We start from the raw sequence: 115,343 nt of genomic DNA, 5'->3' as shown, positions 1-115,343 counted from the left end.
TTTGCTATGGGCCTGGGGTTTGTTTGATAAAACCCCTCCTTTCACCACGCAACAACTTGCTGCCTTGTGCGCGAGAGATGCGTTTGAAGTGATCGATTGGCCAAGAATTTTCGGTGTGTCTTGCACGCCGTTTGCCAGGGCGATCGATGAAACTTTCAACCACCCTGCCTACGGCAAAGTCATTCTGGAGTTTTAATATGGAGCAACGCATTGCCGTCTTAGGTGCCGGGCCAATGGGGCTGGCAGTCGCCTATCAATTAGCGCGGGATGGACATCATCCCATCGTTTTTGAGGCCGACGACAGAGTGGGCGGAATGGCCGCACCTTTCGATTTTTCCGGTTTATCGATTGAGCGTTATTACCACTTTCACTGTATCTCGGATCACGCCTTTTTGGCCATGCTGGATGAGTTGGGGTTGCGCGATAAAATGCATTGGGTCGCGACCAAGATGGGATATTGGTACAGGGGGGAACTGCAGGCTTGGGGTAACCCGATTGCCTTGCTCAAGTTTCGCGGTTTGAGTTTTGTAGCGAAGTTTCGCTATGGTTTACATGCTTTTTTATCGACCAAGCGCAATGATTGGAAGTCTTTAGACCACGTAGAAGCTATCGGTTGGATCAAACGCTGGGTCGGCGCGGAAGCTTATGAGGTATTGTGGCGTCGTCTGTTCGATTATAAATTTTATGATTACACCAGTAATCTCTCTGCGGCATGGATTTGGAGTCGCATTCGTCGTATTGGACGCTCACGCTACAGTCTTTTCAAAGAAAGGCTTGGCTATCTCGAAGGCGGTTCGGATACATTGTTGCAGGCCATGCGGTCAGATATTATGGCGCGTGGTGGCGAAATACGATTGCAATCTCCAGTAAGTAAAGTCGTGATGCAAGATGGAGTAATTCGTGGCGTTGAAGTGGCTGGCAATATATTAGCTTTCGATAAAGTCATTAGTACGATTCCTTTACCTTACGTATCCCGTATTATGCCGGATTTGCCGCATGAGATATTGGCACAATTCAAAGCGAAGAATAATATTGCCGTAGTCTGCGTAATTGTTAAGCTACGTAAAGCCTTGACAGAAAATTTCTGGCTGAATATCAACGATCCTGATATGGATATCCCCGGATTGGTGGAGTACTCTAATCTGCGCCCACTGGAGCATCATATCGTGTACGTACCTTTCTATATGCCAGGTGAGCATCCGAAATTCAGTGAGCCTGACCAAATGTTTCTGGATAAAGTGCGGCGCTACCTGAAGAAGATTAATCTTGCTTTGAGTGATGATGATTTTATCGATATTCGTGCTAGCCGTTATCGTTATGCTCAACCGATTTGCGATCCAGGTTACCTTGATAAATTGCCGCCCGTCGCTTTGCCGGTCAAGGGCTTGTGGGTAGCAGATACATCCTACTACTACCCTGAAGATCGAGGTATTTCCGAGAGTATTGACTTTGGTCGGAAATTAGCTAGAAATGTCATCGCGTGAAGTTCCACCTGCGGCAATTCACGTCTCGTCAGTTTCTGATTTTTTTGCTAACTGGCGGTACTTCTGCCGCTATCAATTTCGGTTCTCGTATTTTTTTCAACCTATGGATGGGATTCTCTGCTGCGGTGATTCTCGCTTACATTACGGGTATGTTAACTGCTTTTGTGTTGGCTAAATTGTTTGTGTTTAGGGAAAGTCAGCGGTCAATCTATAGTTCCGCTTTATTTTTTTTATTGGTTAATCTCGTCGCTATAATGCAAACTTGGTTCATAAGTATATTTTTGGCATATCACTTTTTGCCTTGGGTCGGAGTAGCAAGCTATACCAAAGAGATTGCTCATGCCGTAGGAGTAATTATTCCTGTATTTACCAGTTATATCGGACATAAGCGTTGGTCGTTTAGGTAGAGACAAGTGAGAATGCTTGATAGGCAATTTGAAACGGGAGAATTTCCTAAGTTGCCTTGAGTAACATTGTTGTAGATGTAGAAATTAAATTCGAATGATCATGCAGCGATACTTGCTCGTAAGCAGACAACGCGCTACATTGCGGGGTTAGATGCTTTCCCTTCACACATTACAAATTCCGGACTAAGGAGTCACTTTTGTTTGCCATTATTCAAGCGGCTGGCTGGCCTATTTACCTTTTGTTAGTCGCGTCGATTATCGCGCTGGCATTAATTATCGAACGTACTTTGTCCCTGCGCCGTCAGCGTATTTTGCCGCGCACCTTGCTGGATGAGGTGATCCGCGTGTATCACGCTGGCAAAATCAAGCAGGAGGTGATTGATCAGTTGGCTAATAATTCTCCTTTGGGCAAGGTCCTGGCCGCCGGTTTGCGTAACGTCAATGCGCCCCGTGAAGTCATGAAAGAGTCCATTGAAGAAGCTGGTCGTGGCGTAGCGCATGAATTGGAGCGTTTTTTGACGACGCTGGGCACCATTGCATCGCTGGCGCCGTTGATGGGCTTGTTCGGTACAGTCGTCGGGATGATCGAGATTTTTGGCTCACAAAATGCCTCCGGCGCCAATCCAGCCCAATTAGCGCATGGTATTTCGGTAGCTTTGTACAACACCGGTTTTGGCCTGATGATTGCGATGCCCGCCTTGATTTTTTATCGGCATTTCCGCGCACTGGTGGATAGCTTGGTGGTCGATATGGAGCAGCAGGCGGTGAAATTTGTCGATACCGTACACAGCGCGAGAAAATAATGAATTTCCGCAAAGGTCAGGGGCGAGAAGACCCCGAAATCAATTTGATCCCTTTCATCGACGTGTTGCTGGTGATTTTGATTTTTTTGATGGTCACGACGACATATAGCCGTTTTACAGAATTGCAAATCACCTTGCCGACGGCAGATGCAGAAAAAGCGCAAGACAAGCCGAATCAGATCGATATCGGGATTGATGCCCAAGGTCGCTACAAAATCAATAATCAGCCAGTCTCGTTTTTGGATACGGCGACATTGGCAGAAGATTTAAAACAAGTAGTCACGGCGATGGATGTAGGTAAAACCGGTACCAAAGTTGATCCAGTAATCATCATCAATGCTGACCGGGCTACTACCCATCAATCAGTGGTGGACGTATTAGAGGCTGCCAGGATCGCTGGTTTAGCGAAAGTTACTTTTGCCGCGCAGGCGTCTGCTAAGTCCAAATAATCAAACAGTAGTTAATCCGCGTCATCAAGCTCCAGTACTATTTTAGCCGTATATTGATGTCAAAAAAGGGGAGTATCTTAATGAGATGCTCAGTTGTCCAAAGAATATCTGGACAATCTCCTTTATGAACTTGGTACTGGTTGGGAGTATGTTGTAGATGTATTTGCGCGCTCTTGCTGCAAGCTGATTGCTTATTTCTCTGGAGTACTTTCCTTGCGTTCAATGCTCGAAGCCGTTTTGATGCGCGCCTGGCTGCGGCGTGGTTTGCTCGCCTGTTTGCTATGGCCGATGGCTAAATTGTTCCAGATGCTGGTGAGTTTTCGTTTTGGTCTGATCATGATGGGCTACAAACCGCAAACATGTCTGGCAGTGCCTGTGGTCGTGGTCGGTAATATTTTTGTCGGTGGTACCGGTAAAACGCCGCTGGTCATTTTTTTAGTGCAACAATTAAAAGCGGCTGGTTGGACGCCGGGTGTGATTTCCAGAGGTTATGCCGCACAAGCGGACAGCATTACCGAGGTGAAAACAGATTCCTTAGCGCAAATTATTGGTGATGAGCCTTTGCTGATCCACCTGCGCACGCAATCCCCAGTGGTAGTCGGACGGCAGCGTGTGTTGGCTGCGCAGACGCTGCTGGAATTGCATCCGGCCACGGATGTAATCATTTCTGATGACGGCTTACAGCATTACGCCCTCGCCAGAGATGTTGAAATTGTGTTGTTTGATCAACGTGGTGCTGGTAATGGCTGGATGTTGCCTGCTGGGCCTTTGCGAGAGCCGGTGCAAAGACGTCGTGATGTTACGGTGTTAAATGCACCGCCAGAATTGACACCTCCCGGCATCGGCGAATCCTTTGTCCGTATGCGCTTAGTGCCAGGACAAATTTATCAGCTTGGAAATATCGAGCATCAACAAAGCTTGCTTGCCCTTAGCGCCAGCAAGCTGAAAATCACCGCTGCTGCCGGTATTGGCAATCCACAGCGTTTTTTTAACATGCTGCAAATCGTTGGCGTGGAATGCGCGACGCTGGCTTTGCCTGATCACCATTCGTTCACTGGGACAAGTTTTGCGCAGATAGATGCCGACATCATCCTGATGACAGAAAAGGATGCAGTAAAATGTCGGCAAATCCCTGCATTGCAACAAGATGCCCGACTCTGGGTAGTGCCAGTCGATGCGCAACTCGATGCTGCTTTTGTAACCAATATAATTGAACTGATTTCGGAGAAACAACATGGACGCACGCTTGCTTGATGTCTTGGTTTGCCCTTTGTGCAAAGGCCCGCTGGTGTACGACAAGCCAGCAAAAGAATTGATCTGCAATGCAGACAAACTGGCTTTCCCTATCCGTGACGATATTCCTATCATGTGGGTAGATCAGGCGCGTCAGTTGCCTGCTTTTCCACCTGCCTGAACGGGCTTGTAAAATGAGTTTTAGTGTCATTATTCCAGCACGTTTAGCTTCCAGCCGCTTACCTAATAAACCTCTGGCAGATCTGGGCGGTAAGCCCATGGTGGTACGTACCGCTGAGCGTGCCATGCTGTCCGGCGCGTCGCAAATTATGGTGGCGACCGATCATGCTGACATTCTGGCTGCTTGCCGTGAGCATGGCATACCAGCTTGTATGACCCGCAGCGATCATCCCTCTGGCACTGACAGGATCGCTGAAGTATCAGCATTGTTGGGCTTGGCGGCGGATGCAGTCGTAGTCAACGTGCAAGGCGATGAGCCTTTGATCGACCCGGCTTTGATTGCGGCGACTGCCGCGCTTGTTACTACGCAAGTCCCCATGGCAACCGCCGCGCATCCTTTGCATGACGTGGAGGACGTGTTTAATCCCAATGTCGTGAAAGTTGTGCTGGATAAGTTTGGTCGAGCGCTGATGTTTTCGCGTGCAACGATCCCTTGGCATCGTGATGCTTTTGCTCTGAATCGCGATGTATTGCCGACCGGTTACGCGCCTTTGCGACACATTGGCTTGTATGCATACCGCAATGATTTTCTTTTGGCTTATCCCAATCTGGAAGTTTCTCCGCTTGAACAAATTGAGGCCTTAGAACAACTGCGGGTCTTATGGAACGGTCATGCGATTGCGGTTCATGTTACAGACACCAGTCCTGCTCCCGGTGTGGACACGCCAGAGGATTTGATTTGGGTAAGACAATTCTATTGAGATGCCGAAAAATCGATCAGTTTCGCGTTCAATAACAGAATTGATCGCGTTTTCAGAATCGATAGAATTGGTCGGCGAAATGTGCGAATTGCATGAAAATACTTCGTTGCGCAGCTGATTTCATGGCAAAGCATCAATAATATAAAAAATTGTGGTAAGTTTCGTGAAAAGATACTGTGATATTAGTAGTGCTGCATTTGAATAAAAATAGGATTTAATCAAAACCGATCCAGCAACATTGCTGCAAGGGATTTGGTTCAGTCTTAAAAAATAACAGGCACGGCAAATATCTCTTCAGTACAAAAAAATACGGCATCACGACCTCGGGTTGGGATGTAACAGGATACAAAAAATTCAAACTCGTCTTTAGGAAATAACATGCGTCTTATTTTGTTAGGAGCGCCTGGTGCCGGTAAAGGTACGCAGGCCAATTACATCAAGGAAAAATTCAATATTCCCCAAATTTCGACTGGCGACATGCTACGTGCCGCGGTCAAGGCTGGCACACCTTTGGGCTTGGCTGCCAAAGCAGTGATGGATGCGGGTGGCTTGGTATCGGACGACATCATCATCGGTCTGGTAAAAGATCGCCTGAAAGAATCTGATTGCGCTAATGGCTATTTATTTGATGGTTTTCCACGCACCACGCCGCAAGCTGATGCAATGAAAGACGCTGGCGTTATCATTGATTATGTTTTAGAGATCGCAGTACCGGACGATGCCATTATTGATCGTATGAGTGGTCGCCGTGTGCACCCGGGTTCTGGCCGTGTTTATCATGTCAAATACAATGCGCCAAAAGTAGAAGGCCGTGACGATGTCACTGGTGAAGAACTGATCCAGCGTGATGACGACAAAGAAGAAACTGTCAAAAAACGTTTGAGTGTGTATCACGAACAAACTGAAGTACTTGTCAGCTATTACGGCGACTGGGCAAAATCAGGTCAGCCAGGTGCGCCAAAGTATCGCAAAATAGTTGGTATTGGACCAGTAGAAACCATCAGAGACAGTGCCTTTGCCGCACTCTCAGAATAAATAAAAGCGGACAAGATTGTCCGCTTTTTTCTTGTCAACCGCCCCCAGACAAATTTTCCTCCAAAAACGGGCCACGGATAAGTTGTAACGACTAAGTTGTATGGATTCAGTTCTAAGGATTCAGCTCTAAAGGTTCAGCTCTAATGATTGAGTTTTGCAGCACCTTGTAGCCATCACTTTTTGATGCCGACACCGATCACATTACGCAGCATCACGCGCCACGTATGACGTATCAAGCATCATTAAGAAGTGAGATTTGTCGTTGTTTTACTTTTTCACCGTTTTATCTCATCACGATTTTTTGTGATCTGTTTTGCTCCATGTTTTTGCTCTGTCTTAGTTTCAGTTCCACTCTCTATTTTTGATACTTACCGAACTTACGATAATTACATAGGGCAATTTTGCACTTGGTAGTTGACGCTGCCCATGCAAAAGAAGCCCATAACAATTGGAGGAGTCAATATGTCTACAAATTTATGGTACGTCATTGCATGCGGTATCGTCGCCGTGGCCTATGGTCTGGTCTCGCGTAGCTGGATTTTGAAACAAGATGCGGGCAACCCTCGCATGCAAGAAATTGCTGCTGCAATACAGCAGGGTGCAGCAGCGTATCTGGCCCGGCAATACCGAACCATTGCGATGGTTGGTGCGGTATTGTTTATCGCCATTGCGGTTGCGCCCGGCTTGGGTCTGATGACGGCATCAGGGTTTTTAGTGGGTGCTGTGTTATCTGGCGCATGTGGTTTTATCGGGATGAATGTTTCGGTACGTGCCAACGTCCGCACGGCGCAAGCTGCAACCAAGGGCATTAATGAGGCTTTGGATGTCGCGTTTAGAGGCGGTGCAATTACCGGCATGCTGGTGGTCGGTCTGGGCTTGCTGGGCGTCACTTTGTTTTACTGGTTGCTGGTGGTTTCCGCAGCAGGCCACCCTGAGCTTGTGTTGTCTCAGCATGATGTACTTAAACCGCTCATCGGTTTAGCGTTTGGCGCTTCACTGATCTCCATTTTTGCCCGTCTTGGCGGCGGTATTTTTACCAAAGGTGCCGACGTCGGTGCTGATCTGGTCGGTAAGGTAGAGGCGGGCATACCGGAAGATGATCCCCGTAATCCCGCCGTGATTGCCGACAACGTGGGTGACAACGTGGGCGACTGCGCAGGCATGGCAGCCGATTTGTTTGAAACCTATGTCGTGACCTTAATCGCCACCATGTTATTGGGTGCCTTGATTGTTCCCAATGCGACTAGCGAGGCCATCATTTATCCGCTGATGTTGGGTGCTGTCTCAATTCTGGCGTCGATCGTTGGCTGCTCTATGGTCAAAGCCAAGCCTGGCAAAAAAATCATGTCTGCTTTATACACGGGCTTGTGGTGGGCGGCGGGTTTATCGCTGATCGGATTTGCTGTTGTAACGTGGCAGATCATGCCGGCAGATATGCGTGTGCCTATGATGGGCTCTACCGTGATCGGGATTGTGCTGACGGGTTTAATGGTCTACATCACCGAGTACTACACCGGTACTGATTTTGCCCCGGTCAAACATATCGCCCAGGCATCGACTACCGGGCATGGCACCAATATCATTGCTGGTCTTGGCGTCTCGATGAAATCCACTGCCTACCCGGTACTGGCAGTCTGCGCCGCGATTTTGGCCTCCTATTGGCTGGCGGGTTTGTATGGGATTGCGATTGCCGCGACTTCTATGCTGTCGATGGCAGGCATTATCGTGGCGCTGGATGCTTATGGCCCAATCACCGATAACGCAGGCGGCATTGCCGAAATGTCAGAGATGCCAGCATCAGTGCGCGCAATTACCGATCCATTAGATGCAGTTGGCAATACCACTAAAGCAGTTACTAAAGGCTATGCAATCGGTTCTGCTGGTCTGGCAGCGCTGGTCTTGTTTGCTGATTACACTCATGCGTTGGATTCGGTCGGTAAAAGTACCTCGTTTGATTTATCGAACCCACAAGTGATCGTCGGCCTGTTTATCGGTGGCCTGATCCCTTACTTGTTTGGTGCCATGGCGATGGAGGCAGTAGGGCGTGCAGCGGGTGCTGTGGTGGTAGAGGTGCGCCGCCAGTTTAAAGAGATCAAAGGCATCATGGATGGCACTGGCAAGCCAGAATATGACAAGGCTGTCGATATGCTGACGACCTCGGCCATCAAAGAGATGATCGTGCCGTCGCTGTTGCCAGTCATCGTGCCCGTGCTGGTGGGCTTGCTACTCGGGCCAGCGGCCTTGGGTGGTTTGCTGATGGGCACGATCGTGACAGGACTGTTTGTCGCGATCTCTATGACCACTGGTGGTGGCGCCTGGGACAACGCTAAAAAATATATTGAAGACGGACATCATGGCGGCAAAGGTTCAGAGGCGCATAAAGCAGCGGTCACGGGCGATACGGTCGGTGATCCTTACAAAGATACAGCGGGTCCCGCGATCAATCCTCTGATCAAAATTATTAATATCGTGGCGCTGCTGCTGGTACCTTTGTTGCCAAGTTCGGCACCTTTTGTACCGCATGCTGCTACTACGCAAAATCTACCTCACGCAGCAAATGTAGCTGTCAGCCAGTCTGTGGTGATGCCAGCCAAGATAGTGACTGAGCTTGTCGCAGCAGACGCTGGCACCAAAAGCAAACTCTAAAACGTGAAGAAACGCAGATAAATTCGATATACATTGATCGCAATGATCACTTTATCGCGTTTATTTTAACGATCTGATTAAGTTGCAATAAATATACTCATGGTAAGTATATTTAGATGTCCGTATAATCACTGGTCTATAAGGCAATTTTCGTTAAAAAGTTGGGGAGTATATTGAATTTCCTCATTTTGAACCAATTGTAAAATGGCATACTTCTGGCTACCGGCCTGTATTTTAATCAGACTTTTGTCTGAGCTAGCTCTGTTTTGCTGGAATAAAATTGAGTACAATGTTGCCATAATGACGTTTACGTAAACGTCAATGTGCGCGTCAATGTACGCGTCAATGTAAGCGTCAATCTGAGCCTAAATTCCAACCTCAATCAACGTCAGTAAAACGACCCACATCAAAAAAGAGAGACAACAAATGCAAATTCAAAATAGCGTATTCATCATCACCGGCGGTGCTTCAGGTCTGGGCGCAGCGACTGCCCGTATGATCGTTGCCAATGGCGGCAAAGTGGTGCTGGCCGATGTGCAGGTCGAAGCGGGCGAAAAACTAGCCGCCGAGTTACAAGGTCAGTTCGTTAAATGCGACGTTACGTCCGAAGTCGATGGCCTGGCAGTCGTTGCCGCCGCAACCGCGATGGGCACTTTGCGCGGCCTGGTCAACTGTGCAGGTGTGGCGCCCGCGATCAAAACGGTCGGCAAAGATGGCCCGCATCCGCTGGAGATTTTTCAGCGCGTCGTCAACATCAATCTGATTGGTACCTTCAACATGTGCCGTTTGGCCGCCGATGCAATGGGCAAGACAGACGCAGCAGAGCACGGTGAGCGCGGTGTGATTATTAACACGGCATCGGTTGCCGCATACGACGGGCAAATCGGTCAGGCTGCTTATGCCTCTTCCAAAGCGGCTGTGGTCGGTCTGACCTTGCCAATGGCGCGTGACTTGTCCCGCAGTGGCATCCGCGTGATGACGATTGCTCCGGGTATTTTTGAAACACCGATGTTATTAGGCATGCCGCAAGAAGTGCAAGACGCTCTGGGCAAAATGGTACCGTTCCCACCACGCCTCGGTAAGCCTGACGAATATGCGCATCTGGCAAAAACCATCATTGAAAACGTGATGATGAATGGCGAAACCATACGTTTAGACGGTGCGATCCGCATGCAACCGAAATAATCCTAAAAACGGCAGTTGACCGCTTGTCAGTGCTAATAAGTATTAGATTCAATTGAATCATGTCAGTGCTCTCGCGGTCAGCGTTTTGTTGAGAGCGCTACGAATCTGATTGCACACTTTTTCGGCTCCCCAGCTGCGTTGCTCCTCGTTGCAACGTGAAGGTTGCGCCTCGTCTCGCCTTGCTGGGAAGCCGAAAAAGTCCACACTCAGACTGGTTCAACTACCGTTTCTAGGATCATCCGTTGTAAATTGCGGAATAAATTATGAAGCGCCGTCGCAAATATCGTCCTGCAGCATGACATTTTGAGACGCCGCCAATACACTAGGGCAAGCTTTTTAGCTTGCCCTTTTTATTTAGGCGTGATGTTGACGTACGCCTGCAATTTTCTCTGCAAGGCTCACTCGCGCATCCCATACAAATAGCGCGAGCATAACGATGCTGAAACAGTTTTCGTCACACCTATTACTTTAGAAATGCCTATGAATAGCAATGCAACTACAGGTTTGATTTTGACTGGTGGCGGCGCGCGGGCTGCGTATCAGGTAGGTGTGCTGAAGGCCATTGCCGATATTTTGCTAGAAGATGGCTGGGCCCCGGAGCGCAATCCTTTTGGCATCATTTGCGGCACCTCTGCGGGTGCCATTAATGCCACGGCGCTGGCTTGCCGGTCTGACGATTTCAATCATTCTGTCGCCAGTATTGTGCACGTCTGGGAAAACTTCGAGGCGGCGCAAGTATATCGCGCTGATTCTTTGGGAGTGATACGCTCCGGCGCGCGCTGGTTGTCATTAATGTCCTTCGGCTGGCTGCTCAATAAATGGCGTAAATCACCGCCAAACTCGCTGCTGGATAATTCCCCGTTGGCAGATTTATTAAACCGCATGCTGGATTTGCCACGGCTAGATCAGGCGCTAGCCAGCGGTGCGCTACATGCACTGGCGGTGACGGCATCCTCCTACACCGCGGGTCAGCATCTGACGTTTTATCAAACCCTGGCAGAGATCGAGCCATGGGTCAGAAGCCAGCGTCTGGCGCAAAGAGATTTCATCGGCGTGCCCCATTTATTGGCGTCCTCTGCGATTCCCTTCATGTTTCCCGCGGTGGCGCTGAACTGGGGCGGTTCTCTGGAGTTTTGCGGTGATGGTTCCATGCGCCAATTGGCACCAATTTCTCCTGCCATCCATCTGGGCGCACAAAAAGTGTTGATCGTCGGTGCTGGCAGATTGTCTGAGCCAAGAAGAGAGAACACCGAGATCGCCCGTTATCCTAGTCTGGCGCAAATTGCCGGTCATGCAATGTCCAGCATATTTTTGGACAGTCTGGCAGTGGATATCGAACGCTTAATGCGTATTAACAAAACTCTGTCCATGTTGCCGCCCGAGGTATTAAAAAACACGCCGCTAAAACCGATCGATCTGTTAGTCATTGCACCGTCGCAAAGACTGGACGACATCGCCAGTCGCCATACCGGTAGCTTGCCATTACCCGTCAGAACCATGTTGGGCGGCATCGGTGCAACCGAGGTACGCGGCTCGGCGCTAGCGTCTTACCTCTTGTTTGAATCTAGCTACACTAGAGAATTAATTGAGTTGGGCAAGCAAGACACCTGGGCGCGGCGCGCAGATGTATCTCAATTTTTTGCTGAGTAGATGCTACAAACTAGACACGGGACGATATTCACGCTCGAAAATCTACTATTCCTTTTTAAAAATAGAGTGAATTTTGATGAGTTATTAATATACTCCCCTTTAATTTAATAAAATATGGTTGATTGTCCAGACTTTATATGGGCAATTAATATATACACTAGGGGAGTAATTTAATTGATAAGAATGATCCGCTAGTAAAAAATCTTGGCACTCGATCTTAGAGACACCTGTTCCACTCGTTTTTAGCATCGCTCTGCAAATGCTCCAAAAACAAGGATGACTGTAGCAAAATCGAGAATTATTTCGTTGTCTTTAGTTCATTAAAGGTTGATTCGCCCGACACAAAACGTTAATCTATGTCACTTAATTAAATCTGTTGCCACATAAAATAATGAATAATTTCAAAGCAACATTCTTAAAAAAGTGGTTGGCGCTGCTCACAGTGGCGATGCTTACATCGGCCTTTTTTGCTTTCTCTGGCGCATCTGTTTTACATGCCAAAGAAACCAATGCCGCAAACGCGAGTATGCAGACTATTGCGCTGGCAGAACTACCGAAAGAAGCGCAAGCGACGTTAATCGCTATCAAGCAAGGTGGTCCATTTGCGTATGACAAAGATGGTGTGGTGTTCGGTAACTATGAGTCCAGATTACCCAGGCAAAAGCGTGGTTACTATCACGAATACACAGTAAAAACTCCCAGAGCCAGAAACCGTGGCGCGCGCCGGATTATTGCCGGTGGAGAGCCAGCAACATCAGGTGAGTACTATTACACCGATGACCATTACGAGAGTTTTAAGCAAATCAAAGAATAGCCCTAGTTTGAAACGTAGCAGAAAAAAGTAGCGGAAAAAAGTAGCACTAAGTCAAAATTCAATTCACCACAAAGCAAGCCACATCAATATGACAATAATCTCACCACCAGAGGGAGAAATGAGTTTGCTAACTAGCGTAGCGCCGAATGTCGTGCAATCGATTCGCGCTTTTCGTGTGCCTGATTTACAGGCAGAAGCAGCTCAACTCGGGCAGCATTTTTTGTACGCCTATTGTTTAGAGGCGACGACCAAACAACAAGTGTTGGGTAAAATCGCAGCCTCGTTCGGCTTCCCAAAACATTTTGGGAAAAATTTTGATGCCTTATCCGATTGTCTGACGGACTTAATTTATAAATCGGGTCCGCAACCGGGCTTTGTTGTCGTGCTGGAGCAGTTACCGAATACACCTAAGTTTGATAAAGAAGCGCGGGAAATTTTGCTCGATGTATTCCGTGATGCAGCCGATTTTTGGGCCGACAGAAAAGTTGCTTTCAGAGTGTTTTACTCCTTCGAATAAGACTCCCGGCAGAGCAAAAAAGCTGAAATCCAGACGCGATGCCGACTTTTAAAGTCGGCATTATTATTTGAGTCGAAGTGATGGAGTACTCGCAGCTTTTTTATAGGTTTTTTCCTTGACCTTTTGTCGTTAATGAGACCTAGCCCCTCCAGCACTGTACAATGCCGCCATGAAAAAGATTGTTATCCTCATTTCTGGACAAGGTAGCAATATGCAAGCCATTGTCCAGGCAGCCAAAGTAGAGCAATGGCAAGCCGAGATTGTTGCTGTCATCAGTAATCGCCCAGATGCACCCGGATTGGACTACGCAGCCAAGATGGACATACCCACAGTGGTAGTCGAGAGTAAAAGCTTTACCTCCCGCGAAGCTTTCGATGCAGTATTGCAGCAGCAGATTGACCAGTTTGCCCCGGATTTAGTCGTGCTGGCTGGTTTTATGCGTATCCTGACCAGCGCTTTTGTACAACATTATGTAGAACGCATGATCAATGTGCATCCGTCGTTGCTGCCTAGTTTTGTCGGCTTGGCGACGCATCAGCAGGCATTGAATGCAGGCGTTAAATTGCATGGGATTACTGTGCATTTTGTGACGCCGGAACTAGATCATGGACCCATCATCGCCCAGGCAGCGGTTCCAGTATTGAATGACGATACAGTCGATAGTCTTTCTAAGCGTGTTTTGGAACAAGAACACGTCATTTATCCTAGAGCGGTGCGATGGTTTATCGAGGGTAAGCTAAAAATGATTGAAAATCGGGTTCATGTCGTTGGCGAGTAAGTGACAAATACGCAGCGAATAGTTTGTTTGCCGCATGATCTTTAACACGGTTCAATCTTTAACGACATCACCGCAAATTGAAATTAATTAAGAAATAAAGAAGGAAACACCATGAGATTACCTCCCGCCCTAGTCGGCCATACCGAAGAAGTGTTACGTGAAATTTTGCGTTTTACCGGACCTGCAGACATGGTCTTATCACGCTACTTCCGTGACCATCAACGTTTGGGCTCTCGTGAGCGCGGCGTCATCGCAGAAAGTATCTACGGCTTGTTAAGAAATAAGAGCGTTTTTACTAGTTTTTCAGAGTCTGGTAGTGGTGCTTCTATGCGCCGCCTGGCATTACTGGGTTTGGCTGATGCTGCAGGGATTGATTCTTTATGTGGTTTGACTGAGGAAGAAACGGGCTGGTTGCAACGTGTAATGGAAATCGACCGTGCTCATTTGCCAGTCTCATTACAATCAAATTTGCCTACCTGGCTATGGGAAAAGTTTGTTGAAAAAATGGGCGAGACTGAGGCCTTGGTCTTGGCTCAGGCATTAAACGCTCCGGCACCGTTGGATTTGCGAGTCAACTCGATTAAAGGGTCTAGCCGCGAAGAAGTGATCGCCAGTCTGGCATTGGCACCGATCGTGGCAGAACCAACGCCTTATTCGGCACTTGGTCTGCGTATCAAGAAAAAACCGTCGATTCAGAATTTACCTTTATTCCAAGATGGCACGATCGAGGTGCAGGATGAGGGCAGTCAGCTTTTAGCCCAATTAGTCGGCGCTAAACGCGGCGAAATGGTAGCTGATTTTTGCGCGGGTGCCGGCGGTAAAACTTTAGCGCTGGGTGCAAGCATGCGCAATACCGGTCGTTTGTATGCGTTTGATATTTCAGAAAAGCGCTTGGCCAAGCTCAAGCCACGTCTGGCGCGTAGCGGTTTATCTAACGTCCATCCGGTCGTGATTGCACATGAGCGTGACGCTAAAATTAAACGTCTGGCCGGTAAGCTGGATCGCGTCTTGGTTGATGCACCGTGTAGCGGACTCGGTACCTTGCGCCGTAATCCTGATGTTAAATGGCGTCAGAACTTGGTCGGTATTGCAGAACTCAATGTCAAACAGACAGCGATCCTTGATAGCGCCGCCCGCTTAGTAAAATCTGGTGGACGACTGGTATATGCAACTTGCAGCGTGCTGGAAGAAGAAAACGAAGCCATCGTGTCTGCTTTTATCGCAGCACATCCCGACTTCACGCTGGTCCCGATGTCACAAGTTCTGGCAGAGCAAAAAATCGACCTGGAAATGGGTGATTATTTAAAATTAATGCCACATTTACACCAGACTGATGGTTTCTTTGCTGCGGTGTTAGAGCGCAATAAACCGCAAGTTGCATAATATTTACTCGCGTATTAATTTTTACATCAGGATAAAAACTTGGATAAAAATGTAACTACTAACGCAAGCTTGTTAGCAAGTTTAATTGCTGATTTATCAGATGATTTGCAGAATACAAACTTTCTCTGGCAAATCGGGACGGTATGTATTTGTTTCGCACTTGCATGGTATGCAGCGACTTTGTTGAAGAGGAATTTCTCTAAAGCTGGTACCTCAGCAGGCGTGTTGCAGATTAGCGCGAGTAGTTTTCATCGGGTGGTATTTCCATTACTGGCCTTAGTTTTCATTTTTATCGCCAAGATTATCCTGGGGCGTTGGCAGCATACGCATTTGCTGAGCTTGCTTATTCCCATCATCGGCTCTCTGGCGCTGATACGCTTTGGTTTTTATGTGGTGCGCCGTACTTTTGCCAAAGACGGCAAGATAGGCAGCTTTCTTGCGACGTTTGAGAAGTTATTCGCACTTATCGTCTGGCTTGGGGTGGTTTTGCACTTCACCGGTTTGTGGCAAGAACTTTTTACTGCGCTGGATGACACCGTTTTACCTATCGGTCATAACAAAGTCTCATTACTTTCTATAGCGCAGGCTCTAGTCTCTGTCGCCTTGACTTTGATCGTCGCACTCTGGGCTAGCGCCGCTTTAGAAGCGCGCTTGATGTTGCTGCCGAGCATGCACTCTTCCTTGAAGGTGGTGTTATCTCGCTTCGGGAGAGCCGTGCTCATTTTGCTGGCGATCTTAGTCAGCCTGACGATCGTTGGTATTGATCTTACTGTTTTATCCGTATTTGGCGGTGCATTGGGTGTTGGCCTGGGTTTTGGTTTGCAGAAAATTACCAGTAGCTATGTTTCTGGTTTCATTATTTTGTTAGATCGAAGCATGTCGATTGGTGACATGATCACAGTCGATAAATTTAGTGGACGGGTTACTCAAATCAATACTCGTTATACGGTATTAAAGGGCTTGGACGGTGGTGAGTCGGTTATCCCAAATGAAATGCTGGTGTCTACTCCTGTGCAAAATTTCTCGCTCAGTGATCGTGCTGTGGCCATGGGAACCGATGTAATTGTTGCTTATCAGACAGATATTGAGGTGCTATTTCCTATTTTGGCCGAGGTAGTGGCGCAAGTGCCACGGGTTTCAAAAGAATCTCCTCCGTCGGCCTATTTACTTAAGTTTGGTGCCGATGGACTAGAGTTACGAGTTGGATTCTGGATTGGCGACCCTGAAAACGGCCGCTCTAATGTATTATCAGAGGTAAATCGTGCTATCTGGAAAGCTTTGCAGGAGCACAAAATTGAATTACCTTGCGCGCAACGCGCTGTAACACTGATTAATATGCCAAGTACCAGCGCACCAGAAAATAATGCGCCAGACAAAGTTTTTGGGTCAACTTAAAAAAACGCGTACAATACGAAAATTCGCAAAAAATTTTGACGCTTTGCTTTTATCAATTAAGCTAGGATAGTGTCATTAACTAAGGAGTACTTCTCATTTTGAGCACTTTTATTGATATGGTAATTGACTTTTTGTCTAATGGTTTGACTCGTGCAACCGCCTGGCAGGTATTTATTTTTACCGCCGTGGTCACGCACATCACTATTGTCAGCGTCACGATATTTTTGCATCGTTGCCAAGCGCATCGCGCATTAGATTTGCATGCGGCTCCTAGCCACTTTTTCCGTATGTGGTTATGGCTGACTACCGGCCAGGTTACAAAGCAATGGGCTGCGATTCATCGCAAGCATCACGCTAAATGCGAAACTGAAGAAGATCCGCACAGCCCTGTAACACGCGGTATTAAAAAAGTTTTATTAGAAGGCGCTGAACTGTATCGCGCAGAATCAAAAAATCTTGAAACAATCCAAAAATATGGTCATGGCACACCTGACGACTGGATCGAAAAAAATCTTTATAGCCGCTTCAGTTGGCAGGGTGTTGCACTGATGCTGATTATTGATTTCATGTTGTTTGGTGTAATCGGTGTCACCGTTTGGGCCGTACAAATGTTGTGGATTCCAGTGACAGCTGCCGGCATTATCAATGGTATCGGACATTACTGGGGCTATCGCAACTATGATTGCCCAGACGCTGCTACTAACATCATTCCGTTCGGTATTTTGATTGGCGGCGAAGAGTTGCACAATAATCATCACACATTTGGTACATCGGCAAAATTGTCTTCCAAATGGTATGAGTTTGATATTGGCTGGATGTATATCCGCTGCCTGGAAATTGTTGGTCTTGCTAAAGTGAAAAAGGTTGCTCCTGAGCCTAAATTTGCTGAAATCAAATCAGCGATTGATATGGAAACCTTGCAAGCGGTCATTTCTAACCGTTACGACGTAATGGCGAAGTACACAAAATCCTTGCGTCGTACTTGGTCTCAGGAAGTTGCTTTGTTGCGTGAGAAAGCTCATTTTGAAGATGGCTTCTTGAAATCAGCTAAAAAGCTTTTGCAACGTGAGCCAACCAAATTAGAAGCGCCGCAAAAACAGCATTTGTCTGAAGTTTTAGCTCATAGCAACGCTTTAAAGACTATGCATGATATGCGCGTTGAGTTAGGCCTGATTTGGGAACGCTCCACTGTTAGCCGCGAGCAACTGGTACATCAGTTGCAAGATTGGTGCGTTCGTGCCGAGGCATCTGGTATTCAGGCTTTACATGACTTCTCTCGTAGATTGCGCAGTTACGCTTGATCTGATGGGGTAGTTAAACAAAAAACGACGCCAGATGGCGTCGTTTTTTTATTGTATTTACGAAGACTTGAATATAAAAATCAATACTAGCGCGTGGCTCTACAATGGGTTGAATTGTCGTAAGCGCATTAACGATCTCTTGTAGATATGCGCATTAAATGGATTTTGATACTGAGTGAGCTAGACCGAGTATTAATTCATGAATCAATCACCCATGATGCAATAGACGAAAAAAAACCTGCAATTTATGCAGGTTTTTTTAAGATGTCCAAAATTATTTAATTTTAGTTTCTTTGTAGATCACATGCTTACGTGCCTTAGGATCAAACTTCATGATCTCCATTTTTTCAGGCATAGTACGCTTGTTTTTTGATGTGGTATAGAAATGACCTGTACCAGCAGTCGATTCCAGTTTGATTTTGTCGCGACCAGATTTAGCCATGATATTTTCCTAACAATAGTTTTCGCTTAAACTTTTTCGCCGCGAGCACGCAGATCAACTAAAACAGCATCAATGCCGATTTTGTCGATGACACGTAAGCCTGCGTTAGACAAACGCAGGGAAACCCAGCGATTTTCTGACTCTACGAAAAAGCGACGATTTTGCAGATTAGGCAAAAAGCGACGTTTGGTTTTGTTGTTTGCATGGGAAACATTGTTGCCAACCATTGGCCCCTTCCCAGTAACTTGGCAGACACGCGCCATGTTTCACTCCTTAATGGTTTCCGAATTTGGAAAAAAATGAAGTATAACGAAAATTCTAATAATTATCAACGACTTGCGAAAAACAATTGTGTCTAAGTTGATTTTTAAATTTAACATTTAATCTATTATGACTAATTGCACCGCTTTTGATATGGATATTTAAATTTGTCCATGCTCGGCAAAGGAATAAACGTTGGGATTAGCCACAATAAAATGATCTAGCACCCGAACGTCGACCAAGGATAAGGTCTGCTTTAGTGTTTTGGTAAGCGTGATATCGGCGTCGCTAGGTTCTGCGTTGCCAGAAGGGTGATTGTGAGCAAGGATAACGCTGGCAGCATTGTGGTGAAGTGCCGCTTTCACAATTTCTCTTGGATAGACACTTGCATGACTGAGCGTGCCCCGGAAGAGTTCTTCTGAGGTGATCAAGCGATTTTTTATATCTAAAAATAGTACGGCAAAAGATTCATAAGTTTTGTTTCCTATCAAAAGTTGTAGATAACTTTTTACGGCTTGTGGTGATGACAGCATTGGCGCTGATTGCAGCTCTTCAGAAATAGAGCGTTTCGCTAGCTCTAATACGGCATGCAGTTGCGCATATTTCGCGTTACCCAATCCATGGACTGACGAAAATTCTTTGATATCAGCGGCAAACAAGCCAGTCAATGAACCAAATTGACTCAGCATATCGCGCCCTAAATCAACGGCGCTTTTTCCGGTTACCCCAACACGTAAAAAAACAGCCAGCAGTTCAGCATCAGACAGGGCTTTTGCTCCAAACTTGATCAGCCGTTCCCTTGGGCGTTGATCTTCAGGCCAATCAGTGATTGCCATAAATTTATCCTTAGTAACGACGAGCTTGATTTTATTAAAGGTAACGAAGCTTATTAATTTCAATATTAATTAAAATGCAATTATTATATTGCAATTTTTCTTAATCATGGCGTAATTTAATCTGAGGTAAGAACAAGGAATGTGTCGCAATCTATGCGGTGAGATTATTCAATCTTCTACGATATTTTTATCGAATTTGATTGAATTCTGTCATCGCGCCAATAACATTTCAAGTTACTTCATTTAATATACTCCTACTAGGTATATTTTTATTGTCCATATATTAATTGGACAATGTGGCATTTTTAAGAAAAATAAAGGGGAGTATATAAAAATGGAAAATTGAAGTAATCAAATATCTTAAGAAAAATCATTTATCTACACCCCGTTTATATGCGTTTTGTATTAAGTCTGCTCAGAACGCATACCTGCGCACTGAGTTCTTCTATTTCATTAGAATTGGAATGACATACAATAGTGCCTTGATCGAACATCCTTATTATCATGTCAAATCCCGTCATTCCAGTCGTTACATCAGATGCATATCTGACTTTGCACTATCGTTTAGCTACTTTGGACGGTGAAAATATTATTAGTACCTTCGAAGAAAGTCCTGCCACATTACAAATGGGTCTGGGCCAACTGGCACCAGAACTTGAGCGCGCTTTATTGGGTCTGGAAGAGGGCTCGCAAATTACGCAAGAACTGGCACCAGAAAATGCATTTGGGCCACGTAATCCTGAGCTGATTCAGCGTGTGTCGCGCGCTACATTGAAAGAAAATTCCGCTTTTGGTGAGCAATATGTGATCGGTGATTTGGTTGAGTTTGCAGCCCCTTCGGGTGGGCGCTTTGCCGGAATTTTGAGATCTATCGACGCCGAGGGTGCGTTGTTTGACTTCAATCATCCTCTTGCAGGACAAACTGTTTTGTTTGAAACAAAAATTATCGGCATTTTATAAAGCGACAAATGGACAAAGAAATTTTATTGGCGCAACCAAGAGGTTTTTGTGCCGGCGTTGACAGAGCGATAGAAATCGTTGAGCGCGCATTACAACAATTTGGCGCGCCCATTTATGTGCGTCATGAGATCGTGCATAACGCTTATGTTGTAAACGATCTTCGAGAAAAAGGCGCTATTTTCATTGAAGAATTAGATGACGTGCCTGCCGGAAATACGGTTATTTTTTCGGCGCATGGCGTATCACAGTCGGTTAGAAAAGAAGCTGAGGCAAGAGGCTTAACCGTGTTTGATGCAACTTGTCCTTTGGTCACTAAAGTACACATAGAAGTTGCAAAAATGCGGAAAGAAGGCCGTGAAATAATCATGATCGGTCATCAGGGTCATCCTGAAGTTGAGGGGACGATGGGTCAAACCGAGGGTGGCATGCACTTGGTTGAAACGGTCGAAGACGTTGCTTTATTGGAAGTTGCAAATCCGGATTTACTTGCCTATGTCACACAAACTACTTTGTCTGTCGATGACACGATAGAGATTATTGGTGCGCTTAAGAGCAAATTCCCCCAAATTAGCGAGCCCAAAAAAGGCGATATTTGTTACGCAACAACAAATCGTCAAGAGGCTGTTAAATTTATGGCGCCGCAAGTTGATTTAGTGATCGTTGTTGGCAGCGCCAATAGTTCTAACTCTAATCGTCTGCGTGAAGTTGCGCAAAAGAAGGGTGCGGCATCCTATATGGTCGATAACGCGACACAAATTCAACCTGATTGGTTAGAGAACTGTCGCCGTATTGGTGTCACAGCAGGCGCATCCGCCCCTGAAATACTGGTTCAACAAGTCATTGATCGCTTAAAACAGTTAGGCGCCTTAAGCGTACGCACGCTAGACGGTGCTGAGGAGAGTGTGACTTTTCCTATGCCAAAAGGATTGACGGGCATAAAGTAATCAGCAAAAGGAATTGTTCTTTCGATGCTTGCAAATTTTAAATTGCAAGTCTGTTTTTATTCAGTATTTTATTTCGTCTACTCATCATTAACATAGCTATGCTTTGATCGGCAGTGACGCTGATTTCTGCTTTACAGGCGGTAGTGGTGGTGTAGTATGGGGACGAACAAAACATATCTGCAATATTTTTGCCATTGTGTTGATGTTCAATCTCTTTATAATTCCTCCTGTTTTAATAAACTGCATCATTGCAGTGCATGAAATATAAGTAGCATATAAGTGGCACCTAAAAATATTACAAAAAGCTTTTTATTCAAAGTTGCAGAGGAGAGTTTCATATGCGTTATCAGCACATTTTTATTGCTCCGGATTACATGACACGTCGTTTAGGCTAACAGGCGTCGAAATTGAGCGGCACTCATGAAAGACGGAGTGCCGTTTTTTGTTATCAGGAATGGTTTTTGCTGAGTGTTTTGCAGATTGAGATATGTTGATATCTTAGTAAAAATCCCGATTAGTTCTTAAAGAGAGAAGCAATATGGATACATTTATCCAACAAATTATTAATGGACTGGTACTAGGGTGCATGTATGCCTTAGTCGCACTAGGTTATACGATGGTGTACGGTGTACTTAATCTGATTAATTTTGCTCATGGCGACGTGTTGATGGTCGGCGCGATGGCAGGATTAACGATTATTAGTTTTCTTCAGCATGTCGCTCCTGATCTCCCGGGGATTGTCAAATTAATCATCGCGATTTTGGGCGCAATACCAGTTTGTATTATTTTGAACGTGGTGATTGAGAGGGTAGCCTACCGAAGGCTACGAAATGCACCGCGACTGGCTCCATTAATTACAGCGATCGGCATCTCGCAATTAGTCCAGGTTTTTGCAATGATTATCTGGGGTCGCAGCCCAATTTCTTTCCCAAGTATTATGCCGTCCACGCCGATCGCGATTGGCGGCGCGGTGATTTCACAAACACAAGTACTACTGCTAGTTCTGGCGACGCTCGCCATGGTTGGTTTGGTCTTACTCGTGGAAAAAACAAAAATGGGACGTGCTATGCGTGCTACCGCAGAGAATCCAAGAGTTGCCGGATTGATGGGGGTCGATTCGAATAAAGTGATTGTCGCGACCTTCGCGATTGGTGCTTCACTGGCTGCAATCGCAGGGGTGATGTGGGCCGCAAACTATTCTTCTGCTCAATTTGCAATGGGATTTTTACCCGGCTTAAAAGCATTCTCTGCTGCGGTACTAGGAGGCATTGGGAATATTTATGGCGCTATGGTCGGTGGCATTATTCTTGGATTGATTGAAAGTCTCGGTGCTGGCTACATCGGCGAGTTAACCGGAGGCTTACTGGGAAGTCAGTATCAGGATATTTTTGCCTTCGTTGTTTTGATCATTGTGTTGACGCTGCGCCCATCCGGCATTATGGGTGAACGTGTTGCAGACCGAGCCTAAGGAGAAAACAATGTCGAATTTATTTGATATAAAAGCAAATCCTAGTAAGGCTTACTCTAGCTTTGCAGTCCTCGCCATTATTTTAGTTATATTCCCTTTTGTTGCCGCCAATTTTGGTAACTCCTGGGTACGTATTATTGACTTTGCTTTGCTCTATATTATGTTGGCGTTAGGGCTCAATATCGTTGTCGGTTTCGCTGGCTTATTGGATTTAGGTTACATCGCGTTCTACGCAGTTGGTGCCTATATTGCTGCTTTGCTTGCCTCGCCGCAGTTTGCTGTAGTGCTGGAATCTTTTGTCAATAATTACCCTGTAGTCGGTAATTTCTTGATGGCGGTCTTTGGTCCCGAAATCGCTCAGACTGGCTTACATTTGTCCGTCTGGATAATCGTACCTATTGCAGCGGCTGTGGCTGGGTTGTTTGGTGCTTTGTTAGGTGCTCCTACTCTCAAATTACGTGGTGATTATCTCGCTATTGTTACCTTGGGCTTCGGCGAGATTATCCGTATTTTCATGAATAACATGAATTCACCAGTGAATATTACGAATGGTCCGCAAGGTATCAACATGATTGACCCTATCCGGATTTTTGGTGTGTCTTTGTCCGGTGAGGCTGGCTCAAATGCGACACTAAATATCGCTGGTTTTAGCATGCCTTCAGTGAATGCCTACTACTTCTTGTTTTTAGCACTTTGTATTGTCATTATTTTTGTCTCACTGCGTTTGCAAAATTCGCGCTTAGGCCGGGCTTGGGTTGCCATACGTGAAGATGAAATTGCCGCTAAAGCGATGGGTATTAACACTCGCAACATTAAATTATTAGCATTCTCAATGGGCGCTTCCTTTGGTGGTGTTTCTGGTGCAATGTTCGCTTCATTCCAGGGCTTTGTGTCACCAGAATCTTTCTCATTGACTGAATCTATTGTCGTGTTAGCGATGGTGGTGCTAGGTGGTATCGGACATATTCCAGGTGTTATTTTGGGTGCAATTTTGTTAGCAGCCTTGCCTGAAATATTGCGTCACAGCGTTGAGCCTTTGCAAAATCTTTTATTCGGCAAAATTTTGGTTGAAGCCGAAGTATTGCGTCAATTGTTATACGGTCTGGCGATGGTCCTGATCATGCTGAATCGACCTGCCGGTTTGTGGCCAGCGCCAAAACACGAAGACCGACCGACTAGCAGCAATGACAAAACTGCCGAGGCTTAAGGGATATCGACATGACTGAAAAAACTATTTTAAAAATTGAAGGTGCAAACAAACGCTTCGGTGGTTTGCAGGCTTTATCGAATGTCGGCATCAATATCAAGCAAGGCCAAATTTATGGCCTGATTGGTCCTAATGGCGCGGGTAAAACCACCTTTTTTAATGTGATTACTGGTTTATACCAGCCTGATTCTGGTGTATTTGAATTGGATGGCAAGCCTTATTCACCATCTGCCCCGCATGAGGTTGCCAAGGCGGGTATTGCGCGGACTTTCCAAAATATCCGCTTGTTTGGTGAAATGACCGCTTTAGAAAATGTCATGGTTGGACGCCATATCAGAACTCATCAGGGTGTTTTTGGTGCGGTGTTTCGTTTCCCTGCGGCGGTAAAAGAAGAGGCAGAAATCCGCCTTCGTGCGCAGGAGCTGCTCGACTTCGTTGGTATTGGTCAGTTTGCTAGCCGGACTTCTAAATTTCTGTCTTACGGCGATCAGCGTCGTTTAGAAATTGCCCGCGCATTGGCGACTGATCCAAAATTATTGGCGCTTGATGAGCCTGCTGCCGGTATGAACGCCACCGAGAAGTTAGCGTTACGTGAATTACTGGTAAAAATCAAAGCAGAGGGTAAAACTATTTTGCTGATTGAACATGATGTCAAATTAATGATGGGTTTGTGTGACCGTATTACGGTTCTGGACTACGGCAAACCGATAGCCGAGGGTGTACCTGCAGACATACAAAAAAATCCTGCAGTGATTGAAGCGTATTTGGGAGGTTCTCACTAATGGTTGATAACGTATTGAAAATCAGCAACCTCAAGGTTGCTTACGGCGGTATCAAAGCGGTCAAAGGTATTGATCTTGAAGTGAACAAAGGTGAGTTAATTACTTTGATTGGTGCTAACGGCGCCGGTAAAACAACGACGCTTAAAGCAATTACCGGTACGCTACCAAGCGCTAAAGTAGAGGGCGAAATTCTCTATAACGGCAAATCTATTAAAGGGGTAACTTCATTTGAACTGGTGAATAACCATTTAGCTATGGTACCTGAGGGACGTGGTGTTTTTACGCGTATGAGCATTTTAGAAAACCTGATGATGGGTGCATTTATTCGCAATGACAAAGCGGGAATTAATGCAGACATAGAAAAGTGGTTTGCGGTTTTCCCTCGTTTGAAAGAACGTGCGGCGCAATTGGCAGGTACTTTGTCTGGTGGCGAGCAACAAATGTTGGCGATGGCACGTGCTTTGATGAGTCATCCAGATTTACTGTTGCTTGATGAGCCTTCTATGGGTTTGTCCCCAATCATGGTGGAAAAGATTTTTGAAGTAGTCAGAAATGTTTCCGCTCAAGGGGTAACTATTTTATTGGTAGAGCAAAATGCGAAGCTGGCACTGCAAGCGGCGCATCGAGGTTACGTCATGGATTCGGGGGCTATTACTATGTCTGGTAATGCTAAAGATATGCTGAATGATCCTAAAGTTCAGGCGGCTTATTTGGGTGAGTAAATTACTCGAATGACAAAGCGATAAACACAAAAAAGCCCCGATTTCACTCGGGGCTTTTTTGTGTTTATTTAATTTGAATTTTCAAATTCAAATTAAAACTTATTTCTTGGTTGCTTTAGGCGTTGCTTTTTCTGTTGCTTTGGTGATTTGCGCTACTGCCGTTGTCATATTTGTTTCTATCGCTTCGACAGCTTGTTTGGTCGTTTTGCTTAGTTGGTCGTAACCAGCGTTGGCATTAGTGATGGCAGTTTTAACGAAAGTCACCATGCCTTCTGTGCCAGCAGGTGCATTTTTTGAGACTTCTTCAAATAACGCTACGACTTTGCGATTTGTTTCTGCAATTTGCGATTCTGCTGCCTTCGTAAATTCTGCTTGTGTGCTGGAAACGATTGTTGATAAATGACGACCATATGCCAAAGCTTTTTCTGTATTCGGTTGTGCGTGGGCAGCTGATAATGTAAAGAATTCTTGTGGGTCTTTAGCTGCCATTAATTGCTTGGCATTTGCTGTAGATTCTTCCATGGAGGTTTTAACAACGGTCAAATTTAGTTCTACAAATTTTTCTACGCTTTCAAATGCTTTAGTCGTTAGCGCAGTCATCATGGCAAGTTGAGCATCGAAATTTGCTTTAGTGGCAGCGGAAAATTGTTCTGGTGCAGAAAACATAGATTTCTCCTAAAAGGATCGTTCAATTTGATGACAGGGGTTGCATTTTTGAAACTACTTATGGCTAATATTGTGCAATGCAATATGGAGCATTTTATTGATTAATTGAGCGAAGTCAAGAAAATTGTGCATTGCAACAAAATTGTCTTTATTGAAAATAATGGCACGATTAGAAATAGCAGATAAACGATTGTTGGCAAATTCTTTCTAATCTGTGGCGATTATCGAAGCTAATTGTGACCAGGGGATGAAATCATCCCGCAGCTTCATGTATTATTTTTACAGGAAATGGTATTTCATTAAGATTGGGACTTACGCAAAATTGTCCCGGCAGGGCGTAGCGAAGAGGGTAGTACTTTAGTAAGACTAGGTGCTGTAACGCTTTGGGGCAGTTTTGTGTAAGTCTTAAATATGAGTCACACATGTGGAGCGCGACAAAATGGCAATAGAGGCAAAACAGAGAAGTGCATTTAAACATTTTCATGTCATCAGCACCCGCTGGATGGATAATGATGCTTATGGACATGTAAATAATGTGGTGTATTACAGTTGGTTTGATACCGTCGTAAACCAATTTCTGATTGTCAACAGCGTGCTTGATATCGAGAAAAGTCCATTCATCGGATTAGTAATTGAAACTCAGTGCAATTACCTGGATTCAGTAGCTTTTCCGGATGTGGTCAGCGCCGGTGTCAGCGTCACTAAAATTGGTAATTCTAGTGTCCGTTACGAGGTAGGCATTTTTAAAAACGATGAAGACACTGCCTCAGCACAAGGTCATTTTGTTCATGTTTATGTTGACCGGATTACCCGCAGGCCAGTGGTTATCCCAGACCGTGTAAGGGATTTGTTAAAAACAATAGCAATTTAAAATGCAGAGCCCTCGCAAAACAACCTTAGCTGTGTCGCGTCGCCTGGTCGTACTTGTATGTACGGCCTTCGTCGCCACGCTTTGCTGAGACAATTTCTGATAAGTCCTAAAAACTATACACGGAGTAATAATGATTAATTCCCCAAGCCAACAATATGTTGATGAAGCTATTGTTTCCCGACGTTCAATCCGGTCTTTCTTACCTACGCCAGTTGATCAGGAAGAGCTGCGAAAAATTTTAACGGTATCTGCCCGTGCGCCTTCTGGCAGTAACACTCAGCCTTGGAAAGTGTATGTCTTAACCGGGGATAAATTGCGATTGTTGTCAGCCAGCATACTCGCAGCACACAATGATGTAGAGAAGGCTCAAGAGCACAAACAAGAATATAACTACTACCCAGTCAAGTGGATCACGCCTTATCAGGAGCGCCGTCGTAAGGTCGGTTGGGATTTATACGCCTTACTTGGTCTCGGTCGAGAAAATAAATCTGGCATCCACGCGCAGCACGGGCGCAATTACGGATTTTTTGATGCCCCGGTCGGTTTGATTTTTACGATTGATCGCGTTATGGAGCAAGGTTCCTGGCTAGATTATGGAATGTTCTTGCAAAATATTATGCTGGCGGCACGGGGGCGCGGTCTTGATACTTGCCCTCAGGCGGCCTTCACTCAGTATCATAAAATTATTCAAGAGGTATTAAACTTGCCAGAAAACGAAATGCTGGTTTGCGGCATGTCGCTTGGCTACGCAGATCACAGCAAGATAGAAAATACCTTGATCACAGAACGTGATGCAGTTGATGATTTCGTTAAGTTTTTAGATTAGAACTTAGCTAAAGCCATCATTGCCACCGTCCCGGTAGCGTTGCAGCTCCCACTTCGACTAAGATGCTGTCTTTGTTGCTACGCCTGCCGGGGTAATTTTGTAGATCGCTTCGGCTTGAGATAATTATCAATTGCTTAAACTATCCGATCCACGTCGGGAAAAATTGATTATGACTAATCCGTGACACTAGACTTTTGTTCAAGTAATGCGCATAAGTCTTTAATTCTCTTGCGAATTTTCACAATTTTGCTACACTGCATCAAATTTTCTACATTTATATTTGGGAGCGATTGATGCTTAAATTTGCTCGTAAGGCACTTATTCTTTGCGTTGCGATGCTACCTGCATCAGCCGTATTTGCCGAAGTTGTGCACCACAAGAAGCACGTGCACAAAAAAGTAGTCACAAAACTTGCTGCAAGCAAATTTGTGACACACACGATTATCGTTAATGGCAAGAAGCGTGTGGTCACACAACGCGTCCCGGTCCTAGCCGTTGTCGCTGAAAAAGCAACAATGGGTGATATCGCAGGCCTCAAGCACACACAAGATCCTTTGGCTTTGCAATCCAATGTTGCCTTCGTTGTAGACCAAGCCAGCTCCAAAGTCCTGTTTGAAAAAAACTCGAATGTTTCGTTGCCGATTGCATCGATCACCAAATTGATGACGAGTTTGGTGGTGGTCGAGGCCAAGCAAGACATGAGTGAAGAGATTGAAATCACGAACGATGATCTCGACAAAGAAAAAGGGACTAGTTCGCGTCTGAAAATTGGCTCCAAATTATCCCGTGCCGATCTATTGCATATTGCTTTGATGAGTTCTGAAAACCGCGCCGCTTCTGCTTTGGGTAGAAACTACGTCGGTGGTTTGCCAGCATTTGTCGCTGCGATGAACGCCAAGGCAAAAGAATTAGGGATGACCGAAACGCATTACGTCGATTCTTCCGGTTTATCTAGCCACAATGTCGCCAGTGCTCAGGATTTGGTGCGCTTGGTTAACGCGGCCTACCAGCATCCAGTAATTCGCCAATATTCAACGGACACCAGCTATATTGTTTCTCCGGGCGGACGTCCTTTACAGTATTCAAGTTCGAATAAATTAGTCGCAAATCCTACCTGGGAAATCGGCTTACAAAAGACTGGTTATATCTCCGAGGCGGGTCGTTGTCTGGTCATGCAGGCAATGATAGAGGGCCGTGCGATTGTGATGGTATTTCTTGACTCCAAAGGTAAATATTCCCGGTTGGCTGATGCGGGACGTATCCGCAAGTGGTTAGAAACAATTAAACCGCAAGCCTAATTTTTCAATCTAAATTAAATCTGACTCGGCTAATTTGGCGAATCGGGTTTTGCAAGCAGTTAAAAAACGGTTGATAGGGATAGCATGATCCTTGTCAGCCGTTTTTTATTTCCCGCCTTACTCCACTTTTATTCCAGCAAGCTATGCCAAAGCGCGCGCGTGCTGGCAACTTCCTTTGCAATCTGTTCTGGTGCAACACGGGCTTGCTCTTCTCCTTGCAGGCGCTGGTTGTGTTGAAGCTTGCGTAGCAGTCGATAAGCATTGGCGTTTTGATCTGCCAGAGTAGCATCGATTAAGCCTAATTCTCCACATAGTTTAAGCAGCGCGATGTTGCCGATATTCGCGGTTAATTGGGGGAAGGTTTGGGCATGCTTCAAGACTAAAAATTGTACGATAAATTCAATATCTATCATGCCGCCTGCATCTTGCTTCAGGTCGAATAAATTAGAGCGATTGGGATGTGCATCACGCATTTTTTTGCGCATCTTGATCACTTCTTCTTTGAGCTTGTCCGGGTCGCGTACTTGTCTTAAAACTTGTTCCCGAATCTGATCAAATTGCGTTGCGATACGCTCATCACCGGCACAAAACCGTGCTCGCGTTAAGGCCTGATGTTCCCATAGCCATGCAGATTTTTCCTGATATTTAGCAAATGCGGCAACCGACGATACCAACAAACCGCTAGCACCATCTGGTCTCAAGGCGATATCAACATCAAACAAAATCCCGGCAGGTGTGTGGCAAGTCATCCAGGTAATAAAGCGCTGCGCCAGTTTGGCGTAATTGGCCGGTGCGTCTTGATCGTCGTCGTCATATAAAAAAATGACATCCAGATCAGAGGCATAACTCAATTCTTTACCACCCAATTTACCGTAGGCGATGACGGCAAATTGCGGTTGCTCCTGGTGGCGAGTGGAAATCGTTTGCCAGGCTGCTTGTATCGTCGCTGCCACGATCACATCCGCCAGTTGCGACAAGGCATCGGCCAAATGTTCTACGCTGGCTTTACCCTCTAAATCTTGTGCCAGCAAACGGAATAGTAGCGCGTGATGCATTTCGCGCAGGGTTTCCATCTGGCGCTCAGTATCGCCTTGGTGCTGGTCTAATTGTTGTTGTAGCTCGGTACTAAAATTGTCCCAGTCGACGTCTTGGTGCAAGGCTGTTTCGTCCAGAACACTGTCTAGTAATATCGGGTGGCGGGTTAAAAATTTAGCCGCCCAATCGCTCGCGCCCATCATCCTGACGACGCGCTCTAATGCGTACGGATACTCGGTCAGCAGCGCGAGATACGCAGATCTTTTGGCAATCGCTTCAATAAAATCTAATAGACGATTTAGTGTTGCCAGCTGACCGCTACTTTGTTTGGCAATCAGTGCTAAGGCGCTATTGATGATGGCGACTAATTTATTACGATTATTGTCGGATAGCGATTGCAGTCGTGGCGCTCGCCACGTACTCATTAGTCTTTTTACTGCACTTGGCACATCATGGAAATGTAATGAGACGAGATAAACTTCCAGCATTTCGTCACCATCTGCACCAGATAAAGTCGCTGCCAGCACGCTATCATCACCGGTTTTTTTCAGCGATTTTTTCTCTTTGAAAATAGCATCAAATTGTTCGGCAACAAATTGTCTGTGCAGGCTTAGTTCATTGAGTAGTTCGCGGGTAGAACCATAGCCCATCATTTGCGCAATGATCAGCTGATCTTCTTCCTTGGCTGGGAATGTGTGTGTTTGCGCGTCATCCAGATATTGCAGTCGATGTTCCAGATTGCGCAAAAAATCGTACGAGGTCAGCAATTGATCGACGACGGCAGACTCCAAGATATTTTTCTCTGCAAGCGTACGTAGCGTGTTGCGAGTAGAGCGGTCGCGTAAGCTGGCTTCGCGTCCGCCCCGTATTAACTGGAATACCTGGCTTAAAAATTCGATCTCCCGTATGCCGCCGCGCCCCAGTTTAACGTTGTTGCTACGTTCTGGATGACGGGTTTCCTGTCGTATGACCTCGGCACGGATTTGCGCATGCATAGAGCGCAGCGAATCGATCACGCCATAGTCAAGATAACGTCGATATACAAACGGTCGAATAATTTTATCTAGTGCCAGAATATCCAAAGGCTTGCCAGTGAGCGCACGTGCTTTAACCCAGGCGTAACGCTCCCATTCTCTGCCTTGCACCATAAAATATTCTTCAACCATCGCAAAACTAGCGACTAATGGACCGGAGTTGCCATTGGGGCGCAAGGCCATATCAACTCTAAAGCTAAAACCGTCTTCGGTGACTTCAGAAATTGCTGCAATTAATTTTTTACCAAGCCGGCTAAAAAATTCATGGTTGGATAAGCCACGTTGTTCGGCACTGGCATTGGTGTCGCCGTTCTCGGCATAACAAAAAATCAAGTCGATATCGGAAGATACATTCAGTTCGTCGCCCCCCAGCTTGCCCATACCGAGCACGATTAATTCTTGCGGCTCACCGGATTCTTCTCCAATCGGCGTGCCGTAGAGGGCAACGGCTTCTTGCATCAAGGCAGTCAAATGCTGTTGCACGACAAAATCGGCAAAACTGCTAGTCGTCGTGACGACTTCATCCAGATTGGCTTGTCCATCTAAGTCACGGATAATCAGGCTAGAAATCACCAGATTACGTAAGCGGCGCATCGCTTTGTGCAAGCTGGCGCCTGCTTGTATTTCTTTTTGTAAAATCTGAGCAAAAATCACTGGGCTCAACGATAATCTAGCTGTCTCTTGCAATATGGTGATGCGGCTGCTGTCCGCTTGCAGCCAGCGGCTTACAAAGCGCGACAAACAATGTGGGAGTTGGTCCGATGAATGATTTGAACTGCCATCTGAGCCGCCAGCTAAAAATACATCGGGATTGTTTGCCGTAAGCTTGTTCATATGCTTGTATTGGTGAAGTAGAGAAATGATTTTAAGGCAAATGACAGGCGCCGGTAGGATTTTGAAGGCAGATTTTTCAGGATAATTTCGATCGTCTGTATAAGTGAGCTAGCGTACAGAAATACGCATAAATAAAATATACTCTCTATAAGTATATTTAATCGTCCATATAAAACCTGGACAATAAGACATTTTTCTATAATTAGTGGGGGAGTATATTGGTTTTTGATGTAAAGAGCAGCGTGTTGGCAGATCAGTTTTTGTCATTGCCGGGCGATATTTTCTGGAAAATGCGTTGGTGTAATGTAGAGCTTACGCAAAACCGTTTGCGCAGATTGGTGCCCATTACTTTCTTTACTGTGCTCTCAATAGTGTTTCGCCACTCGGTTTTGTGGTTTTCTTCGATTTACCTTGCCGGAATAATTGTGCGTAAGTCTTATAAGTAATGAAAAATACGCCGCCTTTGCCACCTTCTCCTGCAAGCGATCCGCATCAGGCTATCGGTCAGCCTACTGATGTGCCTGCGCCGTTGCCAACCCAACAGCTCCGATCTTCCCCCTTCGGTGTATTGTTGCGTTCCTGTAATTCTTTTGGCTGGGCATGCGGTCTGGCTTTATTTGCCCTGTTGCGGGTAACTTTTAAACTGCTTGTCATTTGTTATTTCTTGTTTTGCGCTTTGTTTTTGGTGCTGCGCTATGGCGTACTGCCCAACGTTGATCGCTATAAGGGCGACATCGAGCAAATTGCCAGTAAGACCATAGGCCGTGATCTACGCATTACGACCTTGCATGCATCCTGGAATAAGCTTAATCCTGTGTTAGAGCTAGGCAATACCATCATCCACGATCAGCAGGGTAAAGTGGCTCTTGTGCTGCCGCAAGTATCTGCCAGCCTGTCGTGGACATCAGTGATTTTCGCTGAGTTAAGGTTGGATAAATTAGAAGTCATGCGCCCATCGCTGGCGATAGAAAAACAGCCCGACGGCAAGCTCTATGTCGCAGGTTTTTTGATCGATACCAAACCCTCGGAAGAGGATGCGGATAAAAGTAAAGGCCTCGATTGGGTCTTAGCGCAACATGAAATTGTGATCCGTGACGGCAGCGTGAGTTGGACGGATTTGCAGCGCAAAGCCCCTGCGTTGCAATTGTCAGGCGTTAATTTTATCTTGACCAACCAATGGCGGCGGCACCAGTTTGCTTTTAAGGCAGTTCCGCCTGCAACGTTGGCAGCGCCCCTGGATATCCGTGGTGATTTTCAGCATCCGGTTTTTACCAGAAAAATTTCTGATTTCTCTAACTGGACTGGCGACTTATATGCCGATGTGAGCCAATCCGATTTGGCAACCGTGAAAGCGTATATCGATTTGCCTGCGGATATTAAAACAGCCTTTGGCTCAGTCCGATCCTGGGTGCGTTGGGACGATGGGCGGATTGCCGATTTGACCGCAGATATTAAATTGACCGATGTCCTGGGAACCTTTCGCAAAGACTTGCCCGTGCTGGATATGCAGCAAGTCAGTGGACGTATTGTGGCGAGTGAGCGTGCGGCCTTAGGCGTGCGCTATCTGCCTAGTTTATTCGGTCAGGCTGGACATCAGATTGCGCTGATTAATTTTTCTATGAAGGCGCGGGACGGACAGTTGTTGCCAGCAACCAGTATTACCGAAAACTTTACTCCCGGTGAAAACGGACAGCCAGAAAAAGTGGAGCTGTACGCTAAGCAATTAGATCTGCAAACTTTAGCAAATTTCGCCGAACATTTGCCTTTGCCAGCAGATCAGCGCCGCATGCTAATTGATTTTGCGCCCAAGGGACAGCTCAAAAATTTTAGAGCGAAATGGCAGGGTAGTTATCCAGCCATTGCATCCTACAGCGTCACTGGTGAATTCAATAATCTGTCCATGCAGCCGCAATCGGCGCGTTTGGCAGAAGCCAAAAGCGGTAATACGTCTGCCAAAGCTGCGGTGCCTGCGATTCCTGGTTTTGATAATTTGTCCGGCACTTTAGATGCCAGCGATAAAGGCGGCAACTTTACTATTGATTCGCAAGACCTGGCATTGCAAATGTCGGGGTATTTTGTCGATCCTTTGATGCCGTTTAAAAAGCTGCAAATGCAAGCGAGCTGGCAATTTTTAGCGCAAGATAAATTAGCCGTGCAGTTGAATCAGATGGAGTTTCAGCAAGACCAGATGACGGGTTCTTTGTCTGGAAAATACATTATGTCGATGCGCCAGAACCATCTATCTTCACCTAATCAAGCTAATCAATCCGCTACGGCTACGCAGTCCAGTGAAGTCGATCTGATGGGCAAACTCTCGGGCTTTGACCTCAAGCAAATCGATCGCTTTATCCCGGCCAATGCGCCAGAGGATTTGCGTCACTGGCTGATCGGAGCCTTGCTGGATGGTCGCGCAGATGATGTGACTTTGCGGGTTAAAGGCGATCTGGCACATTTCCCGTTTGCTGTACATGAGGGGCGCCCAAATCATCAGGGTGAATTTTGGGTTAAAGGCAATATAGTCAACGGCAAACTCGATTTCGCTCCCGGACATTTGTCGGAAGACGGCAAGAATCCGCTCTGGCCAGTGATTGATAGTATTAACGGTAGCTTTATATTTGACCGCGCCAAAATGGAAATCCGTGGCGAGACTGCAAAAACCAATGGTGCCGATTTAAGCAAAGTGAAAGCGGTAATTCCTGATCTGTTGTCGCATGATGGGATTTTGAATATTGACGGTACAGTCAATGGCAATTTGCAAACCATGTTGCAGTATGTGAACGCCAGTCCGGTCGACGGCTGGCTTGGACATTTTCTTAAAGACAGCAAGGCTAGCGCGACGGCGCAACTAGGCTTGAAATTGCAACTACCTTTGCGTCATATGGTCGACTCCAAAGTCCAGGGAGCCTTGCAGTTTGCAGGTAATGACGTGCTGCTGCAAAGTAGTATTCCCATGATCAGTGGTGTCAATGGCAAGCTGGAATTTAATGAAAAAGGCGTAGCGCTAAATACGCTTAAAGGCACAATATTAGGCGGAGCTGCGGTGGTCACAGGTGGCTCTCAAAAAGACGGCAGTATCCGCGTCAAGCTAGATGGTATTGCGACTGCCGACGGCTTACGTAAAAACTTTCCGGCCTTAGCCAAAGAGCGTTTGGTCGACAAGATACAAGGTTCTGCGCATTACACGACCAGTATCTCCGTCAAAAAACGTCAGCCAGAAATTTTGATTGAATCGTCCCTGCAAGGACTAGCCCTGAATTTCCCGGCGCCTTTACGCAAGCTTGCTAACGAGAATATGGCATTACGTTTTGAAATGCTGCCGCAGCTTTCTAATGATGCGAATCTAATTCGCGATGAGCTGAAGCTAAATTTAGGGAATGTTATTACCATCAAATACCAACGCCAAAAGTCTGTTGAGAATAATGCCAATTGGCAAGTTCTGCGTGGTGGGATTGGCGTTAATGCTCCTGCGCCAGAGCCAGATAGCGGGCTGAACGCAAATATCGATTTTAAATCTCTGCATGTGGATGAATGGCGTAGTTTGATGAGCCTGGGTGCTAATGCAAACACCAACCTTGCCGTTACTAAAGAGGGTGTCAACACTAACGAGAGTGGCGACATTGTTGCCGGAGCTATTGGCAATACAAATACCCAAGCTGATTTTGATGTGTCTGCTTATTTAGAGCCGAGCGTGTTGGCAGTGCGTACTGCCGAGCTTCACGTGATGGGTAAAAAGCTGGATAACGTCGTGTTGGGTGCTACGCACCAAAAGGGATTGTGGCAGGCAAATATTGATTCCAGCCAAGCCTCGGGTTATTTGAGCTGGAGCGAGTCCGCAAATGTGCAAGGCTTGGGCAACGTACTGGCACGCTTGAGTAAGTTGACTATTCCACAGTCGGCAGCTTCAGACGTGACTGATTTGTTGGAAGGCAAAAGCAGCGGCACCCAAATTCCAAGTTTAGATATTGTGGCGGATAATTTTGAGTTGTTTAATAAAAAATTGGGTCGCCTTGAGTTGATTGCTAATAATTTCCCGTTAGCGACCGGGCGCGAATGGCGCATGCAAAAGATATCGCTTAAGAACGAGGATGCAGAGTTAAAGGGGTCTGGCAAATGGAGTAGTCGTGCTGGCGAAGGCTTAACTAATTTAAATTACGTTTTAGATATTAGCGATGCTGGCAAATTATTAGATCGATTAGGTTTTGCCAATGTGTTACTTGGCGGTCGTGGCAAATTGCAGGGCGATGTAACGTGGAACGGTTTGCCGTTTGCCCTGGATGTACCAAGTATGACGGGCCAAGTACAGTTGGAATTGGCCGCAGGGCAGTTTTTAAAAGTAGACCCAGGTGCGGCTAAGTTATTGGGCGTGCTGAGCTTGCAATCCTTGCCGCGACGTTTGACGTTGGATTTTCGGGATGTCTTTTCAGATGGGTTTGCGTTTGATTCAATTTTGGGAACAGCCCAAATTCAGCAGGGCACGGCAAGAACAGAAAACTTAAAAATGCGTAGCGTGAACGCAACCGTATTGATGGACGGCACCGCCGATCTTGTGAAGGAGTCGCAAAATCTGCACGTGGCAGTGATTCCCGAAATTAATGCGGGCACTGCTTCAGTCGTCTACGGTTTGGCTGTTAATCCTGTGATTGGTCTGGGTACATTTTTGGCACAACTATTTTTGCGTGAACCATTGGCGAGAGCCTTCACGTACGAGTACGCGGTGGCTGGCTCTTGGAAAGAACCGACAGTCACCAAGATGGATCATAAAGAAGCACAAAATACCTTACCTAAAGCTGAGGCGATATTAGTTAAATAGGTGTTAGAACATTGCTTGGATGATTGGCGACGGAAGTTTTGGAGCCGGTAAAGCTTGCTCTAGTTTGATCAGGATTTTGACTGAGTATTGCAAGGTCACTACCTAGGTAATTAACTATACTGGATACAGGTATATTGTAGTCGTCCAGGTAATCATTGGACAATAAGATATATTTGTTAAAAATTATGGGGAGTATATTAAAATCCCTCGTAATCAGTAGCTTGGTTTTGCCAACTGAGCCTGCTGTTTTTTTTCAGAGGATATAAATGAAAATCGCCGCGATACAAATGATCTCTACGCCTGTCTTACAAGAGAATCTGCTGACTGCGCAGCGCTTGCTAAAGCAGGCCGCCGATGCAGGTGCCGGATTGATATTGATGCCGGAATACTGGCCCATCATGGGATTACATGAAGCGGATAAATTTAAGATTGCCGAGCATATTGGCAACGCTGAGCAGCCGGGTGTGATTCAACAATTTTTGGCGGATAGCGCACGCAGTCTGGGCGTTTGGATTATCGGTGGTACTTTGCCGTTGGTATCAACAGAGTTGGATAAAGTCTTGAATACGACTTTGGTATATAACCCGCAAGGCGAGCTAGTTAGCCGTTACGACAAAATTCATTTATTTGGTTTTACCAAAGGCACAGAGTCCTACGAAGAATCCCGCACTATTACGGCGGGCGATGATGTGGTGAGTTTTGATGCTGGTTTTGGCAAAGTTGGTTTATCGATTTGCTACGATTTACGCTTTCCAGAACTGTATCGATCCTTGGGAGATTGTGCTTTGATTGTGGTCCCGGCAGCTTTCACTTTCACGACAGGACAAGCGCATTGGGAAATCCTGCTGCGTGCCAGAGCCATAGAAAACCAATGTTATGTGCTGGCCTCGGCGCAAGGTGGGCAGCATGTTAATGGTCGCCGTACTTGGGGGCACAGCATGTTGATCGACCCTTGGGGCAAGATTGTGGATGTACTAGCGGAAGGTGAAGGTGTGGTTGGCGGTGAGTTAGATTGGGCCAATCTGAGCGCCGTCAGGACTAGCTTGCCTGCTTTAAAGCATAGAAAATTGGCCTGCTAATTTCTCTGCTAACTTGTCCGATAATTTGTCCCATCAGTGGATCGATACAAAACCATACTTTGCGCAAATTTATTTATATGCCAGACATGCTCTACAATCTATTCATTCGCCATTCTTATTCTGTAATTGGCACACTTAGAATACTCAAAAACACTGATAGAACACTATGACACCATTTGAACCCAATCTGCGCCACCTGGCGATTGCCCGCGATATTTTATTAACCCCGTTCGGTCTGGATGAATCCAAGCTGGTTAAAGTACTTGGTTCCATGTTTACCCACAAGGTTGACTACGCTGATCTATATTTCCAGTTCACCAAAAGCGAGGGCTGGAGCCTGGAAGAAGGCATCGTCAAAACCGGTAGTTTTTCTATAGATCAGGGCGTGGGCGTACGGGCAATTTCTGGCGATAAAACAGCGTTCTCGTATTCGGACGAGATTTCTGAGCAAGCTTTGCAAGATGCAGTCAACGCAACCCGCACGATTGCACGCCAGGGCGCAGGAAAAATCAAAGTTGCTTCTAGTATGCAAGGTGTCGGTGGCCGTAGTTTGTATTTGCAAAACGATCCGCTTGCGTCATTAGATGCAACTCAAAAAGTCACTTTGCTAGAGCGCTTAGAAAAAATCGCCAGAGCTAAAGATCCGCGTGTGGTGCAGGTAATGGCTAGTTTGTCCGGTGAGTACGACGTCGTGTTAGTCGCGCGTAGCGATGGCGTGATTGCTGCAGATATTCGCCCACTGGTACGGGTTTCCCTGACCGTGATCGTAGAACAAGATGGACGCCGCGAGATGGCGTCCAGCGGTGGCGGCGGTCGTTATGACTACGGTTATTTCTCTGATGTTCTACTTGATCAATATGCGGACGAGGCGGTCAAATCCGCATTGGTGAATCTGGATGCCAGACCAGCGCCTGCTGGTCCTATGACGGTTGTCCTTGCATCTGGCTGGCCTGGTATTTTGCTGCACGAGGCCATTGGTCATGGACTGGAGGGCGACTTCAATCGCAAAGGTTCTAGCACCTTTTCAGGTCGTATCGGAGAGCGCGTTGCGGCAAAAGGCGTGACTGTAGTGGATGACGGTACCATCCAGGATCGACGTGGCTCATTGAATATTGATGATGAGGGTAATCCGACTCAATGCACGACTTTGATTGAAGACGGCATTTTGAAAGGCTATATCCAAGACACCATGAACGCCCGTTTGATGAAAATGCCAGTCACTGGCAACGCCCGTCGTGAATCTTTCGCCCACTTACCAATGCCGCGTATGACTAATACGTACATGCTGGCTGGCGACAAAGATCCCGCTGAGATTTTGGCATCTGTTAAAAATGGTATCTACGCCGTTAATTTTGGTGGCGGACAGGTCGATATCACGAATGGTAAGTTCGTTTTCTCCGCGAGCGAGGCCTACATGATAGAAAACGGCAAAGTCACCTACCCGGTAAAAGGTGCAACCTTGATCGGTAATGGCCCCGATGTTTTAAATCGTGTGTCAATGATTGGTAATGATTTACGTCTGGATTCTGGTATCGGTGTTTGCGGCAAAGAAGGGCAGAGCGTGCCTGTTGGTGTTGGCCAGCCTACTTTACGTATTGATGGTCTTACTGTGGGCGGCACAGCTTGATCTTAACGATGTTGATAGATGAAATTCTAAACTGGTTTAGCCTTGCCCAAAGGTACGGCTCATGATTGTTATCGCTATTGTTTCTGCCAAAGGCGGCGTGGGTAAAACGACGACCACCGCCAACCTGAGTGCGGGTATCGCACAACGCGGCTACCCAAGTCTGGTGATTGATCTCGATCCACAAAATGCTGTGCAATGGCATATGGGTGGGGGAGATCAGTCAGACACTAGCGGAATTAGCACCATTGCTAACCGAGCTACTTCCCGTTTATGGGATGCCGCTTACTCAAGTACTTTTGGGGTTGATTTTGTGCCCTACGGTAGTGCAGGCGAGCAACAGCGCATCGCTTTTGAACAAGTGCTGGAGCAAGATGAGGATTGGCTACTCAACCAGCTATTGCGCGCTAATTTGCCAAAAGACACGTTTGTCTTTTTAGATACACCTCCTGGTCCATCTATCTACTTAACTCAAGCAATAAATGCGGCGGACTTTCTATTAGTCGTATTACTGGCCGATGCTGCCTCGTATGCCACTATTCCAGAGATGGAATCCTTGATGGACTCCCATAACGCCAGATCAACTATGTTCAAACCTTCTGCTTATGTAGTGAATCAAGGTTCAAATAAGCAACTGGCGCAAGATGTGATTGCCCTTTTCTCTGAGCGTCTGGGTGATAGAATGCTACCTTGTGTTATCCCGGAAAGTACACAACTGGAAGAAGCGCTCGCATATGGGTACCCCATCCTTCAATCTGCACCCGATAGTCCTGCAGCACAGGCTATACAAGAGCTCATCACACATTTAATGCATATCCTGAATGAGATGTGGATAAGACAATAAATATTTTTTGTTGTTTTTTTGAATCTGTAACGCTAAATCAAACGTATTAAATCAGGCAGTGATTAGACAACTCCGTCAGTTACTTAAGAGACTTTTCGGATTGGTAATAGCAGTTCTCGATACGTTCCTCATATTGTTGATGAAATAAGTAGCATCAAAAATGCTCGGTCGCCTCAATAAACAATAAATTCATGTAATTAGAACATTGTTTTGTCCCGAAACTGTGTAGGTGTGGCCTGATCGTTGCTTAGCTATGTATGTTCTTGCCCGATACCTCAATCTAAATTGTTAAATATTTCTACAGTAAGTTATAAATGCTTAACATTTACTGTTGCCTATTTACTAGACTGTTCTCTTGGCTAAATGCTACAGTCCACCATGATAAAAATATGTTTTTCCGTCAGAAATGACCGTCTAATTATGTCTGCAAAGGTACGATGTGAGTAACGCGTTCAATAATATTAATTACTACGAGCAGCAGCAATGCTCCAAGCAGTGGAAAGCATTTTTAAACGCTTTTTCTGTGGAGTTCGCGGCTCAGGGTGATGTACATGATTTACGTGCTTTTATGTATAAATTGGGGCTGACGATGGCCGCCAGTTTTAAAGTAGAAGGTGGCGATACTTTGCTAACTCTCGAGGCTAGCATCAATAAAGTCTGGGCTGATCTTGATTGGGGATGGGTGCATTTAAGTGATGAATCTGATTGTTTATTGATAGAACATAACGCCAGCCCACTTAAAGTCGCTTTTGGTGAGCAGGCCTTGGATTGGTCCCCAGCATTATTAGAAGGTATCTACACAACCTGGTTTGAGTCTCTGGGTATTGATAAGTCTTTGCGGTTGTCACAACACGGCACAGTATTGGAAGACGGTCATCTGATTGTTTTTCAATTAAAAAAACAGGTGGAAGAGACTACTTTCTTCACTCGTCGCTGAGTAGATATTGTCTGCAGAACAAAGTTGAGGTCTGAGATTATGGAAAATGATATTAAAAATCTGTTTAAAAAAATTGATGGTAAAACAGATACCTATCAAGAGATACATCGTGATGAATTAAACGAGCAAGCTAAGCAGCGCTGGCCGTTATTGAGAGATGTACGCGCTAACACTGCATTCGCCCATCCTTTGCGGAATGCTCCGGCACTGGCCGGCGTTGGCATCGAAACCCAAGCTAAGCCTGGTCCTACGGTTTTATCAGTCGCTACGTCACCAGTTTTAGCTGACGCTGGAATCAAATCTCGCACCTTGAATAGTCTCCCGGTTCCAGATGAAAGAAAGCCATTTTCAGCTTTCGCATCAAAAGTTGCGGTCGGTGCGGCGCACAATATGGGAACGCCAGATTTGCAGACTTCATCAGCTCCAGAGGTGCCTGTTTTGGGCGTTCCTGTCATTAGCAGCGGAGTAAACAGAGGATTGACTAGTGTAGCTTCGTCTAATCTTCAGTCGAATTTTCACGAAGCACATGCGGTTCCGTTGGTATTGCCGACTAAAAATACAGAATCCTCATTGCATGCATTGTTTGATCGGTTAGCTCAAAAATCTGAGCCCGAAAAATTGCCAGAGTCTCCCGTCAATTCATTTTTTAAAAAAATATTTAAACCATGAGGGTAGTTGCCGTCGTCTCCCCAAAAGGTGGTGTTGGAAAAACCACTGTAACAGCAAACCTTGCTGCGGAGATTGTCGCTTTGGGTGGCAAAGTCACTGTTCTAGATCTTGATCCGCAAAATGCATTACGTTTGCACTACGGCATGCCCTATGACGATGTTAATGGCGTTATTCGTCAAAGTACCTTAGACCAGCCTTGGCAAGATGCCTTGCATTCCAGCCCTTACGGGGTCGATTTTTTACCCTATGGCATTGTGAATGAGCTTGATCGGCGCAGGCTAGAACACCACATCAAAATCAAATCGACCTGGCTGTCGTTGCAGTTACAGTCCTTGAATTTGGCTGATGATCATATCGTGTTAATTGATACTCCTCCGGGTCCTACCGTCTATTTGCAACAGGTATTGCACTGCGCAAATATCGCACTTATTGTTTTAAAGCCTGACGCTGCTTCTTATTCCACGATTCCATCGATCAAATCTTTACTTCATTATTATTGCCGCGACAGGAAAGACTTTTTGGGGACTTGCTACATTGTGAATCAAATGGATGTCACTAAGCAGTTACACCGAGATGTCTATCAAATGCTGAGAAAAAATTTAGGGGATTATTTGGTTCCGGCCAGTATTCATAAAGACGAGGCTGTGTGTGAGGCGCTTGCCTGCCAGTCGCCGGTAGCTTTTTACGCTAAGAATTGTTCCGCTAACCAAGATTTGCAGCAGATTGCTAGCTGGTTGCAAACACATTTTAATTTGATCGCCTGATGCGCTCCATTCTCAACTCTCGATACCTATATGGCCGGCTCAACGAATTGGGCCGTGCGTTGGTGAATTGGCCAGGCTGGGAGCTTAAATCTACTCGTGCTGTTGCATTGGTTTTAGCTGGCATGCTGTATTGGACTAGTATCAGCATTCCGCTTGAGCTTCCTTATCAGGTTTTATTTTCTGTGGTGGTATTTGGGACCGCTACCTATTTACGCCGCTACTCCGGTACCTTGGTATCGCTGGTCATGATTATGTTTTCAGTCAGTGCTACCAGTCGTTATATTTACTGGCGCGTGCACTCTACCATTGATGCTGAAAACATGGTTGATCTGGCATTTGCTCTCGTCTTGGTTTCTGCTGAAATTTATGCTTGGCTGGTATTGTTATTGGGTTACTTGCAAACTGCATGGCCGCTGAAGCGCAAACCAGTGATGATGCCAGCGGATACAAGCACCTGGCCAGTCATTGATCTGTTCATACCTTCGTATAACGAAGATATGAGCGTCGTAAAGCCAACTGTATTGGCGGCCTTGGGTATTGATTGGCCTAAAGATAAGCTCAATATTTATATCCTTGATGATGGACGACGTCCTGAGTTTCAGGTATTTGCTGAATCTGTTGGTGTTAAATGTTTTACGCGAGCTGACAATAAACATGCAAAGGCAGGCAACATTAATGCCGCGCTTGCCAGAACGACTGGTGAGTACGTTGCTATCTTCGACTGTGACCACATGCCCACACGGTCATTTTTACAATATGCGATGGGCTGGTTTTTAGTCGATGAAAAATTGGCGATGGTACAGACACCCCATCATTTTTTATCTCCAGATCCTTTTGAGCGTAATTTAAATACTTTCCGCAATGTACCAAACGAAGGTGAATTATTTTATGGCCTGATACAAGATGGCAATGACCTCTGGAATGCGACTTTCTTTTGTGGCTCTTGTGCTGTTCTACGCCGTTCTTGTCTGATGGAAGTTGGTGGTATTGCGGTTGAGACAGTAACGGAAGACGCGCACACCGCACTTAAGATGCAAAGGTTGGGATACAACACTGCTTACCTCGCATTGCCTCAAGCTGCTGGGTTAGCTACCGAGAGTTTGTCGGCTCACGTTGGACAGCGTATTCGCTGGGCGAGGGGCATGGCGCAGATTTTTCGGACGGATAATCCGTTGCTAGGTAAGGGGCTATCGTTTGGTCAGCGGCTTTGCTACAGCAATGCGATGCTCCATTTTTTTTACGGCCTGCCACGGATGATTTTTCTGTTGGCACCCATTGCGTATTTATTTTTTGAGGTACATCTTATTAAGGCCTCTGCGCTTGCAATTGCGGCTTATTCTTTACCACACTTGTTGCATGCCAATATGACCAACTCGCGTATTCAAGGTGCACATCGACATTCGTTTTGGGCTGAAGTGTACGAGGCTACCTTGGCTTGGTATATCTTCCGTCCGACTTTAGTCGCTTTGATTAATCCAAAATTAGGAACCTTTAACGTTACCGCTAAAGGTGGTTTAGTAGAGCAGGAGCATTTTGACTGGGTTATTTCTAAGCCCTATCTTATTATGCTGGGTTTAAACATACTCGGATTTATCATAGGTATTGGCAGGGCATTGTGGTGGAATTCTTACGAGCTTGACACCGTAATTCTGAACATGTTGTGGACTTTTTATAATCTGATTATCTTAGGTGCTACGTTAGCAGTTGCAACAGAGTCTAAGCAAGTGCGCAGGACGCATAGGGTTAAAGCAAGATTGAGCGCTATATTACGCTTGCCTGGCGGACATTCGGTTGTTTGTGAAACAGAAGATTTTTCGCTTGGAGGTATGTCCTTGCGTTTGCCAGAAGATGTTTCCGTTGGTAAGGATGAAGAGATTTATGTGTCTTTGTATGGCACAACTGGCGAAAATGTTTTTCCTGCAACGGCTGTTTTTGCCAAAAAAGGTTTGCTGAGTGTTCAGTTTAAAAAATTAACTTTAGAGCAGGAAATTAACCTGGTTAGTTGTACCGTCGGCCGTGCAGACGTGTGGCTAAACTGGGCTAAAGAACGTGATTTTGATCATCCTTTAAATGGTCTCAAGGAAATCACGATGCACAGTTATGTTGGTTTTTCCAGATTCGGTTCAAGCATCATTCAGTACTTAGGAAGTAAGACCATGCCCTTTAACAAAAAAATGACAAACTCTACCATGATGAAAATAATAAAGAGCAAGCTGCTACGCAAGCGTGGAACAACCGCAATTGCCTTAATCTGCAGTCTTTTTTTACTTGGTCAGGACAAGGTCGATGCAAAGACCAAGCATGCCAAGTCTGAGGTTGTTAGCGAGTCCTCTAGTGAGGTCGTTATGGCTCAGGCTGAGGCTAGTCCAAAATCAAGCTTGCCGCAGCGAACAATTAACATCAGTTTAAAGCAAATGGGTTCAGCTGCTGATGTTGAGTTGCGAGGTGTAGAGGGCGAGCGTTCGTTTCCTTTTACAGTTCGTAGTGATGAAGTTATCACTGCTGCCAAACTGAAATATGGTCTGGCTTATTCGCCCGCTTTGTTATCTGATTTATCGCATATCAAAGTGTCAGTGAATAATGAATTGATCAATGTTATTGCTTTACCTAAAGAAACTGCCAGCGGCATCGTTCGTGAGAATGTTATAGACCCGCGTGTTTTTGCAGATTTTAATAAGCTAAGTTTTAAACTAATTGGTCATTACACCAGGGAGTGTGAAGATCCGTCTCATTCAAGTTTGTGGGCGAATATTGGAAACACATCCAATCTTGAGCTAACCATTGCTTCTATCCCTTTGCAAAATGATTTGGCCTTATTACCAACGCCCTTTTTTGATAGCCGCGATGCCAAGCTATTAGAGTTGCCTTTTGTTTTTCCATCTGCACCATCTCTAGACGTTTTGCGTAACGCCGGGGTTGTTGCATCCTGGTTCGGTAATTTAGCTTCTTACCGCGGTGCGAAATTCCCAGTTTTTACCTCGCTACCACAAGGTAATGCAGTGGTATTTGCTACCTCTACCGAAGCACCAGCAGGCATTACCTTGCCCGTGATCGCTGGTCCTACCTTGGCGATTATTACTAATCCCGCTAATCCAGGTAAAAAATTCTTATTAGTATTAGGTAGAAATCCAGCCGAACTGAAAATAGCAGCAGAAGCTCTGACACTTGGGCAATTAGCCTTATCCGGTGATAAAGCCTTGATTAAGAATTTCCAAGAAGCTGATCAACGTAAGCCATATGACGCGCCAAACTGGCTTCCAACTAACCGACCAGTAAAACTTGGCGAGTTGGCCGTGCGTAAAGATTTGCAAGCAAATGGCTTATATCCAGATTTAATTCGCGTCAATATGCGAGTTGCACCGGACTTATTCACTTGGCAAAGAGAGGGCGTACCTATAGATCTTCGATATCGGTTTACTCCTCGTCCAACACAAGATAAATCTACTTTGAATATTAGTATCAATGGTGAATTTATTCGGTCGTTGTCACTTTCTGGAGCCCAGGTAGATAAGGGCAAAATCAAGGAATCTGTATTACTGTTGTTTAAAGACGGAAATCGTGTTTCGCAAGAACAAGTGCAGGTTCCAACCTTTCAGATTGGTGCAGAAAATCAACTGCAGTTCCAATTTTTTTATGATTATGTAAAGCAGGGGCCATGTAAAGATGTATACCTGGACAATATCAGTTCTGCGATTGACCCTGACTCCACGATTGATTTTTCTGGTATGCCACATTACACCGCCATGCCTAATCTGGCACATGTCGCGAATGGCGGTTTTCCGTTCACCCGAATGGCAGATTTGTCCGAAACGGCGATTGTTATGCCGGAAAGACCAAGCCTTCAAGAGATGGAAGTATTTCTCGATTTGATGGGTCGTATGGGTGAGTCTACAGGCTACCCTGTTACCAACAACACTTTAGTCCGCGGCACCGATACGGATAAATTAAGTGGTAAAGATATTATTGTGATTGGTACTAATGGCAATGCCCCGCTGCTAAAGCAATGGGCTAAATATATGCCTTTGTCAATTGATGAAAATGGTAACAAGCTACAGCTTCCTTCAGGTTTTTTACGCTTGCTTGCAAATTGGACCGGCCGAGATATAGATGCTATCCAACGCCGCACAGGAGACATGCTTGCTAGCACTGGAGGTGCATTCGGTGCAATGATGCAATTTGAATCGCCAGTTACTAGCGGTCGCAGCGTTTTGGTGTTGACTTCGGGCGATGGAGATAGTCTCTTGGGTTTGACAAAAGCATTATCAAAACCCGATCTTAGAAGTAAATATCAAGGTGATTTGGTGATAGTTAAGGGTGAGAAAATAGAGAGTGTCCAGATTGGTGATACTTACTATGTTGGTAGTTTACCGTTTTGGACGTGGGTCAAATGGTACTTATCTAATCATCCTATGATCTTGATTGCGTTCTTGATGTTGGCGTCATTGATCGTTGCGACAATTCTATTCCGCTTCTTACGTAAAAAAGCTGCCTCTAGATTGACCATTAAAGAAAAGAATTAAAGCTATTAGTAAGTCGGCTACTTAAACTTCTGGTTTAAGTAGTTTTCACATACTTAGTTATGTTTTAGCTGTGTTTTCAAGCCGATTTGAATGCAAATGTTTTATGTAGAAAATACATAAAACATTTGCATTCTTACGAAAGACAAGACCAAACTATTAATTGCACGCAAGCATAATGCTTGCTCTTAATAGGAATTGAATGCCATTTTGAGCATCGGTCAATATAATGACTTTGAGATCAAAGAGCTTGATGAATAGGGGAAATGAATGATTTTTAAGAAAAAAGCGATGGCGCTAGCGCTTTTGATGATACTTGTCGAGAGTGACGTCGCGTTCGCTGATTCCTCCTTAAATCAGAAGTTGATAGAGCAAGCACAATATTGGTCGCAAAGAGGGCGGGATGATAATGCCACTGACGCATGGCGTAAATTACTGAAAATTGATCCTAATAGTGTAGAGGCATTAGGAGCACTAGGCGTTATTGAGGCCCAAAGTGGAAACGCTGAGCTAGCGAAATCCTATTTATCTAAATTAAAACAAGTACCAGGAAGCAGCGCGCAAATTCGTATTTTAGAAGAAGCGGTACGCCGCGGTGCTACTGGTGGTAAAGGGCAACTAGATGATGCCCGACGTTTGGCGCAGCAAGGGGATGCTGAGGCGGCGGTCGAGACCTATAAACTCATGGGAGATCCTAGCAAGCTAAAAGGTGATGCAGCTTTGGAGTATTACCAGACACTAGCTGGTACCTTAGCTGGCTACAACCAGGCCAAGCGTGGCATAGAAAAACTGAGCAAAGAAAATCCAGGTAACAATAAGTATGCTCTAGCTTTAGCGCAGGTACTCACTTATCGTGAACCAACTCGTCGTGAGGGTTTGTCGATGTTAGAAGCGCTGAGCAGTAAGCCAGATGTTGCCAAACAAGCGGATGAGTCTTGGCGTCAGACGTTAAGCTGGATGGGAGCCCGGAATGGCAATACTAAATACTTTCAAGACTACCTCGCAAAACATCCTAACGATAAAACTATACAAGATCGTTTGACTAACTTAAGTCGACCCGAAGTCCACACAACAGCAACGGAGAAGCGCGCTCAGATCAAACCAAAAGTAGTTAGAGAAAATCCACTGGTAAAAATTCAGGCGGCAGGTTTCAAGGCATTAGACGACAACGATATTAAAACGGCGGAAGCTGAATTCCAAAAAATATTGAAGGTTCACCCAAAAGATCCAACCGCCACCGGTGGCATGGGCTTGGTAAAAATGCGTCAAGAAGATTCTATTGCCGCGCGTAAGCTAATAAAGAGTGCTATCGATTTATCTCCAAAACAGTACAAACATCAATGGCAGCAAGCTTACGAGAGTGCATCTTATTGGGCTCTGATTGAAGAATCCAGAACCGCATTTGAGGATAGTGATAGCGCTAAAGGTATTGGTTTTCTGAGAGATGCAATTAAGCTCAATAGCAAAGAGTCTGCAGGATATCTGCAGCTAGGTGACGCGCTTTTGGCTGATAATGAACTAGCGGGTGCAGAAGCAAATTATCGTCATGTATTTGATGGAGATAAAACAGATTTAAAAGCGTTGAGTGGCTTAATTAACGTTCTAACGCTACAAAAACGAATTAAGGATTTAGATGCATTAAGTAGCTATATGTCACCGGCTCAGCTTACCAGCCTGGCAGATATGAAAGCCACGGATTTGATGGAGAAAGCAAAAGTAGCGGAAGCTGCGGGTGATATTGCTGGTGCTCAGTTAGCGTTAGAAGATGCTATTTTGATTGCTCCCGATAATGTCTGGCTACGTCTCGCTTTAGCGCAGCTTTACCTAAAACATGACATGCCAGGACAAGCTCGCTCTTTGCTTGATGCCTTGACCAGTGTTGAGAACCCACAGCCAGACGCTCTTTATGTGAGTGCTTTATTAAGTGCTCAGCAGCAGTTGTGGTGGGAGGGACTGAGCACTTTAGAGAGAGTGCCCGCTAAGTCTCGCAAGCCAGAAATGTTTGCTTTGCAAAAACGTATGTGGGTTTATGTGCAGTTAGATCGCATTAATATATTGCTTAAGCAAGGTGATTTAAGGCAAGGCAAAGAGACGCTGGATCTGGTCGAAGCTGCCGCTGGTAATGAGCCTGAATTTATTGGCGCAGTTGCCAATCTCTATATCAAAAATGGTGATCCAGAGCGTGGTCTCGCATTGATACGTCAAGCCGTAAAGAAGACACCGCAACCGTCAATCGGTTTGCTGCTGCAGTACGCAGATGTGTTGGTACGGACTAATCAGGACGCTGAGTTAGATCCGGTAATAAAACAGATTGCTGCCATACCAAAATTATCAGAGACAGAAACGCTTGCTTTTAAAAATCTACAACGTGTAATTGCCTTACGATCCGCTGAAAAAGCGCGCGAAGCAGGTGATCTAGCTACCGCATACAGCTATATTCAACCTTACTTAATCGCCAATCCAGAGGATAATCTCTTACTTCTCGCTCTTGCCCGAATGTATGCATCTGCGGGAGAAATGGACTCTGCAAAAGAGCTATACACGAGAGTATTGCAAACAGAACCTGACAATGTTGAGGTCCGGCAGGGTCTGGTATATGCCGCATTGGACATCAAAGACTTTCCAAGCGCAGAGAATCACTTATCTGCGCTGATGGCACTCCAGCCAGATAATCCTCGCTTCATTGCCTTGGCGGGACGAGTGGCACGTTCGCAGGGACAGAACGGTAAAGCATTATCGTATTTTAAACAGGCACTAGCACTGGAACAGTCACAAAAAACATTAGCAGGCACAGGTGCGAATGGACTTCGGTTAGTTGAGAAAGTACCCGCTACCAGTATTGATAATTTCGCCATTAATCCATTTACAGAAAAGAAGGAGCGTACTATCGACATGGTAGTGTCACGTCCTGTATTGAGGGAAGTGCCAAGTAACAGTAAATTGATCGGCACTAACCCGATAGGAACTACATCCAGCCCAGTACCAATCCAAACCTCACCTGTATTGGTAAATGTCACGGGCAGCACACCTCAATTGACTCAAGTAATTGCACCTAAACCGGCAGGCAATTTCCCGCCAATCGTGAACAGATCAATCACACCAAATGTAATACAAAATACAAATTCAGGATTAAGTAATACCGATCCCATGGCGCGTACATCAATAAATAAAGCTCCGGTCAGTGCAGAAGAGGCATCCTTAATTAATGAGATTGATGCCTTGAATGCCTTAAATCGCTCACAACTTGCCATTGGCTTTGCTGCCAGAGCGCGCAGTGGTGAGGTTGGATTGTCGCAATTAAAAGACTTGGAAACACCCATAGAGTTGCAGTTAAATTCTCTGGGTAAAGGGCAGCTTGGCTTAAAGATTATCCCTGTGTCATTGGACGCAGGTATTCTGAACTTAAACGATCCTAACGTCGCCGGACAATTCGGAAAAAATATAGAGACTAATGAGCGCGCTAAGTTTGCGAAACAATCCTTCTCAACTACTGCACAAAAAGCAGGATTATCGAATGTCGCAGAATTAGCCGAGAAGTCGAATGGTGTTGCGCTTAGCTTGAGTTATGAATTAAACGGGTTGAAAGTGGACATAGGTTCTAGTCCGGTCGGCTTTCCGATCCGTAATGTGGTCGGTGGTCTGCGCTGGTCTAGTAAAGTCGATGATGTTAGCTTTACTGTCGAAGTCGCGCGTCGCTCGGTGACGGATAGTTACTTGTCATATGCAGGGACTACCGACAGTTTGTATGGACTGACATGGGGTGGTGTGACAAAGACGGGTGTCCATCTCGATACTTCTTATGATGTTGACGATGGCGGTCTGTATGCCAGTGGCGGCTATGCAGCAGTCAATGGGAAAAACGTCGCCTCGAACAGTACCTTTGATCTTGGCGGTGGCGCCTATTGGCACTTCTTGCGTAGTCGCGATATGGTAGCGACTACCGGTTTGAACATGACGTCGTTTTTTTATAAAAAGAATTTACGTTATTTCAGCTACGGACAAGGTGGTTACTTCAGCCCAAAAAATTATGTTGCGCTTGGTGTGCCAATAGACCTGAGCGGACGTAAAGGAAATCTTGCTTATCAGATTGGTGCTTCAATTGGTATTCAACACTTTACTGAAGAAAGTAGTCTCTACTATCCGAACTCAAAAGCAGATCAGTCTGAACTAGAGGCATTTGCTGCCGCTAATCCAACGCTGAATATCGCAACGACCTATCCCGGGCAATCACATAGTGGCATACAGTACAAATTATTAGGCGGATTAGAGTATCAAATTGCACCGCAGTTTTTTGTTGGCGGACGTTTTTCTATAGACAACTCCGGTGACTTTACCGATGGTTCTGGCGCCATTTATTTGCGCTATAACTTTGAGCCACAAAGAAAGCCAATTGCCTTTCCTCCGGTAGCGCCTAAACCTTATTATCTGGGGAATTAAACCGTGATGCATTCAAAATTTATATTATTGATATCGATGCTGATGATAGTGCCGGCAATTGCACTCGCAGATGATCCTCAAAAAGAGGGGCGGGCTTATTTGGCGCAAGGGGACAACAATAACGCAGTGAAAAAATTTGCAGAGGCGGCAAAAAGTAATCCTTTTGATGCCTCTGCATTAAATAATCAGGCCGTCGCCTATGCTGCCCAGGGCGATAATGAAAAAGCATTAACTTTATTAGAGCGCGCAAATAAACTTAGTCCTAATCGCACTGATATCGCGGCTAATTTAAATGAATTGCGTACCTGGATGAGCCGACATACACCCCAGTTACTTGCGCAGAGAAAAGAGCCGATTATGAATGTGTATCCTAATCAGTCGAACGTTCCACCGGAACCACCCGCACTTTGGAAAAAATAAATCATATCGCTGTGTCTTATTGTGGTCTCAAAATGCGCGTACATAATTTCATAATGCAGGCGCTTGCCAAATGCCAGTTTTTAATGCACTATGAGTTTCGCTTTATTTTTCCTAGCCATAAATATTGTTGAAATAATTATAGTCAGTCTTTAGAAATAAATAAAAAGCCACTAATTAAATGAAACTCACACACTTCTTTTTCTTCTTTTATTTTAGCTATTCCCAGCCAAAGGCGGTGGAAAAACGGTAAGCGCACGAAGAAAAAGAGCCAACCAAATTTCTAAAAAACCGCCAGCGATGGCGGTTTTTTTTTGATCATTTCGATGAATCAGTTTTTGAATTTTTATTGAACGTTTGTTGAGTATTTATTGAACACTTATTGAACACTAACAGGGAGCTACACCATGCTACGCACTGACGATCTACGTATACGGGAAATGAAGGAGTTGATCCCACCCTCACACTTGATCCGTGAGTTTGGCTGTTCAGAAAAAGCCGCAGATACCGCTGCCAATGCACGTACTGCCTTGCATCGTATTTTGCATGCACAAGACGATCGCGTCATGGTTGTCATTGGCCCATGCTCGATTCACGACACCAAAGCTGCGATGGAGTATGCGCACAAGCTAGTCAAGGAGCGTGAGCGCTTTGCCGGTGAATTAGAAATTGTGATGCGCGTGTATTTCGAAAAACCACGCACGACAGTCGGCTGGAAAGGTTTGATCAACGATCCGTATATGGATAATAGTTTCCGTATTAATGATGGTTTGCGCATTGCTCGTGAATTACTCTTAAATATTAATGAGCTTGGCTTGCCTGCCGGAACCGAATATCTGGATGTGATTAGCCCGCAATATATTGCTGACTTGATTAGCTGGGGCGCGATTGGCGCACGGACTACGGAGTCACAAATTCATCGTGAATTAGCCTCGGGCTTATCTTGCCCTGTCGGCTTTAAAAACGGTACGGATGGCAATGTGAAGATTGCAGTCGATGCGATTAAAGCTGCCTCGCATCCGCATCATTTTTTGTCAGTCACAAAGGGTGGTCACTCCGCCATAGTGTCCACTAATGGCAATGAAGATTGCCACATCATTTTACGCGGTGGTAAAGCCCCTAATTTTGATGCCGCCAGTGTTGATGCCGCATGCAAAGATATCGCCAGCAATGGCCTGGCATCAAGGCTGATGATCGATGCATCACATGCGAACAGCTCTAAAAATCCAGCGAATCAGATTCCGGTCTGCGCTGATATTGCCAGCCAGATCGCTGCCGGAGACAATCGTATTGTCGGTGTTATGGTGGAATCACATCTGGTTGCAGGACGGCAGGACCTGATACCCGGTAAAGAGTTGGTATATGGCCAGTCCGTAACCGATGGATGCATTGCCTGGGATGACAGCATCAAGGTATTAGAAGGCTTGGCCGAGGCAGTGAAGCAACGTCGTCTTAAACAGCAGGGATAAGAGCAAGCTAAGAAAAAATCCTAAGCTTAGAGATGAAAAAGGCTGATGAGTCAATTACTCTTCAGCCTTTTTCACGTTTCCAAATAAATCTGGGTTTATTCTAAAAGCGTTTGGTCAAAGTCATTTGATCGCCCTCACGCCGCATTTCTACACGGTTTAAAAATGACATGCCGAGCAGAGTAAATGTAAGTCCACCCTCGAGCACGGATGCATCTACCTGCTGTAGTTCCAGGTCGCCAATTTTGACCGAATCTAGTCTGATTTTATAGACTGTCACAATACCATTCGCCGTGCTGGCACGACCTAACTGACCAGCTTTGTAGTTGATACCAAGTCGTACTGCATCTGCCGCCGGAATGGCAATCAGGCTAGCGCCAGTGTCCACTAACATATTTAAGCTACTGCCACCGTTGATCTGGCCTTTAGCGGTGAAATGACCGAGAGAATCTGCCTGCAATACGACGTTATTACTGGTGCTGGCCGCCGCCCTGTGTACATACTGCCCGATCGCTAATACCTGGCGTTTGCCATTGACGTCAACCGTGGCAGTCTCATTATCCGCCGCAATTAATTTGATGCCATTGGTGATGGTACTGCCGACGGAATACGTTTTCGGTTGATTACCTTCTACCACCAGCACGGCTTTACCTGGGAACAAACCAACTACGCCAATTTCCGCTGCCAATGCTGATGATAGTGCGCAGCACAACAGTGGTAAGCAGAGCAAACGCGAGGGAATTTTCATAAGTGGTTTGCAGCTAAAAATTGATCGTAAAAGCAAAGGGGAGCAGCGAGTTTAAAGCAGTTCCTGAAAACTATATTTAAAACTCATTGCTAATAATTAATCGCGGAAGTTATTAAATTCCAGCGGCAAATCTTTAATATCCTTACGCAGCAAGGCCATCGCTTCTTGTAAATCATCACGCTTGGCACCAGTGACCCGTACTGCATCCCCCTGGATTGTCGCTTGTACTTTGAGCTTACTTTCTTTGAGTGCCTTAACAATTTTTTTTGCATCCTCTGTCTCAATGCCATTTTTAACTTTGATGACTTGTTTGACTTTGTCGCCGCCAATTTTATCGATCTTACCCATGTCAAGGAAGCGCACATCGACTTTACGTTTGCCTAAAGTTTGCGTTACTTCAATCATGATTTGTTCAAGATGGAAATCAGAGTCGCCAAAAATAATGATTTCGCGTTCTTTGTCTTTCAGTTCGATTTTGGCGCTAGTGCCTTTAAGGTCGAAGCGGTTAGTGATGACTTTGTTCGATTGCGTCACCGCATTCTTGACTTCTTCCATGTTGGCTTCAGAGACGGTATCAAATGAGGGCATGATGCTTCCTTAGTGAAAAAATTAACGTGCATCATTTTAGCAAATGCAGGCAGGTACGACAGGCCAAAGGCTATAATTCTGCGCTTATGGCAAACAAACTTCCTCTTCAACACGATTATCCGCTGCAAAAGCTCAATACCTTCGGGATTGTAGCTAAGGCCAGGTCTTTTTTGCAACTTCAAACGCGCGAACAATTGCTTAGCTTGCATGCAGATCATACTTTGTCTGCTTTACCACGTCTGATTTTGGGCGGTGGTAGCAATCTCGTACTATCCGATCAGCTTGATGCACTGGTAATACAAATGAGCTTGATGGGAAAGCACAAGTTAGCAGAGGATGCTGAGTATGTGTACTTACAAGCCGAAGCTGGCGAGAACTGGCACGCGTTTGTTCTGTGGACATTGGCAGAAGGTTATGGTGGTTTAGAAAATCTCTCGTTAATTCCAGGTACGGTAGGCGCTGCACCGATTCAGAATATCGGTGCTTATGGTGTAGAAATGCAGGATTATTTTTATAGTCTGAGTGCGTTTGATTTTGTCACTGGTGAGACTGTTGTGCTGGATAAAGAGGCATGTAAATTTGCTTATAGAGATAGCATTTTTAAGCATCAATATAAAGACCGACTGCTGATTCTGGATGTCACGTTTGCGTTACCAAAACAATGGCAAGCACATATCAACTATGCCGACGTAGCGAAGTTTTTAACTGATCAACATATTCATGCGCCGCTAGCCGTGGATATTAGCAACGCCATTATCGCTATTCGCCAAAATAAATTACCTGACCCTGCAGTGATCGGGAATGCAGGTAGTTTTTTTAAAAACCCGATTGTGAGCGCGGATCTGCGTAAGCGCTTATTACAAAGCTACACAGACTTGGTCAGTTACGCGCAGCCGGATGGGCAATTTAAATTAGCTGCGGGTTGGCTGATCGAACAGGCTGGTTGGAAAGGGCGATCACTGGGGCGAGCCGGGGTGTATGAGAAACAAGCTTTGGTATTGGTCAATCGCGGCGGCGCTACAGGGGAGGATGTGCGTCAATTAGCGAAGCAAATTCAACATGATGTCGCGTTAAAATTTGGTGTTGATCTTGAGATTGAGCCCGTGTTTGCCTAGCTGAGTTCATGTGACCTAGGTTCACGATCTGTTCTTACAAATTTCATATGTTACGGACAGTTTGCGCTCTGTCCTTAAAATATACTACTGAGGTGTATTTTTAATCGTCCAGAGAAAGTCTGGACATTAGCATATGTTTCTTCCTATACTCCCCCATTTATTCTATTAATCGTTTACTCAAAGTGACAAACGTAATCCAATGTCTCGATCACTTCAATTGCAAAGCTGGAGTTGCCGGGTACGCTGAATTCTTGTCCGCCCTGATACTCGTTCCACTGATCTTCGCCCGCTAAGCGGATGCGGCATTTGCCAGCGGTGACTTCCATTAATTCTGGTGCGCCTGTGTTAAACACCAGACTGGATGGGAAGATAACGCCTATCGTTTTTTTGCTGCCATCGGCGAATAAAACGGTATGTGAAACGCATCTGCCGTCGAAATAGATATTCGCTTTTTTAACGACACTGACTTGATCGAATTGAGTTGTCATGGCTGTGACCTATAAGTGCTAAGAGTTATTTGAAGATAAATTCAGTGGAAAGCCCTAAAAAAACAGCCCGTATAGAAATCACGAGCTGTTAAATTTGCGGGTTTTAAAAAGGCTTTTATTGACCGCGTTTTGCGCGCGCATTCGCGGCGATCCGCATACGTAATGCATTGAGTTTGATAAATCCACCTGCATCTGCCTGATTGTAGGCGCCGCCATCTTCATCAAAAGTCGCAATATTCATGTCGAACAGAGAATCTGTTTTGGAGTCGCGTGACACGGTGATCACGTTGCCTTTATACAGCTTCAGGCGTACCCAGCCATTGACTGTTTGCTGTGTGTGATCGATCAGTGTTTGTAGTGCGACGCGCTCTGGCGCCCACCAGTAACCGTTGTAGATCATGCTGGCGTAACGTGGCATCAGATCATCTTTTAGATGTGCGACTTCACGATCTAATGTGATGGATTCAATTGCACGATGTGCGCGCAACATAATGGTACCGCCTGGTGTTTCGTAGCAGCCACGTGATTTCATGCCGACATAACGGTTTTCTACCAAGTCCAGACGGCCAATGCCGTGCTTGCCACCCAAGCGGTTTAACTCGGTTAATACAGTTGCTGGTGACATACGCACGCCATTGAGTGCGACGATATCGCCATGCTCAAATTCAATATCCAGATACTCGGCCTGGTCGGGAGCCGCTTCTGGGCTGACAGTCCAGCGCCACATACTTTCTTCTGCTTCGGCACTAGGGTTTTCCAGATGGCGACCTTCAAAACTGATGTGCAGCAGGTTGGCATCCATGGAGTAGGGCGCGCCGCCATTCTTATGTTTTTGATCGATTTCAATGCCGGCATCTTCCGCATATTTCATCAATTTTTCACGCGATAATAAATCCCATTCACGCCATGGCGCGATGATTTTTACGCCCGGCATCAACGCGTATGCACCTAGTTCAAAGCGTACCTGATCATTGCCTTTGCCGGTCGCGCCGTGTGAGATCGCATCGGCACCTGTTGCCTTGGCAATATCAATCAGGCGTTTAGCAATTAAGGGGCGGGCGATGGATGTACCCAGCAAGTATTCACCTTCATAAATCGTGTTGGCGCGAAACATCGGGAAAACGAAATCACGTACGAATTCTTCACGGACATCATCGATATAAATATTCTCAGGCTTGATGCCAAATTTGATCGCTTTTTGACGCGCTGGTTCCAGCTCTTCACCTTGACCAAGATCGGCAGTAAAGGTGATGACTTCGCATTGATAATTATCTTGCAGCCATTTCAGAATGACTGAGGTATCCAGGCCGCCGGAATAGGCCAACACTACTTTTTTGATATCGCTCATGATGTGCTCTCTGTGTACTTTATTACGATGTTGAATTTGACTAACTTTACTTGCTTCAATTTTTAAAAATTCAGTGAGGTTTAACTGATCTTCATGTCGGCTGGGCGATTAGACTGCCTCGGCAATTGTTCCAACGACCAGATATTCCAGCAAGGCTTTTTGTATATGCAGACGATTTTCTGCTTCATCCCAGACGACTGATTGTGGGCCGTCGATGACACCTGCTGAGACTTCTTCACCACGATGTGCCGGCAGACAATGCATGAATAAGGCATCAGGTTTGGCGCGAGCCATTTTGGCTTCGTCTACGATCCAGCCATCAAATGCTTTCAGGCGTGCCTGATTTTCTTCTTCGTAACCCATGCTAGTCCACACATCGGTGTTGACCAGATCAACGCCTTCGCAAGCATCTGATGGAGGATCAAATAAAGTATAAAACTGACTATCCACTGTGACTTGCGCCAAATCCAGTTCATACCCTTTTGGGGTGGAAATATTAAGATGGAAATTGAAAATCTCTGCTGCTTGCAACCATGAGTACAACATGTTGTTGGCGTCGCCTATCCACGCTACAGTTTTGCCTTCAATAGAGCCGCGATGTTCGATGTAGGTAAATACATCAGCAAATACCTGGCAGGGATGATGTTGATTGGTCAGTCCATTGATGACAGGTACGCGCGAATTGGCTGCAAAGCGCTCTATCATTTCTTGTTCAAAGGTGCGGATCATAATGATGTCGCACATACGTGACATGACTTGACCAGCATCCTCGACCGGTTCGCCACGACCGAGTTGGCTGTCACGCGTATTAAGATAAATCGCAGCGCCGCCAAGCTGGTGCATGCCAGCTTCAAACGATAAACGGGTACGCGTAGAATTTTTCTCAAACACCATGACTAAGGTGCGATCTAGCAAGGGATGATAAGGGTCATAGAGCTTAAACTTGCGCTTAATAATGCGCGCGCGCTCCATCACATAATTGAATTCAGCCAGTGTGAAATCAGAGAACTGCAGGAAATGTTTGATAGCCATAAATGAAATCGGCGGCAAGAGGAAATTCTGCCGCCGCTTGTTATAACTGCTTCATTATAAGGGATTTAGTTATCTAAGCCATATAAATTGTGGAAAATGCTTCTTTGTTTCAACTTTCTAGTTGAATAGGGCTAACACAAAAATCGCCCTGGCTGCGCTGCGGCATCCTGTCTGCCCTAAAGTACGGTCGTCGTCACCAGGCCTTGTCGGGACAATTTTGCGCAAGTCCTGATGTATTGATTTTTGATTGAGCCGGTGATGAATGTAGACGCACTAAAAAATTGAATCAGGCAAATAAGTCTTAAGTGAATCAAAGTGATTCGTCGCGCGTTAGGGTTCGTGATTTTTTCGATACTCTAATTGCAATTTGTTTCCGTGTGGAATCGTCTGCTCACCTGTGTTTTGTAAATTTGTGTCACAACGAAGACTATTTTGATGATTTCAGGTAATTCTTCTAAGAAATTTGTAATTAAAGAGTGCATCAAATTTATAATCCAAGCTCCATCTCATTCATTAAAAAGGATCAATTATGAGCGCACTTCTTGCTGGTTTAACTGTGTTGATTATTGGTGACAGCCACATGTCCACACCGGATTATCTGATCACCACTTTGCACGACGATTTAATGAGCAAAGGTGCGGTCGTATATTCGTATGGTGCCTGCGGTGTAGCTGCCGGTGAGTGGATGGTTAAAACTCAGTCCTCATGCGGTGGTGCTGTACGTATTAAAGACGGTCCGGTCGAAGTTAAAACTGGTCCTGACGCTGCGACACGTCCTTTCAATGAATTGATTAAAACCTACAAGCCTAATCTAGTTGTTGTTGTCAATGCTGACACGATGGCAGCTTACACCCAGCCAGAATTACCAAAAACCTGGATCTGGCAGCAAGTATCTCGCTTGACCAAGGGGATCAAAAATAATGGTGTTAGTTGCGTTTGGGTAGGTCCAGCCTGGGGTACCGAAGGCGGCCCATTTAACAAGACTTATGCCCGCGCTAAAGAGATGTCGACCTATCTTGCTGATATCGTCGCACCATGTACTTATATCGATTCTCAAAAAATGTCCAAGCAAGGTGAATGGAGCACGATCGATGGTCAGCATTTCACGACTTCGGGCTACCAATCCTGGGGTGCTGCGATTGGTAATGCGATTGCTGCCCCAGCTGTGTTGGCAACCATCAAGCATTAATTAGTTGTTAGCGGTGAATACTGTTGACGATTGCCTTGTAAAAGGGCAACCGTCGGAACTGCGCTTACACACTAATCCTGACTATGAATTCGTAGGTAATTCGTTTTCTTTACTTTGCCCAATATTATGAAAAAACTTTTCGTCGCATGCATTTCCACGCTCGCAACGCTGGCTGCCATCAATCCACTTGCGGCCTATGCCGACACGCAACTGTATGAAACCGGCCCCAGTGAAGATTCATCCTTTGTGCGTTTTTTGAATGCAAGTGACGATAAAGCCAGCGTAGTCAATGGCGCGGCCAAAATTGCCTTGGGCAATCAGGGTGATGCACGTGTTTCCCGTTTTTATCCTGTCAAAGCGGGCAGTAAATTAACTGCGACGGTACAAATCGGTAGTCACAAAGTACCGGTGGAAGTTACTGCTAAACCTGGTGAGTTCATTACGATTGCGGTGGTGGGTAAAGATGCATCCGCCAAGAGCGTGATCGTCAGAGAATCACCAACAGATTTCAACGCAATGCGCTCGTCCTTATCGTTGTCTAATCTGGATGAAAAATGCGCTAGCGCTGCCTTATCTGGCGGCGCTAAAAATACAGCAATTTTAGAAGCGGTTAAACCAGCGACTGTACAACGTCGTTTAATTAATCCTGTAAAACTCTCAGTACAGGCCAGTTGCGATGGCAAGTCCGTCGGCACAGCGCTAGACATGTCACAACTGCAGGCTGGCGAGCGATACAGCGTATTTGTACTGCCGCTCAAAGTAGGACGAATAGCGTTTTTTGTACGCGATAATAACTCTTAAGCGAAAGCAGTTATGGTATTCGCGTCCCTTGAGTTTTTAACTATCTTCCTACCTATTTTCTTTGCGTTTTATTTAATTACACCACAGCGTTTTCGCAACCACACCTTGTTGGTCGGTAGCTGGTTATTTTATGCCTGGTGGACACCTAAATTTTTGTTGTTGATCATTGCCTTGACCGTTCTCGCGTGGGGCGCCGCAATCTTGATCGACAAAGCTCAGAATGAACGCGTTAAGACCAGAATCATGGCGGCCACCATCGTCCTCAATCTGGCATCTTTGGTCTGGTATAAATATACCAATATGGTGGTGCAATCCCTGAATACTTTTTTTACCGGACATGACTTGCCCGCCATTCCGTGGGTCAACGTGATGTTGCCGATTGGCTTGTCATTCACGGTATTGCATGCGATTTCTTATGTGGTCGATGTCCGTCGTAAGACTGTTCCGGCGCAGTACAGCATCATTTCTTTTAGTGCGTACATGGCGATGTTTGGCCATCTGATTGCAGGGCCGATAGTGCGTTATAAAGTCATCGACAAAGAGCTGCGTGAGCGGGTTTTTTCCTCGGAAGAGTTTGCTGCTGGCGTGCGTCGTTTTATGGTCGGCTTTTCGATGAAAGTGTTAATTGCCGATACCTTGTCGCCGTTTGTATCAATCGCTTTTGGCTTGCATCAACCGTCCTTTATGGATGCCTGGGCCGGCTGCGCTGCTTATACCTTGCAACTCTATTTTGATTTTGCCGGCTACAGTGCGATGGCGATTGGTTTAGGCTTGATGCTCGGTTTCCGTTTTCAGGAAAATTTCAATAATCCTTATCTGGCAGTATCAATCCAAGATTTTTGGCGACGCTGGCATATGACGTTGTCGTCATGGCTACGTGACTATTTATATATAGCTCTGGGTGGCAATCGCGGTGGCGCAATCCGCACCTATGTCAACCTGATGTTGACGATGGCGATTGGCGGCTTGTGGCATGGTGGCGATAACTGGAATTTTCTGATCTGGGGGATTATTCAAGGTTCTGCATTGTGTTGTGACCGCGCGTTTACGATGCGTGGTTATTCCATGCCCAATGCCGCGTCACGCACTTTGACCTTGTTGGTGGTGATGCTGGCTTGGACGGTGTTTCGCTCTAGCAGTTTTGATGCCGCCCTAGGCATGCTGGCTGGACAAATCGGAGCCAATGGCTTTGCCATGGGTGATGCGATCAGATTAGCTTTGCGACCCAGCTTGCTACTGATTTTTGCGATTGGTTTGTTGTGCGTGATTTATCCCGCCAGCAGTTTTGCCAAGCGCGGCGGTTTAGCTACTGTGGGTTGGAGTGGTGTGTGGCGCGCAGTCTGGCCGATACTCACTTTTGTCTATGGCGTCATTGTGTTGGCCGGGCAAAAAGCCATTCCTTTTCTGTACTTCCAGTTTTAAGGAATATCACCATGAGCGAACTTACTCCAAATACATCAAAAACCAGCCGTGCCAACATTATCGGCTTCTTACCAGCAATCGCATTTGTGATTGTATTGGTCGCTGGTTTTGGCGTGACGATTGCCTCTTTGCGGGATGTGCCTGAAAACGCATGGACAGGCATTACCGAGCCACAGCAATTATTCGGTGGCGAATCTACCCGTCGGTTTTCAGCGCAGTTGAACGAGCATTTTTTACTCAGTAAGCCATTCAGCCAAATTGAGCGCGCTGTTACCTGGACCATCGCCGGTGATACTGGTACGGCAGTCAGCACTGGTTGCAAAGACTGGTTTTTTCTTAGTGATGAATTAGAAACTTTCCCGGATCCTGATCATTCCGCAATAGCTCGTGCCAATATTGTCAAAGCTTTGGCGAAAAATCTGGCTGGGCGCGGCATACAATTAGTTATCGCCGTTGTGCCAGACAAGTCACGCATAGAGCAAGCGCATTTGTGCGGTTTGCACAGACCCGCCAGTTTTGCAGGACGCATCGATAACTGGGTCGCCTTACTCAAACAATCAAAAATTAATACGATTAATCTGGAGCCAGTGTTGGCCGCTACTCCCGGTGAGCGTTATTACCGTACTGATTCGCACTGGAATGAAAACGGCGCAAATGCCGCTGCTGCCGCTATCGCAAGTTATTTGCAAGCAGAAAAAATGCAAGTGATGCCAGCTGTAGCTCCTGACAAGGCAGCATTACACAGTACAACAATAGCGCGAGATGGTGATTTGTTACGGGTATCCAATCTGCAAGGCTTACCTGCTATTTTGCGCCCGAAGCCGGAACAGACCCAGTTGACGACGATTGTTGCCAGCGCTACACCAGACTCTGGTGCAAGCTCCAATAGCAGCTCCAATACCAGCTCCGATATCAACTCCAACACCAGCGATGATTTGTTCGGTGATACCGGTTTGCCGACAGTTGCCTTGATCGGTACCTCATTCTCCAGAAATGCGAATTTCGTTCCATTTTTAGGTCATTATCTAGGTGCACCCGTCGCTAGTTTTGCAAAAGAAGGAGGTAATTTCGAAGGATCTGCTCTTGCCTACTTAGGCGGGAAAACTTTCCAGCAAAGTCCTCCAAAAGTCGTCTTATGGGAAGTGCCCGAGCGCATGCTACAAAAGCCTTTGAGTGCAGCCGAAAAACAATGGCTCGATTACCAGAAGTAAATGAAATAGTGCAAAAATTTTTTAGAAGTTCCCACTAAAGTCCAATAAAAATGCGGCTACTGGCGTGAAATCATGCCAGTAGCCGCATTTTTATTGGACGTCTGAAAGAGGATTTCAAAAAACATACTCGGACGTATCGCGTCGCTTTATCGTAAATTCCTAAAGACTCGCAATGTCGAGGTATTACTGTGTCGGCATTACCATCTCCGCATGTCTTTAGCCGCGATCCGCCGGCGTCGGTGAATCAAACAACGGCTCGGAATTTCATCTATTCAAATAATCAACCCAAAAAACAGCTAATAAATACATAAATTATTCGTTTTACTGGTATTTAATCGACTGCTAAAGTGAAGCCATATTCCAATTAGATCCAATCCGATCTAGATAGACCCAAGAAGATGGACATGACTTCGACAGCCGCTTTCAGACAGACCAACGATATAAAGACGGATACAGAATCTGGTTCCGGCTTTGCCACTAATTCAGCCAGCTTTAGTTCAAACTTATTGAGTTCAAATGCATTTCGTTTAAATAGGTTTTTCACGAAAATACCCCATTATTTGCCTGGCATCGCATTGTCGCTTTTGATCGCCAGTATTGCGATAGCGATGGGCAAAATCACCCTCCTGCAAGCCAACGGTATTGGCGCGCTGACGCTGGCGATTGTGCTGGGTATACTGGTTGGTAATACGATTTATCCACGTATCGCCGTGGCTAGCGGTGCTGGTGTCACTTTCACTAAACAGAATTTACTCCGGCTCGGGATTATTTTGTATGGCTTGCGGCTGACGTTTAAAGACATTACCCGGGTCGGTATCAGCGGAGTTGTGATTGATGCTGCGGTTTTGAGCAGCACTTTTTGCCTCGCCTGGTTTCTCGGTACTAAGGTCTTTAAGCTTGATCAAAAAACTGCCATGCTGATTGGCGCCGGTAGTTCTATCTGTGGCGCTGCGGCAGTGATGGCGGCGGAGCCTGTAATCAAAGGCAAGGCAGACCAAGTGACGGTCGCTGTATCAACTGTGGTGGTCTTCGGCACTGTAGCAATCTTCCTATATCCAGCGCTGTATCACCTGAATACACAACTGCATTGGTTGAATGTCAGCCCAACTGCGTATGGTATTTTTACTGGCTCCACCGTACACGAGGTTGCCCAAGTCGTTGCCGCAGCCCATGCGATTAGTGAAGATGCTGCAAACACTGCTGTGATCGCCAAGATGGTCAGAGTGATGATGCTGGCACCGTTTTTAATCATCTTGTCGGCGTATCTATCCCGTAGCAAATCCGCATCGCATGACAACGATCTTGCCGATCAAATGATCAGCAACAAGCCAGGCAAGATCGTCGTTCCTTGGTTCGCACTGATCTTCGTTGTTGTCGCTGGCATAAACTCTTTAGCTTTTTTACCGCATCCTGTCGTATCCGCCGCAATTGATGTTGATACTGTGATCTTAGCCATGGCGATGGCCGCATTAGGTTTGACCACACATGTTTCCGCGATTCGTAAAGCTGGCGTCAAACCTTTATTGCTTGCCGCTGTGTTGTTCCTTTGGTTGACGATAGGCGGGCTGGGGATTAACTGCGTTGTCAGTATGTTTTTATAGAGAGTTTCATATACTCCCCATTATTTTTATAGAAAATAGCTTATTGCCCAAAGAATGTATGGACAGTCAATATATACATGGATGGAGTATATGGAACTGCTTAAGTGAATAGTCTGGCGAATTAATGCACCAGCCAGCGTCGTAGAGCAAAGCTAAGCCAGTCGACCATTGCTACTAACATCAGCATTGCAATGATCACTGTGGCAGCGCTTTGCATTTGGAATAAGGATAAAAAATACTTCAGCATTTGCCCCAAGCCTCCAGCGCCGACTACGCCCAAAATGGCGGCAGCGCGGATATTGTTTTCCCAGCGGTATAAGGTGTATGACAGCATTTGCGGCAAGGCTTGCGGTAGCTTGGCATACAAAAATGCGTTGATCGCGGTGGCGCCGTTGATGCGTAAAGTGGATTCTGCATGCGGCGACGTATTTTCTAAACTCTCTGCAAATAATCGTCCCAGCACGCCGGTGGTATGTGCGGCCAAGGCAATCGTACCGGCGAATGGTCCTAGACCTGCGGCGATTAGCATGATGGATGCCCACACCAGTTCCGGTATGGCACGGGCGACATTCAGAAACAAGCGGGTCGTGCTCATGGCAATGATCCCAAAGCGTCCGCTGGCGGGTAGCGCCAGTAGCAATCCTAAGATTGCCGCAATCAAGGTGCCTAAAGCCGACATCGCCAAGGTCTCAAACGTGGCAATGCCCACTTTGTGTAGCATGCCGGTGGAGAGATCAGGCGGTGCAAATCCTTGTAGAAATTCGATTGTTTTGCTACCAGCGTCTGCGGTGAATAATTCATTCCATTTGGACGGCAAGCTGATAAAACTGGCAATCACCAGCGCCAACAAAAGTAATAATGTGATGGCGGTGACAGGGCGCATCATCGGTGGTACTTTGGGTAAATTGACTGCTGACTTGGCCGCATTCATATTTACAAGCGCATTCACATCCAGATCAGGGTGACTCATGTCGCCAGTCCTTTTCTGAATAATTTACTGACACCATCGGCGATCGCGACCAGCACCACAAACACCAGCAACATGGTCGACACTTCTGCGCCAGATAACATTTTGAGCGACTCATCCATGCGCTGCCCTAAGCCACCCGCGCCTACAAAACCCATCACGACCGAGCCTCGGATCGCACATTCCCATCGATAAATCGTGTACGAAGTCAGCTCTGCCGCAGCGTTGGGCAAAGCGCCATAGAAGAAGGCGGTGAGCCGGCTGCACCCATTTTGCAGCAAGGTATCGGTTGCCAGCGGATCGCTGGTTTCTAAAATTTCTGCATACACTTTTCCTAGCATGCCCGCATAGGTGAGGGCAATTGCCAGCACACCCGCGGTCGGTCCCAAGCCGACGATGCGGACAAATAACAAGGCCCACACCAGCTCCGGCACACTCCGCAACAGCACGAGTAGCCAGCGTATGGTCTGGCGGACAAGCATCGCAGGCCAGCTCATACGCCGCAGTCCTATGCGTGAGATGGATAGGTGCTCATTAATGATCAGTGTCAGAGGGATCGCTGCGATCATGGCGAGCGCCATACCCGCGCTTGCCATCGCGATTGTTTGCCAGGTTGCGGTTGCGACGATAAACAAAAATTCTGTGGAATGCGCTGGCGGGAAAAACGCGATTAGAAAACGCCAGGTCGCATTCAGGCTTTGCGCGTCCATCAGTTCCCACGGTTTGAATTCCGTCATCACCAGCATCGGCCACAACAGAATCAGGCCGAGAACAAACAGAGTGATGCGACCACGCCAGGCGGGATCAGTTGTTATTGTGGAGCCAGATGGCGTGGAGGTCAGTGACATGCGCACGATTATTAAAAGCAGCGTTGATCAACGGCACAATTAGCCAGTGCATCAATGTCGGCTTGCATTGCATCTGACGGATTTGGATTGTCGACCATACTCGCCATATCGGGTTCAAGCAAATCAGCAGCCGCATTTTGATATAGCGCGGCGATCATCTCATCCGTTACATGCTCACTATCGAAAAAAACTTTACCGTCACGCAGACCGATAATCCGTTTGAAATACTGACGTGCCAATTCAACCTGATGCAGGCTGCATACCATCGTGGCTTGCCGTTGGATCGCTTCTTGTTGCAGAGTTTGCACTGTTTGGATTGCCAGTCTTGGATCAAGCGCAGACAGCGGCTCGTCAATCAACAGCAGTTTTGCATCAGACAAAATGAGCCGTGCTAAAGCGCAGCGCTGACGTTCTCCACCAGATAAGCGGTCCACGCGTGCATACAATTTATCTTGCAAATCAAACCGTGATAAAGCCTGCCAGGCAGCGAGCGGGTCTGTTGGTTTGAGCAGACTACGCAAGGATTTCCAGAGCGACCATTGCGGCAGACGACCCGCCAGCACGCTGGTAATCACGCGTTGTCTTGCCGGTAGTGGCGGTGTCTGCGGCGCTAAAAAAAGTTGGCTACGTAAGTTGTGTCGCGCGCGATGTGACAAGGTCCACGGCTGTTGACCTAGCAATTGAATCTGACCCAACTCAGGTCGCAAGGCGCAAGCCAGGGTGTGCAGCAAAGTCGTTTTACCCGCACCAGATGGGCCGATAATTGCGACTTGCTCGCCTTGCTTTAGACGCAGAGTCAGATTGTCCAAGGCCCATTCTGACGCGCCAGCATTTTTTCCAGAGCTGTTGTTTGAAGCAGGATGGCGCACATGCACGCCATCCAACTGCACACTAGCTGAGCTTGCAATTGAGTTGCTTACTGTTGAATCAGTTACGGAGGAGTCTGACATGCAAATTTATTTCAGCAAGCCAGCGTTATGCGCAGCAGCTTCGATCGCTTTGTAGTTATCTACTTTGGTCGGAATAAAACGAGTGGCACGTTGCAGATCTAAAATTTCTTTATCTTGCGGATTGGCTGGGTCTAAAGATAAAAATGCATCGCTGATTTTTTTGCGTAACTCTGCAGGCATATCGGCGCGTACCGACCAGTTGTAATCAAAATAGCCTGGTGTTGTGAAGAACACTCGCACTTGTTTGGTATCGACTTTGTTTTGTGAGACTAGTTTTTCCCAGACTGAAATGTTCAAGGCGCCAGCATCTACCTTGCCACCAGACACCGCAGCCACCGTTGCATCATGCGCGCCGGAAAACGCGATACGTTTTAAATCGGTATCAGGATTAATTTTAGCCGCTAGCAAATACGAACGCGGCATCAAATGACCAGAAGTAGAGGATTCTGAACCGAAGGTGAAGGTCTTGCCTTTCAAATCTTCTAGCTTGGTGATAGCGGGATTGGTGGTGATGAAAACGGATTTAAACTTTTCATCTTCTTCACGCTGTACCAGCGCAACGACCTGGCCTTTGCTACGGGCATTGGCTTGCACAAAGGTGAAACCGCCGAACCAGACCATATCTAGTTTGTTATTGATCAAACCCTCAACCGAGGCGGCGTAATCGGTCACGGGTGTGAATTCAACTTTCATGCCCAATTTCTTCTCCAGATATGCGCCCAGTGGTTTGAATTTGCGCTGCAACTCTGTCGGTGCCTCATCAGGGATCGCAGAGACCCGCAATACTTGCTGTGCCAATGTTAAGCCAGATGCGGATAATAAAGTCGCAGCGACAGCGGCATGGAACAAGCGGCGTGAGGGTGAAAAAGAAGATAAAAATCGCATGACGAATTTCCTTAAATAGAGTTGAAATAATAATACTGGTAATGGGTATATTTTTTTGTCCAGGTATTCATTGGACTATCAGCTATATTTGTAAAATAAATTGGGGAGTATATATAAATAGTTTACAAAGCGCGTAGAGCAACACAAGTGATGAACAACATGGAAGAGCAATAGCGAAGCGTAAAGTGACGCAAAAAAGAGCTGGAGAAATAGTAAGGTAATTACGTCTGCATAAAGCGGTATTACTCAATTCGCCTCAATTTTGCTCAATTTTATTCAATTTTATTCACTAAGCACTACACATCTTTAGTGTCGGTCAGAGCTGGATTTTGTTCGTGCTCTAATGCTAAATAATGGCTTTGATTACGACCACTTTGTTTGGCTTTATACAGCGCTGCATCGGCAGCTTCCAGCAAATTATGGAGTGAAATATCTTTATCACTCAAATACGTGCTGACGCCGATACTGATACTGATTTGCTGACAAATCCGGGATTTGATATGTGGAATGGCGATATCAAAAATCGCAGCACGGATTTTCTCCGCAAATTGCATCGCACCTTGTTCTGGCATATTCGGCATCATCAGAACGAATTCTTCACCGCCATAACGTGCCACGATATCGGTCGCACGCAAGAGCTGTGTCTTTAATGTTTTTGCGACTTTGATAAGCGCTTTGTCTCCTGCGATGTGGCCGTAAAAATCGTTGTACTCTTTAAAGAAATCAATATCCAACATAAAGATCGATAAGGGTAATTTTTGGCGACGAGAATGCGCCATCGCAATTGCAAAATGCTCGTCAAAAAAACGCCGGTTGTAGATGCCGGTAAGGCTGTCTGTACTAGCTTCTTTCTTCAATATCTCTGAGTGTGATCGCAACATTTTTTCGCGCTTGATGGAGGCGCTGGAGTCGGTGATCTGGATCAGGCAACAGCGTTCTTCATCATCAGAAAATAACGGTGTGATCGAAATAGATTGGTGCATACGTACACGGTCGTCACTCAGGTCGCTGGGATCATATAAGGCCAGCGGCGAGCGATGCAGAGCGTTCGATAAAACAACGGGCAAGCCGTAATTCAAGGTGTTGCGGAGCGAGGTTAAAAAAGCTGCACTAGGGCTTTCATTAAATACCTCAGCGAGTTTTTTTGTGATTGCCTGGTCGGTACTGACATCGCTGTGCTTGACCATCCAGTCATTCCACATCAACACTTGTTCATCGGCGTTGACAAGAATCAAGCCCATGTTAATCGTGTTAAAAATTTGGTCAGCTTTTTTTGCAAGAAGCTGCTGGGAACTGTTGACCGGTTCCCGTGCGGATTCAGTCATCAGATGTTACCTAAAAAACGGTCAATTTGATCAACGAGATTTTTTAATGATGCAGAACTCAGCAAGAAAACCAGGTGGCCTTCGGAATGGCGTTTTTCTATCGCCAGATCGATATGCAATACCAGAATATAAGGATGCTCCGTAGTCTGAGCAATGCGCTTAAACAGATCCTCAGTCGAGGCAATCGCATAGTGTGGCAGCGAGCTGTTGAACGAGATATCGAGCATGTCTGCGACGGCAGATAAACACGCATTGAGTATGATGTTGCCCAGTTCGCACATGGCTTCTTGTTCAAACTCCGCCAGTTCTTCTATGCTCATTTGCGAGCCCATCATATCGCGCACGATTTCCAGCGCATGATCTTCTGTAAAGATCAACACCGCTTCAGCGTCAAATGGTCCTGTAAATTGCTGCGTCACTGCGCCAAAGCGATTGCCTGCAATCGCCATGATGGAGGCATCAATCTCGGTCGATTTTCTGACCTCGACTTTGGGCACGGATAACTTGACTTCATCGCCGACGATTTCGCTCAGGCTGGCTGCGGCTCTGCCGGCGCCGACATTAAATACTTCGCTAAGTGCGTCGAGATGAAGTTCAGTTAAAGTATTCATAAGGATTTAACTTAGCTGCCTAGAAAATGAGTCAGTGCGTTTGCGATCGATTTTTCTGTTACTGGCTTGGCGACAAAAACAGCGCCCAAAGCTTGTGCGCGGGTTTGTAAGGTTTCTTGAATATTGGCTGAAAAAATCACGATGCGCATGGAAGGATGTTGACCCAGAATTTTCTCTGCGGCGTCGGTACCTAACATGCCGGGCATGTTGACATCCATCGTACAAAAATCAGGTAATTCTTTATCCGCAGTGAGGATGGCCTCTTCACCCGTTGCTGCCTCGACAATAATCCAATCTGCATGCTTGGCCAGAATGTGGGCTTTGATCACCATACGGGATACTTTGCTGTCATCCACGATCAGTAATTTTTTTGTGATTGATGTCATGCTCATTACTTTCTTAACTTAAGTACTTATTTGTTTGTTTTTTGTTACAGGCATTTTACCCGAAGGGGCATGCGAAGTAACACCTGATTTGGCAACTTAAGAGACAATGTTTGTATTCTTTAACCTACGCCATAAGGTCGTTCTGCTAATCCCCAAATAATGTGCAACGGCTTCACGATTATTCTCAAAACGTTGCATGATTTTTTCTAAGGATACGCCGTTTAAATTTGCTTGTGATGACACTGACGCGGGTGCTTGCAATGCCATTAATGGCGTTGAATCCTCACTAAGACTTGTCAGGTAAGCTAAGTTTTGCATGCGGTTTGATGCAAGTGTTTGCAGGCTTTCTTGTGCATCTTCTTGTGGGTTTGCCAATGCTGGCTCAGCGATCTCATCGCTAATTCCATAGCCAATTCCATAGCTAATTTCAGATGCAAGCTCAGGTGCGACCTTCATCAACAGACTTGGTGTTAGCGCTTGTAAAGGTTCAGCCGCTAAAAACAAGGCAAGTCTTTCCATCATATTGCGCAGTTCTCTGACATTGCCCGGCCAGTCATAGCGCGCCAACAACTTGCTGCAAGCCAATATTTCTGCATGCAGATTCGCATGTGGTCGGTTGCCAAGGCTCGCCAGCGCATGTTTCAGACACCATTCTGCCAATGGCACCAGATCGCCCTTGCGTTCCCGTAATGTTGGCAATTGCAGACGCAATACTGCCAGACGATAAAACAAGTCTGAACGGAATCGCCCCTCTTTGATCCTGGCATCCAGATCGCAATGAGTGGCGCTGATAATGCGGACATCCACCGGAATAGGGCGTATGCCACCAACCCGGACCACTTCGCGCTCTTCCAAAACGCGCAGCAACCTGGTTTGCAGACTCAAAGGCATTTCGCCAATTTCATCCAGAAATAAAGTGCCGCGATGGGCTGCCTCAAATAAGCCGGCATGACCACCGCGTCGCGATCCGGTAAAAGCGCCGTCTTCGTAGCCAAACAATTCTGACTCTAATAAAGATTCTGCAATCGCACCGCAATTGACGGCGACAAAAGGGTGGCGTGCTCTGGGGCTTTCTTTATGCATCGCCTGTGCGGCGAGTTCTTTACCAGTGCCGGTTTCGCCTTGCAGTAAGACGGTTGCCGGGGAGCGGGCGAAAAGCATAATGGACTGGCGGGTTGCTTGCATTGCAGCAGACTCGCCGCGCAGATCAGTTAGATTGTGGCGTGCGCGCAAGGATTCTGCGGCGGGATGATGTCTGCCACGCGCTGATTCCAGCCGGGTCAGGCGGGCGATTTCTAAGGCGTCTTCAAATGATTGGCGGATAGACTCGGCCGAGTACATAAAGATGCCGGTTAATCCCGCTTCTTGCGCCAAATCCGTGATCAGACCCGCGCCGACGATGGCTTTGATGCCATTTGCCTTCAGTTCGCTGATTTGCGCCCGAGCATCTTCTTCGGTGACATAAGTGCGTTGTTCCAGCTTAAAACCAAAGGTGTTTTTAAATTCGACCAGCTCTGGCATCGTCTCTTGGTAGGTAATCAAGCCGATCTCGGCAGAAACTTTGCGGGCACGCGCCAAGGCTTGCATGACATCAAAGCCACTGGCTTTGGCAATCACGACCGGAACCGGCAGACGGTTTTTGAGATAGGCGCCGTTTGATCCGGCGGCGATCACTGCGTCGCAGCGCTCGGTTAGCAGGCGCTCACGGATATGTTGGGCGGCTTCCTCAAACCCAAGATGCAACGGTTCGATGATGGCACTGCCATCGTATTCGACCATGATGTCGCGGAACAAGTCGAACAGGCGCGAGATGGATACAGTCCAGATGACGGGTTTATCCCCGCTGTCGCGGGCTATCGGTGGGCGTGGGCGCATGTTGAGCCTAATTTTGTGGTGAGTGTTGCAGCGGGTGTTTCAATAAATGTTCCAATGGATGTTTCAAATGCAGTTTCAAAGGATGTTTCATTTTACTTCTAATGTTTCAAATGAAACGCCTTTGTGAAACAAATTAATCTATGGCAGGGATTTTCAATTCGATCATTTAATTTTAAGTCGTTGATTTGTATGGGGCTTGATAAAAATCACGCATGAACTATTGTGACTGGCATGTTGATTGCAATAGCTGGACTAGCAAAACTGCATTCGTAAAACCGCACTGGCAAGGCGAACCAATAAACGAACAGTCAAAACCATTCCGTACAATTTTGAAAGGTCACATCATGAGTCAACTCTCCGCAGGAGCCCGTTTCCGCAAGGCGATGCAAGAAGAATCACCGCTGCAAGTAGTCGGCGCGATCAATGCTAACCATGCTTTGTTAGCCAAGCGCGCAGGTTTTAAGGCAATTTATTTATCTGGTGGCGGTGTCGCTGCTGGTTCGCTGGGTTTGCCAGATTTGGGCATCTCCAACTTGGACGACGTTTTGACGGATGTCCGCCGGATTACCGATGTCTGCGATCTGCCTTTGCTGGTGGACGTGGATACAGGTTTTGGCTCTTCAGCTTTTAACGTTGCGCGCACAGTCAAGTCGATGATTAAGTTTGGCGCTGCAGCGATGCATATCGAAGATCAGGTCGGCGCCAAGCGTTGTGGTCATCGTCCTAATAAAGAAATCGTCAGCAAGCAAGAGATGGTAGACCGCATCAAAGCAGCAGTCGATGCGCGTACTGATGAGAGTTTTGTCATCATGGCGCGTACTGATGCGTTGGCAGTGGAAGGGCTGGAAGCTGCGATGGAACGTGCCATTGCCTGCGTAGAAGCGGGTGCAGACATGATCTTCCCAGAGGCAATTACTGAGCTGGCGATGTACAAGCAATTTGCCGCGGCAGTCAAAGTGCCGGTCTTGGCGAACATCACAGAATTTGGTTCTACACCGTTGTACACAGTGGAAGAATTAGCCGCTGCCGATGTGGGTTTGGTGCTATACCCGTTGTCCGCTTTCCGCGCGATGAATAAGGCAGCCGAAAATGTCTACACTGCGATCCGCCGCGACGGCACACAAAAAAATGTGGTCGATACCATGCAGACTCGTATGGAATTGTATGAGCGTATTAACTACTATGATTTTGAGCAAAAGCTGGATGCCTTGTTTATGCAGCAAAAAGCAAAATAAGTTGTGCTTAATTTTTTGTATATGCCTGTAAATCCAAGCCAAGAACTAAGCGATTAATTGTATTAAAACAATATACTCCCCATTATTTTTTGATAAATAGGCTAATTGTCCATAGAATCATTGGACAGTCTAGTTATACTAATTGGGAGTATATTCATATTTAACTATGGAGAACACGATGACTGAAGCCGTTCCTTTCAAACCAAAAAAATCCGTTGCCTTATCTGGTGTTGCTGCCGGTAACACTGCGCTATGCAGCGTCGGCAAAACTGGTAACGATTTGCACTATCGCGGCTACGACATTCTGGACGTTGCAGATGCCTGCGAGTTTGAAGAAATCGCGCATCTACTGGTGCACGGCAAATTGCCTAACATCGCTGAACTTAAAGCCTATAAAAACAAGCTGAAATCCTTGCGCGGTTTGCCCGCTAATATGAAAGCGGCGCTGGAGGCTTTGCCAGCGTCCGCCCATCCTATGGATGTCATGCGCACGGGTGTCTCGGTTTTAGGTTGTACCTTGCCAGAAAAAGATGATCACAATACGCCAGGCGCGCGTGATATCGCCGACCAGTTAATGGCATCTCTTGGCTCCATGCTGCTTTACTGGTACCACTTCAGCCATAACGGTAAACGGATTGATGTCGAGACTGACGATGATTCTATCGGTGGCCATTTCTTGCATCTGTTGCACGGTAAAAAGCCAAGCGCATCATGGGAAAAAGCGATGCATACTTCCCTGATTTTGTATGCAGAGCACGAGTTCAACGCGTCCACATTTACTTGCCGCGTGATCGCTGGCACGGGTTCTGATATTCATTCCGCCATCACCGGCGGCATTGGTGCTTTGCGCGGACCAAAACACGGCGGTGCTAATGAAGTTGCGTTTGAAATTCAGAAGCGTTACGACAATCCGGATGAAGCAGAAGCGGACATCAAAAAGCGGGTAGAAAATAAAGAAGTGGTGATTGGTTTTGGACATCCGGTCTACACCGTGTCTGATCCACGTAACAAGGTCATCAAAGAAGTTGCACGTCAGTTGTCGGTCGAGGCAGGCTCTACCAAAATGTTTGATATTGCAGAGCGCTTAGAAACCGTGATGTGGGACATCAAAAAAATGTTCCCGAATCTGGATTGGTTCTCTGCCGTGTCGTATCACATGATGGGCGTGCCGACCGCTATGTTCACACCGTTGTTCGTCATTGCGCGCACTTCCGGTTGGGCAGCACACATCATTGAACAGCGTATCGACAACAAGATTATTCGTCCAAGCGCGAATTATGTTGGTCCTGAAGATTTGCAATTTGTGGCGCTGAAAGACCGTAAGTAAACTGCTTTTTTGCTAGCTAGCAAATGAGACTGCAAACAAGAAATTGTAGGGTGCGCTGTGCGCACCGCCTTATCTAATTCAGATGCAATCCAAATTAATTTGGATTGGTACATTTGGTTCCGCTAATGTGCTTGGTGCACATGGCGCATCCTACGAAATTTTTTGCTGCTGCGATTTAATTATTTTTGACTGACTGAATAATGAATACTCAATTCCGCAAACCCCTGCCAGGCACTGCGCTGGACTATTTTGATACCCGTGCAGCAGTCGACATGATTGCGCCTGGTGCGTACGACAAGCTACCTTATACCTCCCGTGTCCTTGCCGAGAATCTGGTACGTCGTTGCGATCCGGCGACACTGAGCGACTCGCTGAAACAATTCATTGAACGTAAGCGAAATCTGGATTTTCCGTGGTTCCCGGCACGTGTGGTGTGTCATGACATTCTCGGACAAACTGCATTGGTTGATCTGGCCGGTTTGCGTGATGCAATTGCGGACCAAGGTGGTGATCCGGCTAAGGTCAATCCTGTGGTGCCTGTACAGTTGATTGTCGATCATTCGCTGGCAGTGGAATGCGGTGGTTTCGATCCCGATGCGTTCAATAAAAATCGTGCGATTGAAGACCGTCGTAATGAAGATCGTTTCGACTTCATCAACTGGACTAAAAAAGCCTTTAAAAACGTCGAAGTGATCCCGCCGGGCAATGGCATCATGCATCAGATTAATCTGGAACGCATGTCACCGGTGATCCAGGTCAAGGACGGCGTGGCTTTCCCCGATACGCTAGTCGGTACTGATAGTCACACACCACACGTGGATGCCTTGGGTGTACTGGCAATCGGTGTTGGCGGTTTAGAAGCAGAAAACGTGATGTTAGGTCGTGCCTCGTGGATGCGTTTGCCAGATATTATCGGCGTAGAACTGTCTGGTCGTCCGCAGCCCAACATTACTGCGACCGACGTTGTGCTAGCCATGACAGAGTTTTTGCGTAAACAAAAAGTGGTTGGCGCGTATCTCGAATTTTATGGCGAAGGCGCTGCTGCATTAACTCTTGGCGACCGTGCAACGATTTCCAATATGGCACCGGAATATGGCGCGACCGCAGCGATGTTTTCTATCGACCAACAAACTATCGACTATCTGAAATTGACTGGCCGTGAAGATGAGCAAGTCAAACTGGTGGAGACGTATGCCAAGCACACCGGCTTGTGGGCAGATAGCTTGAAGACAGCTGAGTATGAGCGGGTACTGAAATTTGATCTGTCTTCCGTAGTACGTAATATGGCTGGCCCTTCCAATCCGCATGCACGTGTTGCCACTGCTGATCTGGCAAGCAAAGGTATCGCAGGTAAATGGGATGATGTACCAGGTCAGATGCCGGATGGCGCAGTCATCATCGCCGCAATTACTAGCTGCACCAATACTAGCAACCCACGTAACGTGATCGCAGCTGCTTTGCTGGCGCGGAATGCCAACAAGCTTGGATTGACGCGTAAGCCTTGGGTCAAATCTTCGCTCGCACCGGGGTCCAAAGCAGTGACTTTGTATCTGGAAGAAGCAGGCTTGATGGGTGACTTGGAGAAGCTCGGTTTTGGTGTTGTGGCCTATGCCTGTACCTCCTGCAACGGCATGTCCGGCGCGTTGGATCCGGTCATTCAGCAAGAGATTATTGATCGCGATTTATATGCGACTGCAGTATTGTCGGGCAATCGTAATTTTGATGGACGTATCCATCCATATGCAAAGCAAGCCTTCCTTGCCTCGCCACCCTTAGTCGTCGCTTATGCAATTGCTGGCACAGTACGTTTTGATATTGAAAAAGATGTATTGACTGTGGTCGATGGTAAAGAAATTCGCCTGAAAGATATCTGGCCCACCGATGAAGAAATTGATTCCATCGTCAAGTCCAGCGTCAAGCCTGAGCAATTCCGTAAGGTCTATGATCCGATGTTTGCGATTCAGCTTGATGATGGTGAGAAGGTTAGTCCGCTGTACGACTGGCGTCCACAAACAACTTATATCCGTCGTCCGCCGTATTGGGAAGGCGCACTTGCCGCACCGCGCACGATGAAGGCGATGCGTGCATTGGCCGTGTTGGGGGACAACATTACGACAGATCATTTATCACCATCGAACGCCATTATGCTGGACAGCGCCGCTGGTGCTTATCTCGCAAAAATGGGTTTGCCGGAAGAAGACTTTAACTCTTATGCAACGCATCGCGGCGATCATCTGACAGCACAGCGCGCCACCTTTGCCAACCCGACATTGAAGAATGAAATGGTACTGGAAGACGGCAAGGTCAAAGCCGGATCACTGGCACGTATCGAACCAGAAGGCAAAGTCACCCGCATGTGGGAAGCGATAGAGACCTACATGGAGCGCAAGCAGCCATTGATCATCGTCGCAGGGGCAGATTATGGACAAGGTTCCTCACGTGACTGGGCGGCGAAAGGCGTGCGTCTGGCGGGTGTAGAAGCAATTGCGGCAGAAGGTTTTGAGCGTATTCATCGTACTAATCTGGTTGGGATGGGTGTATTGCCACTGGAATTTAAACCGGGTGTCAATCGCCTGACTTTGCAAATTGATGGCACTGAAACCTTCGATGTCATTGGTCAGCGTACACCTCGTGCCACCTTGACGTTGGTGATCAACCGTAAAAATGGCGAACGTGTCGAAGTGCCGATGACTTGTCGCCTGGATACAGCGGAAGAAGTATCTATTTACGAAGCGGGCGGTGTATTGCAGCGTTTTGCTCAGGACTTTCTAGAATCAACAAAGGCGATCTAAGAAGCTTAGGGTGTGCCATGCGCACCCTTCCGTATTAAATGTCGCAAAGATCAATAGGAATTAGCATGACCCACGTTCCACAAATCAAAATCCCCGCGACCTACATTCGCGGGGGAACCAGCAAGGGCGTTTTTTTTCGCTTGCAGGATTTGCCCGCAGTAGCGCAAGTCCCCGGTGCGGCACGCGATGCTTTGCTCTTACGCGTCATAGGTAGCCCCGATCCTTACGGCAAGCAAATTGACGGTATGGGCGGTGCGACATCGAGTACCAGCAAGACAGTCATCCTCTCCAAAAGTACCAAAGCGGATCACGATGTAGATTACCTGTTCGGTCAGCTCGCGATCGATAAAGCCTTTGTTGACTGGAGCGGCAACTGTGGCAATCTGTCTGCGGCGGTTGGTTCCTTTGCGATTAGTGCAGGATTGGTGGATGCGAACCGAGTTCCACAAAACGGTGTTGCCATTGTTCGCATCTGGCAAGCGAATATCGCCAAGACCATCATCGCGCATGTACCGATTACCGATGGTGAAGTACAAGAGACTGGTGATTTTGAACTTGACGGCGTGACCTTTCCGGCAGCAGAAGTACAACTAGAATTTATGGACCCTGCAGCGGATGAGGACGGCGCTGGTGGTTCTATGTTCCCGACCGGGAATCTGGTCGATGATCTGGATGTGCCTGGCGTTGGCATCCTCAAAGCGACGATGATCAATGCCGGTATTCCGACTATCTTTGTGAATGCAGAAGCCATCGGTTACACCGGAACTGAGTTGCAAGATGCGATCAATAGCGATCCTGTCGCACTGGCGAAATTTGAAACCATTCGTGCCTACGGCGCAGTTCGCATGGGGCTCATCAAACATATCGATGAAGCGGCGAATCGTCAGCACACGCCTAAGGTCGCCTTTGTCGCTAAGCCTGCTGACTATGTGTCATCGAGTGGCAAACAAGTTGCGGCGGCCGATATCGATTTATTGGTACGTGCGATGTCGATGGGAAAATTACATCATGCGATGATGGGTACCGCAGCAGTGGCAATTGGTACCGCCGCCGCTATTCCCGGCACGCTAGTCAATCTTGCCGCTGGCGGTGGCGATCGGACAGCGGTTCGCTTCGGCCATCCTTCAGGCACTTTACGCGTCGGTGCGGAAGCTACGCAGGTCAATGGAGAATGGGCTGTGAAAAAGGCCATCATGAGCCGCAGCGCACGTATTTTGATGGAAGGTTGGGTGCGTGTGCCAGGCGACTCGTTTTAAGCTTTGAAGTCGTTCCAACTGCTAAAGAAATAAAAAATTAACGCCAATAATAAAAAATCAAAAATACGCGAGGCACAGCAATAACCCCAATGGAGACAACATGAACTTTGCAGACTTTTACCAAAAATCGATCAACGACACGCAGGCGTTTTGGGATAAGGAGGCAGAGCTGATCCATTGGGAAGAGCCGTACACACAAGTGTTGGATGATTCTCGTCCACCGTTCACAAAATGGTTCGTCGGTGGCAAGACTAATCTCTGTTACAACGCCGTGGATCGCTGGCTAGAAACGCAGGGGGACAAGCCCGCACTGATTGCGATTTCGACAGAGACCAATACAGAAAAAACCTATACCTTTGCGGAGTTGCATGCAGAAGTGCAGCGCATGGCTGCGATTATGTTGTCGTTGGGCGTGCGCAAAGGTCAGCAAGTATTGATCTATATGCCGATGATCGCTGAGGCTGCCTTTGCGATGCTGGCTTGTGCGCGTATCGGCGCGATTCATTCTGTCGTATTTGGTGGCTTTGCGTCTAAAAGCCTGGCAACGCGGATTGATGACTGCAAGCCAGTGTTGATCTTTTCTGCTGATGCAGGCATGCGTGGCGGTAAGTCTGTGCCATATAAGCCGCTACTGGACGATGCCATTGTGATGGCGACTCACAAGCCAAGCCAGGTTTTGCTAGTTGATCGCGGTCTGGAAAAAATGCAACTCGTTACTGGGCGCGATACGGATTACGCTTCTTTACGAAGGCAGTATCTGGAGCCGCATGCTTCTGCAAATGTGCCAATTACCTGGCTGGAATCAAACGACATTTCATACGTGCTGTACACCTCAGGTACTACTGGAAAACCCAAAGGCGTACAGCGCGATGTGGGCGGTTATGCCGTCGCATTAGCATCGTCGATGAAGCATATTTTTTGCAGTCATCCAGGTGAAACTTACTTCGCCACGTCAGATATCGGCTGGGTCGTGGGACACTCCTACATCGTGTATGGCCCTCTGATTGCTGGTATGGCGACGATTATGTATGAGGGCACGCCGATACGTCCTGATGCGGGCGTTTGGTGGAGCATCGTCGAAAAATACAAAGTGTCGCGGATGTTCTCGGCACCGACAGCGGTGCGGGTATTGAAAAAATATCCGTCAGAGCTGATGAAAAAATATGACTTGTCTTCGCTCAAAGCTTTATATCTGGCGGGCGAACCTTTAGATGAGACAACCTCAAGCTGGATTGCGACAGAGCTGGGTGTGCCCATTATTGATAATTACTGGCAGACAGAAACAGGCTGGCCAATTTTATCCGTTGCGCGTGGTATCGAATACAAAGAAACCCGGCTCGGTAGTCCCGGCGTTGCGATGTATGGCTACGACGTAAAAATAATCAATGAATCGACCGGCGAGGAATGCGGTGCTGGCGAAAAAGGTGTGGTCGCCATCAAAGGACCTTTACCGCCAGGTTGTATGCAGACGATCTACGGCGATGATCAGCGATTTGTGCAGACTTACTGGAGTAATTTTCCACAAGCGCAGTTGTACTCTACATTCGATTGGGGCATTAAAGACGCCGACGGTTATTACTTTATTTTGGGACGCACTGATGATGTAATTAATGTCGCCGGTCATCGCCTGGGAACCCGCGAAATTGAGGAGAGTATTTCTAGTCATCCGTACATATCCGAAGTGGCTGTAGTCGGGGTGGAAGATAAGTTAAAAGGGCAGGTTGCTGTTGCGTTTGCGATTTTAAAAAATCCTGAAATTGCGAGTTCACAAGAATCCAGACGGTTACTGGAAGCTGAGGTGATGGCGGTTGTTGACAAACATTTGGGCGGCATCGCCAGACCAGCGCGTGTCCATTTTGTGACAGTTTTACCAAAAACACGATCGGGCAAATTATTACGTCGCTCGATTCAGGCAATTTGTGAGGGGCGCGATGCGGGTGATTTAACGACCATAGAAGATCCTAGTTCTTTAGAGCAGATCAAATCGGCAATCATGAGTTGATGACAAACGCGCCTATATTGGTGGTAATGTTGCTACTGTCGGCGTTTTTAAATTGACCGTATTTAACAATCAATTACTTGAGACGCGGCAAAAGTATATCCATACTGAAACTTCTTAAACAATAACGGGGGAGTACAAATGGCAACAATATCAAAATACATGGCCGGTATCTCATGCAGTGTGACATTGAGCGCTTTGTTAGTTACCAGCGCCTTTGCGGCAGCTGAACGAGGATCAGAGCCGGAAGCAGAGGCTATGGTCAAGCAAGCCGTTGCACTGATTAAATCTGGTGGAACTGAAAAAGCCTACGCCACTTTTAATGAGCATCCGAATGGCGCATTTAAAGACCGTGACTTGTATATTTTTGTCTACGACTTTAAAGGTAACTGTCTGGCGCAAGGTGCAAACCCTAAAATGGTCGGAAAAAATCTGGTTGGCTTAAAAGACGTTGATGGTAATGCCTTCATCCAAGGCATGATTAATGTCGTTAAAGAAAAACAAAAAGGCTGGTATGGTCCTTATAAGTTCACTAATCCAAACACAAAAGATTATGAATTGAAAAAATCGTATTGCGAGAAAGGTGATGGCGAGACGATGGTTTGTGTCGGTACTTACGTCGTAAAATAGAAATTGATAGAAGTTGATTTCGGCTGATAAAGTCCGACAAGTCTGATGAAAGCGGATAGAAAAAAAGACCTCCGACATTTCAATATGTTGGTGATCTTTTTTTTGGTTATTCCTTACTTGCCTTACTACCGATTGATCTTCGTTGTATAAAAACTCAGTGCGCCTAGATCGGACAGATTGTTAAATTAACAGTGCTGCAGTGAGTGAGCGTACTTCTTCATCAGATTCTTCCAAAATGCTATTGAGCGTGCCGTCGCCGACGACGAAGTCTATTTCTGACGCATATTGTATTGAAGCGCTGTCGAAACGTATTTCTAGTGGTGAATGTACAGATGCCAGTTCATTCGCTAGCAGCAGCGTATCTCCCAGGGTTTCTGGCGGCATGGCGCGCAATCCATACCATAGCGCTTCTACTGCATCGAGTACCGGTTGGGGCAGCAGCAGATTCTTTAAGACTACGCGCCCAATAATTGTTTCTGGCGTTTCTTCCGTGCTTTCGATAATGGTGTCCGCGAAGGCAGGCAAATCAGTTAACGGGGGCAATGGTTGGTTGTCGAGCAGGCAGGGGAATTCTTCGGCGCGTGACAACATATAAAAACCACCAACCTCATGCACAATCCCGGCAAACATAGCGGTGTCTGGATCGAGCTTGGTAATCCGGCGTGCGATCACTTGTGACAGCGCAGCGACTTGTGCGGTGTGTTCCCACAACTGGTTTGCCATTGCCCGCAACACCGGGTCTTTGCTGGTGCCAGCAAGTTGGCGTACTACTAAGCTTGCGACAATAGAGCGCAATGTTCTAAAACCTAGCCGGGCAATTGCAGAACGGACATTAGTGATTTCTGCGCCCCGGCTATAGGCAGCCGAGTTGGCAATTGCCACTACCCGCGCCGCTAGCAGAGGCTCGTTCATGACTAACTTGGCCGCAGTATCGACACTACAATCAGGTGTATCCAGCACTTGCTGAATTTTGAGGGAGGCAGTGACGTTGGTAGAGAAAATTAATTCCCCGCGATTGGCCTCGGCGACGATACTGTTGATGGCTTCCGTTTTATCCATGGCAGATTTCATATTGGCATTGGTATAAATACACACCGGCAGTGCCGGACCTGATTCCAATTCTGATTCAATACGACAGTAGTGTTACTAGAGCCTTAGCACAAGAGCTTTAATTTTAAAATTAGCAAATATGCAAACTCATAGCCAACAAGCTGCTGTGCAACATACACATTGTCGTCATCGGCTATAAGTTATCACGAATATTGTAAATTATTCTATATCTTTTGTTGCTCCGCGATCCATCTATCCATCTTCGCTTCTAATAAAGCCAATGGCAAGGTGCCGTCACTCAAAATGGCATCATGAAAACTAAGTAAATTAAATTTTGTCCCCAGCTTACTCATAGCGCGTTGCCTAAGTTCCATTATTTTAAGTGAACCAATTTTATAGCCAAGCGCCTGACCCGGCCATGCCATATATCGTTCAGTAGCATTTAATGCTGATGCCTCATCATACCCCAATGTTGCCTGAAGGTATTTAATTGTTTCTTCCCGTGTCCAACCTTTTGCATGCAAGCCTGTATCGACGACTAAACGTGATGCCCGTAACAACTCATCGGTCAAATGTCCCAGATAGGCATTTGGGTCTTCATATAAGCCCATCTCTTTACCCAAGGTTTCGGCATACAGCGCCCAACCCTCAGTGTAGGCGTTATTGCCGCCAAATTTGCGGAATTTAGGAATATCCAATTCTTGCATCAACGCTAGGTGGAAATGGTGTCCAGGCTGACCCTCATGTAAAAACAAGGTGGTCATTTCTGTGATTGGATATTCTTTAGGATCATTAATCACAGCCCAAAAAACACCTGGGCGCGAACCATCAATTGCAGGCGCTGAGTAATGATCGGATGCGGTCAAACGACTGATCTCTGGTTCAGGGCGAATATCTAGCGGCGCTTTTGGGATTCGCCCAAACAACTGTGGCAGCTTGGTTCTGATCACGGCATCAATACGGCGGTATCCCGCTAATACATCTGCCTCGGTTTTAAACGGGCGATATTCGTTTTGCGTCGCAATCCATCCTGGCAAACCTTTTGGATCGCCGCTATAACCGAGTTTTGGTCCCAGTAAAACAAATTCATTTTGAATTCTGGCGACTTCTTTCAAACCGATCGCATGAATCGTTTCCGGATCGAGATTAGTGGTGGTCTGGTCACGTACCAAGGCCTGATACCATTTGGCGCCATTCGGCAAAACGCCCAGTCCAGAACTGCTGCGGCTGGCAGCAAGGTAATCCGTTTGCATGAAAGTATTGAGCTTGCTCAGCGACGGCAAAATTTTCTGCGTAATCATGGTGCGATACGCCGCCGTCAGCCGTGTTTTATCCGCATCACTAAAACTGGTGGGGAAATTTTTAACCGGTGCGTAGTAAGGATGGTTTTCTGCTGACTCTGTGACCAGCACTTTTAATTGGGGTAGGGTAGAAACGACCAGCGTACGCGGTAAGACGATGCCTTTTTTTATCCCTTCACGCATATTCAAGATCGCCTGATCTACCCATGCCGGCAAATGAGAAACACGCTTCAAAAAGAGCTCATATTGGGCTGGCGTTTGTAGCGGTTGCGAGCTTTGTCCACCCGCAAAATTAGCCAGTGTCACAGGGATGCTGTCCATCTGATTGATCGGCATTAAGCGATCATTAAAACCTGCCATCGCTAACAGTGATTGCACTTCGTAATCGAGACAATCATAAGTCACCTGATCTGCCGCGCTGAGCGCAGCGCGAGGTATGCGTGCCAACTCTTGCGCTACTTTTTTCACCATCGCTAATTGACGGACTCTGACGGCTGGCACCAGCGTCATCGGCAATTGATCATCAAAACGGTTATCGCCATTGAAGGTTGCTGACAAGGGCTCAAAACCTGCTGCCTGATTGTAGTAATTTTCTGCAAGAGTATTAAGTTGCTTCCCTGCTTTATTAGCTATTGGACTAGTCGCCGTCGTTAAGTTTGTCGTTACTTGTGCCGCTACTTGATCGGCAAAGGCATCGGGACTCATCAATAACGAGGTACTCAAGAAAATACTAAGGACGCCAAGAGAAAGATAAAGACCAGCAACATTAGAAAAACCAGGCAGAGAAGCAAACTTACGCATGTAATTCATCCTAACAAAGGAAATAAAAATAAGAAGAAAGCTTAAATAAAAACAGCTAAAAAATAGCGGAGGAAAATAGACTATACAGTGGCGCAGTGGTGTCCGTCGCTACAAAATACTTATTCGCAGTTGACCATCCAAGGTACGCTAAACTGGTCTATCAGCATACCAAAGCGCGAAGCCCAAAATGTTTTATCTAAAGGCATGATGATTTTTTGTGCATCGATCGATAGCGCCGCAAACAGACGTTCAGCTTCACTTTCGTCATCGACGTTGATTGATAAATGAAAGCCTTTGATCCCCTCATAAGCCTGGTCCGATACCCAATCCGAACCCATCAAGGTTTGGCCATTCAATTCCATCCGCATATGCATGATCAGCTGGGCTGCTGACGGCGGACATTGATTTGCCATCGGCGATTCTCCAAAGCGATGGATCATCCCTATTTTGCCGCCCAAATGCTGTTCATAAAATTGGAAAGCGGCTTCACAATTGCCGTTAAAACTCAGGTAAGTATTGACTTGCATGATGGTCCCCTTGCGATGGATTCTGGTTTTTTTCGGATGGCTGCGATGCAAATGCAGCGTCTTTGAATCATACATCAGGCGCAGCTAGGAGTAGCTATTTGAAAGTAAGTTCCTTGTTAGCCAACGCCGTTGCAAAAACGGTGGCAAAAGTGGAGGCTAATAAATCGATATGCGACGTAGATGTTTGGCAATAATCTTCGACATTAACAGTGTAGCTTCTGAAATTTTTTGTAATAACTGCGGACAATAAGTGTGAAGAGTATTTAATCTTTAAATTATACTGGGGATAGGTATATTTTAATCGTCCATAAGATTGCTGGTCTATAAGCTATTTTTGATAAAAATAAAGGGGAGTATATTGAACCTAGAAACGGCAGTTGACCGCTCATCAGTGTAATTAAGTAGTTGATTCAATTGAATCATGTCAGTGTTTTCACCATCACCGTTTTGGTGAGAACGCTACGAATCTGATTGTGCATTTTTTCGGCTCCCCAGCGGCGTTGCTCCTCGTTGCAAGGTGAAGCTTGCGCCTCGTCTCGCCTTGCTGGGAAACCGAAAAAATGCACACTCAGACTCGTCCAACTGCCCTTTCTAGGTTGAATGAAGATACTTTGAGACTTGCATAAAACAAGTGTATCGACCAAAAAAATCCCCGACGTATCGGGGATTTTTTACGAGGTGACTCTTAAAGGGATGATCCTTTGTCGCCTCAGTCTTTCGCTTTAAGCTAAACAGACAATTAAATACTCAATCAAACACTTTATACCGCAGGCGCAGTCACAGCAGCCAGTTCTGCCAGCAAACGCGTTCTCAGCTTATTGTCTTGCGGCGCAACGCCGAAGCCAGAGAGTCGGTTGCCGGAATCGTAGAAACGGCTAATCGTCGTAGCCTCTTCTTGCTCGGTTTCCCAGCGTCCATTTGCAACTGCATGCGGTGCAGGTGGAATTAGTGCAACGGGATAGCTCGGAGTTTTGACGATCACTGGCGCTGGTTTCAGGTCGATGCTGGTCAACTCACCGGTCAGGCTGCGGGCAATCGCACGGGCAGCTGTCATGATCGGTGCAATATATGGCAATACTTGCTGTACCCCGTTGCCCACGCTGTACTGAGCACAATCGCCTAGTGCAAACACTTTGTCAGCGCTGGTCAATCCGTACACATCAATCAAAATCCCGCGATCGGTGTTGATATTGGAGGCGGTTGCCAGACGCAAGTCCGGGCGTAGTCCGACTGCGGATAAGACAATATCTGCCTGAATTTGCTTGCCATTTGCCAGACTAACTTGCAAGGCATCGCTCTCCTCCATATTAGTTACTAAGGCATCCACGCTACTGGCGGTAGTCCCTAGTTCTAAACGGATACCGCGTTGCAGCAATGCCGTTTGTAAACCTTCTGAAATTGCTTGCGGTGCTAGTGCTGCTAACGGCAACACATTGGGGTCAACCAGAGTGACGGCATGCCCCGCACTGGCCAAATCATCTGCAAATTCACAGCCGATTAAACCTGCACCCAAAATCACGACGCTGGCTTTCTCGCCTTTGCTGGTCATTTTGTCCCGCAATGCGGTGTAGTCAGTAATGTTGTTGACCGACAGCACTTGGTGGACGGCATTGCCCGCAATCGGCAAGCGGATTGCCTGAGCACCTAATGCGATGACGAGCTGACTGTACTCAAATTTACCAGCTTTGGTGACAACTGTTTTTGCTGCTGTATCGATATGATCGACCGTCATTTTAGTCAGCAAAGTGGCGCTGACTTGCGCCGCCATTTGTTCCGCACTCTGGCTGATCAAATCTCTAGCTTGCTTGTTTTGCGCAAACGCGTTGGACAGCATAGGTTTGGAATAAAAACCGCCATCATCGGCTGTGATGATTAGCAGAGGCGTTGTTTTGTCCAGCTTGCGGAATTCACGAGCCACGCTGTAGCCAGCTAAGCCGGTACCGATGATGACGATAGGATTCATCTTAGATCGCTACCATGTCGAAGTCAGCTTTGGCGACGCCACAATCCGGGCATTCCCAGTCGGCTGGGATGTCGTCCCAACGGGTGCCGGCAGCGATGCCATCTTCTGGCATGCCTACTGACTCATCATAGATAAAACCGCAAACAACGCATTGATATGTTTTCATACAATTCTCGATTCTTAAAAAGGTAAATAGATGACGTTATAGAGCAATATATAGATCACTACATAGATCACTATATAGATCAATATGGCGACAATAAAATTAAGCTTGGGCTGCTGCTAATACGGCGCGATAGTGATTGGCATGGCGTTCCTCTACCTTAGCCAATGCGGCGAAACGTTTTGCCGCAATCTCTAAAGTCCGCTTGAATTGTTCTGCGTGGACTTTGGATTCAGCGATTTGTTCGTCGTATTCCGCAACGGCAGCGTGATTGCCTTCTTCTATCGCTAAGTGGCGGAATTTTGGATACATCTCAGTATATTCATAGGTTTCGCCTTCGATGGCGATTTCTAATGATTTTTCTGGCGTCAATTGGTCTTTAGGGTACAGCAAATCAAGGTGACCAAATGCGTGCATGATCTCTTGCTCTGCAGTGGTTTCAAATGCAAGCGCGATATCTTCTGCACCAGCAGCGCGTGCTAGTTTAGCGAAATAGCGATATTTAATATGGGCCATCGACTCGCCTGCAAATGCGGCTTCGAGGTTTTGGATTGTGACTGATGGGTTGGCTACATTACTCATTTGGCTCTCCTGGATGAAAATCGATACTACGAATTTAAACTGCGATGGATGTTGCTTCGGCTGTTTCTTCCGATGTCTATTTGGATATTTCTGCGATCAAGGCTGGTTTGCTTTTGATTGCTATCAATCTGAAACGAATGATAGAAAATATTAATCAATTTGGGAAATTGATTGTTCCTTTCTATTTGATAGTTAATTGCTATAGTGTTTTGGGTTTACTTTTATTTTAGCTATGATTTGAATGAAATCCAGGATTGAGCCTAGCTTTAAATCCAGCTTGAAATTCAACTGACTTCCCTAGATTTTTACTAGCTCAGCATAAAAAAACGTATTAAGTTATGCGTAAAAGTCATGAGAGTCGTACAAATACGTATAAAGTTAGAGTATTCCCTCTGCTAAAATCACAGACCAACCGACAGATTGCAGTAAATAAACAATAAGAGAGGCAACAAAGCATGGATTCGTCAGTAGATCAAAAAGAACTAATGCGTCAACAATTGCGCCAGGCTGCGCTGGAATACCATGAGTTTCCAACCCCGGGCAAAATCAGCGTTACTCCCACTAAACAATTGACAAATCAGCGCGATCTGGCGTTGGCCTACTCTCCAGGTGTCGCCTCGCCCTGTGAAGAAATCGTCGCTGACCCAGCCAATGCCTTTAAATACACGGCCCGCGGTAATCTGGTTGGCGTGATCACAAACGGTACTGCCGTCTTGGGTTTAGGCAATATTGGCCCGCTGGCATCCAAGCCAGTGATGGAAGGTAAGGGCGTTCTGTTCAAAAAATTTGCCGGTATTGATGTCTTCGATATCGAAATCAATGAGCTTGATCCTGACAAATTAGTCGATATCATCGCCTCGCTGGAGCCGACCTTCGGCGGTATTAATCTAGAAGATATCAAAGCGCCGGAATGTTTTTACATCGAGCGTAAACTGCGTGACCGCATGAAGATTCCGGTCTTCCATGATGATCAGCATGGCACCGCGATCATCGTCGGCGCCGCGATTTTAAATGGCCTGAAAGTCGTCGGTAAAGATATCAAAAACTGCAAACTAGTCGTTTCTGGCGCAGGTGCTGCAGCACTGGCTTGTCTGGATCTGATCGTTGATCTTGGCTTCCCGTTAGAAAATATTTTTGTCACGGATCTGGCTGGCGTCGTCTATAAAGGCCGTGCCGAATTGATGGACCCGGACAAAGAACGCTTCGCGCAAGAAACCAGCGCCCGCAGTTTGAAAGAAGTGATTCCTGGCGCAGATATTTTCCTCGGTTTGTCTGCTGCTGGTGTACTCAAGCAAGACATGGTCAAAGCATTGGCGGACAGACCGCTGATTTTTGCTCTGGCAAATCCGACGCCAGAGATTTTGCCTGAGGAAGTGAAAGCCGTCCGTGATGACGCCATTATGGCAACTGGGCGTTCTGATTTCCCCAATCAAGTTAACAATGTATTGTGCTTCCCATACATCTTCCGCGGTGCCTTAGATTGCGGCGCAACGACGATTACGCGTGAGATGGAAATCGCGGTCGTTCATGCGATTGCAGAGCTGGCGCAGGCAGAGCAATCTGACGTCGTCGCTTCCGCTTACGGCATCAGCAATTTATCGTTTGGCCCAGAGTATCTGATCCCTAAACCGTTTGACCCGCGCTTGATGATCAAGATCGCACCTGCGGTTGCCAAGGCGGCAGAAGAGTCCGGCGTGGCAGCGCGTCCGATCAAAGACATGCAGGCTTATGCCGACAAGTTGCAGCAGTTTGTGTATCACAGCGGTACCTTTATGAAGCCGCTATTCCAGGTGGCGAAAAAAGCACTGGACGAGCGCAAACGTATTGTCTATGCCGAAGGCGAAGAAGAGCGTGTACTGCGCGCGGTGCAAGTGATTGTGGATGAAAAACTCGCTAAGCCGATTTTGGTCGGTCGCCCGAATATCCTGGATCAGCGCATCGAAAAATTTGGTCTGCGTTTAAAAGCCGGTGTCGATTTTGAAGTCATCAATCCTGAATTTGATCCACGTTACCGCGACTACTGGCAGTCGTATCATGAGATTACTTGTCGCAAAGGCGTGACCGAGCAATATGCCAAGTTAGAAATGCGTCGTCGCCACAGCTTGATCGGCGCGATGATGATCCATAAGGGCGATGCCGATGGCATGATTTGCGGCACATTTGGCACCACTAATTTACATCTGAAATACATCAACGAGGTATTAGGCAAACGGGAAGGCGTCAAAGTAAATGCGGCGATGAACTGCCTGATTTTGCCAGACCGTCAGGTGGTTTTGGTGGATACGCATGTGAATGAAAATCCAACCGCAGAGCAAATCGCAGAGATCACTATTCTGGCGGCAGAAGAAATGCGTCGTTTTGGATTATTACCAAAAGCCGCTCTGTTATCGCATTCTAATTTTGGTTCTAGCAATAGCGAGTCCGCACAAAAAATGCGGGCTGCATTAGCGATCATTCAGCGTGATGCCCCTGATCTGGAAATCGATGGCGAGATGCATGGCGATACCGCGCTGGACTCAACCTATCGTAAAAAAATGATGCCAAATACGACCCTCCGTGGTGATGCTAATTTGCTGGTGATGCCAAATATTGATGCAGCCAATATTTCTTATAACTTGCTCAAAACTACCGCTGGTAACAACATTGCGATCGGTCCTATTTTGTTGGGTTGCGCTAGGCCAGTCCATATTCTGACGCCATCAGCGACGGTACGCCGTATCGTGAATATGACAGCCTTGTGTGTGGTGGATGCGGTAGCGCAGCGTTGATCATAGCGCCTCAGTTGGGAGCTGGTAGGGGCATATTTCGCAGATACCTGACAGCAGATAAAAAACGGATCTCGATGATAGCGAGATCCGTTTTTATTTGTATTCCTCAGATTTTTATGGTCGTTGATTAAATATACTGTAATGGAGTATATTTAAATTGTCCAGAGAATATATGCACAATCGAGTATAGTTTAGTAGATTGATTGGGGAGTATATTAAATGTAATCTCAATTTCTTCGCAATCGACCAACGGCATTCGTCAATGCAGACTCGCTTTAGTGACCTAGCAGCGCCAGTTGATGATGGTCGCTCAATTTAAATTGTCTGACGACGCCGGCCAAGCTCTCTGCCTGATCCTGTAATGATTGTGCGGCGGCAGCAGCTTGCTCTACTAAGGCGGCATTTTGCTGGGTTGCCTCGTCCATTTGGGTAATCGCATTGTTGACTTGCTCAATACCTGAGCTCTGTTCTTTACCGGCCAAGGTGATTTCTCCGACGATAGTGACAACCCGTTTGACGCTGGCCACAATCTCGACCATCGTCGCACCAGCTTTTTCCACCAGTTTGCTGCCATTATCAATTTTTTCTACCGAGTCATCGATCAGTGTTTTGATCTCTTTTGCTGCGCCAGCACTCCTTTGTGCCAGATTGCGTACCTCGGATGCAACGACGGCAAAGCCTCTACCTTGTTCACCGGCACGGGCGGCTTCAACCGCTGCGTTCAGCGCCAGAATATTAGTTTGAAAAGCGATACTATCGATGACGCTGATAATGTCGACGATCTTTTTAGATGATTCATTAATAGACCCCATACGCTCAACTACCTGATCTACAACTATACCGCCTTGCGTAGCGATATCGGATGCCGATACGGCGAGCTGGTTAGCCTGGCGGGCACTTTCAGCATTGTGCCGCACGGTCGCTGTTAGTTCCTCAATAGCGGATGCGGTTTCTTCAAGCGAACCTGCTTGTTGTTCTGTGCGATTGGATAAGTCTAAATTACCGGTAGCAATTTCAGCGGAGGCCTCGGCGATGGTCTCGGTACCTGCTCTGACCTGGCTCACAATTTTGAGTAAATTATCGTTCATCGCTTGCAAGGCCCTGAGTAATTGACCTGTCTCGTCACTCGCTTCTCCGTCAATATGCGAGGTCAAATCTCCTGAGGCAATGGTCTCTGCTATCTTTACCGCTTGTTTTAATGGCTGTGTAATGCTGACTGCAAGACGCCATGCCAGTAGCCATCCCAGCCCAAACAATACAAAGCCAAAAACGATTAATAAGGTTCGGCTTTGCTCATTTGTCTTCTGTATACTTGCTGACATTTGATTAATCGTCGCACGTTGCAGATCGAGTAATTGCTGTAGTTGATCGAGATAGCCTTTTGCCGATGCCGAATAAGTCGTATCGAAAATTTTATTCACCTCGTCCACATTGCCATCCAGTTTTGCTTTTGAAATCGCATCTCTGGCAACGATATAGGCTTTTCTTGTTGTTCCTAGCTGCTCGAATAGTTTGCGCTCCTCATCTGTGGTCAGCAAACCTTCGATCGTTTTTTGCAGTTCCGAGGATTGTTTGCTGGAGGCGACAGAATCACTGGCAAAAAAGGTGCTTAAACTGGCGTCAGAACTTTTTGCGACAGCGGTCGTACGCCGGACCCCAGACTGAATTACACGGTACCAGTCTGAGACTAAGCGCTCCTTCATCAATGGCGTTTTTAAAATATCTTCTGTTGTCGTTGCTACCTTCGATAACTGCCATATGCTGACACCTAACAATGCGACCATTGATAGTAAGATCAAGGCAAAACCCAGAGCAAGGCGTTGACCGATTTTCATGTTAGTGAAAAAATTCATTTCTTTTCCTATCAAGATAGTGGAGTAACGACGTTGGATAGCGAATTGAAGTAACGGAGAACGAATGCCAAATGGAGCAGGCATACGATGCTGTTGTCTCGTTTCTGACGCTCACAGTGAATGCAGAAATATCCTTAATCATGATCAAGATCACAGACATTGAGATTAAGGTTGTTGTAATTGCAGAATAATCTTATGCCTAACAAGTCGTTGAAAGCAATTTTTGTTTCGTCAATATTTGTAGCGTCAGCGCAACGTTTGACATGTGCTGGTCGTATTGCGAGTTTTTAAATAAACACGCGGTGTATAGACACGGCGCCCAACTTTTGAAAGATAAAGTTTATTGCTGCACTGGCTTTAGCAACAGTTTGTAAAGCCTGGCGCAATGGTTGCTCCACCGCTCGAATTGTTGAGATTGAATTAGATATCTGACCTGACTCAATATGCACGGGTTTATCTCTTATTTTATTTATACTCCCTCTATGTATAAAATTATCGTCCATATATTAATTGGGAAATAAGTAGATTTTAAAGAAATAAGTGGGGAGTATGTGTGGTTTCCCTTGTGCAGTATGAACGCAAAATTGTCCCGGCAAGACGCGGCAAGGCTGTTATGGCAGTTTTGCTTAAATCTTATTTCAGTAATGACGTAGCTCTTAAAACGCTGACTTATTGTTTGATCGGCACGCGCCCGGTCGCAACGACGCTGGAGGCACGTTCGCAATGTCCCGGTTGATCATCAAAAAACATATGCGGTTTAAATGCGGCGAGTACCGCTGATTTATGCACCCCGCCCATGAAGAAGGTTTCGTCAATGGCGATGTTCCAGGCGCGCAGGGTGCGGATGACGCGTTCGTGGGCCGGTGATGAGCGTGCTGTTACCAGTGCTGTGCGCAAGGGGAAGGCTCTGCCATCGGGACTTTTAAAATTGTTTTGCAAGTAAGAGAGGGCGACCAGCAAGCGGGCAAACGGACCTTCTGGTAAGGGTTTACTGGCATTGTCGCGCTCGTGTTGTTCAAACGCTTCGATGCCTTGTTCCTGAAAAATCCGTTCAGATTCGTCCGAGAAAATCACGGCATCGCCATCGAAGGCAATGCGGATTTGCTCCAGCTCTTGTTGCGGGTTATCCGGCATCCGGTACAGCAATGCTGCGGCAACCCCAGAATTAATCGCTGCCTGCACATCATCCTCATGCAGGGACAAAAACAAGCTGAGATTAAATGCCTGCAAGTACGGCGATAAGGATGCGCCGCCGACCAGAGCCGCACGCGAAATATCCAAACCATAATGTTTGATCGAGTTAAAAATCCGCAATGAGGTTTCTGAGGAATTGCGCGACATGATGACGACTTCGACCAAGCGATGATCAGGCGTAAGGGTGTTTAAATGCAGCAGCGCTTTGACCAGTGCAAAACCAGCACCGGGCTTGAGGATGGTGTTTTCATGCGCGAGCTGGTGCTGGCAATAAACCGCCAATCCTTCGTTTTGAAAAATCGTCTCTTCCGTTTCCAGATCAAACAGCGCGCGGGATGAGATGCCAATGACTAACAAGTTGTCGAGAGAAAAAGCCATGTTGTGTTGAGTTGGATAATAGAGAATTGAAATTAAAAAAACTGAAGATAAATTAAGAAAAATTCATCTACCCGGCGACAATTAGTCCAGCCCGATACGACTATCAAACTGCTCCAGTACCTCTAACTCAACTAACTTAAGCATGTTGATATTGGTACTCTCTAAAACGACCAGGGGCGCAACGCCCTCTGCCAGTGCTTCTAGCCAGCGGTTGGCACATAGGCACCATTGATCACCCGGTTGCAAGCCAGGGAAATTCCATTCCAACCGCGGCGTACTTAAATCATTTCCACGACTTTTACTAAACGCTAAAAACGTTGCCGTCATCACAGCACAGACAATATGTGTGCCGACATCTTCCTGATTGGTCTTGCAACAGCCATCGCGGAAAAAACCCGTTAGCGGATCAAACGAGCAGGGGACTAGCGGTTGTCCGAAGACATTTAAAGCGGGTACGGTGGAAGAAGTGGAGTTTGCCATATCAGTCAGTTACTTTCGTTTGGGTGCGTTTTTTTGCCCACGATAACATTGCCGGCCCGAATAAACGAGAGATGGTATGACGGTATTTTGCAAAAAAACGATAAGAGAGAACGAGTATATGGCGCAACCAGGAGCGTGTGTAAATCCATGCCAGTAGTTTTAAGTCCGTACGTTGGTAGGCTGCCTCAAATACGTCCACACCGATGAGTGTCACAGTGTCTTTGCCATCGCCTTCCAGCCGCCCATGTATCTGCTCCATCGCTTGCTCGCAACTAATCTGGTAGCGATCAGACTGATAATGCTGATCAGCGATATCGACAAACCGGAGCAAGTCGCGTTGATTTTTAGACCGTAGCAGCACAATCTCCGCAAGGCATAAAGGGCATGCGCCATCATAAAAAATAGTCAGTGTTTGCACGTCGAATTCCTGTTGCGATTACTTTGGAAGGGAACAGCATAGCGCAAGACTGGTATTGAGGTTATTTGCGGATTTAGTTCGTAGAGTTAGTGCTGATCAGATACTATTTTGGCTGACATTACATAACCATTTTTTTGGATCTAGTGTTTTGAAATTAGATTTTCCAGCCTAATTGATATCTGATTCGACTTAATATCGCCTAAAACCCCTATTTGACATAAAGATAGGCAAAGCGCACGCTAGGCATATTATTTTTTGGAGATACATCATGCCGCAATATCGTTCACGTACCACAACTCATGGCCGCAACATGGCTGGCGCCCGCGCACTGTGGCGCGCTACTGGCATGAAGGACGGCGATTTCGATAAACCTATCATCGCCGTGGTGAATTCTTTCACGCAGTTTGTGCCGGGTCATGTGCATTTAAAAGACCTGGGCCAACTGGTCGCGCGTGAGATCGAGGCGGCGGGTGGCGTGGCTAAAGAATTCAACACGATTGCAGTGGACGATGGTATCGCAATGGGCCACGGCGGGATGCTGTATTCGCTGCCATCGCGTGATCTGATCGCGGATTCTGTCGAGTACATGGTGAACGCGCATTGCGCCGATGCAATGGTCTGTATTTCCAATTGCGACAAAATCACACCCGGTATGTTGATGGCGGCGATGCGGGTCAATATTCCGGTGGTGTTTGTCTCCGGTGGCCCGATGGAAGCCGGTAAGGTGATCAAAGTCGTTAACGGGACACAAAAAATCATCAAGCTTGATCTGGTCGATGCCATGATCAAAGCGGGCGACAGTAGCGTGAGTGATGCCGATGTGGCTGAGATTGAGCGTTCTGCTTGTCCAACCTGTGGTTCTTGCTCCGGCATGTTCACCGCCAATTCGATGAACTGTCTGACTGAGGCCTTGGGTTTGGCTTTGCCTGGTAATGGCACGATCCTCGCCACCCACTCTGATCGCAAAGAATTATTCTTGCGTGCAGGTCGTCTGATTGTCGATATTGCCAAACGCTATTACGAGCAAGATGACGCTTCTGTACTGCCACGCAATATCGCTACCAAAGCCGCGTTTGAAAACGCGATGGCACTCGATGTATCGATGGGTGGTTCGACTAATACAGTATTGCATTTGCTGGCTGCTGCACATGAGGCCGGTGTTGAATTTAGTATGGCAGACATCGACCGTATCTCACGCAAAGTTCCGTGTCTGTGCAAAGTCGCACCGATGACGGATAAGTACCATATCGAAGATGTGCATCGTGCCGGTGGCATTATCAGTATCCTCGGTGAACTGGCGCGTGGCGGTTTGCTCGATACCAGCTTGCCGACCATCCACAGCAAAACCATGGGCGACGCGATTGCCAATAACGACATCATTTGTACTCAAGATCCGGCGGTGCACCAGTTGTTCCGTGCGGCTCCCGGTGGCGTGCCGACACAAACAGCTTTCTCGCAATCTGAACGCTTTGCATCGGTAGATATGGATCGCAGCACAGGCTGTATTCGCGATAAAGCCCATGCGTATTCGCAAGATGGCGGCCTCGCTGTTTTGTACGGCAATCTGGCTGAAAAAGGTTGTATCGTAAAGACCGCAGGCGTGGATGAAAGTATCCTCAAGTTCAGCGGCAAAGCGCGCGTGTTTGAGAGCCAGGACGCGGCAGTGGACGCCATCACGGGCGACACCGTGCATGAAGGAGATGTCGTCATCATCCGTTACGAGGGTCCAAAAGGCGGCCCAGGCATGCAAGAGATGCTGTACCCGACGTCGTACATCAAATCAAAAGGTCTGGGCAAGGTCTGCGCCTTGTTTACCGACGGACGTTTTTCCGGCGGCTCCTCAGGTCTGGTAATCGGCCACGCCTCGCCAGAAGCAGCAGAAGGTGGTGCGATAGGTTTGGTGGAAGAGGGCGATATGATCGACATCGATATTCCACAGCGCAGCATCAATTTACGCATCAGCGATGCGACATTGGCCGCACGTCGCGCCGCGATGGAAGCCAAAGGCGATGCAGCATGGTTGCCAGTCAATCGTGATCGCTATGTCTCGCAAGCATTACAAGCTTATGCAGCACTCACGACCTCAGCAGATCGCGGCGCTGTGCGTGATTTGTCGCAATTGAAGAAATAGATTTTTGAGGAACGCAACGGTCGTTGTCTGTAAATAATCAGTATTGGTTATGGTTTGAACTGAGAACGACTGTCTTATTGAATCGAGTTTTTTCTCGGCGAACGCAACGAGAAGTCTAAGGCATAAGATTGTGTTTGCATTAGCTACTCATGTCCTGCGTGCCACGTCTGACTTCAACGAATGATGAAATCAAAGTGTGAAGGAAAATGGTGGTTTGTGGCCGCCATTACATCATTGGCCGCACTCGTTATCTTATATTTGATGAAAATCGCGAAAATCACAAAATCTTTCAAGCTTGCGCAAGGATGGCATTACCTATTCAGTTTCACTGGACTACAGCGCGGCTTTTCGTTTGGTGCGTGGATTGTAATTCTTTGCTTGTCACCGTCGGGTGAACTCTTGAAAGGCAAGACTTAATCACCTTTGATCGTGACGGAAGTTTGAGCTGATTTTCTGGTCTCGGCACATTCTGCTCAGTAGCGATCGTCGAACCTACATCTTGTTGTGACTGAAAGGAAGCGGTTGCCGCTCGAAAATGTGCGGCTTTAACGCAGCGCTGACGGAGTCGCCGTCACGTATGAAAATAAAATCTGATTCGCGACTCCCTGTCGAGAGTCAAGTTATGCATTTTTTCCATATTTTTTAAAATACAAATTGCAGACATCGAGCAGCTCGTCGAATCCGATTGTTAATGAGTTCGATGTAATTGCGATGGGGCTACCGCACAACTTGAAGTTCATCCTGTTGAGCGTCCGTTGCAAGGGACCACCTACCTCAATATACCGCTCTGGGTTGGTTATTTTGACGATAAGCGTTTTTTGCTTTTGCACCTCAAATATGTCAAATCCTACGATCTCTGACCATGGAATGAGTCCCGCTGAAACACCGCTTGAATTATCGAATATTCCGGCAGCACTCAAAATAAGCCCGGGCTTTTTGTCGAAGATTTTTTTGACTCCGAACAATCCACAAAGACCAAAGAACGCAATCGATATCACTCCAATTAAATGAACAAGTATGGGACTATTGAAGCGCCGATGAAATTCAATTTCGGCTGAATCTAATTGGACCATCCACAGACCACCGACCACAAACGCGCACGCACATGCAATTAGCAGAAGCATTTTGGTCTTACTAAGTTCTATTATTTTTTCATCAGTGTTACTCATGTGGCTCCTAGTAGTCATAACGCTGGATTGAAAGGCGCGCGCACCGATCAATGAATTTACAGAAACCGCTGATTCGCGCGTCATTTTCGTATGTCATGTTAGCCCATAGTCGTTTTCAAGTACTGCAGCAAGTTTCGCTTCGCTGAGACCGCTCCTTAACCAAAAATCCAAAAACGAAGCAAGGTTATCGTACATATCGAGAGACTCGGGCGGGTACAACACGTGAATTGCGGTACGAGTACGCAGTACGTCAGTGTCACTAGACATGTCGCGACCACAGATCGAATTCCACAAACGAACTCGCTCACTTTCTAATTCGGTTTCTGATGCAACTCCGGTCGAAAACCGATTTGCGACCGCAGCCGCATCGCGAGCTTGCTGAGGCAAATCCGCGGTCACCCGATAGAGCGCGTCGATCATGAACTTCTGGGCAAGATCCACTTCGCTCGGATCGTCCAGATCAGCAACTGAAGTAATTAGTTCGAGGTATTCGTCGGCATTCTTCATAGGCTAACGTTGAGATGCCGGGATCGCCGACACCGAATACTTAAGTGATAGAACAGCCTTTGTCGGCGATTCCCTGTCCATCGTCATGTTAGCTCTGAACACTTTTCAAACGAAGAAAGTGTTTCATAAAGGAGCAAGTAAGTTCAAATACAAATTCGATCTCAGCCATGATCACGGCGTCGTCGTGTTTGACATAAGTATTCTGATACTTGGTGTAATAGTCGACAAGTCTTTCAAACATATTCGCCAATTGCAGCGATCCTCCCCGATCTTTAACATATTGACCTAGAAGAGAGATTTGGTTTTCAAGCGATTTTTGGTTATTAAATAACCGCCGAACCAATATTTCGAGTGCCAAACGTAAATCATCAAGAGTATTGCGCCTAAAGACACCATGGTCGTGTTTCTGAAGCGCCTCATCGAATAGCTTTTTGACCTCAGGGTGATCGGAAAGCCAGTGCTGGGTTTCGATTACTAGAGTTCTGTGGATTGAATTACTATTATCTTGATCGGCGAATTCATTGTACTCAGAGAATAGCTTTACTTTGAGTGTCACAAGTGAAGCGATAGTCCCATCAGGATTCAGGCGATCACATAGTTCGCGAATGATTTGATATTGCTGCTTTGGAGCGAAGCAAAGCAAATTATCTAAGAGGGCTGTTCGTTTATTAGGCGATTCAAAAGGATACCGCGCATGCGGAATATCAATCCCAAAATCAGCGGCATAAGCGGAAGTAATTTCAACTAGTTTCGAACCAGTGAGGCCGCTGCTCGTCATTTCAGTGGCAGCAAAGGAAATAAAAGCGGTTGGAATACGGTCACGCATAGAGATTGCCTTGAGAGCTAACGCTGAGGTGTCGGGATCGCCGCCACCATAAAATTAATAAAGAGAGAAATCGTCATTGGTGATTCCCCCGGCAAACGTCCTGTTATGCGGTTAGCCCAATGCATACTGAGTTCTTTCAGGCCATTGACCATTTGAACGAAATTCCTTGAGCACCTTTGAGGCTGCCTTATTAAATCTACTTCCAGATTCGTCACCGGCCATTGGAAAGAGAAGTTCCACGTCCAGCGTTCCCTTGTCAAAGCGAAAGAGGCCACGGCATTCCCTCGCAAACATGTGGCGACTTTCATAGCGTGGATCTTTGCACCATAAGTCGGCGACAAAGAAATAGTCGATGCAGCCAGACGTCTCCTTGTCTTTAAGTATCCCGATGGACTGTCCATCGACCCGCATATCTCCAGCTAGCTTCATATCTTGCCGCATAACGTTGAGTTGTGCGGCGCGCGCACGAATTTATGAATTGAAAAAAACGCTAATTTGCGCGTCCGTTACGAATACCATGTTAGCCATATAATTAAGCATTCTCACCAAAGATGCGAGTGTAATTAGAAAATTCTGTGCCGACCAACTCCTTTTCAATCACTACTTTGGCCACTTCGAAATCGACTACAAAATTACAAATTTCCATAGATCCACTTCCAATACTTCCTCCATCGCATGCCCCTAGTCCCGTCCATCCAAGCGTTTCATTTATAAGTGCTTCGAGACGGTGCCTTTTCTCAATGTCTTCTTGAGTCCCCATACCGTCAACCAAGTATTCAATGAGAAGCGTTGCATGTTCTTCCTGCTCAATCGGACGAAATCCATTTGCGATAAGGCCATCAACTTCTTTTTGAATAATCGTCTCAGCCTTCTTGAAGAAAGAGGACTTGATCGTTTTTGATTCACCTCGCGTGCCGAGTTCTCCCCAATGGACCGCGTGAAATCCATTTCCAGTACTCCAAGTTTCCCAGTATTCTTTTCTGGCATCGGAAAATTTATATAGTTTCAGCATATCTATCTAGATGGCTAACGTCTGAATTAAGGGGCGCGCTTTAGCGCGTCCCGCTTGAATGATGGGTTAGGCATTTGTACCCTCGCCACGGAGATTGTACCAATGGCGCGCAGACTTAAGACCTTGTTGAGCGCAGGATTCACAGATGGGAGCACCGTGCGCAACATCGAAAGTTGGACTCTTTCCGCAATAATTGCAGTGTACTTTGCTAAGGTCCTGATTAGCGGCAAACTGAGCCACTATATAGGCGAGGCAGTTTTCGCAGACGTAACCATCTAAGCCATGGGATGTTGGGCCGCCGCAGTTGGTGAGCCGCAACGAACAATGCCGTTGTACGGATTCTTCAAATGTGAGTATGTGCCGCTTCATAGCTGCCTAACGCAACGGTGAGCGGATGGCCGCCCACACAATTAATATATACTGAATCGAATTTCGGCCAGTCCGATCGACCATCCTGTTAAGCGTCATGCGGCCAACCTTCCTCATTCCGTTCAAGAACTGTACCAGTCGCTAGGAATCCTCCATCCCATAGCTCGAACTTTACTCCAGGCTTGACAACACGGCTAAATAGTTCAGGTGCAAGTACGACGCAACGAACACACGCTAAATCACCAGCTTTGAACGTTCCGGGTGACTCAATCCACATCCCTACGGTGTTGAGGCCTTCAACTCCATCCATTGCCATTGGGACTCGTCGATGAAGAGATTCGTCAAATAAAAACCAATGACGCCGTTCCGGTCCATGTTCCCGGAAATGAAATTTCAACTCGGCTGTGAATTGGGGCTTCGGAAGCATATGATTTGACGATTAACTTCAAATAGAGTGAAAAAAATTCCGCCTAACCTGGTGGCCTGTCCGCCTATCCTGGCGAGACAGTTCCTTCGAAACTGTTGCTCTGTAATGCTTTCAGCAATATGCTGTAATTTTTATCAGTACTAAATAACCAGGAAAAGCAGACAGCTTTCATGGACGCCGCGCATTTCACTTTTGAAGCAATTTCCCAACAAGCGAAGTTGTTCAATTGTCTTGAAAATTGCCTGCGTGACAAGTGCGATAGATTACGCACGACTTGAGGCTATGTCTAGTGGATTCGAAGGGTGGTCCGCTTTCATCCCTATTCGGACGCTCAAGAAAATCGTTTGATTAGCGCCTTCGAGCACGAAGCAGCCGATCACCAGACAAAGCCCGTCAGACCCAATGTGGACCACTACAAATAGTCGACGAACAAATACCAAATAAAAAAGAGCCTCAAGCTGAGTCTGAGACTCTCTTTTTGACTACATTTGTGGCAGCACGATTACATGAATTCAATCAATGACAGCCACCGTGATGTGTACCCAGATAAGCCGGTGCACCACCATCGGCTCTTGCTAGACTCTGCAATATCCCACAATCACTATTCGCTTGTACGTGCTGACATAGTCTGCGTAGCTCACTTAGCTGCGTTTGCAAATTGCTGAGTTCAGCGATTCTGTGTGCTACATGATGGATATGTTCATCCAGCAGCGTATTCACTTCTGCACAATTTTCTTGTGGCGCGTCGCGGAACTTTAGCAAGCGACGTATCTCTTCTAGCGTCATATCCAGCGAGCGGCAGTTGCGGATAAATTGCAGTCGCTCTACGTGTCCATCGTCATACAGCCTGAAATTGCCATCCGAGCGTGCTGGCGGTGGTAACAATTTTTCTTTCTCGTAATAGCGCACGGTCTCTACCAGACAACCTGTGCGTTTCGCCAGTTCACCGATTTTTAAACCACCGCTGGATGCAGGGTTCTGATCTCTATTCATTAGATCCTTCGCCATAAAATGCCTTTATTTCCAGATTACGCTTGACTCTATACCTACTACAGGGTCTCTAATGTGCAATATACGCTTTTTTAGGATACAACATGCCGCACGACCATCATCCGCATCGCCATTCATCCGATAAGGAAATTGATCATGAACCTGCTCATCAGGCCCATCCTGACGATCAGCATCAACATGGGCATAGCTGTAGCCACGATCATTCGCATGCGCCTGACGCTGCATCAGGCAATCACAAGCCGGATATGGACTTAGTCGCTGGTAAGACGGAGTTGATCGCTGCAGCTGGCAGCGTGAAATCCTTATTCTCCATTGAAAATATGGATTGCCCGACTGAGGAGGCATTGATACGCAATAAGTTTGCGAACATGGAAGGTATCAGCAAACTGCACTTCAACTTGATGCAACGTAAGTTGACGGTGATTCATCTGGCAGATCAACTGACTCAGGTGCAATCTGCATTGAAGGCAATTGGGATGGATGCGGTGTTGGTGAGCGAAGACGCATCTGTCAACCGCGATACGAAGCAAACATCTAATAATCAATCTGGCTCTGTTCGTAAAAAATGGATGCTGATTGGCGTCGCTGGACTAGCTGCGGTCATCGCAGAAGTGATTGCTTTTATCAGTGGGTCTGAGAATAGTTGGCCAGTGATTGTGTTGTCCTTATTTGCGATTAGTTTAAGCGGTTTAGGGACATACAAAAAAGGTTGGATTGCTTTAAAAAATGCGAATCTCAACATCAATGCCTTGATGTCCATCGCGGTGACGGGCGCTGTCATTCTGCAGCAATGGCCGGAGGCGGCGATGGTGATGGTCTTATTTACCCTGGCGGAAATGATCGAAGCTCTATCGCTAGATCGTGCCCGCAACGCAATCCGTGGCTTGATGGCGATGACGCCTGAACAGGCGACGGTATTGCAAGTCGATGGCAAATGGGAAGTCATCGCGGCGGCGGGTGTGCAGCTTGGTGCCAGCATTCGGGTTGCACCTGGTGAGCGGATACCGCTGGACGGTCTGATTAGCAAAGGACAATCAACCATCAACCAGGCACCCATCACAGGCGAGAGCATGCCGGTTGAAAAAGCGCCCGGCGATAAAGTGTTTGCCGGGACGATTAATCAGACAGGTTCTTTTGACTACACGGTGACGGCATTACAAAATGATTCCACCATGTCGCGCATTATTCACGCGGTGGAAGAGGCGCAAGCTAGTAAAGCGCCGACTCAAGGTTTTGTGGATCGTTTTGCGAAGATCTATACGCCTTGTGTATTTTTGATCGCACTGGCCATCGCCATTGTTCCGCCATTGGCAATGGGTTTGCCATGGATGATTTGGTTTTATAAAGCACTGGTCTTACTGGTGATTGCATGTCCTTGCGCGTTGGTAGTTTCTACCCCTGTTACCGTGGTCAGCGGATTGTCGGCTGCTGCCAAGGCCGGTATCTTGATCAAAGGTGGGCGTTATCTGGAGGAGGGGCGTTATCTCAAGTCAATTGCGCTGGATAAAACGGGTACGATCACACAGGGCAAACCGCAAGTCACCGATGTGGTGATGTTGTCCGGTACGGAGCAAGATGGCTTGCGCCTTGCCGCCCAGTTAGCTGCGCGCTCTGATCATCCGATGTCGCTTGCGATCCATTTATTTAGCCAAGAAAAAAACGTTAATGTATCGGTTGATGCAGTGACTGATTTTGAAGCGCTGACCGGACGTGGCATCAAAGGCCAAATCGCTGCTCAATATCATTACCTGGGTAATCATCGCCTGATCGAGGAGTTAGGTATCTGCAATCCGGTGATCGAGGCTGCGCTAAATCGCCTGGAGGCGGAAGGCAAAAGCGTCGTCATCTTAAGTAACGACAATCACGCTATCGCACTGTTCGCCGTCGCTGATGCAGTGCGTGACACCAGCCGTGCTGCGATTGCGGAATTACATCAGTTAGGAATCCGCACCGTGATGCTGACTGGCGATAACACATTGACCGCTAAGTCAATCGCACGCCAGACCGGTATCGATGATGCACGCGGCAATTTGCTGCCAGAAGACAAACTAGCAGCGATCAAACAAGAGATCGCCGATTATCGTACTGTCGGTATGGTGGGTGATGGTATTAACGATGCTCCGGCATTGGCGCAAGCCACTATTGGCTTCGCTATGGGCGCTGCCGGAAGTGACACTGCCTTAGAAACTGCCGATGTCGCTTTGATGGATGATGACCTCAGAAAAATTCCTCAATTTATCCGTCTGAGTCGCCGGACTTCTGCCATTCTCAAACAAAATATCGCGATTGCGCTGGGCATTAAAATCGTATTTTTTATAATGGCGATGATGGGAATGGCAACGCTATGGATGGCTGTATTTGCCGATATGGGGGCGAGTTTGATTGTGGTATTTAATGGACTGCGCTTGTTAAAAGCAGTGCGATCAGAGTCAATCTAGGGCGCTGATTTATATCGCTATTAACCTTGCGCACATATATACGCACATACATTCGCACATATGATGAGCATAAGCTGACTACGTTGTGAACCTGATTTTAAGTGCCGCGTACGTTGCCTTAAATTGTCATCAGTAAGCTTAATACGTATAAGCTAAAGAATAATACTCGTAGTAAGTATATTTTGATTGTCCATAATATCATTGGTCAAAAGGCTGATTATATGAAAAATTATGGGGAGTATATGTAATTTTTGTTTTCGTTAGCTTATTATAAAGATGGCTGCGCTTGGTTAATTTGCGCAGCCATCATCAAATTACGGCAAGCTTCAGGTCATGCTACCGCTCATGCTTTTCTTTTTCAGCCCGTTCTCTTTCTTCTTTTATTTGTTCCTTTGATTTTTCTTTTCCGGCATGCTGGTGGGCGTCTTGTTCCTGCCGCATTCTTTCCCTCTTCTGCGCATCGTCTTTATATTTTTGATCCTGTTTGCTTGGTGCAGGATAAGGATTTGCATCTTTAGATTTAGCTTGCTCCATCGCATTTTTGTCACGTGGTGGATTTGGCTGCTGCGCTGTTGGCTGTCCTTTGGATTGCGCTGGTGCTTGATTTTGCTGCATTGGTTGCGGCGTGTTATTCACCGCTGCATTTGGGCTTAAGTTTGGGCTTAAATTCGGACCTAAATTAGTAGGTGACGGTGATGGCGACTGTGGCACTGAGGCATGCATAGGCGCGGCTTGTGGTGTAGCTGTTGCCGTTGATTTAGCTTGATCGTTTGGATGATTTTGTGTCGCTTGCATCATGTGCGGCTGCACCTCTGATCGGACCATTTGCGGTGCTGGCATAGTTACCGGACCTCTGCCAGGTACAAAGGCAGGTATTGGTTTTGCAGAGGCAGGTTCTGGTGCCATCGCTTTGACTACTGGCGGCATCATTGCAGCCAGATGAGCTTGCGCCGGAACCAAGGTATTAACCGCTTGCCCGTTAGCAGTTACGCCTGGTGGCGCAACGATAGTTACGTTGGTGACATTCGTGACGTTGGTGACATTTTTGATGTTGTTAACATTGTTCGTCACGTTATTAGTGACGTTGGTGTTGTTACTATTATTTACATTATTGTTATTTGAGTTAATGCGCATCCCTTCCCGGATGACTGGTGGTGCACCTGTAACGACTGCCGGTGGAGTACCAATTGGCGCAGGTACGATTAAGCCAAAACGAGATCCCGGTGGCGGTGGAACAAAGCATCCATCCGGACCGATTGGGCGTGGTCCTGCGATAACGCCAACGTTGACTGCCGCAAATGCGATATTTAAACTAATAGACGGTGCAATAAACCGCACACCTGGCGCTGCCCAAAAACCATTCACAAAAATCACCGAACCTCCGCGATTTTCATAATAAGGATGTACCCAGGCATAACCTATTTGTGGTGGTGGTGCCCAGCGACCATGCGCCCAAATCCAATTGCCGTCCCACACCCAATAACCACCGGTCCACACCGCTCCATCAAATGGTTGAGGTGGTGGCAGCTCTACCAGCATCGCCGGAGGTGCCCATGCCACTCTGACCGGAGGCGGCTGATAAATGGGCGGATCGATATATACGCTGACAACTGATTGTGGTGCCGGTGCTTGGTAAACGACAGGCGCTTGCGTCTGCACATAGACCACTCTCGGTGGCGGTGGTGGCGCGACGACGCAGGCACTTAACATTGATATAGCCGCTGCGCTCAGTACCCATTTATGTTTTGTCATTTGATGCTCCGATGATGATGCGCTGTGATATTGGCACGATGATTTGGTCTTGTTGACTGCATTAGCTTGAGGATTTTTTTATGCATTTCAATCAATTGAGATGCTTGTATTTATATTGCAAGGATTGAAGATGCGTGCTGTTAGTTTTGTTGTTCGCCATCCTAGCTTCAAAACGTTGCTTATCCTCATACGGATGACAATTTCCTTCTAAATTCTGCAACAATCTGTAACAATGTCGTAGGGATTAAATTCGTATAAAAAAGCATTAAAAAGAGCAATAAAAAGAGCATCAAATATGCGTACTTCAACTCCATCACTAAAATAGAATTTCTGTCTTGTGCAGAGCAAATAATAATGAGTAGACTAGGTCAATTCCGCAGTTTTAATCGCAAGCAGATTTTCTTTATCTTTGTTTTGCCGATGTCTTTAATGGCGCCTGCTGCCAACGTCTGGTGCCAAGAAGTGAATAGCGATGTGACTGAAATATCTCAGAGAGATCCGATCAATATTGATGTGAGTACGTCGTACACCGCAGGCAATTTTTCTGAGAGTGTCGCGAGTAAAACGGTAGAGAAAACAATCAGTGTGCAATGGTCTATCTATGACACTGATTTTCAGCTATCGACGTCCACTTTAAACCGTACCGCACCTGCCGGTACGCTGAGAACTCGTGTGAATAAACGTGTGCGGATAGTGCCTAAGCTGGTGTCGTCATCTGGATCGGGAGATGTTCTTATCAGTGCCAACCGTGAAATTATTGCAGACGCGGCAACTGCAATCGCGATGAATTTTGTGATGAGTGCCAAGATTGCAGCGGCGGATAGTACCAAGGGATTGGGGACAGGAAAAAACGATTATTCTTTAGGTGTTACAGGGAGTTATCCGTTTGAAAAAGCGTTACTCAGCGGTGGAACCAAGTACACCGTATTGGGTAGTCCTGGTGTGATAAAAATCAACGGCATCACCGAGAACATTCAACTTAAAAATGTATGGTCTGGCTACGTCTCTTTATCGACAGAGTTTTCTTCTAAGTTGACTACGGCAGTCACTTTTACGGTAGAACAACCATCGGTGAACGGGACATCGTATTTTCAGTCAACCGAGATTTCTAGTTCATACCGTATTAATGAATTAGGTGGTGTTCGTATCTACGCGTCCAAGGGTGCAAACCAGAGCAGCCCGGACTGGAGCGCGGGTATTGGATTATTCAGTAGCTTTTAATCTCAACTAAGTTTTAAATACTTTTAATTTGTGTTTGAGTTTAGTTTGATTTGCATCTGAGTTGTATTGGTCTTGTATTTGAATTGCATCAGAGGCGTACCTGCCTCAGGCAATAAATCAACAGACTTTAGACATCATTTCTACATGATCCAAGTAGGACTCGCTGTCATTACTTGCTTCCGTTGCCTTGGTCATTTGCATTAAATTTTGATTATGCGTTGCCCATAAAAGAGTAGGGCAGATTTCAGGTTTGAAAATTTCTTGATAAATTTGCTGACGCATCGCATCTATCAATAGCGCGCGACGACGATATTCGCTACGTTTTTTTGATGGGCGCTCATCTATGGATTTTTCTTCTACAACACTCGGGATATCGAAATTTCCGCTGTGATTCTCTTTTCCGCCAGCCAGTAGCCACAGCTGATTATATTCAGCGTTAATTGTTTTTTTAAATCGATATCTCCATGATCTGTGGATATGATTTTCTTTACTGATGCATTCAATCTTGGTGCAGTTAATTTGACTGGCAATCGCTCTCAAGGCATCTATCAGTAGCAATCTTGGTTGGATGCCATGCAAAGCATGCGTGGCGTCTCTGGCTGCATCACGGCAATGCAGTCCTTTAGACTGTATGCCACCAACTTTGATCAAGATCTCACGTCCTGATCTTACTAATGAAAAAGTCAAACAAAGTAAGGGCGCTTCATTCATGGTCAGTTCTAAGGTCACGCCACCTTCACGTTTGTAGGCATCCTCGCGTAATAGATTAATGGTGAACTTTTCTCCACCTTTACCTTCTAGCTGACACAGCGAAACCCGGTCTCCGATCATGACATCCACTGCCTGTGGTAAACCAAAAATGGAGTGAAATTCTTCAAAGTGGCTTTTGAGTAAGCGCACTCTTTTGTTGGCCGAGATATTTCTGTCAAAGAAGGGGCGGTGCACTGCCTCAATCAAACTCGGTTCTTTGGTGGCGATATCTCGCAGATAACTCTCTTTTAAGTATCTGAACCAAGAAGCGCTTGGTTGTAAAGTAAAGATCGTACGTAATAAAAAACGACTCTGACGCTCATAACTTACATGCTTGGTTGGAAACACCGTACGATACGCCCAGCAAAAGTCCGATGCAAAACGGCCAATACCTGATGACAATGACTTAGCACGGCTAAATGGGCCGATTGCGGCAAGTGTATCAAGTGGTCTAAGACGCTCGATTGAAGCTGATTTTTGTTTGGCAATGTACATAGAACCACCGAGTTGTGTAACTAAATATTTCTGATTGTATCCTATTGTATATAGTATTTATGACAGGACGGTTGTTAATTATTGCAATTTAATATGGAGTGTATGAAGTGTTACCGACCTTGGACTGCACGGATATTGTGATTGCAAATTAACTTATAAAAAGACTATGTCATTGGTAAATACAGATACAGATGTAGACGTTACAACTAACACCAGTGAAAAATCCTGGCTTAAAAAACTCGGTCCGGGTTTAATTGCTGGCGCAGCCGATGATGATCCAAGTGGGATTGCTACCTACTCCCAGGCAGGTGCGCAGTTCGGATTTAATATGCTGTGGACGGTGTTATTTACCTACCCGCTGATGGTCGGCATTCAGGTTGTCAGCGCAAGGATAGGCCGTGTAAGTGGTCATGGGCTAGCGACTAATCTTCGTCGACACTACCCAGCGTGGCTGCTGTATAGCGTTATAGGACTCTTATTGGTTGCAAACACGATTAATATCGCTGCCGATGTATCTGCGATGGGTGAGGCCTTAAAACTCATCGTTGGAGGTCCGGCGCAGTTATATGCCGTTGCGTTTGGGGTATTGTCGTTACTGCTGCAAGTGTTTATTCCTTACAGGCGCTATGTTCGTATATTGAAATGGTTGACATTGGCCTTATTGGCTTATGTCGCGACAGTGTTTGTCGTACATATTCCCTGGACAATCGTCCTGGCAAAGGTGTTGGCACCGCATGTGACCTTAAATACAGAGTACATCACCACGGTTGTTGCCGTATTTGGTACAACTATCAGTCCCTATCTGTTTTTTTGGCAAGCCTCACAAGAAGTAGAGGAGCAAATAGCAGACCCCAAAGCACTACCTTTGATTGAGGCTCCTGAGCAGGCAGCTAGCAATTTACGGCGTATTAAGATTGATACTTATATAGGGATGGGCTTCTCAAATTTGGTTGCTTTCTTTATTATCCTGACGACTGCCGTTACATTGAATTTGCATGGTATTACCGATATTCAGACCTCATCGCAAGCTGCGACAGCGCTGCGCCCGATTGCAGGTGAGTTTGCTTTTATGTTGTTTAGTGCGGGCATTATTGGGACGGGATTGCTGGCGATCCCCGTATTAGCCGGATCTTCTGCTTATGCAATGGCAGGGGCGTTTCAATGGAAAAATAGTCTTGAGTTAGCGCCGCTGAAGGCCAAAGGGTTTTATGCCATCATCGTTATATCAACCTTGATTGGTATCGTGATTGGCTTCACACCGATTGATCCAATCAAAGCTTTGTATTGGAGTGCCGTTATCAATGGCGTGATTTCTGTGCCGATTATGGTCGTCATGATGTTGATGGCAGTGCGACCAGAAATCATGGGGCAGTTCATCATTACAACCAGATTAAAAGTCTTGGGATGGTTAGCAACAATAATGATGGCATTAGCTGTTTTAGCAATGTTGCTAACCATTTGAATTCTCTTGTACTCTTAAGCAGAGTTATTTAATGTAGCGTGTCGACCAGTACGCTAACGTTTCCGTCAGATTCCAGTGGAGCTACTCCAATTAACTTCATCACCAATGGGTAAATATCGACGTTATCAAAAGGCGGTATCACAACGCCTTGTTTAAAAGCAGGGCCGTTAGCGATGAAAAGTGCCTGCATCTCAGGCGATAAATTATCGTAGCCATGTGCGCCGCCGTTAAACCGATTGTCAGCATTCATATCGTTAAAGATCAGCCAGCCAACTTTGGCTAGGCAAACAAAGTGTGGAACACGGGCATTGTGGCCGTAGTGATAGCGAGCAGGAATATCTTCTTTGCGCCAACATTTCATATTGTCATGCGGCTTGAGTAAGCTCGCCGCCAACACATCTTCTTGCCCGGCAGTTGCTTCGATTCCTGCATAACTACCGCTGGTCACTAAGCGGTAACTGGGGGATGGCGCTACTTTGCTAAGACTTATAACCCGCTCTGAACTGGTTGCCGCCATACCGTGATCAGATACGATGATCAAGTTAGCCTGAATATGTCTCAGCTGAAGACCTGCGAGTAATCGACCAATCGCCTGATCAACCATCGCCGCTGATTGCGTTGTTTGTGGTGTGTCTGGACCAAACTCATGGCCTGCGTGATCTACATCATCAAAATACAAAGTTAAAAATCCCGGACGCGACTCAAGAGGTTTGTCTAACCAGTTCAGCATCGTATCAACCCGCTGGTCTGGCGGTAATTTGCCGTCAAATGGACGGAACTCTGAAGGGCGAACGCCATGAATATCTGCTTCAGAACCAGGCCAAAACATCGTCGCTGTGCGTACATTATTTTTTTCTGCCGTGACCCAAATTGGTTCTGCCTCGTCCCACCAGCGACGATCCAGTACGGCGGCTTTATTGCTAAGGCTAAACTTTACGCCGAGTATCTTGGGATCTTCCATCGTGTTCCCTACTATGCCGTGGTGATCTGGTCGCATGCCAGTAACTAAGGTGTAATGGTTGGGAAAAGTAATCGAGGGGAAAGAGGGGCGCATTGCCTCAGTAAAGACGCCATTTGCTACAAGGTTGTTTAGATTAGGAGTGACGTTACGGTGCAGATAATCGGGTTTAAAACCATCAATAGAAACCAAAATCACAGGATGATAATCACTATTATTTTTAGTTATATCGCTTGTTGTCTTTGGGGACTGTGCGCACCCTGAAGCGATCAATAACATTGCGGCTGCAGTACTTGCTCGTAAACATAGTTGAAGACTTAGTTTTATCATGTGCTTTCTTTTTCAAGAATGATTAATTTATATTGCGTGGACTTCTTGCGTAGACTAAATCGAGCAAGTCTACCTTGGATTTTCTGCTAGCTGGATAGTTCAAATAGCCCCTACTAGTTCTGCTTGTTATAAGCAGCTTCAGGCGTCAGGCGATACAATCACAAACCTGCCATCAATTTGTGAAGTCATTGAATTACAGGCGATGATAAAAAAATAGATAAGCGAAACATAGGCAAGATATAAAAAAATAAGCACGACGAAATAAGGATGACGACAAAAGTGTGCGGATATTTTTGTTCACTCCTAAAATTTAAAAACTGATCCACTGATGGCACAGCAAAATAGCATACATATACAGCAGGGATTAGCAGACAGGGATGGCTTGCCTACCCGCGAACGTAACCTGGCGATGTTGTCGTTAGCGATTGGCGTTGGTATGGCCTCACTGGATACGGCAATAGCTAATACTGCGCTCCCGGCTATGGCGGAACAATTACATACGTCTCCGGCAGCTTCGGTCTGGATCATTAACGTGTACCAACTGGCAATGGTTGCAACTCTATTGCCATTGGCTGCTTTGGGGGAAGTCATCGGGTACCGTCGTGTATCTATTGCAGGCTTAGTACTTTTTACAATTGCTTCGCTCGGTTGTGCATGTTCTTGGTCGTTAACATCGCTGGTCGTTGCTCGTTTGCTCCAGGGTATTGGGGCAAGTGCGATCATGGGAGTAAATACAGCGATGCTCAGAGCTATTTTCCCAAGACATCTTCAAGGGCGTGGCTTTGGATTAAATTCTCTCGTGGTCGCTGTGGCGTTTGCGGTTGGCCCTACGACGGCATCGCTGATACTCGCAGCTTGGAGTTGGCCGTGGTTGTTTGCTATTAATGTACCGCTCGGGGTATTCGCATTTTTCTTGGGTCGTAAAGTATTGCCAGTCACGCACCGCGCAACCCATAAGATTGATGGTTTAACCGCTTTTTATAATGTGGGTGCTTTTGGTCTTTTAATCTTACTATTTGGCGATGCCGCTCACCTTGAAAATATCAATACATTAGCAATCGAATTAATAGCGACCATCATCTTTTTTGTCTTACTGTTACGCCGTCAGAGTGGGCACCAGGCACCAATGCTACCGGTCGATTTATTCCGTAGACCATTATTTGCACTCTCGGTGCTCACATCAATTTGTACTTTTACGACCCAAAGTCTGGCCTTCGTGTCATTGCCATTTTATTTCGAAACAGTACTAGGTCGCTCACCGGTACAAACTGGTTTTTTGATGACACCCTGGGCGGTGCTGGTCGCCATCATGGCACCTATTGCCGGGCGTTTGAGTGATCATTATTCACCTGGAGCGCTGGGCGGTATTGGCCTTGCTGCACTAGCTGCTGGCATGTCGTCGCTTGTCTTGATGCCTTTAGATCCGTCCGTATTCGATATTGCTTGGCGAATGGCGATGTGTGGTATCGGTTTCGGTTTTTTTCAAGCCCCTAATCTCAAAGCCATCATGGGCTCTGCACCGTTATCGCGAGCAGGTGGCGCCAGCGGTATTGTCGCGACTTCGAGATTAATCGGGCAAGCATCAGGCGCCGCTTTAGTAGCGCTATGCTTCACCTTGTCTAGCAAAAGTGGCACGACACATGCATTGGTTCTAGGTGCTGTTTTTGCCGCTGTTGCAAGTATTGCGAGTTTTTCGCGTTTGTTTGTTGCAATGGATACTGTTTGATGTTTTTCCAGATTAATGAAAATAGAGATGCTCAATAATGAGTCATCACTTCAAGCCTGCGTTCAGTTTTTGGTTTGCTGAAGTCTAACGAGGTGATTCGGCGAATGCTCCATTGACATCTCTGGCTACTCATAGTTATTTCGTAATTGACCGCTCATGATGTGTTGTATTTAACGGTAAATAAGTATTTAAGAATATCTGTACAGTCGATTTATCAAACGAACACTTGTTATTAGATTGAGGAACAGAGTATGGATAGAGTCCAGTTTTAAATAGTTAGCTACAAGTCAGAGTTTCCAATGAGCATCGCCGGCGTGGATTGTTTGTTTCGCCCTCTGGAGTACGTTCAGTCTGGTTGCGACACAATCTCGAATCATTCAAGAAGCGGCTTTCAGCTTTAGAGAAATACGTTGCTGAGACGGGTGAAGTGCTCACTTAAGCTCAGGTTGTTGCTCTCGAACGTAAGCAGGATGATGATGTTGCAGTCGGCGAGCCTGTAAATAAATTTGTGTAAATGTCCACGGCCTATTAACCTCACCCGAGGAATTGACCGATGAATATTGTAATGGATAGAGACAAACTAAAAGCACTAGCAAAAGAGCTAGCGAAAGACATCAAGAGCGAAGCTGACCTCAACATGCTGTCGAGGGAGCTACTCAAGCTCACTGTAGAAACAGCCCTCAGCGCCGAATTAAGCGAACACCTTGGTTATGAGAAGCATGCCAATAGCAAGCTTGGTCGCGGTAATGCTCGCAATGGCAGCACAGCAAAGCGACTCAAAGGCATGCATGGTGAAGTCGAGATTGTCACGCCACGCGACCGTGACGGCAGTTTCGAACCGCAGCTGGTGCGGAAAAATCAAACCCGCCTCACCACTATGG

94 protein-coding genes and 1 pseudogene (1 of these 95 running past the window's edge) are annotated in these 115,343 nt (G+C 46.5%); 58 read left to right on the top strand and 37 right to left on the bottom strand.

Going from position 1 to position 115,343, the window contains the following annotated elements:
- From AAKU61_RS05840 to AAKU61_RS05755, 18 genes are all read left to right on the top strand, one after another.
- Positions 1-196, top strand: partial view of an NAD-dependent epimerase/dehydratase family protein gene (locus AAKU61_RS05840; protein ID WP_354330429.1) — the final stretch only. The gene continues 758 nt to the left of window position 1, outside the view; 196 of the gene's 954 nt are visible here — the last part of the coding sequence; its start codon lies off the left edge, out of view; its stop codon occupies positions 194-196.
- A 1-nt stretch (position 197) separates the two neighbouring features.
- Entirely contained in the window at positions 198-1,484 is a 1,287-nt protein-coding gene (locus tag AAKU61_RS05835) for an NAD(P)/FAD-dependent oxidoreductase (RefSeq protein WP_354330427.1), read from the top strand.
- Positions 1,481-1,891 (top strand): GtrA family protein, encoded by a 411-nt coding sequence (locus AAKU61_RS05830; protein WP_354330425.1) that lies wholly within the window; start codon positions 1,481-1,483, stop codon positions 1,889-1,891. Before AAKU61_RS05835 ends, AAKU61_RS05830 begins: the two co-directional genes overlap by 4 nt.
- 197 nt (positions 1,892-2,088) lie before the next feature.
- Positions 2,089-2,694, top strand: coding sequence for a MotA/TolQ/ExbB proton channel family protein (locus AAKU61_RS05825; RefSeq protein WP_354330423.1), 606 nt, complete (start codon positions 2,089-2,091; stop codon positions 2,692-2,694).
- On the top strand, positions 2,694-3,143 hold the full coding sequence (locus AAKU61_RS05820) for an ExbD/TolR family protein (protein ID WP_354330421.1): 450 nt from the start codon (positions 2,694-2,696) through the stop codon (positions 3,141-3,143). The genes AAKU61_RS05825 and AAKU61_RS05820 overlap by 1 nt, the downstream gene beginning before the upstream one ends.
- A 93-nt stretch (positions 3,144-3,236) precedes the next feature.
- A complete protein-coding gene (lpxK, locus tag AAKU61_RS05815) occupies positions 3,237-4,397 on the top strand; it encodes a tetraacyldisaccharide 4'-kinase (protein WP_354330419.1) in 1,161 nt (386 codons plus the stop codon).
- Complete coding sequence (locus AAKU61_RS05810; protein WP_354330417.1) at positions 4,378-4,557, top strand: Trm112 family protein; 180 nt, start codon at positions 4,378-4,380, stop codon at positions 4,555-4,557. The genes lpxK and AAKU61_RS05810 overlap by 20 nt, the downstream gene beginning before the upstream one ends.
- 13 nt (positions 4,558-4,570) lie before the next feature.
- Complete coding sequence (kdsB, locus tag AAKU61_RS05805) at positions 4,571-5,317, top strand: 3-deoxy-manno-octulosonate cytidylyltransferase (RefSeq protein ID WP_354330416.1); 747 nt, start codon at positions 4,571-4,573, stop codon at positions 5,315-5,317.
- Between the two features lie 378 nt (positions 5,318-5,695).
- Positions 5,696-6,352 carry an adenylate kinase gene (adk, locus tag AAKU61_RS05800; protein ID WP_354330414.1) on the top strand — a complete coding sequence of 219 codons (657 nt, stop codon included), beginning with the start codon at positions 5,696-5,698 and terminating at the stop codon, positions 6,350-6,352.
- Between the two features lie 462 nt (positions 6,353-6,814).
- The gene (locus AAKU61_RS05795) at positions 6,815-8,998 is read left to right on the top strand and encodes a sodium-translocating pyrophosphatase (RefSeq protein ID WP_354330412.1); all 2,184 of its coding nucleotides are present in this window, start codon (positions 6,815-6,817) and stop codon (positions 8,996-8,998) included.
- 426 nt (positions 8,999-9,424) lie between these two features.
- Positions 9,425-10,183: a 3-hydroxyacyl-CoA dehydrogenase gene (locus AAKU61_RS05790; RefSeq protein ID WP_354330410.1), complete on the top strand. Its 759-nt coding sequence runs from the start codon at positions 9,425-9,427 to the stop codon at positions 10,181-10,183.
- Positions 10,184-10,663: 480 nt separating this feature from the next.
- Positions 10,664-11,833: a patatin-like phospholipase family protein gene (locus AAKU61_RS05785; RefSeq protein WP_322121610.1), complete on the top strand. Its 1,170-nt coding sequence runs from the start codon at positions 10,664-10,666 to the stop codon at positions 11,831-11,833.
- A gap of 391 nt (positions 11,834-12,224) precedes the next feature.
- Complete coding sequence (locus AAKU61_RS05780) at positions 12,225-12,647, top strand: guanyl-specific ribonuclease (protein ID WP_503012583.1); 423 nt, start codon at positions 12,225-12,227, stop codon at positions 12,645-12,647.
- A 118-nt stretch (positions 12,648-12,765) separates the two neighbouring features.
- Positions 12,766-13,164 (top strand): barstar family protein, encoded by a 399-nt coding sequence (locus AAKU61_RS05775; protein WP_322121609.1) that lies wholly within the window; start codon positions 12,766-12,768, stop codon positions 13,162-13,164.
- A 169-nt stretch (positions 13,165-13,333) separates the two neighbouring features.
- Positions 13,334-13,942 (top strand): phosphoribosylglycinamide formyltransferase, encoded by a 609-nt coding sequence (gene purN / locus AAKU61_RS05770; RefSeq protein ID WP_354330408.1) that lies wholly within the window; start codon positions 13,334-13,336, stop codon positions 13,940-13,942.
- A gap of 111 nt (positions 13,943-14,053) precedes the next feature.
- A complete protein-coding gene (locus AAKU61_RS05765) occupies positions 14,054-15,325 on the top strand; it encodes an RsmB/NOP family class I SAM-dependent RNA methyltransferase (protein WP_354330406.1) in 1,272 nt (423 codons plus the stop codon).
- Positions 15,326-15,364: 39 nt separating this feature from the next.
- Positions 15,365-16,720 carry a mechanosensitive ion channel family protein gene (locus tag AAKU61_RS05760; protein ID WP_354330404.1) on the top strand — a complete coding sequence of 452 codons (1,356 nt, stop codon included), beginning with the start codon at positions 15,365-15,367 and terminating at the stop codon, positions 16,718-16,720.
- Positions 16,721-16,836: 116 nt separating this feature from the next.
- Complete coding sequence (locus AAKU61_RS05755) at positions 16,837-18,021, top strand: DesA family fatty acid desaturase (RefSeq protein ID WP_354330448.1); 1,185 nt, start codon at positions 16,837-16,839, stop codon at positions 18,019-18,021.
- Positions 18,022-18,295: 274 nt separating this feature from the next.
- On the opposite strand, the gene rpmG is transcribed toward AAKU61_RS05755, so the two are convergent.
- The 3 genes from rpmG to radC all read right to left on the bottom strand — a co-directional run bounded on the left by rpmG (position 18,296) and on the right by radC (position 19,560).
- On the bottom strand, positions 18,296-18,463 hold the full coding sequence (rpmG, locus tag AAKU61_RS05750; RefSeq protein WP_110257750.1) for a 50S ribosomal protein L33: 168 nt from the start codon (positions 18,461-18,463) through the stop codon (positions 18,296-18,298).
- Positions 18,464-18,489: 26 nt separating this feature from the next.
- Positions 18,490-18,726, bottom strand: a complete 237-nt coding sequence (rpmB, locus tag AAKU61_RS05745) for a 50S ribosomal protein L28 (protein ID WP_322119522.1) — start codon at positions 18,724-18,726, stop codon at positions 18,490-18,492.
- A 159-nt stretch (positions 18,727-18,885) separates the two neighbouring features.
- Positions 18,886-19,560, bottom strand: a complete 675-nt coding sequence (gene radC, locus AAKU61_RS05740; RefSeq protein ID WP_322119521.1) for a RadC family protein — start codon at positions 19,558-19,560, stop codon at positions 18,886-18,888.
- Positions 19,561-20,064: 504 nt separating this feature from the next.
- Between radC and AAKU61_RS05735 the strand changes: the two genes are divergently transcribed.
- The 6 genes from AAKU61_RS05735 (at position 20,065) to AAKU61_RS05710 (ending at position 25,643) form a co-directional block, all read left to right on the top strand.
- Positions 20,065-20,520: an FKBP-type peptidyl-prolyl cis-trans isomerase gene (locus AAKU61_RS05735; RefSeq protein WP_354330401.1), complete on the top strand. Its 456-nt coding sequence runs from the start codon at positions 20,065-20,067 to the stop codon at positions 20,518-20,520.
- A gap of 8 nt (positions 20,521-20,528) precedes the next feature.
- Entirely contained in the window at positions 20,529-21,464 is a 936-nt protein-coding gene (gene ispH, locus AAKU61_RS05730) for a 4-hydroxy-3-methylbut-2-enyl diphosphate reductase (protein ID WP_354330399.1), read from the top strand.
- Positions 21,465-22,002: 538 nt separating this feature from the next.
- Complete coding sequence (locus tag AAKU61_RS05725; protein WP_322119517.1) at positions 22,003-22,932, top strand: branched-chain amino acid ABC transporter permease; 930 nt, start codon at positions 22,003-22,005, stop codon at positions 22,930-22,932.
- Positions 22,933-22,942: 10 nt separating this feature from the next.
- Positions 22,943-24,139 carry an ABC transporter permease subunit gene (locus tag AAKU61_RS05720; protein WP_354330398.1) on the top strand — a complete coding sequence of 399 codons (1,197 nt, stop codon included), beginning with the start codon at positions 22,943-22,945 and terminating at the stop codon, positions 24,137-24,139.
- A gap of 11 nt (positions 24,140-24,150) precedes the next feature.
- Positions 24,151-24,921 carry an ABC transporter ATP-binding protein gene (locus AAKU61_RS05715; RefSeq protein WP_322119515.1) on the top strand — a complete coding sequence of 257 codons (771 nt, stop codon included), beginning with the start codon at positions 24,151-24,153 and terminating at the stop codon, positions 24,919-24,921.
- Positions 24,921-25,643, top strand: coding sequence for an ABC transporter ATP-binding protein (locus AAKU61_RS05710; RefSeq protein ID WP_354330396.1), 723 nt, complete (start codon positions 24,921-24,923; stop codon positions 25,641-25,643). The genes AAKU61_RS05715 and AAKU61_RS05710 overlap by 1 nt, the downstream gene beginning before the upstream one ends.
- Positions 25,644-25,742: 99 nt before the next feature.
- On the opposite strand, the gene AAKU61_RS05705 is transcribed toward AAKU61_RS05710, so the two are convergent.
- Entirely contained in the window at positions 25,743-26,309 is a 567-nt protein-coding gene (locus AAKU61_RS05705) for a phasin family protein (protein WP_322119513.1), read from the bottom strand.
- A gap of 439 nt (positions 26,310-26,748) precedes the next feature.
- On the opposite strand from AAKU61_RS05705, the gene AAKU61_RS05700 reads away from it, so the two are divergent.
- The 3 genes from AAKU61_RS05700 to pbpG all read left to right on the top strand — a co-directional run bounded on the left by AAKU61_RS05700 (position 26,749) and on the right by pbpG (position 29,304).
- Positions 26,749-27,180 (top strand): acyl-CoA thioesterase, encoded by a 432-nt coding sequence (locus tag AAKU61_RS05700; RefSeq protein WP_354330394.1) that lies wholly within the window; start codon positions 26,749-26,751, stop codon positions 27,178-27,180.
- A gap of 130 nt (positions 27,181-27,310) precedes the next feature.
- Complete coding sequence (locus AAKU61_RS05695; protein ID WP_354330392.1) at positions 27,311-28,006, top strand: nitroreductase; 696 nt, start codon at positions 27,311-27,313, stop codon at positions 28,004-28,006.
- Between the two features lie 293 nt (positions 28,007-28,299).
- Positions 28,300-29,304: a D-alanyl-D-alanine endopeptidase gene (gene pbpG, locus AAKU61_RS05690; RefSeq protein WP_354330391.1), complete on the top strand. Its 1,005-nt coding sequence runs from the start codon at positions 28,300-28,302 to the stop codon at positions 29,302-29,304.
- 128 nt (positions 29,305-29,432) lie between these two features.
- Here the strand turns inward: pbpG and glnE are convergent, their stop codons facing one another.
- Positions 29,433-32,207, bottom strand: a complete 2,775-nt coding sequence (glnE, locus tag AAKU61_RS05685) for a bifunctional [glutamate--ammonia ligase]-adenylyl-L-tyrosine phosphorylase/[glutamate--ammonia-ligase] adenylyltransferase (RefSeq protein ID WP_354330390.1) — start codon at positions 32,205-32,207, stop codon at positions 29,433-29,435.
- Between the two features lie 445 nt (positions 32,208-32,652).
- Between glnE and AAKU61_RS05680 the strand changes: the two genes are divergently transcribed.
- The 11 genes from AAKU61_RS05680 to aroG all read left to right on the top strand — a co-directional run bounded on the left by AAKU61_RS05680 (position 32,653) and on the right by aroG (position 53,774).
- Complete coding sequence (locus AAKU61_RS05680; protein ID WP_354330388.1) at positions 32,653-37,017, top strand: YhdP family protein; 4,365 nt, start codon at positions 32,653-32,655, stop codon at positions 37,015-37,017.
- A 266-nt stretch (positions 37,018-37,283) separates the two neighbouring features.
- Entirely contained in the window at positions 37,284-38,096 is an 813-nt protein-coding gene (locus AAKU61_RS05675; protein WP_354330386.1) for a carbon-nitrogen hydrolase family protein, read from the top strand.
- Positions 38,097-38,262: 166 nt separating this feature from the next.
- Positions 38,263-39,723: a metalloprotease TldD gene (gene tldD / locus AAKU61_RS05670; protein WP_354330384.1), complete on the top strand. Its 1,461-nt coding sequence runs from the start codon at positions 38,263-38,265 to the stop codon at positions 39,721-39,723.
- Between the two features lie 61 nt (positions 39,724-39,784).
- Positions 39,785-40,564 (top strand): cellulose biosynthesis protein BcsQ, encoded by a 780-nt coding sequence (gene bcsQ / locus AAKU61_RS05665; protein WP_354330382.1) that lies wholly within the window; start codon positions 39,785-39,787, stop codon positions 40,562-40,564.
- A gap of 439 nt (positions 40,565-41,003) precedes the next feature.
- A complete protein-coding gene (gene bcsD, locus AAKU61_RS05660; RefSeq protein WP_354330380.1) occupies positions 41,004-41,501 on the top strand; it encodes a cellulose biosynthesis protein BcsD in 498 nt (165 codons plus the stop codon).
- Positions 41,502-41,540: 39 nt separating this feature from the next.
- Entirely contained in the window at positions 41,541-42,170 is a 630-nt protein-coding gene (gene bcsR / locus AAKU61_RS05655) for a BcsR/BcsP family cellulose biosynthesis protein (protein ID WP_354330378.1), read from the top strand.
- Entirely contained in the window at positions 42,167-42,934 is a 768-nt protein-coding gene (bcsQ, locus tag AAKU61_RS05650) for a cellulose biosynthesis protein BcsQ (protein ID WP_354330376.1), read from the top strand. Before bcsR ends, bcsQ (AAKU61_RS05650) begins: the two co-directional genes overlap by 4 nt.
- Positions 42,934-47,454: a UDP-forming cellulose synthase catalytic subunit gene (bcsA, locus tag AAKU61_RS05645; RefSeq protein WP_354330374.1), complete on the top strand. Its 4,521-nt coding sequence runs from the start codon at positions 42,934-42,936 to the stop codon at positions 47,452-47,454. Before bcsQ (AAKU61_RS05650) ends, bcsA begins: the two co-directional genes overlap by 1 nt.
- 267 nt (positions 47,455-47,721) lie before the next feature.
- Entirely contained in the window at positions 47,722-51,888 is a 4,167-nt protein-coding gene (locus tag AAKU61_RS05640; protein ID WP_354330372.1) for a cellulose biosynthesis protein BcsC, read from the top strand.
- 6 nt (positions 51,889-51,894) lie between these two features.
- Positions 51,895-52,308, top strand: a complete 414-nt coding sequence (locus tag AAKU61_RS05635) for a tetratricopeptide repeat protein (protein ID WP_354330370.1) — start codon at positions 51,895-51,897, stop codon at positions 52,306-52,308.
- Between the two features lie 404 nt (positions 52,309-52,712).
- A complete protein-coding gene (aroG, locus tag AAKU61_RS05630; RefSeq protein WP_354330368.1) occupies positions 52,713-53,774 on the top strand; it encodes a 3-deoxy-7-phosphoheptulonate synthase AroG in 1,062 nt (353 codons plus the stop codon).
- Between the two features lie 100 nt (positions 53,775-53,874).
- On the opposite strand, the gene AAKU61_RS05625 is transcribed toward aroG, so the two are convergent.
- Positions 53,875-54,519 (bottom strand): retropepsin-like aspartic protease family protein, encoded by a 645-nt coding sequence (locus AAKU61_RS05625; RefSeq protein ID WP_354330366.1) that lies wholly within the window; start codon positions 54,517-54,519, stop codon positions 53,875-53,877.
- A gap of 96 nt (positions 54,520-54,615) precedes the next feature.
- The gene (locus AAKU61_RS05620; protein WP_322119497.1) at positions 54,616-55,107 is read right to left on the bottom strand and encodes a YajQ family cyclic di-GMP-binding protein; all 492 of its coding nucleotides are present in this window, start codon (positions 55,105-55,107) and stop codon (positions 54,616-54,618) included.
- 86 nt (positions 55,108-55,193) lie between these two features.
- On the opposite strand from AAKU61_RS05620, the gene murB reads away from it, so the two are divergent.
- A complete protein-coding gene (gene murB, locus AAKU61_RS05615; RefSeq protein ID WP_354330364.1) occupies positions 55,194-56,222 on the top strand; it encodes a UDP-N-acetylmuramate dehydrogenase in 1,029 nt (342 codons plus the stop codon).
- A gap of 173 nt (positions 56,223-56,395) precedes the next feature.
- On the opposite strand, the gene ppnP is transcribed toward murB, so the two are convergent.
- From ppnP to argF, 3 genes are all read right to left on the bottom strand, one after another.
- Positions 56,396-56,710: a pyrimidine/purine nucleoside phosphorylase gene (gene ppnP, locus AAKU61_RS05610; RefSeq protein WP_354330362.1), complete on the bottom strand. Its 315-nt coding sequence runs from the start codon at positions 56,708-56,710 to the stop codon at positions 56,396-56,398.
- Between the two features lie 115 nt (positions 56,711-56,825).
- Entirely contained in the window at positions 56,826-58,058 is a 1,233-nt protein-coding gene (locus tag AAKU61_RS05605) for an argininosuccinate synthase (RefSeq protein ID WP_354330360.1), read from the bottom strand.
- Between the two features lie 108 nt (positions 58,059-58,166).
- Complete coding sequence (argF, locus tag AAKU61_RS05600; RefSeq protein WP_354330359.1) at positions 58,167-59,090, bottom strand: ornithine carbamoyltransferase; 924 nt, start codon at positions 59,088-59,090, stop codon at positions 58,167-58,169.
- Between the two features lie 529 nt (positions 59,091-59,619).
- Between argF and AAKU61_RS05595 the strand changes: the two genes are divergently transcribed.
- From AAKU61_RS05595 to AAKU61_RS05575, 5 genes are all read left to right on the top strand, one after another.
- On the top strand, positions 59,620-60,279 hold the full coding sequence (locus AAKU61_RS05595) for an SGNH/GDSL hydrolase family protein (protein ID WP_322119492.1): 660 nt from the start codon (positions 59,620-59,622) through the stop codon (positions 60,277-60,279).
- Positions 60,280-60,405: 126 nt separating this feature from the next.
- The gene (locus AAKU61_RS05590) at positions 60,406-61,080 is read left to right on the top strand and encodes an alginate O-acetyltransferase AlgF (RefSeq protein ID WP_354330357.1); all 675 of its coding nucleotides are present in this window, start codon (positions 60,406-60,408) and stop codon (positions 61,078-61,080) included.
- 12 nt (positions 61,081-61,092) lie between these two features.
- Positions 61,093-62,502 (top strand): MBOAT family O-acyltransferase, encoded by a 1,410-nt coding sequence (locus tag AAKU61_RS05585; RefSeq protein ID WP_354330355.1) that lies wholly within the window; start codon positions 61,093-61,095, stop codon positions 62,500-62,502.
- 11 nt (positions 62,503-62,513) lie between these two features.
- On the top strand, positions 62,514-63,713 hold the full coding sequence (locus AAKU61_RS05580; RefSeq protein WP_354330353.1) for an alginate O-acetyltransferase AlgX-related protein: 1,200 nt from the start codon (positions 62,514-62,516) through the stop codon (positions 63,711-63,713).
- A gap of 608 nt (positions 63,714-64,321) precedes the next feature.
- Complete coding sequence (locus tag AAKU61_RS05575; RefSeq protein ID WP_503012585.1) at positions 64,322-65,314, top strand: YeiH family putative sulfate export transporter; 993 nt, start codon at positions 64,322-64,324, stop codon at positions 65,312-65,314.
- 121 nt (positions 65,315-65,435) lie between these two features.
- On the opposite strand, the gene phnE is transcribed toward AAKU61_RS05575, so the two are convergent.
- The 8 genes from phnE to prpR all read right to left on the bottom strand — a co-directional run bounded on the left by phnE (position 65,436) and on the right by prpR (position 73,161).
- Positions 65,436-66,245 carry a phosphonate ABC transporter, permease protein PhnE gene (gene phnE, locus AAKU61_RS05570; RefSeq protein WP_503012584.1) on the bottom strand — a complete coding sequence of 270 codons (810 nt, stop codon included), beginning with the start codon at positions 66,243-66,245 and terminating at the stop codon, positions 65,436-65,438.
- 35 nt (positions 66,246-66,280) lie between these two features.
- Complete coding sequence (locus AAKU61_RS05565) at positions 66,281-67,129, bottom strand: PhnE/PtxC family ABC transporter permease (RefSeq protein WP_354330349.1); 849 nt, start codon at positions 67,127-67,129, stop codon at positions 66,281-66,283.
- An 11-nt stretch (positions 67,130-67,140) separates the two neighbouring features.
- On the bottom strand, positions 67,141-68,079 hold the full coding sequence (locus AAKU61_RS05560; protein WP_354330347.1) for a phosphonate ABC transporter ATP-binding protein: 939 nt from the start codon (positions 68,077-68,079) through the stop codon (positions 67,141-67,143).
- A 6-nt stretch (positions 68,080-68,085) separates the two neighbouring features.
- A complete protein-coding gene (locus AAKU61_RS05555) occupies positions 68,086-68,964 on the bottom strand; it encodes a putative selenate ABC transporter substrate-binding protein (RefSeq protein ID WP_354330345.1) in 879 nt (292 codons plus the stop codon).
- 296 nt (positions 68,965-69,260) lie between these two features.
- A complete protein-coding gene (locus AAKU61_RS05550; RefSeq protein WP_354330343.1) occupies positions 69,261-70,289 on the bottom strand; it encodes a GGDEF domain-containing protein in 1,029 nt (342 codons plus the stop codon).
- Positions 70,289-70,900: a chemotaxis protein CheC gene (locus AAKU61_RS05545; RefSeq protein ID WP_354330342.1), complete on the bottom strand. Its 612-nt coding sequence runs from the start codon at positions 70,898-70,900 to the stop codon at positions 70,289-70,291. The genes AAKU61_RS05550 and AAKU61_RS05545 overlap by 1 nt, the downstream gene beginning before the upstream one ends.
- Positions 70,901-70,911: 11 nt before the next feature.
- A complete protein-coding gene (locus AAKU61_RS05540) occupies positions 70,912-71,286 on the bottom strand; it encodes a response regulator (RefSeq protein ID WP_322119482.1) in 375 nt (124 codons plus the stop codon).
- A 96-nt stretch (positions 71,287-71,382) separates the two neighbouring features.
- Positions 71,383-73,161, bottom strand: a complete 1,779-nt coding sequence (gene prpR, locus AAKU61_RS05535) for a propionate catabolism operon regulatory protein PrpR (RefSeq protein ID WP_354330340.1) — start codon at positions 73,159-73,161, stop codon at positions 71,383-71,385.
- A gap of 344 nt (positions 73,162-73,505) precedes the next feature.
- Here prpR and prpB point away from each other — a divergent pair, with 344 nt between their 5' ends.
- The 6 genes from prpB to AAKU61_RS05505 all read left to right on the top strand — a co-directional run bounded on the left by prpB (position 73,506) and on the right by AAKU61_RS05505 (position 82,400).
- On the top strand, positions 73,506-74,396 hold the full coding sequence (prpB, locus tag AAKU61_RS05530) for a methylisocitrate lyase (RefSeq protein ID WP_354330338.1): 891 nt from the start codon (positions 73,506-73,508) through the stop codon (positions 74,394-74,396).
- Between the two features lie 178 nt (positions 74,397-74,574).
- Positions 74,575-75,723 (top strand): bifunctional 2-methylcitrate synthase/citrate synthase, encoded by a 1,149-nt coding sequence (gene prpC, locus AAKU61_RS05525; RefSeq protein ID WP_322119479.1) that lies wholly within the window; start codon positions 74,575-74,577, stop codon positions 75,721-75,723.
- A gap of 200 nt (positions 75,724-75,923) precedes the next feature.
- The gene (gene acnD / locus AAKU61_RS05520) at positions 75,924-78,515 is read left to right on the top strand and encodes a Fe/S-dependent 2-methylisocitrate dehydratase AcnD (protein WP_354330336.1); all 2,592 of its coding nucleotides are present in this window, start codon (positions 75,924-75,926) and stop codon (positions 78,513-78,515) included.
- Between the two features lie 65 nt (positions 78,516-78,580).
- The gene (gene prpF, locus AAKU61_RS05515) at positions 78,581-79,771 is read left to right on the top strand and encodes a 2-methylaconitate cis-trans isomerase PrpF (protein ID WP_354330334.1); all 1,191 of its coding nucleotides are present in this window, start codon (positions 78,581-78,583) and stop codon (positions 79,769-79,771) included.
- A 49-nt stretch (positions 79,772-79,820) separates the two neighbouring features.
- Positions 79,821-81,773: a propionate--CoA ligase gene (locus tag AAKU61_RS05510; protein ID WP_354330445.1), complete on the top strand. Its 1,953-nt coding sequence runs from the start codon at positions 79,821-79,823 to the stop codon at positions 81,771-81,773.
- Positions 81,774-81,911: 138 nt separating this feature from the next.
- Positions 81,912-82,400 carry a cache domain-containing protein gene (locus AAKU61_RS05505; protein WP_354330333.1) on the top strand — a complete coding sequence of 163 codons (489 nt, stop codon included), beginning with the start codon at positions 81,912-81,914 and terminating at the stop codon, positions 82,398-82,400.
- 180 nt (positions 82,401-82,580) lie between these two features.
- Here AAKU61_RS05505 and AAKU61_RS05500 read toward each other — a convergent pair whose 3' ends face one another.
- From AAKU61_RS05500 to AAKU61_RS05475, 6 genes are all read right to left on the bottom strand, one after another.
- Positions 82,581-83,459 (bottom strand): HDOD domain-containing protein, encoded by an 879-nt coding sequence (locus AAKU61_RS05500; protein ID WP_354330443.1) that lies wholly within the window; start codon positions 83,457-83,459, stop codon positions 82,581-82,583.
- A 215-nt stretch (positions 83,460-83,674) separates the two neighbouring features.
- Positions 83,675-85,552, bottom strand: coding sequence for a DUF885 domain-containing protein (locus AAKU61_RS05495; protein ID WP_354330331.1), 1,878 nt, complete (start codon positions 85,550-85,552; stop codon positions 83,675-83,677).
- A 119-nt stretch (positions 85,553-85,671) separates the two neighbouring features.
- Positions 85,672-86,079 (bottom strand): VOC family protein, encoded by a 408-nt coding sequence (locus AAKU61_RS05490; protein ID WP_354330330.1) that lies wholly within the window; start codon positions 86,077-86,079, stop codon positions 85,672-85,674.
- 760 nt (positions 86,080-86,839) lie between these two features.
- Positions 86,840-88,042, bottom strand: coding sequence for an FAD-dependent oxidoreductase (locus AAKU61_RS05485; protein ID WP_354330328.1), 1,203 nt, complete (start codon positions 88,040-88,042; stop codon positions 86,840-86,842).
- Between the two features lies 1 nt (position 88,043).
- Complete coding sequence (locus tag AAKU61_RS05480; protein ID WP_354330326.1) at positions 88,044-88,208, bottom strand: rubredoxin; 165 nt, start codon at positions 88,206-88,208, stop codon at positions 88,044-88,046.
- 99 nt (positions 88,209-88,307) lie between these two features.
- The gene (locus AAKU61_RS05475; RefSeq protein WP_322119472.1) at positions 88,308-88,787 is read right to left on the bottom strand and encodes a rubrerythrin family protein; all 480 of its coding nucleotides are present in this window, start codon (positions 88,785-88,787) and stop codon (positions 88,308-88,310) included.
- A 455-nt stretch (positions 88,788-89,242) separates the two neighbouring features.
- Between AAKU61_RS05475 and AAKU61_RS05470 the strand changes: the two genes are divergently transcribed.
- Positions 89,243-91,555, top strand: a complete 2,313-nt coding sequence (locus tag AAKU61_RS05470; protein WP_354330324.1) for an NADP-dependent malic enzyme — start codon at positions 89,243-89,245, stop codon at positions 91,553-91,555.
- A gap of 275 nt (positions 91,556-91,830) precedes the next feature.
- Here AAKU61_RS05470 and AAKU61_RS05465 read toward each other — a convergent pair whose 3' ends face one another.
- From AAKU61_RS05465 to AAKU61_RS05450, 4 genes are all read right to left on the bottom strand, one after another.
- Positions 91,831-93,408, bottom strand: a complete 1,578-nt coding sequence (locus tag AAKU61_RS05465; RefSeq protein ID WP_354330322.1) for a methyl-accepting chemotaxis protein — start codon at positions 93,406-93,408, stop codon at positions 91,831-91,833.
- 669 nt (positions 93,409-94,077) lie between these two features.
- Positions 94,078-94,980, bottom strand: coding sequence for a 5'-nucleotidase (locus tag AAKU61_RS05460; RefSeq protein ID WP_354330320.1), 903 nt, complete (start codon positions 94,978-94,980; stop codon positions 94,078-94,080).
- A gap of 81 nt (positions 94,981-95,061) precedes the next feature.
- Positions 95,062-95,460 (bottom strand): DUF2237 family protein, encoded by a 399-nt coding sequence (locus tag AAKU61_RS05455; protein ID WP_354330318.1) that lies wholly within the window; start codon positions 95,458-95,460, stop codon positions 95,062-95,064.
- A gap of 1 nt (position 95,461) precedes the next feature.
- Complete coding sequence (locus AAKU61_RS05450; protein WP_354330316.1) at positions 95,462-95,878, bottom strand: thiol-disulfide oxidoreductase DCC family protein; 417 nt, start codon at positions 95,876-95,878, stop codon at positions 95,462-95,464.
- Between the two features lie 268 nt (positions 95,879-96,146).
- On the opposite strand from AAKU61_RS05450, the gene ilvD reads away from it, so the two are divergent.
- Entirely contained in the window at positions 96,147-98,009 is a 1,863-nt protein-coding gene (gene ilvD / locus AAKU61_RS05445) for a dihydroxy-acid dehydratase (RefSeq protein ID WP_354330314.1), read from the top strand.
- 620 nt (positions 98,010-98,629) lie between these two features.
- Here ilvD and AAKU61_RS05440 read toward each other — a convergent pair.
- The 6 genes from AAKU61_RS05440 to cadR all read right to left on the bottom strand — a co-directional run bounded on the left by AAKU61_RS05440 (position 98,630) and on the right by cadR (position 103,312).
- Positions 98,630-99,178 (bottom strand): STM3941 family protein, encoded by a 549-nt coding sequence (locus AAKU61_RS05440; RefSeq protein WP_354330312.1) that lies wholly within the window; start codon positions 99,176-99,178, stop codon positions 98,630-98,632.
- Between the two features lie 93 nt (positions 99,179-99,271).
- Entirely contained in the window at positions 99,272-99,685 is a 414-nt protein-coding gene (locus tag AAKU61_RS05435; RefSeq protein ID WP_354330311.1) for a hypothetical protein, read from the bottom strand.
- An 88-nt stretch (positions 99,686-99,773) separates the two neighbouring features.
- A complete protein-coding gene (locus AAKU61_RS05430; protein WP_354330309.1) occupies positions 99,774-100,511 on the bottom strand; it encodes a hypothetical protein in 738 nt (245 codons plus the stop codon).
- Between the two features lie 111 nt (positions 100,512-100,622).
- Complete coding sequence (locus AAKU61_RS05425; RefSeq protein ID WP_354330307.1) at positions 100,623-100,940, bottom strand: hypothetical protein; 318 nt, start codon at positions 100,938-100,940, stop codon at positions 100,623-100,625.
- A gap of 103 nt (positions 100,941-101,043) precedes the next feature.
- Positions 101,044-101,523, bottom strand: a complete 480-nt coding sequence (locus AAKU61_RS05420) for a hypothetical protein (RefSeq protein WP_354330305.1) — start codon at positions 101,521-101,523, stop codon at positions 101,044-101,046.
- A 1,312-nt stretch (positions 101,524-102,835) separates the two neighbouring features.
- Complete coding sequence (gene cadR, locus AAKU61_RS05415) at positions 102,836-103,312, bottom strand: Cd(II)/Pb(II)-responsive transcriptional regulator (RefSeq protein WP_354330303.1); 477 nt, start codon at positions 103,310-103,312, stop codon at positions 102,836-102,838.
- A 101-nt stretch (positions 103,313-103,413) separates the two neighbouring features.
- Here cadR and AAKU61_RS05410 point away from each other — a divergent pair, with 101 nt between their 5' ends.
- Entirely contained in the window at positions 103,414-105,768 is a 2,355-nt protein-coding gene (locus AAKU61_RS05410; RefSeq protein WP_503012582.1) for a heavy metal translocating P-type ATPase, read from the top strand.
- A 336-nt stretch (positions 105,769-106,104) separates the two neighbouring features.
- Here the strand turns inward: AAKU61_RS05410 and AAKU61_RS05405 are convergent, their stop codons facing one another.
- Complete coding sequence (locus AAKU61_RS05405; protein ID WP_354330301.1) at positions 106,105-107,520, bottom strand: hypothetical protein; 1,416 nt, start codon at positions 107,518-107,520, stop codon at positions 106,105-106,107.
- Positions 107,521-107,874: 354 nt separating this feature from the next.
- On the opposite strand from AAKU61_RS05405, the gene AAKU61_RS05400 reads away from it, so the two are divergent.
- Positions 107,875-108,741, top strand: a complete 867-nt coding sequence (locus tag AAKU61_RS05400) for a hypothetical protein (protein WP_354330300.1) — start codon at positions 107,875-107,877, stop codon at positions 108,739-108,741.
- A gap of 117 nt (positions 108,742-108,858) precedes the next feature.
- Here the strand turns inward: AAKU61_RS05400 and AAKU61_RS05395 are convergent, their stop codons facing one another.
- Positions 108,859-109,986 carry a VirK/YbjX family protein gene (locus AAKU61_RS05395; RefSeq protein WP_354330298.1) on the bottom strand — a complete coding sequence of 376 codons (1,128 nt, stop codon included), beginning with the start codon at positions 109,984-109,986 and terminating at the stop codon, positions 108,859-108,861.
- Between the two features lie 166 nt (positions 109,987-110,152).
- Between AAKU61_RS05395 and AAKU61_RS05390 the strand changes: the two genes are divergently transcribed.
- Positions 110,153-111,448, top strand: a complete 1,296-nt coding sequence (locus AAKU61_RS05390; RefSeq protein WP_354330296.1) for an NRAMP family divalent metal transporter — start codon at positions 110,153-110,155, stop codon at positions 111,446-111,448.
- A gap of 28 nt (positions 111,449-111,476) precedes the next feature.
- Here the strand turns inward: AAKU61_RS05390 and AAKU61_RS05385 are convergent, their stop codons facing one another.
- Positions 111,477-112,736 carry an alkaline phosphatase family protein gene (locus tag AAKU61_RS05385; protein ID WP_354330294.1) on the bottom strand — a complete coding sequence of 420 codons (1,260 nt, stop codon included), beginning with the start codon at positions 112,734-112,736 and terminating at the stop codon, positions 111,477-111,479.
- 328 nt (positions 112,737-113,064) lie between these two features.
- Between AAKU61_RS05385 and AAKU61_RS05380 the strand changes: the two genes are divergently transcribed.
- From AAKU61_RS05380 to AAKU61_RS05370, 3 genes and pseudogenes are all read left to right on the top strand, one after another.
- Positions 113,065-114,462, top strand: coding sequence for an MFS transporter (locus tag AAKU61_RS05380; RefSeq protein WP_354330292.1), 1,398 nt, complete (start codon positions 113,065-113,067; stop codon positions 114,460-114,462).
- Between the two features lie 283 nt (positions 114,463-114,745).
- Positions 114,746-114,898, top strand: a pseudogene (locus tag AAKU61_RS05375) (IS481 family transposase); the annotation flags it as partial.
- A gap of 129 nt (positions 114,899-115,027) precedes the next feature.
- On the top strand, positions 115,028-115,343 hold a 316-nt coding region (locus AAKU61_RS05370; protein ID WP_354330439.1), incomplete at its 3' end, for a transposase.

Origin of the sequence: Undibacterium sp. GrIS 1.2 (assembly GCF_040544435.1) — a bacterium.
Taxonomy (GTDB): domain Bacteria; phylum Pseudomonadota; class Gammaproteobacteria; order Burkholderiales; family Burkholderiaceae_D; genus Undibacterium.
The sequence above is the reverse complement of the archived record's forward strand: the minus strand, read 5'-3'. Positions and strand labels throughout refer to the sequence as shown.

Bases quoted from the DNA above. Each gene is read 5' to 3' on its own strand.
- AAKU61_RS05835 (WP_354330427.1), top strand. From the start codon at position 198: ATGGAGCAACGCATTGCCGTCTTAGGTGCCGGGCCAATGGGGCTGGCA.
- AAKU61_RS05820 (WP_354330421.1), top strand. From the start codon at position 2,694: ATGAATTTCCGCAAAGGTCAGGGGCGAGAAGACCCCGAAATCAATTTG.
- AAKU61_RS05810 (WP_354330417.1), top strand. From the start codon at position 4,378: ATGGACGCACGCTTGCTTGATGTCTTGGTTTGCCCTTTGTGCAAAGGC.
- kdsB (WP_354330416.1), top strand. From the start codon at position 4,571: ATGAGTTTTAGTGTCATTATTCCAGCACGTTTAGCTTCCAGCCGCTTA.
- adk (WP_354330414.1), top strand. From the start codon at position 5,696: ATGCGTCTTATTTTGTTAGGAGCGCCTGGTGCCGGTAAAGGTACGCAG.
- AAKU61_RS05795 (WP_354330412.1), top strand. From the start codon at position 6,815: ATGTCTACAAATTTATGGTACGTCATTGCATGCGGTATCGTCGCCGTG.
- AAKU61_RS05790 (WP_354330410.1), top strand. From the start codon at position 9,425: ATGCAAATTCAAAATAGCGTATTCATCATCACCGGCGGTGCTTCAGGT.
- AAKU61_RS05785 (WP_322121610.1), top strand. From the start codon at position 10,664: ATGAATAGCAATGCAACTACAGGTTTGATTTTGACTGGTGGCGGCGCG.
- AAKU61_RS05780 (WP_503012583.1), top strand. From the start codon at position 12,225: ATGAATAATTTCAAAGCAACATTCTTAAAAAAGTGGTTGGCGCTGCTC.
- AAKU61_RS05775 (WP_322121609.1), top strand. From the start codon at position 12,766: ATGAGTTTGCTAACTAGCGTAGCGCCGAATGTCGTGCAATCGATTCGC.
- purN (WP_354330408.1), top strand. From the start codon at position 13,334: ATGAAAAAGATTGTTATCCTCATTTCTGGACAAGGTAGCAATATGCAA.
- AAKU61_RS05765 (WP_354330406.1), top strand. From the start codon at position 14,054: ATGAGATTACCTCCCGCCCTAGTCGGCCATACCGAAGAAGTGTTACGT.
- AAKU61_RS05755 (WP_354330448.1), top strand. From the start codon at position 16,837: ATGGTAATTGACTTTTTGTCTAATGGTTTGACTCGTGCAACCGCCTGG.
- rpmG (WP_110257750.1), bottom strand. From the start codon at position 18,463: ATGGCTAAATCTGGTCGCGACAAAATCAAACTGGAATCGACTGCTGGT.
- rpmB (WP_322119522.1), bottom strand. From the start codon at position 18,726: ATGGCGCGTGTCTGCCAAGTTACTGGGAAGGGGCCAATGGTTGGCAAC.
- radC (WP_322119521.1), bottom strand. From the start codon at position 19,560: ATGGCAATCACTGATTGGCCTGAAGATCAACGCCCAAGGGAACGGCTG.
- AAKU61_RS05735 (WP_354330401.1), top strand. From the start codon at position 20,065: ATGTCAAATCCCGTCATTCCAGTCGTTACATCAGATGCATATCTGACT.
- ispH (WP_354330399.1), top strand. From the start codon at position 20,529: ATGGACAAAGAAATTTTATTGGCGCAACCAAGAGGTTTTTGTGCCGGC.
- AAKU61_RS05725 (WP_322119517.1), top strand. From the start codon at position 22,003: ATGGATACATTTATCCAACAAATTATTAATGGACTGGTACTAGGGTGC.
- AAKU61_RS05720 (WP_354330398.1), top strand. From the start codon at position 22,943: ATGTCGAATTTATTTGATATAAAAGCAAATCCTAGTAAGGCTTACTCT.
- AAKU61_RS05715 (WP_322119515.1), top strand. From the start codon at position 24,151: ATGACTGAAAAAACTATTTTAAAAATTGAAGGTGCAAACAAACGCTTC.
- AAKU61_RS05710 (WP_354330396.1), top strand. From the start codon at position 24,921: ATGGTTGATAACGTATTGAAAATCAGCAACCTCAAGGTTGCTTACGGC.
- AAKU61_RS05705 (WP_322119513.1), bottom strand. From the start codon at position 26,309: ATGTTTTCTGCACCAGAACAATTTTCCGCTGCCACTAAAGCAAATTTC.
- AAKU61_RS05700 (WP_354330394.1), top strand. From the start codon at position 26,749: ATGGCAATAGAGGCAAAACAGAGAAGTGCATTTAAACATTTTCATGTC.
- AAKU61_RS05695 (WP_354330392.1), top strand. From the start codon at position 27,311: ATGATTAATTCCCCAAGCCAACAATATGTTGATGAAGCTATTGTTTCC.
- pbpG (WP_354330391.1), top strand. From the start codon at position 28,300: ATGCTTAAATTTGCTCGTAAGGCACTTATTCTTTGCGTTGCGATGCTA.
- glnE (WP_354330390.1), bottom strand. From the start codon at position 32,207: ATGAACAAGCTTACGGCAAACAATCCCGATGTATTTTTAGCTGGCGGC.
- AAKU61_RS05680 (WP_354330388.1), top strand. From the start codon at position 32,653: ATGAAAAATACGCCGCCTTTGCCACCTTCTCCTGCAAGCGATCCGCAT.
- AAKU61_RS05675 (WP_354330386.1), top strand. From the start codon at position 37,284: ATGAAAATCGCCGCGATACAAATGATCTCTACGCCTGTCTTACAAGAG.
- tldD (WP_354330384.1), top strand. From the start codon at position 38,263: ATGACACCATTTGAACCCAATCTGCGCCACCTGGCGATTGCCCGCGAT.
- bcsQ (WP_354330382.1), top strand. From the start codon at position 39,785: ATGATTGTTATCGCTATTGTTTCTGCCAAAGGCGGCGTGGGTAAAACG.
- bcsR (WP_354330378.1), top strand. From the start codon at position 41,541: ATGGAAAATGATATTAAAAATCTGTTTAAAAAAATTGATGGTAAAACA.
- bcsQ (WP_354330376.1), top strand. From the start codon at position 42,167: ATGAGGGTAGTTGCCGTCGTCTCCCCAAAAGGTGGTGTTGGAAAAACC.
- bcsA (WP_354330374.1), top strand. From the start codon at position 42,934: ATGCGCTCCATTCTCAACTCTCGATACCTATATGGCCGGCTCAACGAA.
- AAKU61_RS05640 (WP_354330372.1), top strand. From the start codon at position 47,722: ATGATTTTTAAGAAAAAAGCGATGGCGCTAGCGCTTTTGATGATACTT.
- AAKU61_RS05635 (WP_354330370.1), top strand. From the start codon at position 51,895: ATGCATTCAAAATTTATATTATTGATATCGATGCTGATGATAGTGCCG.
- aroG (WP_354330368.1), top strand. From the start codon at position 52,713: ATGCTACGCACTGACGATCTACGTATACGGGAAATGAAGGAGTTGATC.
- AAKU61_RS05625 (WP_354330366.1), bottom strand. From the start codon at position 54,519: ATGAAAATTCCCTCGCGTTTGCTCTGCTTACCACTGTTGTGCTGCGCA.
- AAKU61_RS05620 (WP_322119497.1), bottom strand. From the start codon at position 55,107: ATGCCCTCATTTGATACCGTCTCTGAAGCCAACATGGAAGAAGTCAAG.
- murB (WP_354330364.1), top strand. From the start codon at position 55,194: ATGGCAAACAAACTTCCTCTTCAACACGATTATCCGCTGCAAAAGCTC.
- ppnP (WP_354330362.1), bottom strand. From the start codon at position 56,710: ATGACAACTCAATTCGATCAAGTCAGTGTCGTTAAAAAAGCGAATATC.
- AAKU61_RS05605 (WP_354330360.1), bottom strand. From the start codon at position 58,058: ATGAGCGATATCAAAAAAGTAGTGTTGGCCTATTCCGGCGGCCTGGAT.
- argF (WP_354330359.1), bottom strand. From the start codon at position 59,090: ATGGCTATCAAACATTTCCTGCAGTTCTCTGATTTCACACTGGCTGAA.
- AAKU61_RS05595 (WP_322119492.1), top strand. From the start codon at position 59,620: ATGAGCGCACTTCTTGCTGGTTTAACTGTGTTGATTATTGGTGACAGC.
- AAKU61_RS05590 (WP_354330357.1), top strand. From the start codon at position 60,406: ATGAAAAAACTTTTCGTCGCATGCATTTCCACGCTCGCAACGCTGGCT.
- AAKU61_RS05585 (WP_354330355.1), top strand. From the start codon at position 61,093: ATGGTATTCGCGTCCCTTGAGTTTTTAACTATCTTCCTACCTATTTTC.
- AAKU61_RS05580 (WP_354330353.1), top strand. From the start codon at position 62,514: ATGAGCGAACTTACTCCAAATACATCAAAAACCAGCCGTGCCAACATT.
- AAKU61_RS05575 (WP_503012585.1), top strand. From the start codon at position 64,322: ATGGGCAAAATCACCCTCCTGCAAGCCAACGGTATTGGCGCGCTGACG.
- phnE (WP_503012584.1), bottom strand. From the start codon at position 66,245: ATGAATGCGGCCAAGTCAGCAGTCAATTTACCCAAAGTACCACCGATG.
- AAKU61_RS05565 (WP_354330349.1), bottom strand. From the start codon at position 67,129: ATGTCACTGACCTCCACGCCATCTGGCTCCACAATAACAACTGATCCC.
- AAKU61_RS05560 (WP_354330347.1), bottom strand. From the start codon at position 68,079: ATGTCAGACTCCTCCGTAACTGATTCAACAGTAAGCAACTCAATTGCA.
- AAKU61_RS05555 (WP_354330345.1), bottom strand. From the start codon at position 68,964: ATGCGATTTTTATCTTCTTTTTCACCCTCACGCCGCTTGTTCCATGCC.
- AAKU61_RS05550 (WP_354330343.1), bottom strand. From the start codon at position 70,289: ATGACTGAATCCGCACGGGAACCGGTCAACAGTTCCCAGCAGCTTCTT.
- AAKU61_RS05545 (WP_354330342.1), bottom strand. From the start codon at position 70,900: ATGAATACTTTAACTGAACTTCATCTCGACGCACTTAGCGAAGTATTT.
- AAKU61_RS05540 (WP_322119482.1), bottom strand. From the start codon at position 71,286: ATGACATCAATCACAAAAAAATTACTGATCGTGGATGACAGCAAAGTA.
- prpR (WP_354330340.1), bottom strand. From the start codon at position 73,161: ATGCGCCCACGCCCACCGATAGCCCGCGACAGCGGGGATAAACCCGTC.
- prpB (WP_354330338.1), top strand. From the start codon at position 73,506: ATGAGTCAACTCTCCGCAGGAGCCCGTTTCCGCAAGGCGATGCAAGAA.
- prpC (WP_322119479.1), top strand. From the start codon at position 74,575: ATGACTGAAGCCGTTCCTTTCAAACCAAAAAAATCCGTTGCCTTATCT.
- acnD (WP_354330336.1), top strand. From the start codon at position 75,924: ATGAATACTCAATTCCGCAAACCCCTGCCAGGCACTGCGCTGGACTAT.
- prpF (WP_354330334.1), top strand. From the start codon at position 78,581: ATGACCCACGTTCCACAAATCAAAATCCCCGCGACCTACATTCGCGGG.
- AAKU61_RS05505 (WP_354330333.1), top strand. From the start codon at position 81,912: ATGGCAACAATATCAAAATACATGGCCGGTATCTCATGCAGTGTGACA.
- AAKU61_RS05500 (WP_354330443.1), bottom strand. From the start codon at position 83,459: ATGGATAAAACGGAAGCCATCAACAGTATCGTCGCCGAGGCCAATCGC.
- AAKU61_RS05495 (WP_354330331.1), bottom strand. From the start codon at position 85,552: ATGCGTAAGTTTGCTTCTCTGCCTGGTTTTTCTAATGTTGCTGGTCTT.
- AAKU61_RS05490 (WP_354330330.1), bottom strand. From the start codon at position 86,079: ATGCAAGTCAATACTTACCTGAGTTTTAACGGCAATTGTGAAGCCGCT.
- AAKU61_RS05485 (WP_354330328.1), bottom strand. From the start codon at position 88,042: ATGAATCCTATCGTCATCATCGGTACCGGCTTAGCTGGCTACAGCGTG.
- AAKU61_RS05480 (WP_354330326.1), bottom strand. From the start codon at position 88,208: ATGAAAACATATCAATGCGTTGTTTGCGGTTTTATCTATGATGAGTCA.
- AAKU61_RS05475 (WP_322119472.1), bottom strand. From the start codon at position 88,787: ATGAGTAATGTAGCCAACCCATCAGTCACAATCCAAAACCTCGAAGCC.
- AAKU61_RS05470 (WP_354330324.1), top strand. From the start codon at position 89,243: ATGGATTCGTCAGTAGATCAAAAAGAACTAATGCGTCAACAATTGCGC.
- AAKU61_RS05465 (WP_354330322.1), bottom strand. From the start codon at position 93,408: ATGAATTTTTTCACTAACATGAAAATCGGTCAACGCCTTGCTCTGGGT.
- AAKU61_RS05460 (WP_354330320.1), bottom strand. From the start codon at position 94,980: ATGGCTTTTTCTCTCGACAACTTGTTAGTCATTGGCATCTCATCCCGC.
- AAKU61_RS05455 (WP_354330318.1), bottom strand. From the start codon at position 95,460: ATGGCAAACTCCACTTCTTCCACCGTACCCGCTTTAAATGTCTTCGGA.
- ilvD (WP_354330314.1), top strand. From the start codon at position 96,147: ATGCCGCAATATCGTTCACGTACCACAACTCATGGCCGCAACATGGCT.
- AAKU61_RS05440 (WP_354330312.1), bottom strand. From the start codon at position 99,178: ATGAGTAACACTGATGAAAAAATAATAGAACTTAGTAAGACCAAAATG.
- AAKU61_RS05435 (WP_354330311.1), bottom strand. From the start codon at position 99,685: ATGAAGAATGCCGACGAATACCTCGAACTAATTACTTCAGTTGCTGAT.
- AAKU61_RS05430 (WP_354330309.1), bottom strand. From the start codon at position 100,511: ATGCGTGACCGTATTCCAACCGCTTTTATTTCCTTTGCTGCCACTGAA.
- AAKU61_RS05425 (WP_354330307.1), bottom strand. From the start codon at position 100,940: ATGAAGCTAGCTGGAGATATGCGGGTCGATGGACAGTCCATCGGGATA.
- AAKU61_RS05420 (WP_354330305.1), bottom strand. From the start codon at position 101,523: ATGCTGAAACTATATAAATTTTCCGATGCCAGAAAAGAATACTGGGAA.
- cadR (WP_354330303.1), bottom strand. From the start codon at position 103,312: ATGAATAGAGATCAGAACCCTGCATCCAGCGGTGGTTTAAAAATCGGT.
- AAKU61_RS05410 (WP_503012582.1), top strand. From the start codon at position 103,414: ATGCCGCACGACCATCATCCGCATCGCCATTCATCCGATAAGGAAATT.
- AAKU61_RS05405 (WP_354330301.1), bottom strand. From the start codon at position 107,520: ATGACAAAACATAAATGGGTACTGAGCGCAGCGGCTATATCAATGTTA.
- AAKU61_RS05400 (WP_354330300.1), top strand. From the start codon at position 107,875: ATGAGTAGACTAGGTCAATTCCGCAGTTTTAATCGCAAGCAGATTTTC.
- AAKU61_RS05395 (WP_354330298.1), bottom strand. From the start codon at position 109,986: ATGTACATTGCCAAACAAAAATCAGCTTCAATCGAGCGTCTTAGACCA.
- AAKU61_RS05390 (WP_354330296.1), top strand. From the start codon at position 110,153: ATGTCATTGGTAAATACAGATACAGATGTAGACGTTACAACTAACACC.
- AAKU61_RS05385 (WP_354330294.1), bottom strand. From the start codon at position 112,736: ATGATAAAACTAAGTCTTCAACTATGTTTACGAGCAAGTACTGCAGCC.
- AAKU61_RS05380 (WP_354330292.1), top strand. From the start codon at position 113,065: ATGGCACAGCAAAATAGCATACATATACAGCAGGGATTAGCAGACAGG.